This window comes from Lysinibacillus phoenicis, from assembly GCF_047238325.1.
Taxonomy (GTDB): Bacteria; Bacillota; Bacilli; order Bacillales_A; family Planococcaceae; genus Lysinibacillus; species Lysinibacillus irui.
The window spans coordinates 920,111-1,035,453 of sequence record NZ_JBDFMP010000002.1 but is presented as its reverse complement, the minus strand read 5'-3'; the positions used below and the strand labels follow the sequence as shown (position 1 = coordinate 1,035,453).

Annotated in this window: 114 protein-coding genes, 1 pseudogene and 1 riboswitch (2 of these 116 running past the window's edge); of the genes and pseudogenes, 91 read left to right on the top strand and 24 right to left on the bottom strand. The window is 39.9% G+C overall.

Annotated elements, in window-relative coordinates; all coding sequences use genetic code 11:
• A protein-coding gene (locus ABC382_RS06695) for an alanine/glycine:cation symporter family protein (RefSeq protein ID WP_412926679.1) crosses the window boundary here: on the bottom strand, positions 1-1,075 show its 5' portion. 320 nt of this gene lie to the left of the window's left edge; 1,075 of the gene's 1,395 nt are visible here — the first part of the coding sequence; it begins with the start codon at positions 1,073-1,075; its stop codon lies off the left edge, out of view.
• 249 nt (positions 1,076-1,324) lie between these two features.
• On the opposite strand from ABC382_RS06695, the gene ABC382_RS06690 reads away from it, so the two are divergent.
• The 14 genes from ABC382_RS06690 to ABC382_RS06625 all read left to right on the top strand — a co-directional run bounded on the left by ABC382_RS06690 (position 1,325) and on the right by ABC382_RS06625 (position 14,612).
• Positions 1,325-2,056, top strand: coding sequence for an aspartate/glutamate racemase family protein (locus ABC382_RS06690; RefSeq protein ID WP_322606246.1), 732 nt, complete (start codon positions 1,325-1,327; stop codon positions 2,054-2,056).
• A complete protein-coding gene (locus tag ABC382_RS06685) occupies positions 2,025-3,092 on the top strand; it encodes a DmpA family aminopeptidase (RefSeq protein WP_412926678.1) in 1,068 nt (355 codons plus the stop codon). The genes ABC382_RS06690 and ABC382_RS06685 overlap by 32 nt, the downstream gene beginning before the upstream one ends.
• A gap of 286 nt (positions 3,093-3,378) precedes the next feature.
• Complete coding sequence (locus ABC382_RS06680; RefSeq protein ID WP_341385940.1) at positions 3,379-4,080, top strand: M15 family metallopeptidase; 702 nt, start codon at positions 3,379-3,381, stop codon at positions 4,078-4,080.
• Positions 4,077-4,871 carry a M55 family metallopeptidase gene (locus tag ABC382_RS06675; RefSeq protein WP_274796650.1) on the top strand — a complete coding sequence of 265 codons (795 nt, stop codon included), beginning with the start codon at positions 4,077-4,079 and terminating at the stop codon, positions 4,869-4,871. Before ABC382_RS06680 ends, ABC382_RS06675 begins: the two co-directional genes overlap by 4 nt.
• A gap of 49 nt (positions 4,872-4,920) precedes the next feature.
• Positions 4,921-5,376, top strand: coding sequence for a hypothetical protein (locus tag ABC382_RS06670; RefSeq protein WP_412926677.1), 456 nt, complete (start codon positions 4,921-4,923; stop codon positions 5,374-5,376).
• 40 nt (positions 5,377-5,416) lie between these two features.
• Positions 5,417-6,145, top strand: a complete 729-nt coding sequence (locus tag ABC382_RS06665; RefSeq protein WP_412926676.1) for a hypothetical protein — start codon at positions 5,417-5,419, stop codon at positions 6,143-6,145.
• 86 nt (positions 6,146-6,231) lie between these two features.
• Positions 6,232-8,055, top strand: a complete 1,824-nt coding sequence (locus tag ABC382_RS06660) for a peptide ABC transporter substrate-binding protein (RefSeq protein WP_312507022.1) — start codon at positions 6,232-6,234, stop codon at positions 8,053-8,055.
• Positions 8,056-8,138: 83 nt separating this feature from the next.
• Positions 8,139-9,083, top strand: coding sequence for an ABC transporter permease (locus ABC382_RS06655; protein ID WP_274796653.1), 945 nt, complete (start codon positions 8,139-8,141; stop codon positions 9,081-9,083).
• Positions 9,083-10,057 carry an ABC transporter permease gene (locus tag ABC382_RS06650; protein ID WP_274796654.1) on the top strand — a complete coding sequence of 325 codons (975 nt, stop codon included), beginning with the start codon at positions 9,083-9,085 and terminating at the stop codon, positions 10,055-10,057. Before ABC382_RS06655 ends, ABC382_RS06650 begins: the two co-directional genes overlap by 1 nt.
• Complete coding sequence (locus ABC382_RS06645; RefSeq protein WP_284702028.1) at positions 10,050-11,123, top strand: ABC transporter ATP-binding protein; 1,074 nt, start codon at positions 10,050-10,052, stop codon at positions 11,121-11,123. Before ABC382_RS06650 ends, ABC382_RS06645 begins: the two co-directional genes overlap by 8 nt.
• Positions 11,116-12,063, top strand: a complete 948-nt coding sequence (locus ABC382_RS06640) for an ATP-binding cassette domain-containing protein (protein ID WP_274796656.1) — start codon at positions 11,116-11,118, stop codon at positions 12,061-12,063. The genes ABC382_RS06645 and ABC382_RS06640 overlap by 8 nt, the downstream gene beginning before the upstream one ends.
• Positions 12,060-12,992, top strand: a complete 933-nt coding sequence (locus ABC382_RS06635) for a S66 peptidase family protein (protein WP_322612044.1) — start codon at positions 12,060-12,062, stop codon at positions 12,990-12,992. Before ABC382_RS06640 ends, ABC382_RS06635 begins: the two co-directional genes overlap by 4 nt.
• Positions 12,993-12,999: 7 nt before the next feature.
• Positions 13,000-13,782 carry a serine hydrolase gene (locus ABC382_RS06630; RefSeq protein WP_322612043.1) on the top strand — a complete coding sequence of 261 codons (783 nt, stop codon included), beginning with the start codon at positions 13,000-13,002 and terminating at the stop codon, positions 13,780-13,782.
• Positions 13,782-14,612 (top strand): C40 family peptidase, encoded by an 831-nt coding sequence (locus tag ABC382_RS06625; RefSeq protein WP_322612042.1) that lies wholly within the window; start codon positions 13,782-13,784, stop codon positions 14,610-14,612. Before ABC382_RS06630 ends, ABC382_RS06625 begins: the two co-directional genes overlap by 1 nt.
• Before the next feature lie 124 nt (positions 14,613-14,736).
• On the opposite strand, the gene ABC382_RS06620 is transcribed toward ABC382_RS06625, so the two are convergent.
• Positions 14,737-15,162 carry a hypothetical protein gene (locus ABC382_RS06620; RefSeq protein WP_274796660.1) on the bottom strand — a complete coding sequence of 142 codons (426 nt, stop codon included), beginning with the start codon at positions 15,160-15,162 and terminating at the stop codon, positions 14,737-14,739.
• Between the two features lie 102 nt (positions 15,163-15,264).
• Positions 15,265-16,047 carry a glucosaminidase domain-containing protein gene (locus ABC382_RS06615; protein ID WP_274796661.1) on the bottom strand — a complete coding sequence of 261 codons (783 nt, stop codon included), beginning with the start codon at positions 16,045-16,047 and terminating at the stop codon, positions 15,265-15,267.
• Positions 16,048-16,283: 236 nt separating this feature from the next.
• Between ABC382_RS06615 and ABC382_RS06610 the strand changes: the two genes are divergently transcribed.
• The 8 genes and pseudogenes from ABC382_RS06610 (at position 16,284) to ABC382_RS06575 (ending at position 24,286) form a co-directional block, all read left to right on the top strand.
• Positions 16,284-17,342, top strand: a complete 1,059-nt coding sequence (locus ABC382_RS06610) for a MoxR family ATPase (protein ID WP_322612041.1) — start codon at positions 16,284-16,286, stop codon at positions 17,340-17,342.
• A 3-nt stretch (positions 17,343-17,345) separates the two neighbouring features.
• The gene (locus tag ABC382_RS06605) at positions 17,346-19,145 is read left to right on the top strand and encodes a vWA domain-containing protein (RefSeq protein WP_412926675.1); all 1,800 of its coding nucleotides are present in this window, start codon (positions 17,346-17,348) and stop codon (positions 19,143-19,145) included.
• 340 nt (positions 19,146-19,485) lie between these two features.
• Positions 19,486-19,599 (top strand): annotated as a pseudogene (locus ABC382_RS06600) (helix-turn-helix domain-containing protein); the annotation flags it as partial.
• A 23-nt stretch (positions 19,600-19,622) separates the two neighbouring features.
• Entirely contained in the window at positions 19,623-19,946 is a 324-nt protein-coding gene (locus ABC382_RS06595) for a DMT family transporter (RefSeq protein WP_322612039.1), read from the top strand.
• Positions 19,947-19,959: 13 nt separating this feature from the next.
• On the top strand, positions 19,960-20,331 hold the full coding sequence (locus ABC382_RS06590) for a DMT family transporter (RefSeq protein WP_322612038.1): 372 nt from the start codon (positions 19,960-19,962) through the stop codon (positions 20,329-20,331).
• A gap of 442 nt (positions 20,332-20,773) precedes the next feature.
• Positions 20,774-21,433 (top strand): HAD family hydrolase, encoded by a 660-nt coding sequence (locus ABC382_RS06585; RefSeq protein ID WP_322612037.1) that lies wholly within the window; start codon positions 20,774-20,776, stop codon positions 21,431-21,433.
• 150 nt (positions 21,434-21,583) lie between these two features.
• Complete coding sequence (locus ABC382_RS06580) at positions 21,584-22,015, top strand: hypothetical protein (protein WP_274796668.1); 432 nt, start codon at positions 21,584-21,586, stop codon at positions 22,013-22,015.
• Positions 22,016-22,093: 78 nt separating this feature from the next.
• Positions 22,094-24,286, top strand: coding sequence for a YheC/YheD family protein (locus ABC382_RS06575; protein ID WP_322612036.1), 2,193 nt, complete (start codon positions 22,094-22,096; stop codon positions 24,284-24,286).
• Positions 24,287-24,354: 68 nt separating this feature from the next.
• On the opposite strand, the gene ABC382_RS06570 is transcribed toward ABC382_RS06575, so the two are convergent.
• Complete coding sequence (locus ABC382_RS06570) at positions 24,355-25,566, bottom strand: ATP-grasp domain-containing protein (protein WP_412926674.1); 1,212 nt, start codon at positions 25,564-25,566, stop codon at positions 24,355-24,357.
• A gap of 140 nt (positions 25,567-25,706) precedes the next feature.
• Here ABC382_RS06570 and ABC382_RS06565 point away from each other — a divergent pair, with 140 nt between their 5' ends.
• Both ABC382_RS06565 and ABC382_RS06560 read left to right on the top strand, forming a co-directional pair.
• A complete protein-coding gene (locus ABC382_RS06565; protein WP_322612035.1) occupies positions 25,707-27,101 on the top strand; it encodes a UDP-N-acetylmuramoyl-tripeptide--D-alanyl-D-alanine ligase in 1,395 nt (464 codons plus the stop codon).
• Positions 27,102-27,247: 146 nt separating this feature from the next.
• Complete coding sequence (locus tag ABC382_RS06560; protein ID WP_412926673.1) at positions 27,248-28,636, top strand: UDP-N-acetylmuramoyl-tripeptide--D-alanyl-D-alanine ligase; 1,389 nt, start codon at positions 27,248-27,250, stop codon at positions 28,634-28,636.
• Positions 28,637-28,879: 243 nt separating this feature from the next.
• Here the strand turns inward: ABC382_RS06560 and ABC382_RS06555 are convergent, their stop codons facing one another.
• Positions 28,880-29,821 carry a C40 family peptidase gene (locus ABC382_RS06555; protein ID WP_322606229.1) on the bottom strand — a complete coding sequence of 314 codons (942 nt, stop codon included), beginning with the start codon at positions 29,819-29,821 and terminating at the stop codon, positions 28,880-28,882.
• Positions 29,822-30,063: 242 nt separating this feature from the next.
• Positions 30,064-30,429: a VOC family protein gene (locus tag ABC382_RS06550; protein ID WP_274796674.1), complete on the bottom strand. Its 366-nt coding sequence runs from the start codon at positions 30,427-30,429 to the stop codon at positions 30,064-30,066.
• A 782-nt stretch (positions 30,430-31,211) separates the two neighbouring features.
• A riboswitch (cobalamin riboswitch) is annotated at positions 31,212-31,403 on the top strand.
• Positions 31,404-31,432: 29 nt separating this feature from the next.
• Here ABC382_RS06550 and ABC382_RS06545 point away from each other — a divergent pair.
• The 8 genes from ABC382_RS06545 to ABC382_RS06510 all read left to right on the top strand — a co-directional run bounded on the left by ABC382_RS06545 (position 31,433) and on the right by ABC382_RS06510 (position 38,278).
• Complete coding sequence (locus ABC382_RS06545) at positions 31,433-31,558, top strand: hypothetical protein (RefSeq protein ID WP_274796675.1); 126 nt, start codon at positions 31,433-31,435, stop codon at positions 31,556-31,558.
• 59 nt (positions 31,559-31,617) lie between these two features.
• On the top strand, positions 31,618-31,794 hold the full coding sequence (locus ABC382_RS06540) for a hypothetical protein (RefSeq protein ID WP_274796676.1): 177 nt from the start codon (positions 31,618-31,620) through the stop codon (positions 31,792-31,794).
• 88 nt (positions 31,795-31,882) lie between these two features.
• Complete coding sequence (locus ABC382_RS06535; protein ID WP_312507027.1) at positions 31,883-32,527, top strand: TetR/AcrR family transcriptional regulator; 645 nt, start codon at positions 31,883-31,885, stop codon at positions 32,525-32,527.
• A 17-nt stretch (positions 32,528-32,544) separates the two neighbouring features.
• Positions 32,545-33,564 (top strand): 2,3-butanediol dehydrogenase, encoded by a 1,020-nt coding sequence (locus ABC382_RS06530; protein WP_322612031.1) that lies wholly within the window; start codon positions 32,545-32,547, stop codon positions 33,562-33,564.
• A gap of 187 nt (positions 33,565-33,751) precedes the next feature.
• Complete coding sequence (locus ABC382_RS06525; RefSeq protein WP_322612030.1) at positions 33,752-35,113, top strand: PepSY-associated TM helix domain-containing protein; 1,362 nt, start codon at positions 33,752-33,754, stop codon at positions 35,111-35,113.
• Between the two features lie 170 nt (positions 35,114-35,283).
• Positions 35,284-36,762 carry a sensor histidine kinase gene (locus ABC382_RS06520; RefSeq protein WP_322612029.1) on the top strand — a complete coding sequence of 493 codons (1,479 nt, stop codon included), beginning with the start codon at positions 35,284-35,286 and terminating at the stop codon, positions 36,760-36,762.
• Positions 36,740-37,426 carry a response regulator transcription factor gene (locus tag ABC382_RS06515; RefSeq protein ID WP_322606225.1) on the top strand — a complete coding sequence of 229 codons (687 nt, stop codon included), beginning with the start codon at positions 36,740-36,742 and terminating at the stop codon, positions 37,424-37,426. Before ABC382_RS06520 ends, ABC382_RS06515 begins: the two co-directional genes overlap by 23 nt.
• A 162-nt stretch (positions 37,427-37,588) precedes the next feature.
• Entirely contained in the window at positions 37,589-38,278 is a 690-nt protein-coding gene (locus tag ABC382_RS06510) for an ankyrin repeat domain-containing protein (protein WP_409264303.1), read from the top strand.
• 125 nt (positions 38,279-38,403) lie between these two features.
• Here ABC382_RS06510 and ABC382_RS06505 read toward each other — a convergent pair whose 3' ends face one another.
• Positions 38,404-39,180, bottom strand: a complete 777-nt coding sequence (locus tag ABC382_RS06505; RefSeq protein ID WP_322612027.1) for a CPBP family intramembrane glutamic endopeptidase — start codon at positions 39,178-39,180, stop codon at positions 38,404-38,406.
• 392 nt (positions 39,181-39,572) lie between these two features.
• Between ABC382_RS06505 and ABC382_RS06500 the strand changes: the two genes are divergently transcribed.
• Positions 39,573-40,658: an Ig-like domain-containing protein gene (locus ABC382_RS06500; protein WP_322612026.1), complete on the top strand. Its 1,086-nt coding sequence runs from the start codon at positions 39,573-39,575 to the stop codon at positions 40,656-40,658.
• A gap of 108 nt (positions 40,659-40,766) precedes the next feature.
• On the opposite strand, the gene ABC382_RS06495 is transcribed toward ABC382_RS06500, so the two are convergent.
• From ABC382_RS06495 to ABC382_RS06480, 4 genes are all read right to left on the bottom strand, one after another.
• Complete coding sequence (locus tag ABC382_RS06495; RefSeq protein WP_412926672.1) at positions 40,767-41,372, bottom strand: response regulator transcription factor; 606 nt, start codon at positions 41,370-41,372, stop codon at positions 40,767-40,769.
• Complete coding sequence (locus tag ABC382_RS06490) at positions 41,369-42,484, bottom strand: sensor histidine kinase (protein WP_274796686.1); 1,116 nt, start codon at positions 42,482-42,484, stop codon at positions 41,369-41,371. The genes ABC382_RS06495 and ABC382_RS06490 overlap by 4 nt, the downstream gene beginning before the upstream one ends.
• Positions 42,485-42,497: 13 nt before the next feature.
• Positions 42,498-43,625, bottom strand: a complete 1,128-nt coding sequence (locus ABC382_RS06485) for a DUF418 domain-containing protein (protein ID WP_274796687.1) — start codon at positions 43,623-43,625, stop codon at positions 42,498-42,500.
• 153 nt (positions 43,626-43,778) lie between these two features.
• Positions 43,779-44,486 (bottom strand): class I SAM-dependent methyltransferase, encoded by a 708-nt coding sequence (locus ABC382_RS06480; RefSeq protein ID WP_322612025.1) that lies wholly within the window; start codon positions 44,484-44,486, stop codon positions 43,779-43,781.
• A gap of 159 nt (positions 44,487-44,645) precedes the next feature.
• Here ABC382_RS06480 and ABC382_RS06475 point away from each other — a divergent pair, with 159 nt between their 5' ends.
• A complete protein-coding gene (locus ABC382_RS06475; RefSeq protein ID WP_274796689.1) occupies positions 44,646-44,891 on the top strand; it encodes a hypothetical protein in 246 nt (81 codons plus the stop codon).
• 51 nt (positions 44,892-44,942) lie between these two features.
• Here the strand turns inward: ABC382_RS06475 and ABC382_RS06470 are convergent, their stop codons facing one another.
• Complete coding sequence (locus ABC382_RS06470; RefSeq protein WP_274796690.1) at positions 44,943-45,992, bottom strand: NAD(P)/FAD-dependent oxidoreductase; 1,050 nt, start codon at positions 45,990-45,992, stop codon at positions 44,943-44,945.
• 147 nt (positions 45,993-46,139) lie between these two features.
• Here ABC382_RS06470 and ABC382_RS06465 point away from each other — a divergent pair, with 147 nt between their 5' ends.
• The 11 genes from ABC382_RS06465 to ABC382_RS06415 all read left to right on the top strand — a co-directional run bounded on the left by ABC382_RS06465 (position 46,140) and on the right by ABC382_RS06415 (position 57,779).
• Positions 46,140-46,928 carry an ABC transporter ATP-binding protein gene (locus tag ABC382_RS06465; RefSeq protein WP_274796691.1) on the top strand — a complete coding sequence of 263 codons (789 nt, stop codon included), beginning with the start codon at positions 46,140-46,142 and terminating at the stop codon, positions 46,926-46,928.
• Between the two features lie 13 nt (positions 46,929-46,941).
• A complete protein-coding gene (locus ABC382_RS06460) occupies positions 46,942-47,868 on the top strand; it encodes an iron-hydroxamate ABC transporter substrate-binding protein (RefSeq protein WP_274796694.1) in 927 nt (308 codons plus the stop codon).
• A gap of 24 nt (positions 47,869-47,892) precedes the next feature.
• Entirely contained in the window at positions 47,893-48,894 is a 1,002-nt protein-coding gene (locus ABC382_RS06455; RefSeq protein ID WP_274796695.1) for a FecCD family ABC transporter permease, read from the top strand.
• Positions 48,887-49,894, top strand: a complete 1,008-nt coding sequence (locus ABC382_RS06450; protein WP_274796696.1) for a FecCD family ABC transporter permease — start codon at positions 48,887-48,889, stop codon at positions 49,892-49,894. The genes ABC382_RS06455 and ABC382_RS06450 overlap by 8 nt, the downstream gene beginning before the upstream one ends.
• Positions 49,895-50,051: 157 nt before the next feature.
• Positions 50,052-50,993 (top strand): NERD domain-containing protein, encoded by a 942-nt coding sequence (locus ABC382_RS06445; protein WP_412926671.1) that lies wholly within the window; start codon positions 50,052-50,054, stop codon positions 50,991-50,993.
• An 869-nt stretch (positions 50,994-51,862) separates the two neighbouring features.
• On the top strand, positions 51,863-51,985 hold the full coding sequence (locus tag ABC382_RS06440) for a hypothetical protein (RefSeq protein WP_412926670.1): 123 nt from the start codon (positions 51,863-51,865) through the stop codon (positions 51,983-51,985).
• Positions 51,986-52,160: 175 nt separating this feature from the next.
• The gene (locus ABC382_RS06435; protein ID WP_322611777.1) at positions 52,161-52,580 is read left to right on the top strand and encodes a MarR family winged helix-turn-helix transcriptional regulator; all 420 of its coding nucleotides are present in this window, start codon (positions 52,161-52,163) and stop codon (positions 52,578-52,580) included.
• An 11-nt stretch (positions 52,581-52,591) separates the two neighbouring features.
• Positions 52,592-53,791, top strand: coding sequence for an MFS transporter (locus ABC382_RS06430; protein WP_412926669.1), 1,200 nt, complete (start codon positions 52,592-52,594; stop codon positions 53,789-53,791).
• Between the two features lie 162 nt (positions 53,792-53,953).
• The gene (gene efeO / locus ABC382_RS06425) at positions 53,954-54,823 is read left to right on the top strand and encodes an iron uptake system protein EfeO (protein WP_322611775.1); all 870 of its coding nucleotides are present in this window, start codon (positions 53,954-53,956) and stop codon (positions 54,821-54,823) included.
• Positions 54,824-54,829: 6 nt separating this feature from the next.
• Positions 54,830-56,089, top strand: a complete 1,260-nt coding sequence (gene efeB / locus ABC382_RS06420; RefSeq protein WP_274796705.1) for an iron uptake transporter deferrochelatase/peroxidase subunit — start codon at positions 54,830-54,832, stop codon at positions 56,087-56,089.
• Positions 56,064-57,779 (top strand): FTR1 family protein, encoded by a 1,716-nt coding sequence (locus tag ABC382_RS06415; RefSeq protein ID WP_274796706.1) that lies wholly within the window; start codon positions 56,064-56,066, stop codon positions 57,777-57,779. The genes efeB and ABC382_RS06415 overlap by 26 nt, the downstream gene beginning before the upstream one ends.
• Before the next feature lie 38 nt (positions 57,780-57,817).
• Here ABC382_RS06415 and ABC382_RS06410 read toward each other — a convergent pair whose 3' ends face one another.
• Entirely contained in the window at positions 57,818-58,672 is an 855-nt protein-coding gene (locus tag ABC382_RS06410) for a pentapeptide repeat-containing protein (RefSeq protein WP_412926668.1), read from the bottom strand.
• 151 nt (positions 58,673-58,823) lie between these two features.
• Here ABC382_RS06410 and ABC382_RS06405 point away from each other — a divergent pair, with 151 nt between their 5' ends.
• The 4 genes from ABC382_RS06405 to ABC382_RS06390 all read left to right on the top strand — a co-directional run bounded on the left by ABC382_RS06405 (position 58,824) and on the right by ABC382_RS06390 (position 64,460).
• Positions 58,824-60,416, top strand: coding sequence for a PucR family transcriptional regulator (locus ABC382_RS06405; RefSeq protein WP_312507037.1), 1,593 nt, complete (start codon positions 58,824-58,826; stop codon positions 60,414-60,416).
• A 132-nt stretch (positions 60,417-60,548) separates the two neighbouring features.
• Positions 60,549-61,817, top strand: coding sequence for a cytosine permease (locus ABC382_RS06400; RefSeq protein WP_341385963.1), 1,269 nt, complete (start codon positions 60,549-60,551; stop codon positions 61,815-61,817).
• Positions 61,814-62,917 carry an S-methyl thiohydantoin desulfurase family protein gene (locus ABC382_RS06395; protein ID WP_412926667.1) on the top strand — a complete coding sequence of 368 codons (1,104 nt, stop codon included), beginning with the start codon at positions 61,814-61,816 and terminating at the stop codon, positions 62,915-62,917. The genes ABC382_RS06400 and ABC382_RS06395 overlap by 4 nt, the downstream gene beginning before the upstream one ends.
• The gene (locus ABC382_RS06390; protein WP_312507040.1) at positions 62,910-64,460 is read left to right on the top strand and encodes a hydantoinase/oxoprolinase N-terminal domain-containing protein; all 1,551 of its coding nucleotides are present in this window, start codon (positions 62,910-62,912) and stop codon (positions 64,458-64,460) included. Before ABC382_RS06395 ends, ABC382_RS06390 begins: the two co-directional genes overlap by 8 nt.
• Positions 64,461-64,564: 104 nt before the next feature.
• Here the strand turns inward: ABC382_RS06390 and ABC382_RS06385 are convergent, their stop codons facing one another.
• Both ABC382_RS06385 and ABC382_RS06380 read right to left on the bottom strand, forming a co-directional pair.
• Positions 64,565-65,215, bottom strand: coding sequence for an HAD family hydrolase (locus ABC382_RS06385; RefSeq protein ID WP_274797298.1), 651 nt, complete (start codon positions 65,213-65,215; stop codon positions 64,565-64,567).
• A gap of 42 nt (positions 65,216-65,257) precedes the next feature.
• Entirely contained in the window at positions 65,258-65,818 is a 561-nt protein-coding gene (locus tag ABC382_RS06380) for an AAA family ATPase (protein WP_274797299.1), read from the bottom strand.
• A 224-nt stretch (positions 65,819-66,042) separates the two neighbouring features.
• Here ABC382_RS06380 and ABC382_RS06375 point away from each other — a divergent pair, with 224 nt between their 5' ends.
• The 12 genes from ABC382_RS06375 to ptsP all read left to right on the top strand — a co-directional run bounded on the left by ABC382_RS06375 (position 66,043) and on the right by ptsP (position 77,265).
• Complete coding sequence (locus ABC382_RS06375; protein WP_312507041.1) at positions 66,043-66,267, top strand: hypothetical protein; 225 nt, start codon at positions 66,043-66,045, stop codon at positions 66,265-66,267.
• Between the two features lie 391 nt (positions 66,268-66,658).
• Complete coding sequence (locus tag ABC382_RS06370) at positions 66,659-67,435, top strand: hypothetical protein (protein ID WP_322611769.1); 777 nt, start codon at positions 66,659-66,661, stop codon at positions 67,433-67,435.
• Positions 67,432-67,788, top strand: coding sequence for a GntR family transcriptional regulator (locus ABC382_RS06365; RefSeq protein WP_274796714.1), 357 nt, complete (start codon positions 67,432-67,434; stop codon positions 67,786-67,788). The genes ABC382_RS06370 and ABC382_RS06365 overlap by 4 nt, the downstream gene beginning before the upstream one ends.
• Before the next feature lie 10 nt (positions 67,789-67,798).
• Positions 67,799-68,500 carry an ABC transporter ATP-binding protein gene (locus tag ABC382_RS06360; protein WP_322611768.1) on the top strand — a complete coding sequence of 234 codons (702 nt, stop codon included), beginning with the start codon at positions 67,799-67,801 and terminating at the stop codon, positions 68,498-68,500.
• Positions 68,501-68,570: 70 nt separating this feature from the next.
• The gene (locus ABC382_RS06355) at positions 68,571-69,491 is read left to right on the top strand and encodes an ABC transporter ATP-binding protein (protein ID WP_322611767.1); all 921 of its coding nucleotides are present in this window, start codon (positions 68,571-68,573) and stop codon (positions 69,489-69,491) included.
• Positions 69,469-70,410: an ABC transporter permease gene (locus ABC382_RS06350; protein ID WP_322611766.1), complete on the top strand. Its 942-nt coding sequence runs from the start codon at positions 69,469-69,471 to the stop codon at positions 70,408-70,410. Before ABC382_RS06355 ends, ABC382_RS06350 begins: the two co-directional genes overlap by 23 nt.
• A 176-nt stretch (positions 70,411-70,586) precedes the next feature.
• Positions 70,587-72,533, top strand: coding sequence for an N-acetylglucosamine-specific PTS transporter subunit IIBC (gene nagE / locus ABC382_RS06345; RefSeq protein ID WP_322611765.1), 1,947 nt, complete (start codon positions 70,587-70,589; stop codon positions 72,531-72,533).
• Positions 72,534-72,631: 98 nt separating this feature from the next.
• Positions 72,632-73,798: an N-acetylglucosamine-6-phosphate deacetylase gene (gene nagA / locus ABC382_RS06340; RefSeq protein ID WP_412926666.1), complete on the top strand. Its 1,167-nt coding sequence runs from the start codon at positions 72,632-72,634 to the stop codon at positions 73,796-73,798.
• 59 nt (positions 73,799-73,857) lie between these two features.
• Positions 73,858-74,568 carry an SIS domain-containing protein gene (locus ABC382_RS06335; RefSeq protein WP_274796720.1) on the top strand — a complete coding sequence of 237 codons (711 nt, stop codon included), beginning with the start codon at positions 73,858-73,860 and terminating at the stop codon, positions 74,566-74,568.
• A 20-nt stretch (positions 74,569-74,588) separates the two neighbouring features.
• Positions 74,589-75,293 carry a glucosamine-6-phosphate deaminase gene (locus tag ABC382_RS06330; RefSeq protein ID WP_274796722.1) on the top strand — a complete coding sequence of 235 codons (705 nt, stop codon included), beginning with the start codon at positions 74,589-74,591 and terminating at the stop codon, positions 75,291-75,293.
• Positions 75,290-75,556, top strand: a complete 267-nt coding sequence (locus ABC382_RS06325; RefSeq protein ID WP_274796723.1) for an HPr family phosphocarrier protein — start codon at positions 75,290-75,292, stop codon at positions 75,554-75,556. The genes ABC382_RS06330 and ABC382_RS06325 overlap by 4 nt, the downstream gene beginning before the upstream one ends.
• The gene (gene ptsP / locus ABC382_RS06320) at positions 75,553-77,265 is read left to right on the top strand and encodes a phosphoenolpyruvate--protein phosphotransferase (RefSeq protein WP_322611763.1); all 1,713 of its coding nucleotides are present in this window, start codon (positions 75,553-75,555) and stop codon (positions 77,263-77,265) included. The genes ABC382_RS06325 and ptsP overlap by 4 nt, the downstream gene beginning before the upstream one ends.
• A gap of 51 nt (positions 77,266-77,316) precedes the next feature.
• On the opposite strand, the gene ABC382_RS06315 is transcribed toward ptsP, so the two are convergent.
• Together ABC382_RS06315 and ABC382_RS06310 are read right to left on the bottom strand one after the other, a co-directional pair.
• On the bottom strand, positions 77,317-77,994 hold the full coding sequence (locus tag ABC382_RS06315; RefSeq protein WP_322611762.1) for an HAD family hydrolase: 678 nt from the start codon (positions 77,992-77,994) through the stop codon (positions 77,317-77,319).
• 63 nt (positions 77,995-78,057) lie between these two features.
• On the bottom strand, positions 78,058-78,825 hold the full coding sequence (locus ABC382_RS06310; RefSeq protein ID WP_322611761.1) for a sporulation protein: 768 nt from the start codon (positions 78,823-78,825) through the stop codon (positions 78,058-78,060).
• 229 nt (positions 78,826-79,054) lie between these two features.
• Between ABC382_RS06310 and ABC382_RS06305 the strand changes: the two genes are divergently transcribed.
• Positions 79,055-79,789, top strand: a complete 735-nt coding sequence (locus tag ABC382_RS06305) for an urease accessory protein UreH domain-containing protein (RefSeq protein ID WP_274796728.1) — start codon at positions 79,055-79,057, stop codon at positions 79,787-79,789.
• A 70-nt stretch (positions 79,790-79,859) separates the two neighbouring features.
• On the opposite strand, the gene ABC382_RS06300 is transcribed toward ABC382_RS06305, so the two are convergent.
• The 3 genes from ABC382_RS06300 to nhaC form a co-directional block, all read right to left on the bottom strand.
• A complete protein-coding gene (locus ABC382_RS06300; protein ID WP_322611760.1) occupies positions 79,860-80,387 on the bottom strand; it encodes a GNAT family N-acetyltransferase in 528 nt (175 codons plus the stop codon).
• A 34-nt stretch (positions 80,388-80,421) separates the two neighbouring features.
• Positions 80,422-80,844, bottom strand: coding sequence for a hypothetical protein (locus ABC382_RS06295; RefSeq protein ID WP_274796730.1), 423 nt, complete (start codon positions 80,842-80,844; stop codon positions 80,422-80,424).
• 305 nt (positions 80,845-81,149) lie between these two features.
• On the bottom strand, positions 81,150-82,529 hold the full coding sequence (gene nhaC / locus ABC382_RS06290) for a Na+/H+ antiporter NhaC (protein WP_322611759.1): 1,380 nt from the start codon (positions 82,527-82,529) through the stop codon (positions 81,150-81,152).
• Between the two features lie 532 nt (positions 82,530-83,061).
• Here nhaC and ABC382_RS06285 point away from each other — a divergent pair.
• From ABC382_RS06285 to ABC382_RS06245, 9 genes are all read left to right on the top strand, one after another.
• Entirely contained in the window at positions 83,062-83,685 is a 624-nt protein-coding gene (locus tag ABC382_RS06285; protein ID WP_274796733.1) for a DUF47 domain-containing protein, read from the top strand.
• A gap of 15 nt (positions 83,686-83,700) precedes the next feature.
• The gene (locus ABC382_RS06280; protein WP_274796734.1) at positions 83,701-84,717 is read left to right on the top strand and encodes an inorganic phosphate transporter; all 1,017 of its coding nucleotides are present in this window, start codon (positions 83,701-83,703) and stop codon (positions 84,715-84,717) included.
• A 399-nt stretch (positions 84,718-85,116) separates the two neighbouring features.
• The gene (locus ABC382_RS06275) at positions 85,117-85,272 is read left to right on the top strand and encodes a hypothetical protein (RefSeq protein WP_322606207.1); all 156 of its coding nucleotides are present in this window, start codon (positions 85,117-85,119) and stop codon (positions 85,270-85,272) included.
• Between the two features lie 769 nt (positions 85,273-86,041).
• On the top strand, positions 86,042-86,740 hold the full coding sequence (locus ABC382_RS06270; protein WP_322611757.1) for a response regulator transcription factor: 699 nt from the start codon (positions 86,042-86,044) through the stop codon (positions 86,738-86,740).
• Positions 86,737-88,185, top strand: a complete 1,449-nt coding sequence (locus tag ABC382_RS06265; RefSeq protein ID WP_322611756.1) for a HAMP domain-containing sensor histidine kinase — start codon at positions 86,737-86,739, stop codon at positions 88,183-88,185. The genes ABC382_RS06270 and ABC382_RS06265 overlap by 4 nt, the downstream gene beginning before the upstream one ends.
• Complete coding sequence (locus ABC382_RS06260) at positions 88,182-89,255, top strand: LolA family protein (RefSeq protein WP_322611755.1); 1,074 nt, start codon at positions 88,182-88,184, stop codon at positions 89,253-89,255. Before ABC382_RS06265 ends, ABC382_RS06260 begins: the two co-directional genes overlap by 4 nt.
• Positions 89,256-89,264: 9 nt before the next feature.
• A complete protein-coding gene (locus ABC382_RS06255) occupies positions 89,265-89,486 on the top strand; it encodes a hypothetical protein (RefSeq protein WP_322611754.1) in 222 nt (73 codons plus the stop codon).
• 449 nt (positions 89,487-89,935) lie between these two features.
• Positions 89,936-91,666 (top strand): cation:proton antiporter, encoded by a 1,731-nt coding sequence (locus ABC382_RS06250; protein ID WP_412926665.1) that lies wholly within the window; start codon positions 89,936-89,938, stop codon positions 91,664-91,666.
• A gap of 78 nt (positions 91,667-91,744) precedes the next feature.
• The gene (locus ABC382_RS06245; protein WP_322611752.1) at positions 91,745-92,641 is read left to right on the top strand and encodes an RCC1 domain-containing protein; all 897 of its coding nucleotides are present in this window, start codon (positions 91,745-91,747) and stop codon (positions 92,639-92,641) included.
• A 71-nt stretch (positions 92,642-92,712) separates the two neighbouring features.
• Here ABC382_RS06245 and ABC382_RS06240 read toward each other — a convergent pair whose 3' ends face one another.
• The gene (locus ABC382_RS06240; protein ID WP_412926664.1) at positions 92,713-93,069 is read right to left on the bottom strand and encodes a DUF4260 domain-containing protein; all 357 of its coding nucleotides are present in this window, start codon (positions 93,067-93,069) and stop codon (positions 92,713-92,715) included.
• Positions 93,066-93,491, bottom strand: coding sequence for a MerR family transcriptional regulator (locus ABC382_RS06235; RefSeq protein ID WP_412926663.1), 426 nt, complete (start codon positions 93,489-93,491; stop codon positions 93,066-93,068). The genes ABC382_RS06240 and ABC382_RS06235 overlap by 4 nt, the downstream gene beginning before the upstream one ends.
• Before the next feature lie 124 nt (positions 93,492-93,615).
• Between ABC382_RS06235 and ABC382_RS06230 the strand changes: the two genes are divergently transcribed.
• The 3 genes from ABC382_RS06230 to ABC382_RS06220 all read left to right on the top strand — a co-directional run bounded on the left by ABC382_RS06230 (position 93,616) and on the right by ABC382_RS06220 (position 96,978).
• A complete protein-coding gene (locus tag ABC382_RS06230) occupies positions 93,616-94,122 on the top strand; it encodes a sigma-70 family RNA polymerase sigma factor (protein ID WP_274796743.1) in 507 nt (168 codons plus the stop codon).
• Positions 94,115-95,308 (top strand): hypothetical protein, encoded by a 1,194-nt coding sequence (locus ABC382_RS06225; RefSeq protein ID WP_412926662.1) that lies wholly within the window; start codon positions 94,115-94,117, stop codon positions 95,306-95,308. The genes ABC382_RS06230 and ABC382_RS06225 overlap by 8 nt, the downstream gene beginning before the upstream one ends.
• 221 nt (positions 95,309-95,529) lie before the next feature.
• Positions 95,530-96,978: a tetratricopeptide repeat-containing diguanylate cyclase gene (locus ABC382_RS06220; protein WP_341385986.1), complete on the top strand. Its 1,449-nt coding sequence runs from the start codon at positions 95,530-95,532 to the stop codon at positions 96,976-96,978.
• 51 nt (positions 96,979-97,029) lie between these two features.
• Here the strand turns inward: ABC382_RS06220 and ABC382_RS06215 are convergent, their stop codons facing one another.
• Positions 97,030-97,578: a GNAT family N-acetyltransferase gene (locus tag ABC382_RS06215; RefSeq protein ID WP_313470848.1), complete on the bottom strand. Its 549-nt coding sequence runs from the start codon at positions 97,576-97,578 to the stop codon at positions 97,030-97,032.
• Between the two features lie 171 nt (positions 97,579-97,749).
• Between ABC382_RS06215 and ABC382_RS06210 the strand changes: the two genes are divergently transcribed.
• The 9 genes from ABC382_RS06210 to ABC382_RS06170 all read left to right on the top strand — a co-directional run bounded on the left by ABC382_RS06210 (position 97,750) and on the right by ABC382_RS06170 (position 105,933).
• A complete protein-coding gene (locus tag ABC382_RS06210; RefSeq protein WP_274796747.1) occupies positions 97,750-98,220 on the top strand; it encodes a DUF2975 domain-containing protein in 471 nt (156 codons plus the stop codon).
• A gap of 10 nt (positions 98,221-98,230) precedes the next feature.
• On the top strand, positions 98,231-98,452 hold the full coding sequence (locus ABC382_RS06205; RefSeq protein WP_274796748.1) for a helix-turn-helix domain-containing protein: 222 nt from the start codon (positions 98,231-98,233) through the stop codon (positions 98,450-98,452).
• Positions 98,453-98,570: 118 nt separating this feature from the next.
• A complete protein-coding gene (locus tag ABC382_RS06200) occupies positions 98,571-99,221 on the top strand; it encodes a TetR/AcrR family transcriptional regulator (RefSeq protein ID WP_274796749.1) in 651 nt (216 codons plus the stop codon).
• A gap of 59 nt (positions 99,222-99,280) precedes the next feature.
• Positions 99,281-101,593 carry an ABC transporter permease gene (locus tag ABC382_RS06195; protein WP_322611747.1) on the top strand — a complete coding sequence of 771 codons (2,313 nt, stop codon included), beginning with the start codon at positions 99,281-99,283 and terminating at the stop codon, positions 101,591-101,593.
• Positions 101,594-101,599: 6 nt separating this feature from the next.
• Entirely contained in the window at positions 101,600-102,358 is a 759-nt protein-coding gene (locus ABC382_RS06190) for an ABC transporter ATP-binding protein (RefSeq protein ID WP_322611746.1), read from the top strand.
• A gap of 121 nt (positions 102,359-102,479) precedes the next feature.
• A complete protein-coding gene (locus ABC382_RS06185) occupies positions 102,480-102,998 on the top strand; it encodes a sigma-70 family RNA polymerase sigma factor (protein ID WP_312507064.1) in 519 nt (172 codons plus the stop codon).
• Positions 102,985-103,647, top strand: a complete 663-nt coding sequence (locus tag ABC382_RS06180; RefSeq protein WP_322611745.1) for a TIGR04104 family putative zinc finger protein — start codon at positions 102,985-102,987, stop codon at positions 103,645-103,647. The genes ABC382_RS06185 and ABC382_RS06180 overlap by 14 nt, the downstream gene beginning before the upstream one ends.
• 141 nt (positions 103,648-103,788) lie before the next feature.
• Positions 103,789-104,340, top strand: coding sequence for a biotin transporter BioY (locus ABC382_RS06175; protein ID WP_274796754.1), 552 nt, complete (start codon positions 103,789-103,791; stop codon positions 104,338-104,340).
• An 18-nt stretch (positions 104,341-104,358) separates the two neighbouring features.
• Positions 104,359-105,933: an amidohydrolase gene (locus ABC382_RS06170; protein ID WP_322611744.1), complete on the top strand. Its 1,575-nt coding sequence runs from the start codon at positions 104,359-104,361 to the stop codon at positions 105,931-105,933.
• Between the two features lie 25 nt (positions 105,934-105,958).
• Here the strand turns inward: ABC382_RS06170 and ABC382_RS06165 are convergent, their stop codons facing one another.
• On the bottom strand, positions 105,959-106,168 hold the full coding sequence (locus ABC382_RS06165; RefSeq protein ID WP_312507067.1) for a hypothetical protein: 210 nt from the start codon (positions 106,166-106,168) through the stop codon (positions 105,959-105,961).
• A gap of 267 nt (positions 106,169-106,435) precedes the next feature.
• Here ABC382_RS06165 and ABC382_RS06160 point away from each other — a divergent pair, with 267 nt between their 5' ends.
• The 8 genes from ABC382_RS06160 to ABC382_RS06125 form a co-directional block, all read left to right on the top strand.
• On the top strand, positions 106,436-108,205 hold the full coding sequence (locus tag ABC382_RS06160) for a glycerophosphodiester phosphodiesterase (RefSeq protein ID WP_322611743.1): 1,770 nt from the start codon (positions 106,436-106,438) through the stop codon (positions 108,203-108,205).
• 47 nt (positions 108,206-108,252) lie between these two features.
• Positions 108,253-108,393 carry a hypothetical protein gene (locus ABC382_RS06155; protein WP_322611742.1) on the top strand — a complete coding sequence of 47 codons (141 nt, stop codon included), beginning with the start codon at positions 108,253-108,255 and terminating at the stop codon, positions 108,391-108,393.
• Between the two features lie 375 nt (positions 108,394-108,768).
• Positions 108,769-109,719: a stalk domain-containing protein gene (locus ABC382_RS06150; protein ID WP_312507069.1), complete on the top strand. Its 951-nt coding sequence runs from the start codon at positions 108,769-108,771 to the stop codon at positions 109,717-109,719.
• 326 nt (positions 109,720-110,045) lie between these two features.
• The gene (locus ABC382_RS06145) at positions 110,046-110,837 is read left to right on the top strand and encodes a DeoR/GlpR family DNA-binding transcription regulator (RefSeq protein ID WP_312506350.1); all 792 of its coding nucleotides are present in this window, start codon (positions 110,046-110,048) and stop codon (positions 110,835-110,837) included.
• Positions 110,838-110,850: 13 nt separating this feature from the next.
• On the top strand, positions 110,851-112,116 hold the full coding sequence (locus ABC382_RS06140) for a class-III pyridoxal-phosphate-dependent aminotransferase (protein WP_412926661.1): 1,266 nt from the start codon (positions 110,851-110,853) through the stop codon (positions 112,114-112,116).
• 43 nt (positions 112,117-112,159) lie between these two features.
• Positions 112,160-113,170: a phosphotransferase enzyme family protein gene (locus tag ABC382_RS06135; protein WP_322611741.1), complete on the top strand. Its 1,011-nt coding sequence runs from the start codon at positions 112,160-112,162 to the stop codon at positions 113,168-113,170.
• 34 nt (positions 113,171-113,204) lie between these two features.
• The gene (eat, locus tag ABC382_RS06130; protein WP_312506347.1) at positions 113,205-114,611 is read left to right on the top strand and encodes an ethanolamine permease; all 1,407 of its coding nucleotides are present in this window, start codon (positions 113,205-113,207) and stop codon (positions 114,609-114,611) included.
• A 23-nt stretch (positions 114,612-114,634) separates the two neighbouring features.
• A protein-coding gene (locus ABC382_RS06125) for an HAD family hydrolase (protein ID WP_312506346.1) crosses the window boundary here: on the top strand, positions 114,635-115,343 show its 5' portion. Its footprint extends 35 nt past the window's final position; only the first 709 of its 744 coding nucleotides appear in the window; the start codon lies at positions 114,635-114,637; the stop codon falls past the right edge of the window.

The following is a 115,343-nucleotide window of genomic DNA, read 5'->3' as shown; positions in this document are numbered from 1 at the left end:
TAATCGAGCTAAAAGCAAAGAAGATGATGGAAATGGCAATGAAATATGGAGCCCAGCCCCCAACATGCACAGCTAAAGAATCTTGCGTCAAAATAATGCCGTTGCTTTCACCTGTATCATATAAACCAGCTAAAATAATGATAAAGGCTGTCGCCGTACAAATCATAATCGTATCAAAAAAGACACCTAAGCTTTGTACAAGCCCTTGCTTCGCGGGATGTGAGGTATTGGCAGTAGCTGCTGCATTAGGCACACTACCCATACCAGCTTCATTGGAAAATAAACCACGACGTACCCCTTGCATGATAGCCGCACCGATTGCTCCACCAGCCGCTTCTTGAAGACCAAATGCGTGCGTGAAAATTAGTTTGAATACATTCGGTATTTCAGATAAATTTGTCACCACAACAAAAAGGGCTACAAGTAAATAAAAGATCGCCATGACAGGTACAAGAATTTGTGTTACTTTTACAATTCTATGTACACCACCAAAAATAATTAATGCTGTTAACACTACTAGCATAACCCCGATGGCCTTTGGACTTATGTCAAATGCATCTCCAACTGAAGTTGCGATAGTATTCGATTGTACAGCGTTAAAAATAAATCCAAAGCTTAATGTTAATAGAATACTAAAGATAATACCTAGCTTTCTTTGACCTAATGCCTTCTCCATATAGTAGGCAGGTCCACCTCGGAACGTATCGCCATCCTTGACTTTGTACACCTGCGCTAAAGTACTTTCGATGAAGGCGGTTGCCATCCCTAAAATAGCGATAATCCACATCCAAAATACCGCACCAGGGCCCCCGACACCAATGGCTAAGGCAACACCTGTGATATTCCCAGTGCCAACACGTGAAGCGGCACTAATCGTAAAGGCTTGAAACGGTGACACACCCGATTCGCCATCTCTTTTTTCAACAATCAGACGAAACATTTCAGGAAAAAGACGAATTTGTACAAACTTTGTACCAATTGAAAAATATAATCCTGCTGCTAAAAGAAAAATAATTAGGATATATGTCCATAAAATATTATTTCCGCTATCTACAATAGATGAAATCCATTCCATAAGTTGTCCTCCTTTCATACAATACGTTTAAGTCTACACTGTTTTTTTATAAAAAATCAACTTTTCTAAAATAAAGAATTATATTAAAATTTTGCGATTTCAAAATAGTAAGTTAGAAATTGTATTTTTAATTATTGTTTCATAGTAAACGACAATAATTATTTTATAGAAAATTATAGGGATTTGGAAAATTCTCTTATTTCTGCGCGTGTTCCGCGTATAATAATAGAAAAAAGGAGAGTGATTTTGATGAAAACAATCGGCTTAATTGGTGGCATGAGCTGGGAATCGTCTGCACAATATTACAGACTTATCAATGAACAAATCAAACAACAGCTCGGAGGCTTACACTCTGCGAAATGTATCCTATATAGTGTTGATTTCCAGCAAATTGAGCATTTTCAGGCTAGAGGAGAGTGGGACAAGGCGGGCGAGGTCCTTGGTCAAGCAGCATTATCACTTGAGCGAGCAGGTGCAGATTTTATCGTTATTTGTACGAATACGATGCATAAGGTCATTGATATTATTGATGCATCTATCACCATTCCTATTTTACATATTGCGGATGCAACAGCTCGGCAAATTAAAGAAGCAGGCCTACAGAAAATTGCCCTTCTTGGCACGAAATATACAATGGAGCAAGCGTTTTATAAAGCAAGAATAGAGGACTTTGGTATTGAAGTCATTGTGCCAAACGAACATGAGCGAATAGAAGTAAATCGTATTATTTATGAAGAACTATGCTTAGGCAATATTGTGCCAGCCTCTAAGTCATACTATGTCCACGTTATCGACGAGCTTGTGAAAGCTGGTGTAGAAGGGGTCATTTTAGGCTGTACAGAGATTGGTCTGCTGATTCAACAGGAGAATGTTACGATTCCAGTATTTGATACAACAGCCATCCATGCACAGACTGCTGTAGCGATGGCTATTCAGGAGGGAGCAAATTATGCAGGGGAAAGTAAGACAATTAGGCATTAAAATTGGCACCTTACCAGTCGGCAAAAAAAACTGTATTACCGACGTAGCTGGAGTCCGAGTGGGTCATGTCACACTGGATGAGCCATTAGATCAGCATGGAGGCTATGCGTGCACGGGCGTCACAGCCATTTTACCGCATAGCGGCAATGTATTTCAGGACAAGGTGACGGCTGCAAGTTATGTGCTGAATGGCTTTGGAAAAACGACAGGGCTTGTACAGGTCAATGAACTAGGGGTTATTGAGTCACCCATTATGCTAACCAATACTTTCGGTGTGCCAGCAGTTACGCAAGGCACGATGCGTTATATGCTAGACATGAATGAAGACATTGGCCTCACAACAGGAACCATTAATCTCGTTGTAGGCGAATGTAATGATAGTTATTTAAACTCTATCAGAGCCTGTGCTGTGACACCAGAGCATGCCATCAAAGCGATTCATCAAGCCTCCAACGATACCGCACAGGAGGGAGCCATTGGTGCAGGAAAAGGCATGATGTGTTTCGGCTATAAAGGAGGGATTGGTTCATCTTCTCGTCTTGTTAAAATCGAACAACCTGATGTTAGCTATACAGTTGGCTGCTTAGTTCTTAGTAATTTTGGACAAAGTACAGACTTTTTAGCCGAGCATTATGTAGCTTCACCTACTCAAAGCAACTCGACCTTATCACCAACAGATGGCTCCATTATTATTGTCCTTGCGACAGATGCTCCGCTAAGTAGCCGACAATTGACCCGCGTCATTAAACGTTGTGGTATCGGTCTAGGACGGACAGGCAGTCATTTTTCGCATGGTAGTGGCGATATTGTCATTGGCTTTACAACTGCCCATCGTATTCCTCATAGCACTGACCAGCTAGTGGAAACAAGAGCACAGCTACGTGATGACCATCCTATCATGAATCAATTATTTGCTGCTGCTACTGAAGCAACAGAGGAAGCCATTTTGAACTCACTTTCACAGGCACAGACAACGGTTGGTCGTAATGGACATACGGTAGAAGCATACTCATTTCAAAAAGCTATTGAAACATAGACCATGTTTCAATAGCTTTTTTCGTGCACTAACAGAGGATTCGTCATTTTTTTAGCATGAGTGAGCCATACATTGAATAAAATCCTTAAATAGAGGTTTTTCGACGGTATGCTGCTGGAATATGTGTCATTATCAGAGAATAACCATTATTTTGTAATTATTCTTTTTTTATCTAGTCAATGCTAGAGAGTTGTGATAATATTCATTTTAAAAAAACTGAATTATCCAAAAATTCTGAGGGTGGTGTTCCAGGATCGTCAAACTATTTCAACCAATAGCAGCTGTAATGGAAAGGAACCATCCTAATACGCCGTCTGTATGTGAAAGCAATGAGCCGCTTATTCAGATCCCTGCTGCCCATCCGAGATTATTCATTGAGCCTATCTATTATCAGCAACAAATCCCTGATAGTTTACGAACAATTTATGTACGTAAAGGGGTTTTTGAGCGTTTGCAGCAGGCGTTAACATTATTACCACAGGAATATAGTCTAGTACTCTATGATGGCTATCGTCCTTTTCAGGTGCAACACTATTTGTTTAGTCATTTTTCGAGGCAATTAGCTCAACAAATGCCACAGGCGACTTCTCAAGAGATCATGCAAGCAACAAAAAGGTATGTAGCCTTTCCAAGTGAACAGTCTGCTCATCTAGCACCTCATTTAACAGGAGGTGCCATTGATGTAACGCTTGCTGATGTAACTGGGAAAGCTTTGGATCTTGGAACAGCTTTTGATGAAATGAATGAAAAATCAGCTACACGGTATTTTGAACAGCATACAGCAGAAAATCCTCTGGCCTGTCGGCATCGGCGCTTACTGTATAACTGTATGACGCTTGCAGGGTTTACCAATTATGCAGAGGAATGGTGGCATTATGATTATCACAATGTGGCATGGGCCAGACGTGTTCAAGCGCAAGTAGCCTATTACGGAGCAGTACACGCAACAATTCAAAATCATACTGTAAAGGAGTTTCGATTTCTATGAAAGTATATATTAGCGCAGATATTGAAGGCATTACTGGCACAACCTCATGGAGTGAAACTGAGTTAAATGCGCCAGATTATCAATTTTTCCAAAGACAAATGACGCGAGAGGTAGAAGCAGCGATTGAAGGTGCGATCGCAGGAGGGGCCACAGAAATTTTATTAAAAGATGCACATGATTCAGCTCGAAATCTGGATATTTCCAATTTGCCAATCAATTGTAAAGTCATCCGTGGCTGGACATACGATCCTATGTGCATGGTAGCAGGTCTTGATCAAAGCTTCGATCGTGCTATTTTTATTGGCTACCATAGTAAAGGAGGAAGTGAACGTAATCCTTTGGCCCATACGCTTTGCACATATGCCGATGTCAAAATTAATGGTGAATATGCAAGTGAATTTTTAATCAATACGTACGCAGCAGCCTTGCACGGTGTTCCAGTATCCTTCGTTAGCGGTGACGTGGGGCTCACAGAAGAAATACAGGCGTTAAATGACCACATTGTAACGTTTGCGACAAAAGAAGGCGTAGGAAATGCAACGATTAGTGTCAGCCCACAGCTAACCATTAGGGAAACGAAAAGACTGGTAGAATCTTCAATGAAGGTGCCCCGTACTGCTTTGCAGGTGAAGTTGCCAGATCGCTTCGTGGTAGACATTATTTACCGTGATCATACAAGAGCCTACCGCAATTCTTTCTATCCAAATGCCACATTCAAGCCACATAATACGGTGGAGTTTATAACCGACGATTACTATGAGGTTCTACGACTATTGCAATTTTTAACGTGAAGAGAGTTTTTCTTTGAGTTGATGAAGGAGTGAGTGGGTTCGCTCGATAGTGGGGCTACCTATCGAAGAATTCGCTCATAAAAGTGAGAGAAGCGCTCCATCTGGTGATGACTCCGCTCAAAAAAGTGAGAGAAGTGCTCCTTTTGGTGAGGAACCCGCTCATAGCAAGGTGAGAAGCGCTCATCCAGGTGATGACTCCGCTCATAAAAGTGAGAAAAGCGCTCGTCTTGGTGAGGACTCCGCTCATAGAAGTGAGAGAAGCGCTCCTTTTGGTGAGGACTTCGCTCATAAGAGTGAGGGAAGCGCTCATCTTGGTGAGGACCCCGCTCATAAAAGTGGGAGAAGGGCTCATCCAGGTGATGACTCCGCTCATAGCAAGGTGAGAAGCGCTCATCCAGGTGATGACTCCGCTCATAAAAGTGAGAGAAGCGCTCATCTTGGTGATGACTCCGCTCATAGCAAGGTGAGAAGCGCTCATCCAGGTAGGAACCGCTCAAAAAAGTGAGGAAAGCGCTCATCCAGGTGAGGACTCCGCTCATAGCAAGGTGAGAAGCGCTCATCCAGGTGAGGAACCCGCTCATAAAAGTGAGAGAAGCGCTCATCTTGGTGAGGATTCCGCTCAAAAAAGTGAGAGAAGCGCTCATCCAGGTGAGGACTCCGCTCATAGCAAGGTGAGAAGCGCTCATCCAGGTGATGACTCCGCTCATAATAGTGAGAGAAGCGCTCCATCTGATGAGGACTCCGCTCATAGAAGTGAGGGAAGCGCTCATCTAGGTGATGACTCCGCTCATAGCAAGGTGAGAAGCGCTCACCCAGGTGATGACTCCGCTCATAGCAAGGTGAGAAGCGCTCATCCAGGTGATGACTCCGCTCATAAAAGTGAGAGAAGCGCTCATCCAGGTGAGGAACCCGCTCATAAAAGTGGGAGAAGCGCTCATCCAGGTGATGACTCCGCTCATAAAAGTGAGAGAAGCGCTCATCTTGGTGATGACCCCGCTCATAAGAGTGAGAGAAGCGCTCACTCAAGCGAAGACGCCGCTCCAATCAGTGAGAGAAGCGCTCCACCGAGCGAAGACCTCGCTCACAAAAGCAAGAAACCGGCTCGAACGTATGTCAAACCTGATCCATTCCATTCAATGGTAGGAGCTGCTCGAAAATTTATCCATGTAGGACACGCTGTTGCCATTGTGTCATATATCTCAAATCAAGCCGAGGCAAACGACATGGTGTCGTTGGCTGTTTCATCGATAGAGGGTCAATTAAGAGGGACCTAGCTTTATGTTTGAATGATCCTATTGAAAGGTACAATCCGTCCTGGCAATAGGATTTTCATTATAAAAAGATGACTAGGGGGATGCTTGTGAGGAAGTATTGGTTGTTGTTGATATGTCTGGTTGTATTGTTTTGTGTAGCTTGTAATGACGAATCATCGAGTGAGAAAGCATCGGAATATCGTGTTGTGTATTCAGGGGAAATTAAAACGTTAAATTATTTAAAGACGTCTGAAACAAATGAGTTTGCGGTGGCAGCGAATATGGTGGATGGGCTCATTGAATATGATCAATACGGGGTTGTCCAGCCAGGGCTAGCCAAAGAGTGGTCTGCGAATGAGGATGCTACCGTGTGGACGTTCAAATTGCGAGATGATGCTAAATGGGTTACACATGAGGGCAAGGAATATGCAGATGTCGTAGCGCAGGATTTTGTGGATGGCTTACACTATGTCCTGGATGCGAAAAATGAATCATCAACTGCGTGGATTGCGACAGTAGTAAAAAATGGGGAAGCATTCTATAACGGTGAGATGACTGACTTTAAGGAAGTTGGCATAAAGGCGCTAGATGAACATACAGTAGAATATACTTTAGAGGCACCAACACCTTATTTCCTTTCTATGTTGAACTATGTTTGTTTCTTCCCGGTAAATGGCCAATTCATTGCGGAAAAAGGGGAGGATTTTGGTACAACGCGTGAAAACTTCCTTTATAACGGTGCCTATATTTTAGATAAATTTGAGCCGCAAAATGAGCGGGTCCTTGTTAAAAATGAGACGTATTGGGATAAAGACAACGTATTAATTGACCGTATCCGCTATAAATACAATAAAGAAGCGGCAACGGTAGCGCCAGAGCTATTTTTACGTGGAGAAATCGATTCAGCAAGTATACCAACTTCAATTATTGACGAATGGTTTAAAGACGATAAGAAAAAATCACAGGTTCGTCAAACACAAAATAACTTCTATACCTACTTCTATGCTCTCAACTTTAATCCACAATTTGACGCACAATATGAACCAGATAACTGGAAGGTCGCAGTCAACAATAAAGAATTCCGAAAATCATTATTCCATGCCCTAGATCGTGTGTCTGCCATGTTAACAGTTGAGCCTTATAATCCGGCAGATTTGCTAAGCAATACCATTACGCCGAAGAATTTTGTTGATGTTGAAGGGGTGGATTATACACAGTTAGCGCCACTAACGGCGATTTCCAATGAGGATTCCTTCAACAAGGAGCTTGCACTTGAGTACAAAGAAAAAGCGAAAACAGCCTTGGCGGGTAAAGCGACTTTCCCTGTCAAAGTATTAATGCCTTATAATGCTGGAATTCCAGATTGGGCGAATCGTTCTCAAGTAGTCGAGCAGCAAATGGAAAAATTACTAGGGACAGATTATATCGACATTATCGTAGAGGCTGGTCCATCGACAGGCTTCTTATCAGAGGTGCGTCGTCCAGGTAAGTTTGCGCTGTTAGAAGCAAACTGGGGCCCTGATTATGCAGATCCATCTACGTATACAGATCCATTCACAGTTGATGGTACTTACAATAAACCTGAATTAGCAGAAGGTTATAAAGAGGCTAATGGCAAAACGACTTATCAAAATCTCGTGGATCAGGCGAAAGAAACGATTGATACAGCCAAACGTTATGAGCTATTTGCCAAGGCAGAGGCCTTTTTAATTGAAGAAGCTTTTGTCATTCCATACTCAGTAGGTGGTAGTGGCTATGTGGCTTCCAAATTAAATCCGTTTGAGGCTCAGTACTCACCATTTGGTGTAACAGCGGAGAAATTTAAAGGACAAAAAGTGCTGGAAAAACCAATGAGCAATGAAGAATTTAAGAAAGCCCTTGCACAGTGGGAGCAAGAACGTGCTGAAGCTTTAGCCAATGCTGAAAAGTAGATGTATTTTGTAGATGAACAAGGAGATACCGAAGCGTATAGTCGGCATCTCCTTTAGTCTTTTGGACAAAGGAGGATGGCGCGATGTTGCAGTATATAGGAAAACGACTCTTACAATCCGTATTAACCCTTTTTATTATCATCACCATTGTCTTTTCTTTATTACGGTTAATGCCAGAGGAAGGGTATTTAGGAGCGGCAGCGGATAAAATGTCACCCGCACAGCAAGAAGTTTACTTAACAAATCTTGGCTTGCGTGATCCATTGCTAGTTCAGCTAGGGAACTTTTATAAGAATTTGTTGCAAGGGGATTTAGGAAAATCGGTCACTTATCGCACGGATGTCCCAGTCGTTACGATTATTGGTGATAAAATTTCGTATTCTCTGCTCTTTGGCTTAGGCGCAGTGGCTTTATCGCTACTGATTGGGGTGCCATTAGGGATATTAATGGCCTATCGCAAGGGGCGTTGGCTGGATCGGCTTGGGACAGGCTATATCGTTTTTGTCGTTGCTGTCCCAGCAGCCGTGTATTACTTGGTTATTCAAATGTATATTACAGAACTTTTCCAGTTACCGATGTTGTTTGATGAGTACAGGCCGATTACATGGATACTTCCACTAACATCAATGGCACTAGCACCAACAGCCTCCTATGCGATGTGGATGCGACGCTACATGGTGGATGAACTGAACAAGGACTATATTAAGCTAGCGAGGGCGAAGGGTGTAAAGGAGCGTACATTAATGTTTAAGCATGTGTTACGTAATGCCTTTATTCCGATGGCACAATATTTACCTGCCACGATATTGTTTACAATTACCGGCTCTATTTATATCGAATCGCTCTATTCCATTCCAGGAATGGGAGGCTTACTCGTGGATGCCATTCAGCGACAGGACAATACGATTGTGCAAGGTTTAGTGCTAGTATTCTCTTCTCTTGGCATTATTGGCCTTATATTAGGGGATATTGCCATGGCCCTTGTTGATCCACGCATTAAATTAGGCAAGGGAGGGGGAGTGCGTTAATGGGCATGTATTCAAATGAAATCAATAATATTTCGAATAAATCCCGTGAAACCTTGTTTGACTTTGCGGAAGTTGATGCACGTCAAGCAGAGGAAACTGGTTATTCAAATTACTCTTATTGGCGCTCTACATGGCAATCCTTTTTGAAAAATCGACTGGCTGTCTTTTTATTAGTCGGTGTGCTCATTATTGTCGGCTTTACCATTCTCCAGCCCTATTTACCAGCGCAAAAATCACCGACTGAAATATACCTAGATGAGCAAACAGGGATGCAGGCACGTAATATAGCCCCGAATGCAGAATTTTGGTTCGGCACAAATTCCATAGGACAGGATTTATGGTCACGTATTTGGGCGGGCACACGGACATCCCTCTTTATCGGCTGTGTTGTGGCTTTAGTGGAGGCAGTAGTGGGGATTACAATCGGTACGCTGTGGGGCTTTTCAAGGAAATTAGAAGCACCAATTACACAGCTTTATAATGTTGTGGATAATATTCCTACAACGATTGTCCTTATTTTAATGTCTTATATATTACGGCCAAGTATTTCGACAATCATTATCGCCATGTGTATAACGGGGTGGGTGGAAATGGCTAGATTTATTCGCAATCAAATTGTGATTTTACGAGATCGCGAATACAACCTTGCCTCTAAATGTTTGGGCACACCGGATTATCGGATTATCCTTAAAAATCTATTACCTTATTTAATTTCTGTCATTATGTTACGCATGAGTCTAGCAATTCCCTTTGCGATAGGGGCCGAAGTATTTTTAACGTATATTGGGCTGGGGCTACCAATTAGTGAGCCTTCCTTAGGAAATTTAATCAATGAAGGGCGCGTACTTATGATGTCACCAGATTTACGCTATCAGCTTATTTTCCCGAGTATTGTGTTAAGTGTCATTACTATCGCATTTTATATTATTGGTAATTCCTTTGCAGATGCAGCAGATCCAAAAAACCATGTGTAAGGAGATGAAGCAAGTGACCTCGAAAAAATCGCGCATTTTAGTTATCCAAAATTTAGTGATTCAGTTTACATTACGTGGTCGTGTATTAACAGCTATTCGGGATATTTCCCTCGATCTTTACAAGGGAGAAAGCTTAGCTATCGTGGGGGAGTCAGGGTCAGGAAAGTCCGTGCTAATGAAATCTATTATGGGCTTGCTTGACAAAAACGGTAGCATTAAGCAGGGAAGAATCATTTACAATGCACAGGATTTAGGCCAGTTTACGACAGAGCAAGAATGGCTACGTATTCGAGGAAAGGAAATTGCGATGGTCACACAGGACCCGATGACATCGTTGAATCCGCTCAAAACTATTGGCAAACAAATTGAGGAATGTGTCGTCCTCCATCAAGGCTTAAGGGGCAAGGAAGCGTATGAGGAAACATTAAAACTTCTTACGGATGTAGGAATCAATGATGTAAAAAAACGCTACAAGCAATATCCGCACGAATTTTCTGGAGGGATGCGCCAACGTATTGTTATTGCCATCGCGATTGCCTGTAAGCCCAATATTTTAATATGTGATGAGCCTACGACGGCTTTAGATGTAACCATTCAGGCACAAATTTTACAGCTCTTAAAGAATCTTCAGCAAAAGTATGGCTTAACAATCGTCTATATTACACATGATTTAGGGGTTGTGGCGAAGGTTGCTGACCGTATTGCGGTGATGTATGCGGGCGATGTCATTGAGGTTGGGGAGACCCATGAAATTTTCTTTCATAGCAGGCATCCATATACATGGGCGCTCATTTCCTCCTTACCTCAGCTTGGCTCCAAGGGGGAACAATTGTATTCCATTAAGGGCACGCCCCCCAACCTTTTTCAAGAAATAAAAGGTGATGCCTTTGCGCCACGCAATCCATATGCCTTAAAAATTGACTTTCTGGAGCGGCCTCCTTTTTTCCAGATCAGTGACACTCATTATGCGCGAACATGGTTGTTGGACCCATTGGCCCCAAAGGTAGAGCCCCCTGCAGCCTTACAAGCATTTTTTGCAGAGGGGAGGCAGTATGCTAATGATTGAGAAAGAAGTACTAGTAGAGGTAAAAAATTTGAAAGTTGTTTTTGGTAAAGGGAAAAATAAATTTACAGCCATTGATGATGTCAGCTTTCAAATTTTTAAAGGTGAAACGTTTGGCATTGTAGGTGAATCAGGCTCAGGTAAAACAACTATTGGTCGGGCAATTATGCGCATCAATGAGGTGACAGAGGGACAGATTTTGTATCATGGCAAAAGTATTCAAGGAAAAATCCCTAAAGAATGGGATAGAGAAATTACGCAAAAAATCCAAATGATTTTCCAGGACCCCATGGCATCTCTGAATGAACGAGCAAAGGTAGATTATATTGTTTCAGAGGGGTTATATCCTTCAAAAAAATATAAAGATGAGGCAGAACGGCAGCAAAAAGTGCGCGATGCATTATTGAATGTAGGGTTACTGCCAGAGTTCTCAAGCCGCTTTCCACATGAGTTTTCAGGAGGACAACGCCAACGTATCGGTATTGCTCGTGCGTTAGTGATGGAGCCTGAGTTTATCATTGCAGATGAGCCAATATCCGCCTTAGATGTCTCCATTCGAGCGCAAGTATTAAATTTATTAGCAAGTCTGCAACAGCAAAATCATTTAACCTATTTATTTATTGCCCATGATTTATCGATTGTCCGTTTTATTACGGATCGTACAGCGGTGATTTACAAAGGGAAAATTGTCGAGCTAGCGGAAACGGAAAAGCTTTTTGCTCATCCGCTTCACCCTTATACGAGGGCCTTGCTATCAGCCGTGCCGGAGCCCAATCCATATAAGGAGAGAGAGAAAGTAGTGGAGGTCTATGACCCGTCACAGCATCGTTATGATCAGCATCCCCCCTCCTTCATTGAAATTGAGGATGGCCATTTTATCTTGGCTAATGAAGAGGAGCTAGCTGATTATCGCATTTTACTGAAAATGGAGGGAACGAAATGATTCGTCCGAAAGCATTGAAAAAGGGTGACACAATTGGTCTTATAAGTGCTTCAGGGGCCACACCACCAGAAAAGCTGCAGCCAGCTATTGCCAGTATTGAAAAGCTTGGACTAAAGGTTGTCGTTGGAGAGACCTGTCATGCGAGGCACGGTTATTTAGCAGGTACTGATGATTTGCGTGCGGCAGATGTCCATCGAATGTTTAGTGATCCAACGATTGACGGTATTTTTTGTATACGTGGGGGATATGGGGCCACGAAAATTTTATCCCAATTGGATTTTGACATGATTAGGAGAAATCCTAAAGTATTTGCAGGCTATAGTGATGTGACAGCCTTACATATAGCGTTTAATCAGCTATGTGGCTTTGTCACCTATCATACGCCGATGCCCTCGACTGAATTTATTCGACAAGAAATGGATGACTTTACATGGCAATCCTTTATGCAACAAGTAATGGACAATGAACCAAATGAGTTCTACTTAGCAAACCCTGCAGCGCAACCAATGACCACGCTCGTTGCTGGAAAAGCTTCAGGTCAGCTTATCGGTGGAAACCTAACATTAGTCACTGCCTCCCTCGGTACACCTTATGAAATAGATACAAGAGGTAAAATTCTGTTCTTAGAAGATATTGATGAAACGGAGCAACGAGTTGATCGCATGCTAACCCAATTACAGCTAGCAGGGAAACTAGATGACGTGGCAGGCATTTTATTGGGAGCCTGGACAGAGTGCGGACCTGAAAATCCCGAAAAGCCTGAGCATAGTTTATCATTACAAACGATTTTCGAGGAAATACTTGTGCCAGTAGGTAAACCTATTCTGGCCGATATAGCTTGTGGCCATTGTTTACCAACGATGTCGTTACCTTTAGGAAGAACGATTACGATGGATGCGGACAATCAACGAGTCCAGGTTATGAGGTAGGTGTCCTATGGAACGAAAGATTCACGAGATGATTCAAGCATCACCTTATGAGGTACATCTATTTGTAAAAAATCTAGCAACCAATCAATTTCTAATTGGTCATCAGCTTGAGCATTCATTTTCAAGTGCTAGTTTAATAAAAGTTCCTATTCTTCTAGCTTTCTTATCGTCTATGGAGGACAACCATTTTGCGCTTGATTCTACGCTTTCTATTGCGCCGAACGATTGGGTGGATTTCAGTGTAGTGAGCGAACAACGTCTGACGCAAAGCACTGTATATGAGCTGCTTGTATGGATGATTATTACTAGTGACAATACAGCCACGAACGTCCTAATTGATGTAGTAGGAATGGATTTTTTAAATGAATATTTCCACAGGTTGGGTCTACAGGACACCTTGCTACAGCGTAAAATGATGGATGTTGAGCGCCTCGCAAAGGGCATAGACAATTGCACGTCAGCTCGGGATATGGCTCATCTCTTTACACGTATTTACCAGCAAGATGTGTTGTCCCCCGCATACAGTAAATTGGTCATTGATATTTTAAGTCGGCAGCGTATACACGAGTCCTTAAGGCGCTATCTCGTGGATGATATCAAACTTGCACATAAAACAGGAGGACTTGATACCGTCGATCATGATGTGGGGATTGTTTATAGTAGTGCTATCGATTATAGTATCGGTGTTTTTATCACCAATGTGACGAATAATGAGCAGGCACGCCAATTAATTGGTCGTCTATCAAAGGTTGTTTATGGAGAGCTAGTGGAGCGGAAGGAGGGAATGTAATGAAGGCTATCGTAACAGCAATGATTGCTAGTTTACACGCTATGCCCACTTCAACGTCTGAAGTTGTCGATGAAGTTCTTTATGGGATGACAGTAAAGAGGATCAGGGATGTCAATGAAGGTTGGGTATATATCCAAACGGCCTATCGCTATGAAGGCTATTGTCAGAAGGCAGACTTACTAGTAGACGAAGTACTAGTCTCTAAGTGGGAAAGGGAAGCACAGCATATCATTTTTCAAAGTTTTGCGGATGTATTACAGCAACCACGTATTCAAAGTTCGAAACTAGTAACACTTGTAAGAGGCACTTCCATCTGTGTTGTGTCAGAAGAAAATTTACCGGAAGAATGGTCAGCTGTACAGTTAGTGACAGGGCAAAGGGGCTATGTTCGCACAAAATGGCTACAGGCAAAAATGACAGAACGTTCGGTTTCCGAGCAGCAATTTCGAGAGAATGTGGTGGCAACTGCGTTAAGTTATTTAGGAGCACCTTATCGTTGGGGTGGCAAATCACCACTAGGGATTGATTGCTCTGGTTTGTGCTCGATGGCTTATTTGCTAAATGGTGTGACGATCTATCGAGATGCCAAAATTGTAGAGGGCTTTTCGATTGTGAAAATAGCTAGAGACCAAATGCAAAAGGGCGACTTAATTTATTTTCCAGGTCATATTGCTTTATATATTGGGGATCAACTTTATGTTCATTCTTCAATTGGAGGGAATGAAGTGTCAGTTAATAGTTTAGAAGAAAATCACCCTCTCTATCGGCATGATCTAGCTACGACCATTTTAGAGGTAGGTACATTATTTCAGGAGAAGCTGTGTAACTAGGCTTCTCTTTTATTGGGTGAAATGATAGTGTCGGAAGAAGCATGGTCAACAGTCAATCACCGATTAGAGTTCTAGGAGGGGGGAAAGACAGAAAAGACACGAGTCTTCACCGTATAATACATCATTAAATTTTAGGTACATTTTTTAAGGTCATCCATATTTTGCTCATAATGAATGTCAGGACATTGACAAGAAATAAAGCGACTAGCTGCCATAGTCCGAGTAAAAACGTTCTCATGTATAATTCAAAGGTCGCCTCACCTGGGGGCATGTGTGGATAGGGGATTAGTTGACTGTAGTGCCAAACAAAATAACAGGCTAAGGAAGTACCTGCTCCTACATAGATAAAGGTCCAATGAATATAGGATGTTATACGAAGACGACAGCTCCATAGTAGAACATTTATCAATAATATTAGTAGTGGAAACAGCCAAAGTTGAAACATGCCTTCGGGTATATCTACGGCATAAAATTGATTGTAGCTTAGCTGAATGATTGGCAATAGTACAAGATTGACGATGATTAGACTGACTAGCTGCATGCGCTTCATTGGATTCAAACCCTTGCGTCATTTTACATTTACGAGGTGAATAAGATTTGGTTGCCAACAAGAAAACCTCCATACACCCGCAGGCGAGATGGAGGTCTTGAGTTAATAATGATAAATATTTAATTGTTGACCTGCTTCAAGGCGGTCTGTTCGAAGCTGATTCCATTGTTTTATAGAGGTTACTTTCACATTATAAACCTCTGCAATCTTCATCAGCGAGTCCCCGTCAGCTACGGTAATGGTTTTCTTATCTTTGACAGGGCTATCATATTGTTGTAGATCATATTTTGCGATAAGTGTATTTAATTTTTCATTGTATGAAGAATCGGTAGCATAAGAGCCTGTTAAAAACTTCGTTGCATCTGTATAGGCAGTTGTGTTGCTTTTAAAAACGCCCGCATAGAAATCTTTGTTCCACGAAACCCCATTACGCATTAATTTGACATAATCCTGCATCGATGCCTCATAGGAAGGGTATTTGCGGAAGGCAGCCATGATTGTGGATAGATTACCTGAACCATCATCCTCTGTTGTTTCAAGAGTTACGGAATTATTTTGGTAGCTGCCTTTCATTCCGAATAGATTATAGTTTGGAGCAGAGCCAAGTCCACTTTGTCCATGCTCACTTTCTAGGATTGCTTGTGCAATCATGACGGAAGCATATAGGTCATTTTCAGCACCAAGATCTCGTGCTGTTTCAGCAATCTCTCCAATAAACTCCTCCACACTTGGACGATCATCGACAACAGGCTCTTCTCTTTCAGTCGTATTAAATAACTGTGTCACCATATAAAACGAAATACAAATAACGACAACGGTAATCATGAGTCCTTTTAAAAAATTAAGCATATATTTCATCGTATGCTTGATGTTGGTCGTGACCACATCTCCCTCCCTTCTATCAAAGTTTAGCTATCTCTCATTATTACAGAGAGTGAAAGAGAAATAAAGAGATGTCTTGATTAATAGATTCCATCATTAATAGAACGTCCCTCAACATAATTAGTTCCTCATTTTTTATCTTCCCGCATGACATAATAGATTGGTAGAGACAAGCATAATGTAATAGAAAATGGTAGTATTATTTGTAAAACAATGACCAGCTTGAAAGGAAGTTTTGATTGAATACTATTTTTTCTGTGACACAAAAACAACTATATGATTTTCTTTTAAATGTAGCGCCTATACGACCAGTATTTATTTGGGGAGCACCAGGTATTGGGAAGTCGGCAATCGTAGAAAGCTTTGCGAGTAAATTAGGGATGCCATGTGTGTCTTTATTAGGCAGTCAGCTAGCACCTGAGGATATCATCGGGGTTCCACAAATAAAGGATGGCTACAGTGTGTTCTGTCCACCAAAAATGATTGCTCGAGATGAACCCTATTGCTTATTTTTAGATGAATTAAATGCTTGCTCACAGGAGGTACAAAAAGCTTTTTATAGTCTTATACATGAAAGAAGAATTGGGGAATTTCTATTACCAGAGGGCACGATTGTGATTGGAGCAGGGAATAGAGCGCAGGATAGTGCGATCGTGAAGCCGATGTCCTCGGCATTAATTAATCGTATGGTCCATGTTCAACTTAGAGCCTCTCATAAAGATTGGCTCGAATGGGCCTATGAACATGAAATACACCCATATGTGATTGAGTATGTTCAAATGCGTCCCGATCATTTATGGAGTGAACCACCAAAAACTGAAGAACCCTTTTCCACTCCAAGGTCTTGGCATATGCTAAGTGATTGTCTGTATGCCTATGGTAACAGTCTAAATGAACAAGCTATCGATATTTTAGCGAGTAGTTGCCTATCTTCGCATACTGCAAGTCAATTTAAAGCCTTTATCAAACAAGTGCAAAGCAAATATGATTTAGCCAAAATCCTCAATGGTGAATTACGCTGGCCAGATCGACCTGATGAAAGAGACTTACTCTATTTCATGGCGCAGTCCTTCCGCGCGCAACTAATCAAGGAGCTACCGAGCGAGCATACGACATTGAAGGGAAATCAACAACAATTAGCATTCCGTGCCAAGGACTTGATTAAGGATTTAGCATCCATTAGCTTAGAGATTGCACAGATGGTCGTATCTGAGCAAAAGGGTGAAGCCTTACCAGCCTGGTTTATGCTAGAAGTGATTAGAGATTTACCACGTTTAGTAGCTAAGAAGGATGGATAAATTATGGCTAAAAAAAAGAAAATATTGAAGCAGGAGCATAAAAATGAGACATCAATTGCTCGAGGACATGAAATGGTCGCCACCCATCCATTATTTGAAGTGTTATGTAATGCCGTTTACATGCAATATGAAAGTATGGCACAAAAAGATTGGGCTTATGTGTCGAGTACAGGTGTAATCTACGTCAATCAAGATAAAAAAGGGCAGCCAAATGAATGGGCCTATGTCATTGCCCATTGCTTATTACACCTTGGCTTACAGCATCATCAACCCAAAAAAGAGCAACAGGAGCTAGGGAATATTGCTTGTGACTGTTATATCACGAAATTTTTAGCAGAACTCAAATTTGGTCAAGCACCAAAAGAAATGAATGAACCACTTGTTGAAGCCTTTACCTCTGATGAAAAATTGTATGATCGATTTCTACGAGAGGGTGTACCTCCTCATTTTAAAGGCTATAGCACAATGCCAGGACAAATGGATTTTCTGATTTCACAAAATAAAACACAGTACATGTTTAGCGGCTATCGCAACTATGGTGAATTATTTGCAGAGGGATTAGCTAAAGCTGTGCAAAGCGCCATTCGTGTAGCGGGAGGTATAGACAACACACTCGCAGGCGCGACGAATTTGACACAAGCACAACGGGCAAAAGCTTGGTTTATGAGCTCATATCCATTATTTGGCGCATTAGCTGCCGATTTTACGATTATCGAAGATCCACTTGTTTGTACAAGGATGGACATCTCGATAGCAGCCATCTCGGTTGAAACAAAGGAGATTTACCTAAATACGGCGATGGGGATGACAGAGGAAGAAATGCGATTTTTAATAGCACACGAATTGCTTCATGCTGGATTAAGTCATACTACACGGAGACAAGGGCGTGATCCCTATCTCTGGAATGTTGCTTGCGATTATGTCATAAATGGCTGGTTAATCGACATGAAAATAGGGGAGATGCCAGCGTTTGGTGGACTATATGACCCTGCATTAAAAGGGTTATCTGCAGAAGCTATTTATGATCGTATTGTTACGGATATGAGGTTGTATCGTAAATTAAGAACCTTTCGGGGGCAAGGAATGGTGGATATTATAGAAACGAAACCGCCAGACTTTTGGGAAGGAAAAGTAGGCGTTGATTTGGACACATTTTATAGAAGAGCATTGAGTCAAGGGCTAAGCTATCATATGGCGCAAGATAGGGGGTACTTGCCACAAGGACTAATCGAGGAAATTCGAAGCCTGTCACAGCCGCCTATTGCCTGGGACGTGGAATTAGCAAAATGGTTTGATCGCATGTTTCAACCATTAGAGAAGGTCAGAACCTATGCACGCCCTAGTAGAAGACAAGCATCGACACCTGATATTGCAAGACCAAGATGGATTCACCAAAGCGGGGAGGAAGATGGGCGTACATTCGGAGTTATTATCGATACTTCCGGCTCTATGGATCGTGCCTTACTTGGCAAAGCACTCGGGACAATAGCAAGCTATAGTATTGCAAGAGAAGTTCCACTCGTACGTGTCATCTTTTGTGATGCCATTGCCTATGATGCAGGCTATATGGCACCAGAAGAGCTATTAACAAAAGTAAAAATACGGGGCAGAGGAGGCACAGTATTACAACCTGGGGTCCGCTTACTGGAAGAAGCATCCGATTTCCCTAAAAATGGCCCTATCCTTATTATTACGGATGGACATTGCGACCGTTTAACGATTAAAAGAGAACATGCCTACGTGCTACCCCAAGGAGCTAAGTTACCATTTGTACCAAAAGGTGAGGTATTTAGAATGAAATAATGTTCATAAAAAGTAGAACTCTCTAGCATTAGAGGGTTTTATTATTTAATAATAAAGGAAGGGACTGCTGGCATGGAACAAATTATATAGTAAAGAATTTTAATTATTGATAAAGGGGCTTCTTACTATTTTTACGAACATGCTAATGACGATTCAATTTGTACGGGGTAGGGTCGTTACAGAACAGGAAGTGAATCAGTACTTGACTAAGGGCAGTGCACGGCTTCCATTCATTCTGAAGGTGAAGGTGTGACATTATTGTTGTCCGATCAGCTAGCCAAGAAAATCTAAAAAGATTCGTGAAATGTTTATTTACTGCTACACTATACATAGCGATTGTGTGCGTACGGGCAAGGTAAGTGCCTTACGTTTTTCTACTTTCAATGCAATTCTGTATGAGTTGAACTGTCAGCCAGGAGATAGACTGGAGTATGTAGAGGAAGAGGAACCATAGCAACGAAGAAGGGATTTTTAACAATGTTGGCTTTTATTTTTTTATTACTCGCTATTATAGCAGAGGTTTTTGCAAGCTCCATGCTAAAGCGCACGGAGGGTTTCACTCGGATTTGGCCATCGATCGGTGTGGTGGTGGGCTATGGAACGGCGTTTTATTGTTTAGCCTTAACATTAAAAGTCATTCCAATTGGTACGGCCTATGCGATATGGGCCGGTTTAGGGACAGCCTTAACAGCTATTGTGGGGGTTGTCTTTTATAAGGAAATATTCAATCGCAAGAAGGTACTAGGAATTCTCTGTATTATTATGGGTGTCGTAGTACTCAATCTTGCAGGCGGTCATTAGGAGGCACCTTAGAATGAAAGGCTATTTATTTTTAACACTCTCAATCATAAGTGAGGTCTTTGCCACAACGATGCTCAAGCTTTCTGATGGTTTCACTGTGCTGGTCCCATCATTAGTGGTGGCACTTGGCTATGGGATATCATTTTATAGCCTATCCTTATGCTTAAAAACAATGCCATTAAGCTTAGCCTACGCCATCTGGTCTGGAGTTGGCACAGCTTTAACCGTCATGGTCGGCATTATAATTTGGAACGATATTTTTAATCTCTACTCTGCGATTGGCATTGCTCTAATTATTGGAGGGGTTATCTTGTTAAATCAAGGGGATAAAAGGGAAGACGTGGCGGATAGCCGGTTGAAATCGAAGGATAGCCCCGCAAACTAGCAGGAATCTAGCGTGTAGACGGATAGAGATGGAAAAGTGGTGGAAAGCCGTCTGAAATCGAAGGATAACCCCGCAAAAAAGCAGGAATCTAGCGTGTAGACGGATAGAAATGGAAAAGTGGTGGATAGCCGTCCAAAAGCGGTGGATAGGAATAGAAAAGTGGCGGATAGCCGGCTGAAATCGAAGGATAGCCCCGCAAAAAAGCAGGAATCTAGCGTGTAGACGGATAGAAATGGAAAAGTGGTGGATAGCCGTCCAAAAGCGGTGGATAGGAATAGAAAAGTGGCGGATAGCCGGCCGAAATCGAAGGATAGCCCCGCAAAAAAGCAGGAATCTAGCGTGATAGATGAATAGCCATCGAAAATCGAATTATAGCTGGCCAGAATCAATGGATAGCACCACAAGAAGCAGGATACACAGATACGGAATAGGGGGATATGTGATGATTAAAGCCATTATTTTTGATTTTGACGGTACAATTATTGATACGGAAACGGCGTGGTATACTGTTTTTAGAGATGCCTATGCCCAATATGGGGTTGACTTATCGTTGGCAACATATGCAAAATGCCTTGGGACCAATCTTCAAGAGTTTAATCCTTATACATATCTTGTCACACATCATCACATTGAATTGGATGTGGAGGCATTTCAAACATCGATTCAACAAAGCCATGCGCAGCTAATGGCCAAGGAAACAGTAAGACCTGGTATTTTAATGTGGCTACAGCAAGCAAGGGAAGCGGGTTTACAAATTGGGTTAGCTAGTAGCTCTAGCCGCCAGTGGATCGATCAATATGTTGATACGCTTGGCATTCGAGATTTTTTTGATTGTTATTGTACTGCTGACACTGTGACCAATGTTAAGCCGGATCCAGAGCTTTACTTGCAGGCCCTTGAACAGTTAGGAATAAAGGCTAATGAGGCTATAGCAATTGAGGATTCACCGAATGGCGCACAAGCAGCAGTAGCAGCGGGGCTGTATACATTAGTCATTCCTAACGCAATCACTAAGCAATTACCTTTTGATACAGGACATCAGACCCTGGAGACAATAGCACAGTATGATCTACAAGATCTTCTAGCAGTCTTCATCTCCTAATCTCATAACAACAGCCTCTCCATTTCAATGGGAGAGGTTTTTTTGTTTCTTTGTGAATTAGTCGTCATATTTTTTATTGCTACATATTATAACGAGAGGGCAATTTACATGGATATATACACTTATTCAGACTAGGGAGGGGGCTATTATTTGAATAGTGAGAAGAAAAGAAATCATTTTTTATGCGAAGCTTTAAGTGATTTGAAGGATCTTCAGGATATTATGATGAACTTTCATTCTAAATATTTCGGTCAGTTACTTGTCAAAATCGTTGGGAGTGATACGATTCCCTTTTTTTTAATTACAAACAGTGGCGCTCATTTAAGGTTAATGGATACAGTGAAACAGTTTGAAACGGAGTTTTTTCGTATTGAGGCAGTCGATAAGGAGCGTTGTCGTGGCACCGTGTCGTTGTTACGTGCCTTCGATTATGAAGGCAATGATACCAATTCCGTGGCGGATGTAGTGAGGTTAGAAAAAACAAGTACGGAAAAATCCATTGAACTTAGTGGCATTTCTGCGATTCAGCTATTAAAGCCAGACATGCTGAAAGGGAAATTTATCATTGAGCCTAAATGGTAGCGCCAGATTATACTACTAAGCTAGAGCATCTGTCTCGATGTAAGGGATAGAAAGTGAATGTAATAGAGAGAGACTCTAATGAAAGGAAGTTTAGCTATGACGATTATTGGTATGCTGCATCATCGACTTGATCCAACCACAGTCCTCAAGTCGTATGCCTATGCAGCAGTTGCAAAGGCAGAAGGGGCACAGTTTTTTTACTTCACACCTAAAAGTGTTGATTTTGCCAAACGTTCCATTCGCGCTAAAGTTTATGAGGATGGACAATGGCATGAAAAAACGATGCCCTTTCCAGATGTGATCTATAATGCAGGGAGTCCAGAGAAATTATCCGTGTCCAAAGAGATTATTGATCGTTTAAAAGAAGAAATTCCATTTACGACTCATTCAATCGGGAATAAATGGAATGTGATGAAGCGATTGAAGGAAGCAAAGGAATTTGAACAGTATTTGATTCCATCAGAAATTGTGAAGGATGTCGATGTATTTCACAAATTTATCAATTATTATAAAAAGGTTGTGTTTAAGCCAATTGATGGACGTAAGGGTAAAGGTATCTATTTTATTACGAAGGCAGGAACAAAGCATTTTGATGTGAGAAAGGATAGTACGAATACAACCTATTCAAAGCCTCAATTAGATGCATTACTAAAGGAGCAGCTTGCGGCTGGCACCTTTATTATGCAGCCCTATATTCAATCAATCACTAAATCGGGTCAAGTCTATGATTTCCGGCTACATGTACAAAAAAATGGTGAAGGTAAATGGGTAGTGACGACAGTATACCCAAGGATCGCGCCTAATGGCTCTATTATACCGAATATTAATAATGGTGGCTTTACCAATTACTTAGATCCTTTTTTGGAGCAGGAGTTCAAGGAAGAAGCTTATAATATTCGTCGAATGCTAGAGCATTTTTCATTAGCGTTGGCCCATCATCTGGATGAGATTCAAATGGAGAAGTTTGGGGAAGTCATTGATGAAATTGGCATTGACGTAGGTTTAGATCAGCAGCAAAAAATTTGGATGTATGAGGTCAATTGGCGACCAGGCTGTCCTCCTGCTTTTTACTTGGAATTAGATGTTGTCATCCATTCTATTCGTTATGCTATGTATTTAGCGAAAAATCATAAAAATATGCAGAAGGAGATCGTTCAACAACAAAATCAGCAGCCTGCAGAAAAGAAAAGCATACCGATTATTGCGATTACCGGAAGTGCTGGGAAAACAACGACAAAGGCATTTGTTGGGTCGATTTTATCGAAAAAATGGAATGTTTTTGAGTCGAAGGATTATTGGAATACGACAGAGCATACGAAAAAGCATAAGGAAGAAATCAATGATTCACACCAGGCGGTCGTATTAGAATATGGTATGGCCTACCCTGGTATTATTACGAACCACTGTAGCATTATCCAGCCGAATATTAGTATTGTTACAAATATCGGTTTAGCGCATGTCGGTAATTTTGATGGCGATGTAAGAGGCGTAGCGAAGGCGAAGTCGGAATTGATTCATGGCATGGATCAACAAGGTTTACTAATTGTCAATCAGGATGATGATAATTCAAGGTATTTAGAGACACAGCAATTTAAAGGGAAAATCATCACGGTGGGCATTAAAAAGGAAGCGGACTATCGTGCCTATGATTTACAGTATAAGGATATCGGCATGTCCTTTAAAATGAAGCTACATGGTCAAGAGATAGAAATGTATATTCCTATTTTAGGAGAACATCATGTTTACAATGCTCTGAATGCAGTTGCAGTGGCTGATCTTTTAGGGTTCAGTGCACTCGATATTCAGGCTGGACTCAACTTTAAAAAACCACCAAGACGCTTAACTATCTATAACTGCCGCGATGATATTACAGTTATTGATGACACAGTACACTCCCATCCACAAGGGGTTCGTGCAGCTATTGATGTGCTAACCAATATTGCTAAAAATCGGAAGGTAGCCATTATTGGGCAAATGCGTGAGCTTGGTGTTTTAAGGGAAGAAGAATATAAAAAGGTTGGGGAATATGTATATGACGTTGGCATTGATGAATTCATTACCTATGGATTTAGGACAGATGAAATGAGCAATGCCGCCATCGCCAAGGGCATGGACCCATCAAGGGTACATCATTTTATTAATAAGGACCAATTACATGCCCTCCTAGTAAAGCTCATTAAGCCTCATGATACCATTCTCGTGAAAGGTGCTAGTAAAACGAATATGTTTGAAACCGTGAAATTTTTAGATCAAACATTTAGAGAAGAATAAACCATTAATAAAAATAAAAAACCCGAGTAACTGTCCACTGCAAGCGGCAATTATTCGGGATATTTTTTTCAAACTCTCAATATAAATTTGATTTCCTTTGCTGCGTTGATAGCATGATTTCTAGCTTCCTTCAATGTGGCTCCTTGTGCAATAACATAGGCATAGCGGTGACCCATTGATAAAGGTGGCGTTAGGAGCGTTCCTTTTCTAGGTTTCACATATACTTCTACGACGCCTGTGGATCTAGATGCTCTCGCCTTACCAATCACCTTCTCTAAAACCCCTTTACTTTCTACAATGACATATTTTGTATAGACAAATTTTTGATGCCTTGGCTGAAAATTAGGCTGTTGACCAAGCAATAGTTTCAGTGTTTCTTCTACTAAACTAAAGCCAAGAGCAGCCTGGAGCATATTGTTCATAGCGCCCCCAGATATTCGAGGATTAATTTCGATGAGTTTCCAACCGTTTTGGGTTAATCGAAGCTCTAAATGGAGCGCCCCATTTTCTAAATCAAAGGCCTTTACAATGGAGTGGAGTACTTCCTCGATTCCCGCGCGAATGTCTTGAGGAGCTTTCACCAATACACCATAGCCTGTAATGATAAAGCGTTTCCCTTGGGTAATTTCCTGCTCAATTATGCCAATCACATGTGGCTGCCGTTGATACACAACAGCCTCCACTAAGTATTGAGGGCCCTCCAAATACTCTTCAATCATGATCGATTCATAGGGGTTTTTACTACGTAATGATTTGAGGTGGTTATTAAGTTGATCAGCATCCGTTGCTAATAGTACATCTTTTGAGCCTGTTGATTTTGGTGATTTCACGATTAATGGAAAAGTCCAATTGTTAGCAATAGGTTCATTGGGCTTCATGAGCGAAAACTTTGGTGAGTATGGCTGGTCTTTTAAATAATTTCTCGTTTTTTCTTTATCCTCCATGATTTCAATTGCGGAGGAGGAGGTGTAGTTATGACAAAATTCATCACATAGCATAGAGGCAACATGGACAAATGGATCCACAAAACTAACGATACTTTTAATGTCTAATCCGGTTTTCCCTAGTTTATCAATTTCCTCTTTCATTCTTTCAATATTCAAAGTATCAATGAGTATCATTTTATGAATGTCAGGGTAGGCTCGTCGCTGCTGAAGTTGTTTTTCATTATTAGTAAAAAGTACTGTGAAGTAGCCTAATTTTTCTGCTGCTCTCGTCGCTTCACGGCTAGACCCGGATTTGTTTGTACCGATAAATACAATTGCTTTCAGGTATATCACTCCTTCTATTGGTACTTAGATACTTAATCACCTTTATATATATGCAACGAAATAGATTTCTCCTAGTTATGTATCTTGACTTCATCCAAGCAACTTTTAGGAGGTTACATATACTAGAAAAGAAAGGAGGGAGAAAAGATATGAAGCCTCTTTCGGTGAAAAATTTAGCAATGATTACGGCAGGCTATATAGTGCAAGGGTCAGAGGATTTACTGATTCAGCATGGTGCTTATCGATTAAAACAAGTAAAAAAACCTAATACGGCCCTTTTTACTAGTAAACGCATTGTCAATTGGAAAAATCTTGAGCCATTTTCTCCTCTAGTGCTAGTGACCGATAGAGCTTATCGGCCAAATGACATTCCAAACCAAGTTAATATGATACAGGTAGCGAATGCAAATGAGGCCTATTGGAAGTTTGTCGATTTTTATCGCAATCAGTTCCAGATCCCCATTGTAGCGATTACAGGAACTTCGGGGAAAACAACAACAAAAGAGATGATTAAACATATTCTTTCAGCAGAGCATAAAGTGACCGCTACTACATTGAGCAGTAATTCAAGAACGGCATCATTGCAATATTTACTAAGTATTGAGGAAGATACAGAGGCAGCCGTATTTGAAACGGCTGTTGGCTCACCAGGTGATGTTACAAATGCTGGGAAATACTTCAAACCGACGATCGGGATTATTACTAATATCGGAGCCCATCATTTAAATTATTGCAAAACATTAGAGGGCTATATTCAAGCAAAGGGAGAAATGCTAGACATTATTCATCCTAAAGGTACGTTAATTATTAATGCGGAGGATATCAATACTAAAAAACTAGATGTTTCTAGATTTAGTGGGCGCTTGATAAAGGTGGGAAAGCATGAATCCTGTGATTTTCGAGCGAGTCATATTCAGTATTATCAAAAGGGCATGAAATTTGTTCTTCAGCATGACAGACAAAGCTATGACATTCTTGTACCAGGATTTGGTGAACATCAGGTTTATAATGCCCTTGCTGCCATCGCTGCAGTCTATGACATGGGGGTACCTATTCCAGTTGCAGCAAAACAACTTCAGTCATTCCGCCAATTGAAAAAACAACTCCAGCTCTTTGAGGGCATCAATCATTCGATGTTATTGGATGATACTTGGAGTATTACAACCACCTCCTTAGAGGCTGCTTTAAAAGTATTAAATGAGCTAGGGGATGGCAAGAAGAAAATTGCTGTGATAGGGACGATTACGGATTTAGGTTCATGGGGCTATGTTATTCACGAGCAAGCGGGTGAATTAATCCATCGTATTGGTGTGGATGTTTTGATTACGATTGGGGAGCATGCCAAGATTATGGCGGATTATGCAGTAATGCTAGGGTTTAGCAAGCCTGTTTATTCATTTAAAAATAGCACGCTCGTTTATCCGTTATTGCAGGGGATTGTGGATGAGAATACGATTGTTCTCATAAAAGGTGATATGTATAGTAAACAGGTGTCAAAACTAGCAACGGAGCTAAAGCTTAAACCTACACCACCTGCAGATTAACTTGCTTCTGACAATATAGGATATTGACTGTGCCACATAGAAAGAAGCGCTAATAAGGTATAGTAATTGATCAGAAAACAACACTCTGAATCAAGAGAAGGAACAAATCATCTATAAGATTGATAAAGAGAGGAGGCGTAGTACACTTGCAACCGATTAGTGTGCAAAAACTTAGGAATGTACTACAGGGAAAGCTCATTCATGGATCAGATCAATGGTCTGTTCAGCATGCAATCTACTATAATCGGCATGATTTAACGAAAAGTCATACGCTTCTGTTTGTAAGTCGAAGTGATCAAATTAACTGGCAAGAGATTGATCGAAAAGGTCCGTCCCTCATCATATCCGATAAGCCGTCTACTGTGTTAAAAAACGCCTTAGACAATACAACCGTTTTACAAGTCAAAAGCGTTACGCAGGCCTATTGGACTTTTATCGAATATTATCGGAGTCTGTTTGACATTCCGGTTGTTGCTTTGACAGGAACCTGTGGTAAAACAACAACAAAAGAGATGTTAAAGCATATCGTGAGTAAGCATTGGCAAGTGCAAGCATCCGTCAGCAGTAAAAATGAGCCGAGACAATCATTACCCTATTTGACGGGTATTGAAGAGAAAACACAAGCGGCTATATTTGAATTAGGCTTAGGCAACACAGGGAATATTAAACATCAGTGTATGATCTATCAGCCAACAATCGGTATTATTACGAATATTGGTGTACATCATTTAGACGGCTGTCTCAACCTTGAAGGTTATATTAAGGCCAAGGCTGAAATTGTAGAGGGAATTAAAGAAGATGGCACGTTAATCATCAATGCGGATGATGATAACATTAAAACAATATCTTTGAAACGATTTAAAGGGAAGATTATTAAATTTGGTTTACAGGATTCGGCGGATTACAAGGCTTCGAAAATACAATTTGCCAATACAGGTATGAAATTTGTACTTGAATTTGCAGAGACAAAGTATAACGTATTTGTCCCTGGCTATGGGGAACACCAAGTTTACAATGCGTTAGCCGCAATTGCCGCCTGTCATGAAATGGGGCTGACCATTCGTCAGGCTATTTCAGGATTAAGGAATTTTAAACCAATGGCAAGACATTTAGAATTTACGACAGGACTAGGAGATAGTACGATTATCGATGATACATGGACCAATAATCCAACATCGGTAGAGGCAGCCTTAAAAGTATTAGATACAGTAGGAAAAGAGAAAAAGGTTATTCTTATTTTAGGTGATATTAAGAGATTGGGTAATTTTGAGGAAAAATATCATCGAGAAATTGGCTCGATGGTTGCTGAGAGAAAGATTGATACATTAATTACCATCGGCAAAAGGGCAGAGAAAATTGCCGACCAGGCTCAAAAAGATGGAACCAACGCAGAAGTTCATACGTTTAAAGAGGTAGCAGGCGTTTTAGAACTATTGAAACCAAAGCTTGATGCGGACACGATTGTCTTAATAAAAGGGCCGATGTCGAGTAGATCCATGATTGAATTTGCCAATACACTTAAAAACTCTTTATAGAGCAAAAGGGTGTCTCAAAATTAAATGAGACACCCAATTATCTTACTTATTTTAAAACACGTCGAGCTGTTACAAAATTCTTTTGTGCCTATGTCGTTGTCATACTATTATATTGATTACTCCCTAAATAGATCCCCGTTTGTGTGATTTCTATGGTAGAGAAGAATACTAAATCAACTTTTTCAAGCTGAGATTTTTGAATAAGTGTACCAACTAAAGCTTGCTATACTTCTGGGCGTAGAGTTATTTAGTAGAGATAACGCGCTTCGCAGTAATATAATGTTTAGCATAATAATCAACAAATAATACTCTTGTCATGACACCATCGGAATTAGGGATGATGATGCGGTGATCGCCTGCATAAATCCCTACAAGAGAAGGGTTTTTTGAACCTTTCACACTATTAAAGAAGACTAAATCACCCTTTTTCAAATTAGCACGCGCTACAGTTGATCCTTTGCTCATTAAACCACTTAAAGAAGTTGATCCGAGTGTAACGCCACTTTTACGATAGATGAAATCGACAAAAGCTGGAGCGGTAAATCGTAGACTTGACTCATTTGTTGTCGAGCTAATCGATACTTTATTTTTATAAGTCAGCGCATTCTCAACAATTTTATCGCCTTTTGTTGCAGGGTTGGCTGATAGTAGGGTAGGTAATACTCTACGTGCAGATACATAATTTTCTTTGTAATAAGGCTTACTATTTAAATCAGAGATGATGATATTTTGTTTTGGATCAGCCATGTGAATGATTTTATTGTCGCCAATATACATGCCGACATGGTCGGGATCTGTCCCTGTTTTTTTACTTTTAAAGAAGACTAAATCCCCTTTTTGTAATTGGTTTCTCGCTACATATGTCCCTTGCTGAATCATATAATTTTCATTGTACGTACCAAGATCTACACCATTTTTCTCGAAAATGTACATTAAAAATGAAGCACAAGAAAATTTATATGGGTATGTAGGCTTGTATACCGTATTGCTGTATGTTGCTTGCCCCATTAAGCTTTTACCAGTTTTAATTAATTGATCTGCTTTCGCAGCAACAGCCTGTGCGTTGTTCTGTGTATTTGTTGTAGCAGCCTCTACTTGGATAGGTTGGAATGCTGTTTGCACCATTCCGAATGAACTCAATCCAATCGTTAAGGCAAGTGTTGTGGATAAAAATCGTTTATTCATGTTATTAAATAACCTCCTTAGCATCTAGTAGGATTTCTCCTGTATAGCTTTGCCATGGAAATAATCGTAGCATGAAAATCTAGGGCTTCTACGCGGTAAATGTTACCAGAGCAACAAAGGAGAGCCCCTTAACACTTGCTATAAAAGGCTTTATCAAGGGAATTTACAGTTTTATTACAAATGTTTCAGTACGTTGTCATATGGAACATTCTCATGAAAAAAACTGCCCAAAAGTGGACAGTTTACGAGATTTTCTGAATCATTTCAACACGATTGCCAAAAGGATCTCTGAACTCAAAACGTTCATAATGAGGGATTGGCACGGACTCTATTATGTCGATCTGATGTTGTGCTAGTTTCTCCCGCCACTCGTTAATATCCTCTACCTGATAAGCAATATGCGCCTTTGTCGTCAAACGATCGAAGCCTTCCTCTGTACCTACATGCACCTCTTGATGCCCTAGCTGCAACCAAAATCCCCCACGCCCTTTGAGAGAATCAGGTTTTTCAATTTCCTCAAGACCTAAGACATGACAATAAAATTCTCTTCCCTGCCCCTCTGTCCCCTTTGGAATCGTAATTTGCACATGATGTAAACCGATAATCATAGAAATGAAGCCTCCTTTTCTACCATAATTATAGTATATTTTCAAAATATTTGAAATGGTGACAGGAGGCAGAGCGCAATGGCGGCTTTAGTAGTGGGAGGAAAGCTTTTATTGTGGGGGTTAGTAACTTCGAATTGAGAGATAGCCCTCTGGAATTGAAGGATAGGGCGGCGGATAGAATGCTCAAAGTGAAGGATAGGCTTAAAGCTGTGGATAGAATCTTAGAATTGAAGGATAACCATCGAAAAGTGGTGGATAAAATGCTCAAAGTGAGGGATAGAACTCTGAAAGTGAAGGATAGTGCTTAAGCCGGTGGATAGAACCCCGAAATTGAAGGATAGCCGACAAAAAGTGGCGGATAGAATGCTTAAAGTGAAGGATAGGCTTAAAGCAGTGGATAGAATCTTAGAATTGAAGGAAAACCATCGAAAAAGTGGTGGATAGAATGCTCAAAGTGAGGGATAGAATGCACGAATTGAAGGATAGGCTTAAAGCGGTGGATAGAATCTTAGAATTGAAGGATAACCATCGAAAAGTGGTGGATAGAATGCTCAAAGTGAAGGATAGCGCTTAAAGCGGTGGATAGAACCCCAAAATTGAAGGATAGCGCTTAAAGCGGCGGATAGAACCCCAAAAGTGAAGGATAGCCAACAAAAAGCGGCGGATAGAATGCTCGAATTGAGGGATAGCACCCTAGGATTGGTGATAGACTCCAAAAAAGTAAAGGATAGCCCACCATATCTAATCTATTATGATATTAGTACTATGGTATAATAATAAAAACGGAATAATAGGATAGAGGTACAAATTAGATTTTTTAATTTGTTTAAAAGGGAAGATCGGTGGAAATCCGACGCTGTCCCGCAACTGTAAATGGGAGCACATTTCAAAGGGCCACTGTTACGAGTCGTAATGGGAAGGTGGAAGGTGCGATGAACATAAGCCAGGAGACCTGCCTTTATCTAGTACAGCCAAAAACCTACGCGGATAGGGGGTGTTGAGTGTGACTAGAGAAATTCTCCTGCATGCTCATAGTACGATGATTGCTAAAAAGGTAGCTTCTATGTTTAATAGCAAGCTTTTTTTCAACTGGCCATCATCGTATTATGTCGTGTATTTGTCATTGTAGACATCTTTCTAATGAGGGAAAGATGTTTTTTTATGTAAAACAATAAAGGAGCGGTGCACATGAATCCACAAGTGATTGAATACTATGAAAGTCTATTTAAATTAGAAATTATGCAAGAGCCTTACGCGGCTAGACCATTGAAGGAGCTTGTTGAACAGTATGTTGGGCATGATGCCGCACATGAGCAGTCGATTTTAGCGGCATATGCGAATGTTATGAAAGAATTAATTGGATAAAATTCATGTTGGCTACTTCGTAAATGGAAGTAGCCATTATTAATGAGCGCATCCATTGACAATAATAAATTGTAGGCGTAAGATTTTTTTGAACAATCGTTTTGAACACTTGTTCAAAAAAGAGGTGAGAGAAGTCGATAAGAAAGAAGTAGCACAAAAAGAGAAAAATAAAGAGGTAAAAGAACAAATTTTGCAGGCAGCGAAATCCTTGTTTTCGTCAAGAGGCTATGATGGAACGACAGTGAGACAAATTTGTGATGAGGCAAATGTGTCGCTCGCGCTTGTTTCCTATCATTTTGGTGGGAAAGAAAATGTCTTCAATGCATTATTTGAACCGCTACGCGACACCTTTATGAATGCCCATTATGATGTTAGCGATTCACTAGGTGCGCTCAGAAGCTTTTGTCGTAATTTTGTCCTTTATCGTATTCATGAGCATGAATTAATTGATATTTTACAGCAAGAGATTGTCATGAATAGTCCAAGACTAGAGATGCTAAAGGATGTTTTTTTACCTTCCTGGGAGCAGCTTCGAACAATTTTACAAGCGTGTCAAGAGCAACAGACCATACACTATGAGTCCATTGATGTCGCGTTGAACTTTATTATGGGGACGTTAATGTATTCCTTGAATAACCCATTTTTAAATCGTTCTTCCTTACAATCAACACCCGAGCAAATTGCAGAGCTTGCAGTTCATTTCGTGTTCAATGGTCTTCACACAAAACAATAAAAAAGAAGGTAATCACAATGAAAGCAGCAAAATTTTACGGTATTAAAGATATTCGAGTAGAGGAGGCACAACTGCCAGCACTAGAGCCTGGGATGGTGAAAGTGAAAGTTGCGTTTGCCGGAATTTGTGGTAGTGATTTACATGAATATGTAGGCGGGGCCTATGCATTCCGTACACAACCAGTATTAGGGCATGAATTTGCCGGAGTTGTTGTAGAAGTAGCAGAAGGAGTTACACAAACAAAAGTAGGGGATCGCGTAGCAGTGGAGCCGCCAATACCATGTGGCAAATGTGATAACTGTAGACGTGGCTATTCAAACTTATGTAAACGTGGACAATCTTATGGTTATACCATTTCAGGTGGATTCGCTGAATATGCGGTTGTGCAAGAAGAAAATATTTACCAGCTTCCTGATGGTATGAGTTTAGAGCTAGGTGCTCTGGTAGAACCGACAGCAGTAGCCGTGCATGCTGTTCGACAAAGTCAATTAAAGCTTGGCGATACTGCCGCTATTTTTGGCGCAGGTCCCATTGGCTTATTAGTCTTGCAGGCTGTGAAAGCGGCTGGAGCAAGTGAAATCTTTGTAGTGGAGGTTTCCGATGAACGTCGCCAAAAAGCGCTTGATTTGGGTGCAACCTATGTTATCAATCCAATCGACACAGATGCCGTAGCCTATATTCGCGAAAAAACAAATGGTGGAGTAGATGTTGCCTATGATGCAGCAGGTGTTCAAGCAACGTTTACAAGTGGCGTAAGTGCTGTTCGCCCTGGCGGCGAATTTAAAATTGTCAGTGTCTGGGAAAGACCCGTTGAATTTAATCCAAATGCGGTAGTTTCACCAGAGGTAACAATTAGCGGTTCATTTGCCTATGTTAACATTTTCCCTGAAGTCATTCGATTACTAGCACGAGGCGTTATTGATGGACAAGCCGTGATTACAAGTGAAATTGCTTTAGAGGATATTGTGGAAAACGGCTTTGAGGCTTTAACAAAAGATCGTAGTCAGTGTAAAATTTTGGTGAATATGAGTTTGTAAATCTTGCCCTAATCATAGTCAAACTTGAGTCAAAACAGGTTTGGCTATGATTATTTTTGTTCTTAAATATCATAATACCAATTGGAATACATTTGTTTGTCATAAAACTGCCTTTAGGACTTCATTCATATTTCACTTTTACTTTATATAATAAATTTGCTATATATAAAAAGAACGGAGATTAAATATGAAAAATTTGCTTTATTCAAGGTTTTGGCGGCTACATTTTTTCGCAGCACTTTTTATAACGCCATTATTGTTATCTCTTACTTTAAGTGGGATTGGCTATTTATTTTTTACAGATGTAGAAAACAAATTATATGATGATTACTTCTTTGGAGAAAGCCATAAAGAAGAGGTCTTAACGATTGATGAAGCCGTAGAAAAAGCGGAAGCGGCATTTGCGGGGTACTCCACAACTAAAGTCATTATGCTGGAAGAACCATATAATACCCGTTTAACATTATCCAATGGGAAAGAAGAAAAATATGTATTTTTAGATGATCACAATCAAATGGTAGGTAGTCAGGATGCCAACTATACATTCTCTAATATTATGAGAAATACGCATAGCTCCCTATTTATTGGCGGTACATTTGTCAATTATTTAGTAGAACTAGCAGCATGCTGGACTATCTTTTTATTACTGTCAGGTCTTTATATGACATTTAAAGGGAATGCTCTGAAAAAGCACAAGTCGGAAAATAAACGACAAAAAAGTAGGAGATACCATGCGCTTGTTGGGACCATTATTACGATTCCAATGGTAATGTTCATTTCTACAGGGCTATTATGGTCTGCTTTTCAAGGGTCAATCCTTTCCAATATTGCTTCAGAGAGTCCAACGTTTGGTTACCCAATATTACAGCAAAAGCCACCAACATCGGATGTCTCGGAAATACCATGGGCGACTCGCCAATTAGAAGCACCATCGTCTGAAGGCGAACATGCACAGCATCATGGAGGCGGCGCTGTCCGTTATACAAACGACAATCAAATCTCGATTGCTAACCTTGAAAAAGAAATCGATGCAATGAATATCACTAAGCCTTATTCAATTATTTACCCTTCAAATAGTGAAGGCGTATATACAGTGGCAAAGGCTAGTAACTCTGGAGTAACGGGTCTAGATGTCAAACCTACAGAAGAAGCGACAATGTATTTTGATCAATATAGTGGCAAGTTTATCGATCAAGTCAACTATGAGGATTACGGTATGTTAGCCAAGTTCTTTTCATGGGGCATTCCTTTACATGAAGGCCACTTATTTGGCTGGCCTAATAAGCTGCTAAACTTAGTGATTTGTCTCGCCTTTTTAGCTGTCATTGTCTGGGGAATTCGCATGTGGATTTTACGTAGGAAAAAAGGCGAGCTGTCAGCACCACCTCAAATTTCTCATAAAATTTCATTGCCTTTTGTGATCTTCCTTATTATTTTAGGTGTATTAATGCCATTGTTTGGCGCTTCCTTGATCGCTGTAGTGTTGATTGAACTTATCATTATTGGCTGGCAAACAAAAAAGAAATTAAGAGCAGAAGAAACAAAATAAATGACTGGATACGGCACAGCATTAAGGTGCCGTATCTTTTTTTGTGTTGTTTACTTCAATAGCATAAGCGCAATACTGTAATTGTTTATAGATTTTTCAGCCGAATTTTATAAAGTTTTAAGATTTGTATGGTACATTGCTAGTAGCTTCAGCTTATTGGGGGAATGTAGATGTCAATTAAAACGAGGTTTTTACTATCTTATATTGGTGTTATTTTTATTGCCATCGCTCTATTACTAGCGGCAGTTTTTCTTTTTTCCTTTGCTATTACAGGTGATGTTAAAGCGATTGAGCATTTTTATAAAAAATCTTATGTCCAAAAACCTTTGACGACGGTAGAGGAAAATGCTTTTTTGGATTTAAAATTACTAGCTAAAACTGATCCCCAGCAACTTTTAGATGTCGAGCAGCTAGAAAAAATAAATGCCCCTGCGATTGAGATTGTTGTACGAAAAGATCATCAAATTGTCTATTCTACGCAGAAAGACCATAAGCAATTGTTGCTGAAAAGTTTACCTGGTTTTGAGGCAACGAATATAAATTCTCGTGACACCATCATGATTAATCAAGCTTTTTATACGTATGTAAAATTCGATTTTTATTTTCCAGATGAAACAGAGGGAAGTATTTTCGTTTTACGAGAGGTTAGTTCCCGTGCAGAAGTAACACGAGAGCTATTACCTATTCTTTTAGGTATTTTATTTGTCTTATTTATGATGATTATTGGCATATTAAATTATTTAGTTTCGAGAAGTATTATTAATCCAATTTCTGCTTTAAAGGAAGGGGCAGAACGCATAAAATCGGGTGATTTGGATTTTGAAATTACGTCCCGTTCGAATGATGAAATAGGGCAGCTTAATCGATCGTTTGAAGAAATGAGGATTAAGCTGAAAGAATCGATCCAGCTGCAGCTTCAATATGAGGAAAATCGAAAAGAATTACTATCAAATATCTCACATGATTTAAAAACGCCGATGACCTCGATTATTGGCTATGTAGAGGGCATCAAAGATGGTGTGGCGAATACAGAGGAGAAGATGGATAAATATTTAACAACTATCTATACGAAAGCAAAGGATATGGATGTATTAATTGATGAGCTGTTCTTATTTTCAAAGTTGGACTTAAAAAAGATTCCATTCCAAATGGAAAACGTCAATTTACAGCAATATATGCATGATTATGTAGAGGATGCGAGCTTTGATTTTATTGATCGAGACATTCACTTACAATATATATCAGCGGACTCACCACTTTTTGTTATGGCTGATCGTGATAAATTAAGAAGGGTCCTGTCAAACTTATTAAGCAATAGTGAAAAATATATGGATAAACCATATAAGCAAATTATTATTTCCTTACATGAGCGAGTAGATGACGCGATTATTCAAGTAACAGATAATGGTACGGGTATTGATCCTGTCGCATTACCTCACATATTTGATCGCTTTTACCGTGCAGAGCTCTCACGGAATTCGCAAACAGGTGGGAGTGGCTTAGGCTTAGCCATTGCGAAACAAATTGTGCTTGAAATGGGCGGCGACATTTGGGCGAACAGTGAGCTAACAAAGGGGACGAGCATTTTCATTTCATTGAAAAAGGCGGAGGAGAAGGTGAAAGAACATGAAAAAAATACTGCTAATTGAAGATGAAGTGAGCATAGCAGAGCTCCAACGAGATTATTTAGAAATTAATGGGTTTGCAGTGGATATTCAGCATCAAGGAGATGATGGACTGAAACAGGCACTTGAAGGTGATTATGATTTAATCATTTTGGATATTATGCTGCCTGGGATGAATGGCTTCGAAATTTGTAAACAGATTCGTGCAGTGAACAATATTCCAATACTGTTTGTGTCGGCTAAAAAAGAAGATATTGATAAAATTCGAGGTCTTGGACTAGGAGCAGATGATTATATTACAAAGCCCTTTAGTCCAAGTGAGCTAGTGGCAAGGGTCAAGGCTCATTTATCGAGATATGAGCGTCTTGCAACAAATCAGCAAACCAACCATTTGATGTCCATCCATGGCATTACTATTGATACATCAGCCAGAAAGGTTTTTGTGAATGGAGATGAAATTGCCTTTACGACAAAGGAATTTGATTTGTTGGTATTTTTTGTGAAACACCCCAATCAGGTATTAAGTAAAGAACAATTATATGAGCGTAACTGGGGTTATGAATCAGCTGCGGATGTTTCGACTGTTACTGTCCATATTCGAAAGCTACGTGAAAAAATTGAACGTGATCCCGCACAGCCCAAATTTTTAGAAACCGTTTGGGGAGCAGGCTATCGCTTCAATGTATAAGAAAAGATATCTCGTCTTGTTGGCGAGGTATTTTTTTGTACAAGATTTTAGACTTTTTTAAGAAATGGTTAATAGGCATTTTAGCATTACCACGTACACTAAAGAAAGTACGTCATCAAATTAGAAAGGGGTGTATGACAGGTGAAGGAGATACAGGCAGCTATGATAGCATTATCATTTTTACTGCAAGGGTGTTCCTCCAACGATACAGAGGCTATCCAGCTTGATAGAGGGGGAAGTGAAGAGGTGAAAACAGATTTGACAGGCGAGCTTTTGAAAGCAGCAGAAAAAGGAGATATAGAGGTGCTTCGAAAGGTTCTGGAGCAAAAAGTAGATATCAATGCTCAGGATGCAAACAAGCGAACGGCCTTAATGATTGCTACATATAATCAGGATGTGGAGGCAGCCAAGCTATTAATTGAGGCGGGGGCAGATGTTAATATTCAAGATAGCATGCAAAACACACCGTTCCTCTATGCAGGAGCAGAAGGCTATCTCGATATTTTAAAGCTTACTATTCAGGCGGGAGCAGATCCTACGATTTTGAATCGATATGGCGGAACAGCATTAATTCCAGCAGCAGAGCATGGTCATGTAGAGGTCATCGAGGAGTTATTAACGAATACAGACATTAACGTCAATCATGTCAATCATTTAGGATGGACAGCCCTAATGGAGGCGATTGTCTTAAATAACGGCAATCCTACACAGCAGACCGTGATTCAATTATTAATTGAGCATGGTGCAGATGTGACTATACCCGATCAAAATAATGTTACACCATTGCAACACGCGAAACAGCGAGGCTTTCAAGAGATTGAACAAATCCTAATTGCCGCGGGAGCAAAATAATCCACATTATAGACAAAAGGAATCTAGAGGTCACGCTCTCGATTCCTTTTGTTGTACGAGATATTTAAAACCTCCACTTGCGAACCTTTAGAGTTTTTATTGAAGAAAATAAGAGATATAGAAAATTATTGTAAAATGTTGTTTTTATAATTATTTTTTCTTTTATCAATTAGCAACAAAACTGACAGCACGACTACACTCAATATCACTATAAACAAAAAAGACAAGTAGAGCGTCATAAATCCTCCAAATGTCTCATCAAACTCTAAAAGAGCGACATCTGGGTTATACATGCCTCCCATGGAAATATATCTAGCCACTTCAAGATAAACAATATGAAAGAGAATACTCATCCATAGTGTACCTGTATATCTTCTATATAGCTGTAGAGCAATGCCAAAAATGAAGAGTAAAATAAAGTAGTCTATAGTTACTGTAAATGGTTCACTAAAGAATATGGATGCCATGGCCATCACCATAATCGGCACACATATGAAAATTAACGGTTGCAAAATTAATGAGATGATAAACCGATATTTCTTATGCAACTCTTCAAAAATTAGTCCCCGGATAAAAACTTCTTCTGGAAATGCCTCATACATAAATGCTGTTAATGAATTGATTAAAATAGCGATAATGACATTTGTTGTCAAGTTCAACCTGACATTTTCTATGCCACCAAATAAATAAGCTGTTAAAATGCCTGATACGAGTAAAATAAAAGGCAATGCAATACCGAACATCAACTTAGATAATGAATTAACACCCTTCAATCCAATATTTTTTAAAAAATCTGGATTTTCTTTTTTAAGTACAAAAAGGACAACAAGCGTTAACCCAGTAAAAATCATTCCTTGTAAAAGCATGGCTAATTTTTTATCCATACCTTGTGTTTCTATCAAATATTGTCCAACATTTCCCGAAACAAAGAGAAATAGTGATACGAGTACAAAGTACAAAAGCAACCGGCTAATCCTGAATGTCGAAGAACTTATTTGAAATCCCCCTCTTTTTAATGTGGTGTCGTTATAAATTACGTATCAACAAGTGTATAGTTTCAATTTTCTTAATGTGAATTATGGAAAATTATAGAATATTACCAATGTGTATTCCAGTTAATGGTCTGTTTGTTATTGTTACATACCAGATGTTTTGAAAATTTCTTTCTAGTTGTTCTTAAATTATTTTTCTTATTTTTTTATTTTTTTTTAATAGTTTATTTATTGGCAGTTTAGATATGGGCTTTATGATAAATCTTGTAAACCAAATGACACCAAAAAGGAGAGTTTTATAGATGAAATTAAGAAAACGTATGGTTCCAGCAGCATTAGCTTTATCCGTTTTATCAGCAGGTCTTGTTACATTTAACGAGCCTTTGAATGCAGAGGCAGCAAGTAAGAAAGTGGTAACAGCTGCCGAAAATGAGCAAGTAGCAAAGATTACAAATATTAAGCCATTAAATACAATGACACTTCAAATTACATTTAACCAGCCGTTAGCAGCAGCTGATGTAGATCTGAATAATCTAGATGCAATTAAACAGCATTTTACGTTTAATGGAGATTTAGAGATTGTCAATGTGCCACGCTTAATGACAGGATCTAAGAGTACATATATTGTACCGACGACATTCCAAGAAGATGACTTCATCTATACATTGAGCTATAAAGAACAGCGGAATAAAGTTTTTGAAGGAACAGATGAAAAAGTATTTGTGCGCAATGTGGAGCAAGTAACAAACGATACATTTACACTGGAATCATTCCAAGAGGATGGCGTTGTGGACTATGCCAATATTATTGAAGCATATCGCGCTGGTCGTGGAGATTTAGCATTTAGCTTAGATCGTCATAATCGAGATGCGAGTGGCAAACGTTTTGATGTTATATCTTCATTACGTGACCGCAATGTGACAGTGAAAACAAGTGAAGGAGAAGAGTTTGTAGCAAACTATGTACCATTCACGCAAGCAGCAGATGGCAGACAAGCTCCTCAATTTAGATTACCGGCTGGACAAATATTAAAACCAGGTGTCACATATCGCGTGTACTCACAATGGGCGGAAATGGATGTAAAGAGCTTTGTAGCACAAGAAATCGCACCATTTACACTACAATCAGCAAAAGCTATTGATGAAAAATCATTCGAATTACAATTAACAAATGATCCTCAATCTGATTTACTAGCAGGAAGAAGTGTTGAGCTACGTGGAAATGATGGGAGCACATTACAAGCACAGTATCGCTATTCATCACGTAAAGGTGCTGTAGGTATCTTTGATGTTGCGAACGATGGCACGTTAAAAGCCAATGTAAGTTATACAGTTATGCCATTAAACAACTGGGCCACAGCAACAAATGTAGTTCTACAAGGAAAATAATTTTTAATAGAATAATGAATCTGTCATTTGAAACCTAAAACCTGAAACCTAATAGATGTAAAGTATCCAAATAAAAATCTCGTCACATGCTGTGGCGAGATTTTTTAGCTATAGCCAGCCTTTTTCACGTGCTACCTGAGCGGCCTGCTGTCTAGATTCGACCTGTAGCTTTTGAATAGAGGTTGATAAATAATTGCGAATGGTGCCTTTTGTTAAAAATAATCGTTTACTAATTTCATTTGTCGTTAAGCCTTCTTGAACAAGTTGTAGTACGGCAATTTCGCGTTCATTTAAAGGGTTATGCTCTTTCATAAATAAGGTAGCGGCTAAATCCTTGCTGACTACCTTTTCTCCTTGCATGATTTTCCGAATTGTAGCGATTAAATAATCAATGGGTTCATCTTTTAGTAGATAGCCGTGAACCTCACAGTCCATCGCTTTTTGTAAATAGCCCGGGCGTGCAAAGGTTGTGACAATCATGACTTTGCAGGGGAGGTTAGCCTGTTTAATTTTTTCTGCAAGCTCCAATCCTGACAAATGAGGCATTTCTATATCTACGACACAAACATCAGGTAGCTCCTGTTTAATGTAGTCCCATGCTTTTTGACCATCTGACACTTCTGCAATTACTTCAATATCTGGTTCAAAAGATAAGAGCGATGTTAAGGCACCCCGTAGCATTTGTTGGTCCTCAGCTAGTAATACACGTATCATGTTAGAGGCTCCTTTCCATCTTGAATGGGTATGGTTAGTACCACACTTGTACCTGTAGGTGTGTTATTTTCAACCGTGGCCGAGCCCTGAAGAACTTGCATTCTTTCTTTCATTGAATGGATGCCATTGCCAAGCCCTTTCTGCGATAAACCAATTCCATCGTCTTTCATCTCTAGCGTATACAGTCCATTGTGACAATGGATTGTCATGTGGCATTTTTTTGCCTCACTATGCTTGAGGAGATTTGTCGTAGCTTCTCGTACACATAAAGCAAGCATCGTTTCCTCCACGCTAGAAAGGACGATTGTAGGGCATTGATTGTGTAGCGTTGTTGTAATATTCGCGCTTTGTAATAGTTGCTGGCAGTGTATTAACTCGGTCTGTAATGATACAAAATTCATATCAGATACGAGCTCTCGTACTTGTTTTAGGGCGGTACGAGTAGTGGCTAGTATCTCATTTAATTCTTGTTTGACACTTGAAGGATCTCGGTCGATTAGTTTAGTCGTTAGCTCTGTTTTGATTTTAATCATCGTCAGCGTATGACCAATCGTGTCATGGAGATCTCTAGCAATTCGCTGTCGTTCCTCTTGTTGAACGAGCTGCGTATTGACATCAGCCAATTCAGATTGTAGGTTTTTCGACTTTTCTACAAAATAAATAAGGACAGGAAACACCATTTGAATAATCATCATTGGTGCTAGTACCTGTGATTCAACTGTTACTAGCGAATCTGTAGTAAGTTTCATGACGCCTAAAAACATGACAGCTATACCAAGCATCCCAATCGCGATATGCCATTTCGATTTGGCTCTTCCTAATAAATCGGCAAAGGTAAATCCGAAAATCAGCATAAAGATGTCCTCATATATACCGAGGATAGTAATAAGGAGGAAGGCTACAAGTGAAGCTACAAGCAACCTCCAATCTCGATGCCATAAAGCTATATAGAAAGCACCGAGATATAAGCCTAAAATCGATATTCGAGCTGCCAAAGGGAGAGCTGAATGAGACCATAACACCATCGTTATTAAAACAATCAAGGACATCACATCGATGATTAAATAATGCTTTATTTGTTCTCTAGGATAAATTTTTATTTCATACACCATCCTTTGTTGCGTATTACTGTGTCATCGCTTGAATGGTTTTTTTACGAATCCACTCCATCGGGCCCATATGAAAGCGCTGCTGCCAAAATGACGCTAACATGAGCTGTAGGCAAGATAGGGCTAGCCAAATACTGATAATAACAATGCTATTTAATTGACCTCCTAAGCCAAGCCCCCAGCCATAAAAAATGATAGAAGCCAGCACGTTTTGTAGGACATAACAGCTCAAAGACATCTTGCCAACTTGTGCAAAACATTGCCACAGCCAATCCAGTCTCTTATATTCTACCAGTTTACCTAAAATACCAATATAGCCAATTGATAGAATAGGAGCACATAAATAGCGAACAGGTAAATCAAACAGTCCACCAGGAACAAATAACAGTAAATTTAACGGTAGGCCAATATATATACCGATTTTAAAGAGCTTTTGACGAGCTTGACGTCCTTTGTCATGTTGCGAAAATACCTCATTGCGCATGAATTTCACACCAAGTAAAAATAAAAAGACATTCATTGGGATAATAAAAATGGCTTCTGTTCGATAAAATAAAAAATTCGTCAGACGATGTTGAACTTGTGCAAGCCATGTGCCCTGTTCATATAGAGCAGCCACAGTTTCCATACCATTGAAGGAAATAATTGTACCCTGTAGGCTACTAATGAAAATCAATAGAATCATAAGGACATGAAAGCTACCAAACAGATAGAAAGCCCATGTCATCACTTTGTCACCTAATCGGATTAGGAAGGCAACTATGAAAGCTGTCACTGCGTAGCTCATTAAAATATCGTATTCCATGACAAGTGTATAATGCAGCAATCCTTCCAAACCTAAAAATACAATTGTCCAAAGATAGACGCCCGGCCAAGCATTTCCTCTTCGTAGAGCTTGTTGGTATTTTAATTGTAAGCCTACCCCAAACATAATGGTTAACAGTCCAAGGAGCTTCCCATTGACGAAAAATAGGACGACCATTCGTAAAAAGTCATTGAAGGACCACCAACCAGAATAATTACTCGTTGTGATATACGATAAATCTCCTAGATAAGCAAAAATCCAAATATTTGTGCCAAGTGTTCCTAAGACAGCAAAGCCTCTTAACATATCGATAAAGGGGAGTCGTTGTTGTGTTTGCATAAGTTCAATCACTCTTTCTTTTGTTTTCTTATGTTTTAAGAATAAGAAATTATAAAGAGAAAACCTATTCACAGCAGTCAAAGAATCTAGATGACAGGTGTCATAAAATTGCTGTAACGGCAAAAAAACCAGCAACATTAGAAGCTGGCTCATTTATTTTGTACATGAATAAATACGATAGTCCAAATATTTTCCGTATTTTTCGTTCATCGTCATATGCTCATCCATTACATCTAGTAATTCGGGTTCAATATGTTGGGAAAAATGAAATTCGTGCTGAGACGAGATGGATTTATTTTTTTGTATTCGAATATTGTGAAACCCAGCTTGCTGCAATAATGTGACCCAATCCTTTTTCGTAAGAAGAGATTCAAATCCATAAAACTGCTGGATTTCTTGAGCTAGTTGGGAGGGAAGTGTTGCAGGAAGGGTGAATTCAATGGCAATAAAGCGGCCCCCTTTTTTTAATAAACGAAAAATCTCTTGTAAAGCCCGTTGTTGATTGACAAAGGCCAGAACCGATTCGGCAAGAATGAAGTCAAAAGACTCTTTTTCAATTGAGGTTTGCTCAATCGAGCCTTCTATAAGGTTGACAGCTAAATGAGTTTTTTGCATTCGTTGTCTAGCTTTTTCGATCATAAGAGGATGAACATCGATGCCCGTGACATTTGCCTGATAGAAGGAAGCTAAATAAGCAGCAGTTTGCCCTGTGCCACACCCCACATCTAAAATGTCTACACCTCGCTGGATATTCTCATGTTCAAAAAGTGCTTTTGATAGATTAATGCCCCCAGGATGTGCACCTCCGATACCAAATTTAGCTAAAAATTGGAGATAATTAGAGCTTTGAATAATAAACACCTTCTTTTTTCTTATAGTATGACAAGAAAACTAGTAAGGTGACGTCCATATAGTAGTGTCTTACGAAATATATTATTTTTAACACTTCTTCAAATGTCTAATTCATCCTTAAAATTCGCACATATACTATCTTGAAGCTTTCAGATAGGGGGTGTATAAATGCCATATTTCCATCCAAATGCTAGAAGGGGATCATATCCGCCGAGCAATAGACAATATTTTGGCCCACCTTTTCGAGGTAGATCCATACAACAACCTTACTATTCTCCTAACCAACAATCACAAGGTTTAAGATTAGGGAATTTGCCTGATCATTTAAATACGATTATGGGGCACGCTGGGACGATTACGAATGGAGTCAATATGTTAAGGCAGATGGGGTCATTACTAAGTTTATTTAAATAAAAGCTAAAAACCCTCTTAAGAGAAGGATCTTAAGAGGGTACATAAAAGTGTTTAATTGACTTGGACAAGTTGCTTTTCAATAATAGAACGATTTTTTTCTTTAAATAGCTCATTATGAGAGGAGACCATACCATGACGATAGGCTGATGGCTCTAAATAAGTCTTAATCGAGTTAACGGCATTAGCCGCATCCTGGAATGTCCCAAGTAGTAAATTAATTTTTCCTTCAAACGATAAAATATCTCCTGCTGCAAAAATGCCAGGCTGTGCCGTCTCTCCAGTTGCTCTTCCTTCTACATAATAATCATCCTTTTTAGGAACAGCAATGGCCTCATCAAATGTGAGGGATGCTTCACAATTATAGCCGTGGCTTACGATCACCTCATCGATTTGACGAATATAGCTTTGTTTAGTTGTCGTGTTTTCACATGTCACTAATTGAATAGCCGTTTTATTAGCATTGGCAGTAAGCTTTGTAATAGTTGTATTACACTCAATGTGTACACCAGCATCCAGTGCTTCCTGTACAGTTGCTTCATGTGCAGATAACTTCTCTTTACGGTAAACAACGGTCACACTTTTGGCAATCGGGCTTAATTCAACAGCCCAATCAATGGCCGCATTGCCACCACCTGAAATCAAGATATCCTTATCAACAAAGCGTTTATAGGATTGTACAGTATAATGTAAATTCGCCATTTCGTATTTTTCAGCACCTTCAAGTGTTAGCTTTTGTGGATTGATAATGCCACCTCCTACAGCTAACAGCACTGTTCTCGAATAATGCTTTTCACCCGTCGCTGTATGTATGATAAATAGATCATCCTGGCGTTCAATAAAGTCTACCTTTGTGTTAGTCAAAATCGTAGGATCAAACGTTTTTGCTTGCTCGATTAACTGTTTAGCAAACTGCTCGCCTAACACAGGAGGGTGTCCGCCAATATCCCAAATCAACTTTTCAGGATACAGTAATACTTTTCCACCTAACTGTGGTTGGCTTTCCAATAATTTTGTTTTTAATCCACGTAAACCACTATAAAAGGCACTATATAAGCCAGCAGGGCCTCCGCCAATAATTGTCACATCGTATATAGGTTGCATTTTTATTGCCACATCCTTAATGAATAGTAAAAAAGTAATTGACAAAATCTTATCGGAAAACTAGACTAATTCTAGTGATAATGATTATCATTTTTAACTATGAATATCATAGCATGGAAATAAGTAAAAAGAAAGTGAGGGTCCGTTTTGCGTTTAGAAGTTGACTCGATACGTGTTGGTTATGAGAGCAAAACCATTGTGCATGACTTATCATTGCAAATTCCAGATGGCAAAATTACGACGATTATTGGTTCAAACGGTTGTGGAAAATCAACGTTATTAAAGGCCATTACGCGTATTTTAAAGCATGAGAGTGGGCAGGTCATATTAGATGGTCAAACGATTTCCAAGATGAAAACGAAAGAATTGGCTAAAGAGCTCGCAATTCTACCACAGAGTCCGGAAAGTGCACATGGTTTAACAGTGGAAGAGCTAGTATCCTATGGTCGATTTCCTTATCAAAAGGGCTTTGGGAATTTATCTCAAAAGGATAAAGAGGTAATCGATTGGGCTCTACAGGTGACCAAAACAACAGACTTCCGTTTACAATCTGTGGATGCTCTATCCGGTGGACAGCGTCAGCGTGTGTGGATTGCGATGGCATTAGCTCAGGAGACTGACATTATTTTTTTAGATGAACCCACAACCTATTTAGATATGGCGCATCAGCTTGAGGTTTTAGAGCTGCTATATAAGCTCAATGAAGAACAAGGACGTACCATTGTCATGGTCCTCCATGATTTAAATCAAGCGGCACGTTTTTCAGATTATATTGTAGCGCTTTCACAAGGTGAGCTGGTGAAATTCGGAACTGCAGAAGAAGTGATGGTTCCAGAAGTATTGAAAAAAGTATTTAATATTGATGCGGTCATTGGCAAGGATCCACGAACAAATAAACCAATGTGCATTACATATGACTTATTACAAACGGTATAAAAGGAGAAGGACAATGAAAAAGTGGCTATTACCTATGTTCATGATGCTTGTATTAGTACTTGCAGCGTGTGGCAATAAAGAAGAGAAAACAGAGAAGGCAGATGAAGGCTCAAAAGAAGCAACGTCAGCAGAAACAATTACCTATCAATCAGAGACAGGTCCTGTGGAAGTACCAGCAAATCCTAAACGAGTAGTGGTATTATCGTCATTTGTAGGGGATTTATTACAGCTTGATGTAAATGTTGTAGGTGTGGATGCTTGGGCAGCGAAAAATCCAAACTTCGAAGATGCTATTAAAGATGCAGTGGTTGTTGAAAATACAGATATAGAAAAAATTCTTGAGCTAGAGCCTGATTTAATTATTGGCTTAAGTGGAATTGAAAATGCTGATAAACTATCAGAAATTGCGCCGACAGTGTTATTTACGTATGGCAAAGTAGATTATCTTCAACAGTTTATTGAAATAGGGAAAGTTGTAAATAAAGAAAAAGAAGCAACGGCATGGGTAGAAGATTTTAAAGCACGTGCGTCTGAAACTGGTAAAAAAATTAAAGAAAAAATCGGTGAAGATGCAACTGTCACAGTGGCAGAAAACTTTAATAAACAGTTTTATATTTACGGTGATAATTGGGGTCGTGGAACAGAAATCCTTTATCAAGAAATGGGCTTAAAGATGCCTGAAAAAGTAAAAGAAACTGCTCTAGAGCCAGGCTACTATGCGATTTCTCAAGAAGTATTAGGGGACTATGCAGGGGACTATGTCATCTTTAGTATGTTCCAAGATCAAGATAATTCCTTCACTGATGCTGCGTGGTTTAAAGATTTAGAAGCAGTGAAAAATGGTCAATTATTTGAAGTGAATGCCAATGCCTTTTACTTCAATGATCCTATTACATTAGAGTATCAGTTAAAGTTCTTTGAAGAGAAATTTTTACAATAATTGAGTAGAGAGTAGCGAAGGCAAATGACAAAGTTTCGAAAGCTTCCATTTTGGCTTCAGGTATTGCTTGCTTTGACCGTATTATTTGGTACGGCCGGTATCTCGTTGTGCTTAGGGGCAGCGAATACGAGTATTCAAGATGTCTTTCAAGCAATTGTCGGACAAAGTGGTGGTAAACATTACACGATTTTACGAGAAATTCGCTTTCCTCGTATCATTGCAGCTATTTTTGTTGGTAGTGCACTCGCTGTCGCTGGAGCAATTATGCAAGGGGTTACACGAAATCCATTAGCTGATCCAGGGCTGCTTGGTTTAACGGCAGGGGCCAATGCTGCCCTTGCCTTAACGATGGCATTTATTCCGAAATTCTCATATTATACGTTAATTTTAGCCTGCTTTGTTGGAGCTGGAATTGGCATGATGATAGTTTATGGGGTGGGTGCTTCTACTAAAAAAGGCTTTTCACCATTGAAGCTTGTGCTAGCGGGCGCGGCTGTAACGGCATTATTACAAGCAATCGCTGAAGGGACAGGCATTTTATTTCAAATTTCCAAGGATGTATCCATGTGGACAAGTGGCGGATTCATTGGCACAACATGGCAGGCATTATTAATCGTACCTGTCATTGTGATTGGTTTACTGCTAGCGTTTGCTTTTAGTCGCCAATTAACGATTTTAAGTTTAAATGAAGAGGTAGCAGTGGGCGTTGGGCAAAATACAACGATGATTAAAGGTATAATGATGTTTGTAGTGGTCATACTTGCAGGCTCAGCGGTGGCACTCGTTGGGAATCTAGCATTTGTTGGCTTAATGGTGCCGCATATGGTTCGTGCATTTGTAGGAACCGACTATCGTTTTGTCTTACCGATGAGCGCTATTGTTGGCGGCTGGTTTATGGTGACAGCTGATTTTGCAGGGCGTATGATTAACGCACCATATGAAACACCAGTTGTGGCGATTATTTCAATTATTGGTCTACCATTCTTCCTACTTTTAGTGCGGAAGGGAGGACGCCAATTTGTTTAAAGACGGTCGTAAAAAACAGCGCAAATGGTTAATCCTTTGGCTGATTGTTACTCTGTTTATTTTTGTTATGGGCATATCATTAGGTGCTGCTTCTGTATCCATTGATCGTATTATTCCAACCTTGCTCGGCGATGGAAGTTTTAAAGAGTCCTTCGTGCTATTTTCGGTCCGCTTACCAAGAATGTTTGTGCTAGCTGCTGCAGGCATGGCGTTAGCTTTAGCAGGCGCTGTGTTGCAGGGCGTTACTCGCAATGATTTAGCGGATCCAGGAATGATTGGGATTAGTGCGGGTGCAGGAGTTGGGATTACTATATTTTATTTATTAGTGAAGGGGGATCTCCCTCACTTTGCTTATGTCTTACCTGCTGTAGGCTTTTGCAGTGCCTTATTAACAGCCCTATCGATTTACTTTTTCTCCTATCAGCGCAATAAGGGTGTGCATCCCGTGCAGTTTATTTTAGTGGGGGTAGGGGTCGCTTCAGCTCTATCAGGAGTCATGATGGTATTAATCTCCTCAGCCGAGCGTAGTGATGTACAATTTATTGCACAATGGCTAGCCGGTAATGTATGGGGCACGGATTGGCCATTTTTCTGGGCATTAGTACCTTGGCTTGTGCTAGGTATTCCTTATATTTTTTACAAGGCCAATGTCTTGAATGTCTTGGCTATGACAGAGCAAACAGCGGTAGGCCTCGGCATGAATATAGGGCGAGAACGTTTGCGATTATTAATTGTCGCGGTTGCGTTAGCGGCTGCTGCGGTATCGATAACAGGTGGTGTAGCCTTCATTGGTTTGATGGCCCCCCATATTGCCAAACAACTCGTTGGCCCACGCTATCAATTCTTTTTACCACTAACATTACTTATTGGAGCGAGCTTGCTTATGCTGGCTGATACGATTGGACGTGTTGCCATCGCCAGCGCAACTGTCCCTGCTGGTATTGTCGTGGCATTTATTGGTGCACCTTATTTCTTATATTTATTGCGGAAGAATGTCTAGAAAAGTATGAATCAAAATTAAGTGATGCTCGAAAGAAAAGACTTTTGTTCTAGCGAAAATAGGGAAATATTTATTTTAAACATTCTATATAACAAGTTTTTAGGAACCTCATTCGTTGAGGTTCTTTTTTTATATAATCATGGCAGGAGGTGATTAGATGATTTTATTAGCACGTCAAACATCAGAGACGCAAAAGATGCTAGAGGCACTTATACAAAGACTTCCTGTATCCCATAGTGAATATACGTTTTATTGTGAGCATTTAAGGCGTCTACAGGTAGGATTCGCTGGTGAACAGCTCGTTGATGCAAAATGGCTTGAACTAGACTTACCATCCCCCCACTATTTTCTCCATGACTTTCAAACAATGAATGACTTTGGTTCTACCCATCAAATGGACACCATCTTTCTCTGTCCTCACTTTGTCCTCATCCTAGAAATCAAAAATATTACAGGCAAACTTTCATACGATGCTTCATTCGCTCAATTAACACGTACGACCGCAGATGGTACAGTCGAAGGCATGACGGATCCATTTCTTCAGCTGGAACGGCATGTAGTATGGATGAAAAAACTAGTACAGAAGGAACGGATTGATTTACCAGTTTTGCATGCGGTGGTATTGGCAACGAGAAATGGTATTTTGACAAAGGGATTTGAGGGGCTGCCTATCTTTCATGTGGCAGGGTTACGATTTAATTTACAAAAATGGATGGAGCGGCATCAACCTAGAGTAAGAGTAGACCTTTTGCGATTCGCCAACCTTTTATTATCCCTGCAAACAAAGTTGAAAAAAGAGGTAGAGGTACCGCTCAAGGAAATGACGAAAGGTGTGTTATGTCCACAATGTGTTAATGGTCAGCGATTATCGTATCACTATAAAAAATGGACATGCCCACGCTGTGGATTGGTGGACGATGATGCATTGGTTCGAACATTAGAGGACTACAGGTTACTAGTCGGGCAGCAGCTGACCAATCGAAGTTTTCGGGAATTCTTTGCCATTGCATCCCCCAACCTTGCATACAAGTTGTTGCAACAACTCCCATTGAAAGCGGAGGGTGTCAAAAAGCATCGAAAATATTGGATTATGGAATAGAGAGCTAAGAGCTACAATTCAAGCGGTCTGAATTGTAGCTTTTGGTGTTGTAGAGGGGAATGGCGCTTGAAATAGGTTGCTAGAGAGCGGAGAAAGTGGAGGATACGCATGAAGTAGGTGGATAGAATGCTGAAAGTGACGGATAAGGTTGAGAAAGTAGCGGATAGAACGCGCGAAGTGAAGGATAGAGCGGAGAAAGTGGCGGATACGCGTGAAGTGGGTGGATAGAATGCTGAAAGTGACGGATAAGGTTGAGAAAGTAGCGGATAGAACACGCGAAGTGAAGGATAGAGCGGGGGAAGTGGAGGATACGCGTGAAGTGGGTGGATAGAAAGCAAAAAGTGGCGGATAAGAAGGAGAAAGTAGCGGATAGAGCGGGGGAAGTGGAGGATACGCGTGAAGTGGGTGGATAGAAAGCTGAAAGTGACGGATAAGAAGGAGAAAGTAGCGGATAGACCGCGCGAAGTGGTGGATGGAGCGGAGAAAGTGGAGGATACGCGTGAAGTGGGTGGATAGGATGCTCAAAGTGACGGATAAGAAGGAGAAAGTAGCGGATAGACCGCGCGAAGTGGTGGATAGAGCGGGGAAAGTGGAGGATACGCATGAAGCAGGTGGATAGAACGCGCGAAGTGAAGGATAGAGCGGAGAAAGTGGGGAATACGCGTGAAGTGGGTGGATAGAAAGCTGAAAGTGACGGATAAGGTTGAGAAAGTAGCGGATAGAACGCGCGAAGTGGTGGATAGAGCAGAGAAAGTGGGGGATACGCATGAAGCAGGTGGATAGAAGGAAAAAAGTGACGGATAAGAAGGAGAAAGTAGGGGATAGACCGCACGAAGTGAAGGATAGAGCGGGGAAAGTGGAGGATACGCATGAAGCAGCTGGATAGAAGGAAAAAAGTGAAGGATAGAGAGTTAAAAGTAGCGGATAGACCGCGCGAAGTGGTGGATAGAGCGGAGAAAGTGGCGGATAGGCAGAGAGAAGTGAGAGGATAGGATGCTGAAAGTGAAGGATAGAGCAATAAAAGTGAAGGATACCTCTCTCAAAACCACACATCCCAGGCTAATAGCACATACCCCAAGAGCGACGTTTCGCTTATTTCCTACTAGACAAATAGAGTTTTTAGGTATATAGTTAGCTAGGCTAACTAATTTAAAAGGAAGTGATGTTGTGACGATTGAGCAGGAGTTTTTTAATCAGTATCGTTTAATGTATAGGCCTTTTATTAATCAGCTGAATGTGCAGCTTGAGCCTTATCAGTTATATAGTTCGCAGTGGGCTGTACTGCGTTTTTTGAAAGATAGAGGTCCACATTCATTTGTAGATATCGCTACTTTTATGTCGATCGAGAAGCCGAGTGTGACGAAGCTTGTGCATAAGCTTGTGGAGTTAGGCTATGTGGAGACAGTAGCGGGCAAGGATAAGCGTGAGAAGCTTGTCCATTTATCGGCGCATGGTGATGAGCTGGTGCAGGAGATTAAGTTGCATTTGAGTCCGTTTTTTGAGCAGGCCCTAGCAGGTGTGCCAGAGCAAGAGATTGAAATTGCGACCAAGGTTTTAGCAAGAATTTGTATGAATATCAATCAATAGGAGAGAGTAACGTGGAAGCAACCAGAAAGAAACTATGGACAAAGGATTTTTTAATTGTCTCACTTATTAATTTTACCATTACGTTAATCTTTTATTTATTAATGGTTACGATTGCGGCTTATGCTGTGGAGCATTTTAATGCTTCGACAAGTACAGCAGGGCTTGTTTCGAGTATTTTTATTATCGGGACACTGATAGGACGTCTTGGTACAGGACGTATTATTGGTGATTGGGGTAGTAAAAAAACATTATTTTGTGGATTACTATTATTTATGTTGTCCACGATGTCTTACTTTATAGCAGGTAATTTGCCATTGCTGATGTTAAATCGTCTAGTGCAGGGGATTGCCCTTGGTATCGCTAGTACAGCAACAGGGACGATTATTGCGCAAATTTTACCACCTGAGCGACGTGGTGAAGGGATTGGTTATTATAGCTTAAGTGCGATTTTAGCTACAGCTATTGGACCATTTATTGGTATTTTATTAACACAGCTTTTTAAAGATTATCGTATGATTTTTGCCGTGGATTCCGTTTTAGCTATTATTTGCTTTTTTATGTATTTTATCGTGACAGTGCCAGATGCACCGAAGAAAGTGAAGGATTCAGCTGTGAAGGCTGGCTTTAAGGTGACAAACTTTATTGAGATGCGTGCTGTGCCTATCGCCTTTGTTGCACTTGTGATTGGCTTTGCCTATTCAGGTGTTATGTCCTTTATGACCTTTTATGCTAAAGAGTTAAATCTTGTATCAGCCGGTAGTTATTTCTTTATTATTTATGCCATTGTGATTTTGGCTACACGTCCATTTACAGGAAAACTACTTGATACAAGAGGAGCCAATATCATTATTTACCCATGCTTAGTTATTTTTGCTATCGGTATGTATGCTTTTAGCTCAGCGACGACTACGATGGCTCTTTTAATTGCTGCTGCATGTATTGGTATTGGTTATGGTAACTTCAACTCCGTTGCACAGGCCATTGCGATCAAAGTAACACCTAATGAGCGTTTAGGACTTGCTACTTCGACTTATTTTATATTTTACGATTTCGGTTTAGGCGTCGGGCCTTATTTCTTAGGATTATTTGTTCCCTCTATGGGCTATAGCGCCATTTTCTTTTCAATGGTATTTGTCATTTTAGTATCGATTGTGCTTTATTATTTCTTACATGGGAAACATGAGAAAATCAAACAAGCGAATATTTCGTAGATTAGAATCATTATATTGTAGAAAAAACGTCTTTTTTCTAGTTGGTTGTGTAGATCAACTGAAAAATGACGTTTTTTTCTTTTTCAAAAAAAATATATTGCAATGGAGGATGATAATCATTATCATCACAATATAAAACTAATTCGGAAGTAGGAACGAAGGATGAAAAATAAATCATTATTGTCAGTTTTAGTAGCAGGAGGCATTCTAATGGCTGGCTGTGGCGATACAGAAGAAGTAAAAAAAGAGGACAAGCCGGCAACAGAGCAGTCAGAGCAAGCGACACAAGCAGTCGATTTAACTAATGAACTAACTGCCTATCAACAATTTGCGTTAGAGCAAATGGATCAATTTTTACTAGAAACAGAGAAATTTGTGAACTTATTCAAGGCTGGCGATATTGAAGGCGCAAAAGCAGCGTATGCACCAGCACGTATGTACTTTGAGCGCTCTGAGCCAATCGCAGAAAGCTTTGGAGACCTAGATCCACGTATTGATGGACGTTTAGCAGATATCAAAGACGAAGGCAAGGGCGAGGAAGAATGGTCTGGCTACCATAAGCTTGAGTATGCATTATGGGAAGAAAATACAACAAAAGGCTATGAAGCTGTAGCAGATCAGCTACTTGCAGATGCGAAGGAATTGCACGCTCTTGTGCAAACAGTTGAAGTGACGCCGGATTTAATGATAACAGGTGCAGTAGACTTATTAAATGAAGTATCGACATCTAAAATTACAGGTGAGGAAGAAATTTATTCCCATACAGACCTTTATGATTTTAAAGCGAATATTGAAGGGGCAGAAAAAATCTTTGATATTCTACGCTCAAAATTAGAAGCAAAAGATGAAAAATTAGTGGCCACACTTGATGAAAAATTTAAGGCAGTGGACGATTTATTAGCACAGCATGCAACGGCTAATGGTGGCTATGTGTCATTCGAGGAATTAACAGAGGACAACACAAAAGCACTTGCGGCAGCTGTTAATCAGCTTGGAGAACCATTAAGTCAAATGGGGATCATTTTGGAGTGAACATAAATGACAACATCAAACGATGAAAAATGGATCAATAAGAAAATTTCTAGACGTGATATGCTGAAGCTGACAGGCATTGGGGTTGCAGGTGTTGCCATCGGTGCTTCTGGCTTAGGCGGTGTCATGAAAGCAATGGGCTATAATGTCTTTGAAACGGTAGAAGATAGTACGACAGCTAGCAATAAGGTCAATTTTTATGGCAAGCATCAGTCAGGTATTGTGACACCTGTGCAAAAGAATATTTATTTTGCTTCTTTGGATGTTTTAGTGACAACGAAGAAAGAGCTACAAGAGTTGTTCCAGCAGTGGACACCTCTTGTTGTTCGTTTAATGAACGGTGAATTAATGGTGGATGTATCGACGAATACAAGAGTGCCAACTGGTGATACAGGAGAGGCAGAGGGCTTAGATGCGGCTAATTTATCTATTACGATTGGTGTTGGTCCATCGCTCTTCGATAAGCTTGGCATGCAGCATTTAAAACCGGCAGAACTTAAAGATTTACCACATTTCCCGAAAGATCAGCTACAGAAGGAATATACAGGCGGTGATTTGTGTATTCAAGCATGTGCAGATGATCCGCAGGTGGCTTTCCATGCTGTACGAAATTTAGTGCGAGCTGCATCTGGTAAAGTAGAAATTAAATGGTCTCAGGCTGGCTTTAACTCGTTTCCTGCTGGTGGAGGAACACCGCGAAATCTCTTTGCCTTCAAGGACGGCACCGTGAATCCAGCGATTACGGATGAGAAAGATTTAAATAAGGTTGTATGGGTGGATAAAGGCTGGCTGAAAGGCGGCTCTTATTTAATTGCGCGTAAAGTTCAAATGCATCTTGAAACATGGGATCGCACATCATTGAAAGATCAAGAAGCAACCTTTGGACGTTACCGTGACAGTGGGGCACCCTTTGGCAAAACAAAGGAATTTGATGATTTTGATGTAGAGGCTAAGGATGAGAAAGGGAACTATATTATGCCTGATACATCACATGTCCATTTGGCACGGAAATCAGGTGCGCGTATTTTACGTCGTTCCTATTCATATGCATCAGGTGTTATGTCAAATACAGGAACCCATGATGCAGGGCTTATCTTTATCTCCTTTCAAAAGGACCCAGCCCAATTTACAACAATCCAAAATAGCTTAGGGCGAATGGATAAAATGAATGAGTACATTACCCATCGAGGCAGTGCCGTGTTTGCTTGCTTCCCTGGTGTACAAAAGGGGAGTTATTTAGGTGAAGCACTTTTTAATGCGCTGTAGTATGGTCATCGCCTTCATCCTGACTTTAGCTTTGCCTGTGCAAGCTGCGCAATCTTATAGTCATTTATATATTGCGATCAGTGATGCACTGATGAATACAAAGCAGGATAAAGAGACGGAGGCCAAGCAAGCTCTTGAACAATTTGCTACGGACTGGGCTAACGTTTCTTCAGAACAAACAGAGGCAAAAGCCAAAGTCGATAAAATTCTTCAACAGGCCACGAATGCCACTTCCAAGGAACAACGTTTACAGGCGCTGTCGGCTCTATCGAATGCGTTACGTGACTTAGAAAAGCTTGAAAATCCTGTTGATGAAGCTGCACAGCGAACAGAGTTTGGACAAAAATTTAAGCCAATTATGGCAGACTTTGAACAGGCTTTGGCAAGCGGAGATCGTCAGGCCATTGAAGAAGCTTATAAAGATTTTAATAGTAAATGGAATAAAAATGAGCGACCTGTGCGGGAGCAAAGTATTGCGATGTATGGACAAATCGAAACACAAATGGCATTTCTTCGTATTTCTATTTCCGCTGAGGAACCAGATATAGCGCTAATGAAAACTCAATTTGCCGATTTACAAAAAACGATTGAGGATTTTGTGGCAGGAAAGGAAACAGCTGAAGTAGTAGAAGGTGACTATTCGTTAGCTACATTGATTGCCTATATTGACGAGGCTCAAGATTTCATTGATGCTGGTGATTATCAGTCGGCTTCAAATAAAGTGCGTGAGTTTATTACGATATGGCCAAGTGTAGAAATTGAAATCTCCACACGAAATGGCAGTCTTTATACGAAAATTGAAAGTGATATGCCTATTATTGCGAGTGATTTATTAAAATCTACTGTAAATCAAGAAGCACTGACAAAGCAATTAGATACATTCCGTACTGAAATCGAGCTCATCCAAGGTGATTCCGATTATACAATATGGGACGCCGCATTAATTTTGCTACGTGAAGGACTAGAGGCATTACTTATTATTTTAGCCTTAGTATCATTTCTTGAAAAATCAGGTCAGAAGAAGATGCGAAAATGGATTTATGTTGGTGCATTTGTCGGTGTGTTTTTATCAGCCGTCGCAGCTATTCTTATGTCGACCATTTTAAATTCAGCTACGATTGATACGAATCGAGAATTAATGGAAGGCTATGTCGGCTTATTAGCGGCTGCCATGATGATTGGTGTCGGCATTTGGCTGCATAGTAAATCCAATGTGGTCAGTTGGAATCGCTATATTTCGAAGCAAATGGGTCAGGCTATTTCCAGTGGCTCTATTGTGGCAATGGCTGCAATCAGCTTCTTGTCAGTCTTTCGTGAAGGGGCGGAAACACTTGTCTTTTATGCGGGTATTGCCCCGAAAATGGAGACCTCACAATTTATCCTCGGGATTGTCGTAGCACTGCTGATTCTTGCAGTACTTGCCATTGTCTTGTTTAAAGCAAGTGGCAAAATTCCAGTTCATAAATTCTTTGCGGTAGCGACCATTTTAATTTACGTATTAGCCTTTAAAATTATTGGTGTTAGCCTGCATACATTGCAGCTCACTGATCATTTGTCTTCAACAATTGTCGATCGCTTACCGGTTATGAGCTTGATTGGCTTCTATCCAACTGTGGAAACAATGATTGGTCAAGCTATTTTACTAGTGTTAGTGGCAGCTACTGTCATCTATAAAAAGAAACAAGCTTAAAGAGAAAGGTAGATGACTGAAAACGTCATCTACCTTTTTTATTGCCAATGGGCAGGTCGCTTTATATAGGAAGGTAATTTCGTGTAGCGATCACCCTGTGCTGCATTGATTTGCATTTGGGTTAAAAACATACTTGTCGACAGGTCTGCACCGCGCAAATTGGCATCCCGCAAATCAGCTCCGATGAAATCTACCTCTCGTAAATTAGCATCTTGTAAATTGGCCGCAATTAAATAGCCACCTCGAAGGTCCGTTCCACGTAAATCTTTGCCCTTTAAATTTTTGCCCATCCAATCAGCCCCACGCTGATTCAATTGTTTAGAAGCTTTCCCCTTTAGGCTATGTAGACGAATTTGTTCGCTTGTTTTGAGCAATAGTGCATTGACAGGCACACGTATAGCTACCATATCCAGTGCTAATAAGGCATCTGCATCTAATTCTGTTGTTTGTTGGAGCAATTCCAATTGAGCTAGAAGCTGCTCGTAAAGGTCGTTATTCACTGGATAGGATAATGCCTCTGCCACATACGCAATCATTTCGTAAAGCTGTTCCATCATTGGAAATACTCGAAACATCTTGTCAGCATGCTCACGGGATTGTCGCCAATCTTGCCCCTGAAACGTGACTTGTGAAACCTGCTGTCCTGCACCTAAGCAATCAAAAACCGTACAGCCTTTGAAGCCTGTTTCTCTTAGTTCACTATGAATGTGACAGCTATAATTATCCTGCAAATTGGGGCATGGTGAGCCTGCTGGTTTATTGATCGCAAATTCACTTGAAGCAACAATATTTAAAGCCGTACAGCATAAGCCAAAACAGCTTTGACAATCAGCCTGTAAGCTCTCGCGGATGTTTATGCCCACTGATGAATCTCTATTTGTCAGATTTGACATGGTTAAATTCCTCTCTTACCTTCTAAACTTAGTTTTTATTTTATCACTTACACACTTGAAGTTGAACAAGAGAGAAAATGGTTTTTGAAAGATTATAGGGGATATGGTATTCTTCTTCAAAAGATGTTGTAGAGAAAAGTGGTGGTTGAACATGGGGGTAACGGTCAATGAATTATTACATTTGCCATCCTTTCGAGGGGCAGAGGTTTTAACGGGTCGAGATAATCTTCATCGTACTGTATCTTCTTTATCCGTGTTAGAAGTATCGAATGTTGATTTTTATTCCAGAATTATTAACCGTGTACAAGAGGAATGGTATGCAGAGGAGCTTGTTATTAGCTCATTTTATTCCATTCGAGATAGTGTGGAACAGCAATGTGAAACGATTCAGCATTTACATGATTTAGGCGAGCTAGGTCTTATTTTATATTATGTAGGGATTGTGTTGCCTGATATTCCAGAGGAGGTTCTGACACTAGCAGAATCACAGGGCTTTATTATCATCTGTATGCCAAGAAATGATTATTCCCTGCGCTATAATGAAGTTATTTATGAGGTTATGGAAGCCATTATTAGTCATCAAGGAGTCAATGATCATTTTGTCAAAGAGACGTTAGAAAAGGTATCCTTACTGCCAGAGCATTTAAGAAGTGTAGAAATTACGTTAAAAATGCTTTCGGATCGTTTGAAAGCCAATATTCTGCTAACGAATAGTCATTTTGATATTGTGAACCAAGTGATGTGGCCACGAAATTCAACATTAGATGTGGCGAAGGTCATTGCGGAATGTAGCCAATCGAATTTCCATCGAGAAGCAGGAACATTCGAGTTCCAACGAAGTACTGTCTCCTGTGTTGTTGAATATAAAAAAGTACACCAAAAAAATGGCGAGCCTCTTTATCTATTTCTGATAAAAGAAAATACAAAACTGCCAACTAAAACGATTGATAAAGTAAGTGAAGTGGTGCAAGTTGCGATTAATTTATGGGGGGATAAGCATGATGAGGTAAGTGAATATGCCTTAGTCAAAGCTATTATCAATGATGAAAGTGAGAAAATGAGAAGATTAGCAAATCTCCTTCATATTGATGTTTCTGCCATTCAGATGATGTGGTTAGTGTACATGCATGATCTTGCCGATGAAAAAAGAATTCGAGATGAATTAGATGAGCAACTGTCAACATATTACCAAACAAGAGTAATACAGTGCATGGATCAATGTGTTATTGTGCTGTTAGGGAATTGTCTTTATAAGCACCATGAGTTTGACATTGCAGTCGAATATTGTGAAACCACCAATTTTGATGATCAAATTGCGGAAATCGTTTATGCACCTAAAATGAAAAATACAAAGTCTGTGCGCCAAATGTATCAATTGGTTAATCAGGTAGGGGCTAAGGCGCATACCATTTATCCCATGCGAACGTTGTTTACAGCAGCAGAGGTACGTTCGATGAAAAGGGCTATAGATGTTAGTAGGCAGGGAGAAGAAATCATTGAAGAACATCTGTCTGTCATAGAACCCATTTTGCGGGAGCGTGATTCCTTGCAAACATTGATTACCTTTTTATTGGATGCGAATGCTAGTGTGGAGCGCTGTGCGGAGCTCCTTTATATTCATAAAAATACAGTGAAATATCGTATTAAAAAAATTAGTGAGCAGATTGGCACAGATGTGACAGTGTACTCAGAATTTTACGATGTGTATATGGCTTGTATGCTGTATCGCTTGATTAATGATTAGAATAATCTGAAATTTTGTCAATTTGAACAAAATTTCAGATTATTTTTTTCATTTACGCAAAAGACGTGACGCCTTCCTTTCTTTTATAATAAAAAACATTAATCCACCACCTAAGTAGAAGGAGGGAGTCACATGCAAAATAATAATAAAAGTCAGTCTTGGTATAGCTTGGGTATTATTTGGGCTGGCGCCATGATTTGTATTCCCAGTTTATTAGTAGGTAACGCACTCATTACCAATATGAGTTTATCAAAGGCACTTGCGGTTGCTTTTGTAGGCTACGCAATTGTCGTGTTCATTATGGTTTTACAAGGAATGCAAAGCAGTGATTTAGGAAAACCAACTGTCCATGTTGCTGGGCAAGTGTTTGGTAAAAAAGGCTCTCGAACAATCTTGTCCATCATTTTAGCCATTGCCTGCTTAGGATGGTTTGGTATTCAGGCCAATGTTTGTGGGGTCGCCTTAGCCAATTTGTTAGCCATTTATCATGTGAATATACCGATTCCGCTTGCTTCATTCATAAGTGGAATGGTGATGGTTGTTTCAGCGCTTTATGGAATGAAAGTGTTGCGTATTTTAAGCTATATTGCAGTACCTTTACTCGTAATCATTTGTCTTTACGGTTTAGGTCAAACATTATCAGGCGATCAGCTTCAGCTCATACGTGATTATCAGCCACAAGGCAATATGAGCTTTATGGATGGTTTAGCCGTTACCATTGGATCGTTTGCCTTAGGGGCCGTCATAGCGGGTGATTATTCACAATTTTCCAAAAAACGTTCAGATGTTGTCAAAGCAGCTACATTGGGGATTATTCCAGCAGGTGTGCTGATGATTGCAGTAGGGGCTATTTTAACCATTGCCTACCAAACAAGTGATATTACAGCTGTCTTTCTGCATATCGCTACACCGTTTATTGGTGGGGTTGGTTTAATTTTAGCGACATGGAAAACCAACTTGGTAAATGCGATTTCAGGCGGTATTGCTTTAATAAATGTATTCGATATTGCTAAAAACAAAGAACGATTAGCGATTGGTGTCGCGGGAACAATTGGTACGGTACTGGCCGTGGTAGGAATTTTAAATTATTTTACACCCATCATGTCCATCTTATCAGCTATGATTCCACCTGTTGCAGGTGTGATGATTGCTTCTTATTGGGTCATTCATCGAGGGAAGATAGATAGCTGGCATGAGGTTGAAGGTGTGAATCGATTAGGGGTGTTTTCTTGGCTTGTTGGCGCAGTGATTGCCTGTATGCCAGTAGTCTTCTCCTTATTCCCTGAATTGCCACCATTACCAAACCAACCGATGATCGGCATCCTTATTTCTTTCCTTATTTATTATATTGGCTATCGAGTATCCGTACAAAAAACTGTCATACTGGAGGAACATAGATGAGATATTTAGATCAAGCAGCAATTGAACATATTGCCATTGGGGCAGCATTTCTAGGAACAGGTGGAGGAGGAGATCCTTATATTGGGAAGCTAATGGCCCTTTCTGCCATCGAAAAAAATGGGCCTGTAAAATTGTATTCAGTGGATGAAATTTCAGACGATGACTTTTTCATTCCAGCAGCTATGATGGGTGCACCATCTGTGTTAGTAGAGAAATTTCCACGTGGTGATGAATTTGTAAAAGTTTTCCAAAATCTTGCGCAGTATTTGGGTAAAGAAAAAATTGCTGGAACATACCCGATGGAAGCGGGTGGGGTCAACTCGATGATTCCGATTGTAGTTGCCGCACAGCTAGGGTTACCGTTAATTGATTGTGATGGAATGGGTCGTGCATTTCCTGAGTTACAAATGGTGACATTTAACCTTGATGGGATTTCGGCAACACCTATGGCCATTACAGATGAAAAAGGGAATATTGGTATTTTTGAAACGATTGATAATAAATGGACAGAGCGTATCGCACGGTCGGCAACTGTCGAAATGGGAGCTAGCTCATTAGTAAGCTTGTATCCAACAACGGGTGCGCAAATCAAGCAAAGCGGTGTGCATCATATCGTGACACTTTCAGAAAAAATCGGTGAAATTATTGCCTCGAAAAATCAAGAGGTAAACGATAAACTACAACATCTTTTAGAGCTTGTGAAGGGCTTTGAGCTATTCCAAGGGAAAATTGTAGATGTTATTCGTGAAACAAAGGGTGGCTTTAACCTAGGTAAAATGAATCTTGAAGGCATTGCTCATTATAAAAATGATCAAATGAAAGTTCATTTCCAAAATGAAAATCTATTAGCAGAGAAGAATGATAAAGTGGTAGCGATGACGCCAGATCTTATTTGTCTGGTTGATTATGAAACATTGCTGCCTGTGACAACAGAAAGTCTAAAATACGGCAAACGAGTGCGCGTAATTGGCCTACCAGCTCATGAAAAGTGGCGTACCGCTAAAGGGATTGAAACGGCTGGACCAAAATACTTTGGCTATGATTACGATTACGTGCCAATTGAAGAAATGGTGAAAAAGGAGGTTGCAGAACATGTATAAAATTGGAATTGATGTAGGTGGAACAAACACAGATGCGATCCTTTTAGACCATAATAGTCAGCTAATTTATAGTGTGAAATCACCAACAAGTTTAGATATTAAAACGGGTATTGAAAAGTCCTTGCAACAATTACTACAAGGGGCCAACATTGATAAAACAAAAATTACCCATGCGATGTTAGGGACAACGCAATGTACAAATGCCATTGTGGAACGTAAAAAGCTCGCGAAGGTCGGCGTCATTCGATTAGGCTATCCAGCAACAGCCTCAGTGCTACCTTACACAGCTTGGCCAACAGATATGATTGATAAATTATCAGGTAATTATGCGATTGCTCATGGTGGCTATGAATACGATGGCCAATTACTAAGTGCACTTGATCAGGAAGAAATTCAGAAGCTATTAAAAGAATGGCAGGATGAAGTAGAATCGATTGCGATTGTAGGTGTCTTTTCTTCAATTAAAAATGACCAAGAATTACAGGTTCGTCAATGGATTCAAGAAGCCTATGGAGAGGATTTCCCCATTTCCTGCTCATCCCTAATTGGTTCGGTTGGATTAATTGAACGTGAAAATGCAACGATTCTCAATGCTGCTTTATGTAAGGTCATCGAAACGACAACCCAGGGCTTTATTCAGGCACTTCAAGCGGAAGGTATTTTTAACGTGGATGTTTACTTATGTCAGAATGATGGGACGTTAATGTCGATAGATTACGCGAAGCAATTCCCAATCCTGACGATTGCATGTGGGCCAACAAACAGTATTCGGGGCGCTTCGTATCTATCCCAAATTCAAAATACAATGGTGTTGGACGTGGGTGGAACAACTTCCGATATAGGTGTGTTACAGGATGGATTCCCGCGTGAATCGTCCGTTGCCGTGGAAGTAGGGGACATCCGTACGAACTTTAGAATGCCAGATATTATTTCGGTCGGACTCGGTGGTGGTAGTATTGTTCGGGTGAAGGACGACAAAATTACTGTAGGACCAGATAGTGTAGGCTATAAAATTAGTGAAGAAGCACTCGTATTTGGAGGCTCCACTTTGACAACAACCGATATTGCTGTACGTCTTGGTTTAGCCAATGTAGGCGATCGTAATTTAGTGGCTCATATTGATGAGGCATTTGCTAAAGCTGTTCAAGAAGAAATTTCTTTGTTATTGGAGCAAGCCATTGATAAAATGAAAACCTCATCTGAGGATGTATCACTAGTCTTAGTCGGTGGTGGCAGTATCATTGTACCTGACAGCATTCGCGGTGTTTCCAAAATTGTAAAAAATGAAAATGGTGGTGTTGCGAATGCCATTGGTGCCTCCATCGCACAAATTAGTGGCCAATATGAGCAAATTTATATTTATTCCAAAGAGCCTCGTGAGGAATCACTGAGGGACGCCGAAAATAAAGCAGTAAAACAAGCCGTGTTAGCAGGGGCCCTTGCAGATACGATTGAGCTAGTAGAAGTGGAAGAAACGCCACTAGCCTACCATCCAGAAAATGCAACAAGACTAAAAGTAAAAGTAGTAGGGAAAATGGTATAACGTTAAAAGGAAGAGTCTTAGGTAAATAAGGCTCTTCCTTTCATCGTGTTGAAATAAAATATCCTCTGTTGGAGTGATCCTCTTGCCTTACCTATTGTTATTTTTTATCTCATTAGTAATTGGTCCAACGATTGAATCTCAGCATATGGTTTGATGTCCGTTTCATTTGTGAATTGATGGGGATTGAACCAAATACCCTTGATGTTAGCCCGTTGACAACCTCCAATATCCTTTTCTATATCATCTCCAACGAATAATGTAACTTCAGGCTGAACATGAAGCTGATGTAAGGCGTAGTCAAATATTCGTTTGTCTGGCTTGCTGTAACCCACTTCTTCAGAAATGATGATGTCATCAAAGCAACTATTTAACTGTGTATTTATGATTTTAGCTTTTTGTCTTTGAACTGTGCCATTTGTGATAATACCAACTTTTACATGCATTTTAATTGTTTGAATGATTTTCAACGTTTGTGGGTTGATCGAAAAACAATGAGGAAAATGATCATTCCAAAAATCTTGCATGTCATGGTGGGGCAGTCGAAAGCTTGGTGGAAATTCATCAAAAAACGATTGTAAAACAGTTGTTTTATCAGAAATGCCATAGTCTTTTTTATCGTATGCTTTAAATTTTTCTAACATGTCGTTTTTTACAGAATGCTGAAGATCCTGATAAAATCTATCTAAAATCAAGAAAAATAGATGATCGACGGCCTGATCTCGATTCAGTAAGGTATCATCTAAATCAAATAGCACCGCTTGAAAGCCTCTCAACTGTTTTCACACCCTTAAACTTTACTAGAAATGAAACGTTTGTTTGATGATTTTGGCTACTTCTTGTGCATCCAACTTTGTATTGTTTATTTTAATATAGTTCGAATACTGAATTTCACCATCTAATGAATTCAACCTGTATGAATCCATTGAATTTTTTAAGTCAGCTTCAGACCATTCAATATCTCTTTTAGATGGCTTATGCTTCAGTCGATTATCGCTTTTATTTCGTTCAAGTCGTTCTTCAAGATCAGCCTCAAGCTCCACATAGTAGACAGTACCACCTCGGGATTCGAACAACTGGGAAACTTGATTTACATAATCCCAGTCATCTTGTAGATTAAATGCCCAAACATACGTAAAAATCATGCCATACATATCGCTTTTTGAGGCTTCTTCAAATATCTCCTGACGAAACAAATGGACTAATCTTTTTCCTTCTTTCGTGCTGTAATCAAAAAAATGACCAACTAAATCAATCGTCATATGATTATGAAAAAGCTTCAAATCAGTAATTTTTGCCAATTCCTGCCCAACAGTCATCTTTCCCACTGCTTGGGGTCCAAAGATAAGAATAAGTTTCATCACTACCTCCAGTAAACGGTTTTCATAAGTTATTTTTTTAAGTATGTTTATATTAACATAAATATCCAATCATTGGATTGAGAATAAATAGATAAATGACGTTGAAAGAGTATATGTCTCTAGGGAATCAATAGAAGGTAGCATCCTGCTAAACTTTATGTTGTATATTAAACTCATAGCTAGTGAACGAAAACAGGTCATTAAATAATGAAAGGAGGGGAGGAATGCTAGTACTGTGGAGTGCATCCTTGGTGATCGCGATTTTTGCCTTTGTTTTAGCAGTAGTTAAGCTTTCATGGATGTATATGATGGTTAGTACCATTACGTCCATACCCGCTACAAGTTATTTTATCGGAGCAACTAATGCTTGGAAGTATACTGGTTTAACCCCTCTTATCTTATTCATGTTGACAGTCGTTTTTTGGTTTTTAGAAAAACGGCAAAAATAGGAGAAGTACTTTTTTCGAGGAGCCCCAACAGTTAGACATTTTGGGGTTTATTAAGTCCAATGATTAAAATTCCTTTATTCTATCTCTACATCAAAAATAAAAGATTGTTTTCCTTGCTTCACGTTGCTTTGACCTCATACAGATATTAATCCTCTTTCGTGGCATGGATCATCTTCCATTTCTACAATTTCATTTGAATCGTCCTCATTTCATTTAATAACAGTAATAGAGACAGTGGATTTTGGTTAAGGTCAAATTTTAAAATTTTCTCTTTTTCTACTTCTAACGTTGCAAATTAATCTAATTTTCCTTTTTCTTGTAGTTGGCACTTGCGAAGAAAAATGTCATAGTGTAATATCTAACTAGTACACTATGACATGAGGTGTTGAGGTTGAAGAGTTTTGCAGGACTTTTGAAAAAAGAATGGGTACTTTATCGATCATGGTTTCTAGTGGCAGTTTTTACTGGCATCATGCTCACTTGGATTGTTCCCTATGTATTACATCAATTCGTTGATATTTTTGCCCATGCGCATCAGCTCGCATTTGCTTTTACGCTTATCGTACTATTCGTTGGTGGATTTTATTCTATATGGCAATTTTTAGCGAGTGTGCGGTTGGATATTAAAGCTAGGGAGAGCTGGCTTCATTCCACTAGTTCCATCACGAAGTTAGTCGGGGCAAAGATGGTCTGTTCGCTTATAGGCTATTCATTGTTTAATACGATCTTTGTGAGTATCGCCATCTTTAATATAAAAGAAGAGCTTATTGCAAATATTGGACAAATTTTGTTTGTATTAGTATTAATTGTTATTGTATTGACTTTATTCCAATTAATGCTATTTATTCTTCTCTTATTCTTCTTAGCTTTTTATTTGCAAATGAAGCATGTGATTGGCCGTTTTTCCATCGTGTTGACCATGCTTGCGTTTTATTTAACATCCACTGCCTGGGTTCATATAACGGAAAGCTCATTGTACCAAACGATTTTCCAGCATGGAGCTATTCCTTTACGTAAGATAGAACCTTTTTTACCACAATTAAAAGTTTCGACAATGGAATGGAAGCTCGGTTCATTGTATGCCGTAGAAGAAATAGCCTTTACCTTGTTGATGGTAGTGCTCTTTATAGTGGCATCCAGATGGCTTGAAAAGGTGGTTTTACGATGACGATAGATTTTTCGCGTGATAAACCTATTTATAGCCAGCTTGTCGATCGAATTTGTGGAGATATTTTAAAAGGGAAGCTAGAGCTTGGGGATCGGCTTCCTTCTGTTCGAGAATACGCGGTTGAAGCAGGGGTCAATGTCAATACGGTGCAACGTGTTTATAAGGAGTTAGAGGCAATGAATATTACGGAAACCAAACGAGGACAGGGTACATTTATTACCACGAATGAGAAACGTATTGAGTTGTTACGGGAAGATATGAAGAATCAGTTAGCTGAACATTTTTTACTGTCGATAGAAGCATTAGGATTTTCTAAGGAAGAAATGCTCATTGTTTTGAAAAATAAAGGGTGAGGTGAAGGGTATGCTACAGCTATCTAATGTGTCTTTTCAATATAAGAATAAGCCAATTTTACAGGATATAACCTTTTCCTTCCCTATTGGACAAATCATCGGACTTGTGGGGGAAAATGGTAGTGGGAAATCCACATTAATGAAAGTATTAGCTGGTTTACTACGACCTTCTGCAGGTGAAGTGACACTCAATGCAGAGCCCGTCACGCGTAGAAGTGCGGACCGAATTGCTTATTTACCAGATACGGATTTGTTTTTTGAGTACTTTACAGGTGAACAACTATTTCAGCATTATGCCTCACAGTTCGAGGATTTTTCCTATGACAAAGCCTGTATAGTAGCGGAATTTTTACAGGTTGATAAACAGGCTAAGCTACGCCAATTATCAAAGGGCAATCGTGGTCGGATGAAAATGGCTGCAACGCTTGGGCGAGAGGTTCCTTATTATGTAATGGATGAACCCTTTGCAGGGCTAGACCCTATCGTTCGAGAGCAACTGATTAAAGGCTTACTGCAATTTACTGATATCGAGAATCAAACCATCTTGTTGTCAACACATGAATTATATGAGGTAGAGCCGATTTTAGATCAAATTATATTGTTGCAAGCAGGGTCTATCACGGCTTATGAAGATGTCGAAATATTACGTGATGTGACCAATAAGGATGCGGTCGAGTGGATGAAAGGCTTTTATCGACCTTTCAACAAATGAAGCTACTGCTAAAGATGAAAATTGACACTTTTTATGCTCAGGTGAAATGGATTAGAAAGGGTGAAAAAATATGACAGAACCAATTGTACAATTGCAAAATTTATCGAAGACCATTCGTGGGAAGCAATTAATACAGCAGTTAAATATTGATTTATGTCCAGGACAAATTACAGGGTTTTTAGGACCAAATGGTGCGGGGAAAACAACAACCATTCGAATGATGACGGGCCTTATGAAGCCAACAGAGGGCAAGGTATTGATTGATGGGCTTTCCTTACAGGAGCATTATGAGGAAGCGATTAGTAAGGTTGGCGTTATTGTCGAAAACCCCGAAATGTATAAATTTATGTCAGGCTATAAAAATTTACTACATTTTGCACGTATGCATAAAAATGTAACGAAGGAACGAATTCAAGAGGTCGTTCAACAAGTCGGGCTCGAACATCGTATACATGAAAAGGTATCCACGTATTCTCTTGGTATGCGTCAACGACTAGGTTTAGCACAGGCACTATTGCATCGACCAAAGTTTTTAATCTTAGATGAACCAACGAATGGCTTAGATCCTGCTGGAATTCGAGAGTTTCGCATGTATCTTCGCAAGATTGCCTCAGAAGAGGGCGTTTCTGTATTTGTATCTAGTCACTTATTATCTGAAATTGAGCTAATGTGTGACCGCGTAGCAGTCATTCAAAATGGTAAGCTCATTGATCTACGTGATATCCATAATGAAAGCTCATCCTTTTATTATGTGGAGGCACAGCCAAAAGAGCAGGTATCTGCTTATCTTAAAGAGCATGATTACCAATTCGCAGCTGAAAATGGTGGCTATGTAGTGGAAATGACGAAGGAAAATGTTCCAGCCTTAATTACACAACTAGTGCAAGAAGGTATTCAACTATTTGCAATACAGCCACATCAAAAAACATTAGAGGATCAATTCTTAGAAATGACTGGAGGCGGACAAATTGCTGAAGCTAATTCAAAATGAGTGGATGAAATTATGGCATAAAAAAGGAACATGGGCAATGGTTGCGATGCTAATTCTTGTCATTCTCGTTCCAGCAGGGATCACTAAATATTATGAAGTAAAATCGACAGATGAAGGCTCATGGCAGAATATGGAGCAGCAGGCCATTCAATCAAATAAAGAGATGCTTGCCAATGAGGAATTAACGGCGGAAGATAAGGTATATTTTGAGGAGCAGATTGCTCTTTCAGAATATCGCTTAGCCCATGATGCACCGAGCCAAACGGATAGTAGCCTTGCCAGCTTTATGTCCTTTACAAGCAATATGATTATACTTGTCACTTTATTTACAGTCATTACAGCCGCAAGTATTGTATCGAGCGAATTTTCAACAGGTACCATTAAAATGCTGTTAACACGACCGATGTCTCGTGCAAAGGTGCTAACGTCTAAATTACTGACGACCTTCCTATTTGGTTTTTTATTATTTGTAGTCAACGTAGTGGTAAGTGCCATTGTTGGCTTCGTATTGTTCGGCATAGGAACAGGTGTCGAATTAGAAATCGTCAATGGGCAAGTAGCCGAGAAGGCCGTATGGAGTGATTTAGCGTATCATTATCTACTGTCTGGTGGAGATTTTGTGATGTCTACATTGTTTGCCTTTTTAGTAGGCTCTGTGTTCCGTTCAAGTTCATTAGCGATTGGTTTAACGATGTTCCTTTCCTTCACAGGTGGCATGATTGTGATGTTCTTAAGCCGCTACGACATTGTCAAATACATTTGGCTAACACATTCAGACTTAACACAGTATGAAAATGGTGGTGGCTCGATGATTGCTGATGTGACGATGCCATTCTCTTTAACCGTACTTGCTATTTATGCAGTCATTTTCCTTATTATTAGTTATACATCCTTTATGAAGCGTGATGTCACTGCATAAGTTAAATAAGAACTGTGCCCTAATTCTCATTGGGGTGCGGTTTTTTTTTGCACAACACGAAATATTAAAAAAGTATTTATTTTTTTTCGAATTGCGCCTATAATAATAGCAACTTAGTGAAAACGCTTTTTTTTTACTAAAGTGGTCTAGACAACTATACCAAAGGGGGATAATGAATGTTTGCTTTCTTACAAAAAATCGGTAAGTCACTCATGTTTCCAATCGCTACTTTACCAGCAGCGGCCCTATTATTACGTTTAGGGTCAGGGGATATGCTTGGGGCAGTACCGAATGAAGCGATCCAGTACATTGCTAGTATTATGGCTGCTTCGGGGAATGCTATACTTGGCAATTTACCTATTATTTTTGCTATCGGTATTGCCATGGGATTAGCTCATGATAGCAGTGGGGGCGCAGCTCTCGCAGGGGCGATTGCTCATCTTGTGTTAATAGCCGTTTTAGGAACAGTTAATGAAGATTTAAATATGGGTGTGTTTGGTGGAATTATTGCCGGTATTACGGCAGGCTTATTATATAACAAATATTATAATGTGAAATTTCCAGAATGGTTATCATTCTTTGGCGGACGGCGCTTTGTACCGATTATCACATCGATAACGATGGCGATTTTAGGTAGTATTTTAGCAATCGTTTGGGGACCTATTCAAGGTGGTATTGATGCGGTCGGCAATTGGATGATTGGCGCTGGATCACTTGGTGTTGGGATGTACGGGTTCTTTAACCGACTTTTAATTCCAGTTGGTCTACACCACGTTATCAATACAATTATTTGGTTTGACTTCGGTGAATTTACCAATGCTGCAGGCGAAATAGTGAAAGGGGATATCAACCGCTTCTTAGCAGGGGATACATCAGCTGGACATTTCCAAGCTGGCTTCTTCCCAATCATGATGTTTGGTTTACCAGCAGCCTGTCTTGCGATGTACTTTACAGCGAAAAAGGAAAAACGTCCTATAGTAGGTGGGATGTTCGTTTCTATCGCTTTAACAGCCTTTTTAACAGGTGTGACAGAGCCGATTGAATTTTCATTTATGTTTTTATCACCAGTTCTTTATGGTATTCATGCTGTATTAACAGGTATTTCTCTTGCGGTTGCCTATATCGTTGGTTTCCGTGACGGTTTTGGATTCTCAGCAGGTTTAATTGATTACTTGCTGAACCTTGGTCTGGCAGATAAACCATTACTATTAATTCCTTTAGGCTTAGGCTTTGGTGCCATTTACTTTGTTGTATTCTATTTCTTAATCAAAAAATTAGACTTAAAAACACCTGGACGTGAAGACGATGATGAAGAGGAAGTGGAAGTCGATGCTTCTATTTCCGACGATGTCGATGTACGTGCATACTATACAATTGAAGCCTTAGGTGGAGAAGAAAATATTAAACAAATTGACTACTGTACGACACGCTTACGTATGTCTGTGCAGGATGCCAATATGGTGGATGAAAAAACATTAAAGCAGACTGGTGCACGAGGTGTTATGCGTATCAGTAAAACGAATGTTCAAGTAATCATTGGTACATCTGTTGAGTTTTTAGCTGAGGCCATGAAAGAACGTCTGAAAAGAGGCAACCCAGCACCTAAAAATGCAAAACTGCCAACAGCACAGCCTGTAGTGGAAGAAACAGCACATAATGAAACAACGACATTCCATGATTTTGAGATGCCGATGACAGGTGATTTGCTACCATTATCAGAAGTACCAGATGAGGCATTTTCTGCAGGCTTGATGGGACCTGGCTTTGGGATTCGTCCAACTGACGGGACAGTTTATGCACCATTTGATGGTCAAGTGGTCATGATCTTCCCAACAAAACACGCCATTGGTTTGAAATCAGATACAGGCGTTGAAGTATTAATCCATGTTGGATTAGATACAGTCAAGCTGAATGGTGAAGGCTTTGAACTGTTTGTAACAGATGGTCAAACAATTAAACGAGGAGAGGCACTGTTAAAAGCAGACATCGCTCACATTAAAGATCAAGTACCTTCCGTGATTACACCAGTTGTTTTCACAAGTTTAATGGGGCAAGAGATTACACTTGGAAAATCGGGCTACCAGCGAGCAGGCTCAACAAATATTATTGCAATGAAAAAGTAACAATAAATGGGGCTGTTTGCTAAGGTACACATAAGCAATGTGAAAATTGTGAATGGACGCCTTTTCAACAGCCCTTGTTCAAGAAGGAGATGCTATTCTTGAGTTTATTAATTCGTAACATCACAGTGGTTAACGCAAATGGTCGAGATGAGCAAATGGATGTGTGGATGAAGGATGGCAAAATCGCTCAAATCGCCCAGCACATTGAAGTCAGTGGTGGGGATCGGTTAGATGGTTCAGGGAAATTTTTATTGCCAGGATTTATTGATATGCATATCCATGGCTCTGCTCGAATGGATGCAATGGATGCATCTGATGAAGGACTCCACACTATGGCGCAATCGCTTTTAAAAGAAGGTACGACCAGCTTTTTAGCTACAACGATGACACAAAGCTATGACAATATTGAGCGTGCTATTGCCAATATCGCACAGTTCCAGCCACAGCCCGATGAAGCGGAAGTGTTGGGCATTCATATTGAAGGACCATTTGTTTCGAAACAGCGTGCTGGTGCTCAACCTCTTGATTTTATTGTGCAGCCAGATCTAAATGTATTCACCAAATGGCAGGAACTAAGTGGTAATAAAATTAAGCAAATTACGTTGGCACCCGAAGAGCCTAATGGTATGTCAGCTGTGCAGAGTATTGCTGCTAGTGGTGTGATTGTATCGATTGGTCACTCGGATGCAACCTTTGAGCAAATGCAAGAAGCGGCGCAATTGGGTGCAACACAGGGGACACATCTATACAATCAAATGCGTCCATTCCACCACCGAGACCCAGGTGTTGTTGGCGGTGTTTTATTGCTAGAAGGCATAAAGGCCGAGATGATTGTTGATTTTATTCATATGCACAAGGGTGCAGTGGAAATGGCCTACCGCGTGAAAGGCGCAGATGGCATTATTTTAATTACTGATGCCATGCGTGCGAAGGGTATGCCATTTGGTGAATATGACTTAGGTGGTCAAACCGTTCATGTGACTGAGGCAGGAGCCCATCTAGCAAACGGTTCCTTAGCAGGTAGTATTTTAAAAATGGATCAAGCTGTACGAAACATGCACCTCGTTACAAATTGTACGCTTGAGGAGCTTGTGAAAATGTCGAGCTTTAATGCTGCTCAACAATTGAAATTAAGCACGAAGGGACAGCTTGTGCAAGGCTATGATGCAGATGCAGTCATTATAGATGCGCATTTAAATCTTCAGCAAACAATTAAGGGTGGCCACATTTTATTTGATGTGATGAAAGATAGCGAAGGTAGCTAATGTCTCTTTGACATACAAACATCCAGCATGAAACGATGGAAATGAAAAGGTGATAGATCATGAATACCTATTTTCAACAAGTTAATCGATATTTAACAATGGTCGCTCAACAGGAAAGTGAGCAAGTCATGCATGTAGCCAAGCAAATTGTTAAACGTCTCACACAGGGAGGTATTATCCAGCTGTTTGGCTCTGGGCATTCCATGTTATTAGCGCAGGAATGTTACTACAGAGCAGGTGGCCTAGTGCCTGTCAAACCGATACACATTGAATCGTTAATGCTGCATCAGGGTGCACGGCAATCCTCGCAAAATGAAAAAAAGCAGGCTTTTTTAGCCTCCTATAAGGATCAGCTCCAGTTTGATGACCAAGATGTTTGTATTATCATTTCAACATCCGCTAATAATCCAGCGCCCATTGATATGGCCATCTATGCCAAGGAAGCGGGCGCTTTGACCATATCATTGCAATCGCTGGAATATCAACAGCAGCCATCACGCCATCCTTCAGGCAAGCGTTTAGAGCACATTGTAGATGAAATTTTAAATACACATGTTCCATTAGGAGATGGTGTTTTAACAGTGGATCAGTTGCAGTATGCACCTGTATCAACGATCTTAGGTGCAACTTTATTAAATGCTTTATTTGCTGAAATTATTGAGCTTTTGCATGAACAGGGTGCAAATCTACCCGTGTTTGGTAGCAGCAATATTGGGAAAAACAATAACGATGCGCTCATTGATCAATATGGTCAACGCATTCATTTCTAAGGCAAAAAGGAGGATATTTGGTGATAATAAAAAGGTTTTCCTCAGTTGATGAGTTATACGCTCAGGCAGTAGCGACAATCGTGGAAGCGAAACAAAATGGAGCGACAACGTTCGGGTTAGCTACTGGTGGAACAATGGAACCGTTGTATGCTAAAATCTGTAAAACGGATATTGATTTTTCAGATTGCACGAGCTTTAATTTGGATGAATATGTTGGACTTGAGGCAACGCACGAGCAAAGCTATGCCTATTACATGAACAAGCATTTATTTCACCAAAAACCATTTCAAGCATCCTATTTACCGAATGGTTTAGCAGCCGATCCTTTAGAGGAAGCAGCACGCTATGAAGCATTGTTGCAACAGCATTCCTTAGATTTCCAATTGCTTGGTATTGGTCAAAATGGTCATATCGGCTTCAATGAGCCAGGTACACCCTTTGATTCCTTGACACATTTAGTGACACTGGAGGAATCTACTCGCCAAGCCAATGCACGCTTCTTTTCATCGATTGATGAGGTGCCCACACATGCATACACAATGGGGATTCAGTCCATTATGCGAGCAAAGTGCATTTTGTTAATTGCAGTGGGAGAAACTAAGCGAGACGTTTTACAGCGTGTGCTGGCATTAGATTATACAGAGGATGTACCAGCAAGTGCTTTGTCCAAACATCCAAATGTTATCATTTTAACAGACTTACAAGAAGAGGAGAATAAATTATGAAAACACAACAATTTACAGTAGTCGATCCTTTAGGAATTCATGCACGTCCGGCAAGTCAGCTTGTAGCAAAAGCTACACCGTTTGCTTCTTCAATTGAAGTACGTACAGAAGAAAAAGCAGCTAATTTAAAATCCATTTTAGGTGTTATGGGGTTAGCCCTAAAACAAGGTTCACAATTTACACTTGTTGTAGAGGGGGAAGATGAAGAGCAAGCATTTGCAGCATTAGCGACACTCATGACAGAAATGGGGCTTGCACAATGACACAACTCTCTGGTATTGCCGCTTCAGACGGCATTGCCATTGCGAAAGCATATCGTTTTGTCCAACCAGATTTAACCTTCACGAAAACAACTGTTCAGGATATCGAGGCAGAGCAGCAACGTTTAGCAGCCGCTCTTGCCAAAGCAGAGCAAGAATTAGTGGCGATTCAACAGCAAACAGTAGAAAAATTTAGTGCAGAAGAAGCGGCCATTTTTGAAGCCCATTTATTAGTGCTGAAAGATCCAGAATTAATTGGGCCAATCAAACAAAAAATGGCAGATGAAGCGGTAAACGCAGAATACGCGTTACATGACGTTTCAACGATGTTTGTAACATTATTTGAAAGTATGGATGACGAATACATGAGTGCGCGTGCATCAGATATTAAAGATGTGACAAACCGTATTTTAGCGCATTTACTCGGTGTACATATTCCAAATCCAAGTCATATTAATGAACAGGTTATTATTGTCGCCAATGATTTGACACCTTCAGAGACTGCCCAATTGGACCGAAACTTTGTCCTTGGCTTTATTACAGATATTGGTGGCCGTACTTCTCATTCTGCAATCATGGCACGTTCATTAGAAATTCCGGCAGTAGTAGGGGCAGGGACAGCAACATCAACGATTCAAGATGGTGATCTATTAATTGTGGATGGTTTATCAGGTCAAGTGATTGTCAACCCAACGGCAGATGTTATGGCTGAATACGAAGAAAAGGCACAAAACTATCGTACGCAGCAAGCGGAGTGGTCAACATTAGTGAACGAGCAAACGCTGTCCAAAGACGGTGTACATGTAGAACTGGCAGCCAACATCGGATCGCCGAGTGATTTAGATAGTGTGTTACGCCATGGGGCAGAAGGAATTGGCCTATATCGTACAGAGTTTTTATATATGGGCCGAGAAAACCTGCCATCAGAGGAAGAACAATTTAGCGCTTATAAAACGGTCATTGAAGGAATGAACGGTAGACCAGTTGTTATTCGAACACTGGATATCGGTGGAGATAAACATTTACCGTACTTACCTTTACAAGAAGAAATGAATCCATTCCTAGGTCATCGTGCCATTCGACTTTGTTTAGATCAACAAGAGCTATTCCGTACACAATTGCGTGCATTACTTCGTGCATCTGTATATGGCAGCTTAAAAATCATGTTTCCGATGATTGCAACTATTCGAGAGTTCCGTGATGCCAAAGCGATTTTATTAGAAGAACAAGAAAAGCTTGTATCATCAGGAATTGCGGTCAGCTCGGACATTGAAATTGGGATGATGGTGGAAATTCCAGCGACAGCCGTGATGGCCGATATCTTTGCGAAAGAAGTGGACTTCTTCTCCATCGGCACCAATGATTTAATTCAATATACGATGGCGGCAGATCGCATGAATGAAAAAGTTGCGTATTTATATCAACCATATAATCCAGCCATTTTACGCTTGATTCAAATGGTCATTGAGGCAGCACATAAAGAGCAAAAATGGGTAGGGATGTGTGGTGAAATGGCAGGCGATGAGCTTGCTGTTCCATTGTTACTCGGCTTAGGCTTAGATGAATTCTCAATGAGTGCAACCTCCATTTTAAAAACACGCTCCTTGCTAAAGCAATTATCTGTTTCAGAGATGCAAGCTTTAGCGGCAGAGGCTTTACAGCTAGCGACAGCCGAAGAGGTTATCGAGAAAGTTAAGCAAGCTGTGAAATAAATGATCTTAAAAACCATCTACCGAAATAATTGTGGTAGATGGTTTTTGGCTTTACTTCAACGATTTATTTAAACTGTTGATGATTAAAGATACCTCTAACAAGTCATCGATGATGGCATCGGCTTTAACATGATCCCATTGAGAATCCCTTTTCCAAATGCCTTTCATTCCAACACGCTGTGCACCTTTCACATCATTTTCAGGATGATCTCCAATAAAAATACATTCATTTGGGAGCACATGTAGCTTTTCTAATGCTCTATTAAATATCTCGGGGTTTGGTTTTTTAATCCCTTCCCACTCGGATACTAATATGACATCAACATACTTGTCTATTCCTAACGCTTTCATATTATCCATTTGGAATTGCCCATAGCCATTGGTAATGATGCCCAAGGCGATATGATCGCTTTTCAATTTTTCTAACATATGAAGAAGATGAGGAAAAGGAACACAGTGATTGTTGAAATTATTAATGTAATCTTGAAGAAGTTCTTCCCATGATAGTGTGTCTATATTAAATTCAGCAACAAGTTGCTGATAGACTGTATCCTTCCATACATATCCCCGCTGATCTAATTGGATAAAACGAGACATATAGCGCTCTTTTGGAATATGTTTTACTAATTCGCCTAGGCGGTCATATTGCTTCGCTATGAATTTTTTTACGGAGGCATCTCTATTTAATAACGTTCCATCTAAATCAAATAATGCTGCTTTTATTCCCATGACCTACACTCCTTTTTATATAAAAAAATAGTTGAAGATTTCCTCAACTATTTTTTCTAGGATCTAGATATGTTTGGAGATGATTTGCTGAAGCTTCGCCTGGAGTGCAGGTACGTCATGCATAGTAATGGTTGTTCGAACATAGCTTTCATCCATATCTAATGCCTCCGCAAAGAAGCTACCAATGCCTCTTACTTTACGATCAATTTGCATGTAAATTTCTGCTGAGTGGTTGGATTGCGAAAGGAAGACGATTTCAAGCTCATCTAAATGTCCTCTAAATGGACCTGTTGGCACAAATTCAAACTCCTGCACAAATGGGTAATAGCCTCGGAAGCGGGAAGGGGCTTGTTGGCATTCCGCTTCACGTAAACGAAAACCTAACCCACGAATAGCATCTAGGATGTGGTCTGCCAGCATTGTTGGCTCCACTCGAATATAATCCTTATCACTTGGATCGACAGCGTTCTTTATATCAAGACCTGTTTGAATCCAGACCTGTGTTTTACCTGCAGTAATGGGTGTTTCAAATGGCAGTGTGAGCGAAATTGGAAAGATCTTTTCCTCACCAGCACTTAGTAAGAACGGCTCTGACACTTTCAATTTTTGCAGTGTGGCAACCTCTGTATGTTTATGGTCATTCGACTCTCGAATATAAGTTGTATTAACTGATAGATAGATCGTATCGACTTGCTGCTCAATTTGACCACCACGCACGATAATTTCGCCTTGCATGACCTCACCAGCGCGATAAGTATCCTTTTCTAATCGAGTATCCACTGTTGCTGAACCGATTCCAATACTTGCTAATGCTTTATGAAAAAAAGACATCTTTCATTCCTCCTACTGACATGTTTAGCTATACATACGCACAGATGGAAAAAAGGTTTCAAGACTAGCCAATTTTTCGCTATACTATTTGAAAAGCGAAAGAGGGAAAGGAATGGAAAGTAGCAGTCAAAGACGGAGAACTTTAGGTTTTTTTGTTCATGGCTGCACCATTTATTCACATTTTCATTTTATAATGGTAAAAGTAGTACTAGATAGAAGGTGTGTTTGTATGTATCGTATGATGTCAGCTGTCAGTCAGTTTATAAGCGATCCTATTTCACAATTTTTAAATGGCTATGAGCATTCTGCATTTGCTATGACCGTTCTTCTGGGCCTTCTTGGTGCACTTGCTCCGTGTCAGTTAACGGGTAATATGAGTGCAATAACGTATTATGGCAATCGAACATTGCAACTGAAAAGTAACTGGCAGGAGATTGTGCTCTTTATGCTTGGGAAAGTGCTTGTATTTAGCGGTCTTGGACTCTTCGCTTGGCTTTTTGGTCAATCCTTTGAAACAAAGATGACTCAATACTTTCCCATCTTTCGTCAAGCTATTGGACCAATCATGCTGATAACAGGCCTCGTGCTAATAGGTCTATTCAAATTAAAGTTTTTATATCGCCTATCCTCTCTATTACCGCCAGTTGTAAAAGCAGGGAAATTGGGCTCATTCCTCATGGGCGCTAGTTTTGCCATTGCCTTTTGTCCAACCATGTTTGTGCTATTTTTTGGGTGGTTAATGCCAATTGTTGCAAGCACCCCCTATGGCTTAATTTTACCCAGTGTATTTGGGGTGGCAACTTCTATACCACTCATTTTGCTACTCGTCTTTATTTATCTATTTGATGCAAAGCGTCTTATAATGCGGACAAGCATAAAGCTAGGGAGGGGAATACAAATAGTGGCAGGAATATTGTTAGTATTCATTGGTATGACAGATACGATCACCTATTGGGGGATGTAAAATCCAAAACCACTTACCAAGCAGATTGATAAGTGGTTTTTATCAAAATAAATAGAAAAAGAATAGCTAATCATTCAACATTTGCCTCTGAATCGCTCCATTTATAGTAAACAAATTTTTGGCTTTGTCCATTCATGTCAAATTCATCATCACTCGTGCCAATGTATTTAAATCCATTTTTCTCTAATATTTTTTGAGAGGCAATATTATTCGTCGTTGTTTTCGCTGCAATATGTTTGATTCCTAAATTGCTTACCATTGCCAATAATAACTTTAACGCCTTATTCGCCAATCCTTTACCTATATGCTCTTCGCCAACTCTATAACCAACATGGCCAAGCTGTTGACTTTTATCAATATCAACTAAATTTATTCTTCCAACAATTTGTCCATTGTCATTTTTTATTAAATAAAAATAAGATATGTCTTGGGCTTGTTCGTCTATTAATAGCTCATTTTTCTCTTTAAAAATTTTATACTCATAATAATCATGTCCACGACTAGGTACCATTTTTTCGAAATATGTCCTATTTTTAAGCTCAAATTCATATAAACGCTCAAGATCAGCGTGTTCTAATTTTTCTAGTATAATATTCATATAATCCCCTTTTTCTATTTAAGTAAAATATTGTTTAGTTTGAGATAAAGCTGTCAGCATGGAGATGCTCACAATACTCTCTGATTAAAGTCCAGTCATTTTGCTCTTTGCGGAATCGTTGAATAAATAATTTGACAACATCAAGTAGTTTTCCTTCGATTTCAAACGTGACCCAAAACGTTGCAATCACTTCATTTTCAGTTGCAGGGGTGATATGCAGTACTTTAAAATGCCATTTTGGTTGACGACCTTCATATTGTTGATACGCTTGTTCCCAGCCCATTTTTGCCTCCTCGTAGCCCCAATCCGAAATATTGGCTTCTGGTCCTGCCCAGCGTATGGCGATTTCCTTTGACAAAAAGGCATTCATTTCTTCGGCATTACAGCCATTCCAAACATCTTGATAGTGTTGGAAAAAGTGTTCAAACTCTTTGAGTAATGTATCTGTAGCTGGCATGAAAATACCTCCCGTAGAATTGTCTTTATTTTATGGTTCTAATAAAAGATTCCGTTCCTGAGAGTGGTTATATATATAATAACATAAATTCCAATATTATGAATTATCTAATAACAAAAAGGTAGATGATGTTTGCTTTTATTAAAAGTAAGTTATAATTATCCACATTTTAGTTATACCAAGGAGATGTATCGATAGTAGAGCTGCTAACAATATGTAATGTGATCGTACTGTAAGTTTTTCAATAAGCGATGCAATAATGAGGAAAAAAGGTAGCTGATGTTTGAATCAGCTACCTTTTGTTATTAATCAAGCTTTGTTAACGTTTTGCCACTCCAACCAAAAATGACGGTTAGAATAGGCCCTAGTAGACAGAAGAAGGTAAAGGGAAGATAAGCTAACGTAGATATATCAAGAACACTTGCTATGAAAATACCACAAACACTCCAAGGGACAAGAGGATTGACTACCGTACCTGCATCCTCCATCACGCGAGAAAGATTTTTTGGGGCCAAGCCGACCTTCGCAAATTGTGCTTTAAATGCCTCACCCGTTAATAAAATGGATAGGTACTGCTCACCGATCAATGTATTGACACCGATGCCCGTAATCGCTGCACCTGTAATAACAGAGCCAGCACTTTTAAACAAGCTTTCAACTTTCGTTAAGATGCTTTGAATAATGCCTAGTGTAAATAGTAAGCCACCCATTGTTAAGGCAAGTAAAACAAGAGCAATGGTAAATAGCATACTATTCATTCCACCACGAGTTAGCAGAGCATCTATTTCTTTATTACCAGTTTGAGAGACATAGCCATCAAAAAGCATCTTGAAGACATCTGCAGCTGGCAATGGGTCATGAATATAGGCAAGTCCTACTCCCAGAATAGACACGACTGCCAGTGTAATGATAGCTGGTGCTTTATAAAAAGTCATAATAACGAGTACGGCAATAGGTAATAATGTATACCAATGAATAAGTCCTGTAGAGAGTAATCCTTCTTTAAATTGCTCCACTGTATCAAACGAAGTAGCTGCTCCTGTTGGTGATAAAATAGCGTACAGCACAAAGGAAATCAGGAAAGCAGGAATCGTAGTCCAACCCATATTTTTAATATGCTCAAATAAATCTACTCCAACCGTACCAGAGGCAAGATTAGTTGTATCTGATAAAGGTGACATTTTATCACCAAAGAAGGCACCAGAAACAATTGCTCCAGCTGTGATAGTTAACGAGATGTCCATAGCACCTGCAATGCCCATAAAGGCTACACCGACAGTGGCTACTGTTGTTAAGGAGCTACCGACAGACACACCGACAATGCTACAAATTAAAAAGACAATAGCAAAGAAAAAGTTAGGTGAAACGGTTAAAAAACCATAATAGATAAGGGTAGGAATCGTTCCTCCCATAATCCAGCTCGAAATCAAGATGCCAATAAAGAAAAAGATAAATACAGCGCCAAGTCCAGCACTAGCACCTGCAATCATACCGCCTTCAAGATCACGAAAGGGTACTTTTTTCAGTAGTCCATAGGCTAGTAAAAGTGAAATGACTAGAAAAATGGGAATGTGGGGTGTTGCTTTTAAATAGCCGATACTAAAAGCCATTGTGGCTATAATGATAAGTATAATAAAGCCTGCCTCAATAAATCGAGGGTTACTCTTAGCTTCTATTCGAAACATGTGAATCCTCCTAATAAACTTTTACGCTTCAATGCGGTGAAGCCCAAAAGTATTATAGCACGCTAATAATTTTTGTCAATTGACAGAAATTTGGAGGTCTTATCATCTCGATATTTGCAGCGATTGTGTATAAGCAGTTAGAACGTCGAGCATAACAAGCATAAGAGCGAATAATACTCTCGATAAAAGACAAAAAATAACAATGAAATTCCATCATTTTCATGTAAATTTCGTTTACAATTCCTTAACATTTCACATCATAAACAAAAAAGCAGAAAAAAGTTCATTTCAAGTGTTTTTGTAAAAACAAAAGAAAAAATGGTCATATTTAAAGAAAAAACACTGATTTTTATTAACAGATTTCCAGCGTTTTCAACTTGAAAAACAGCTTAAAAATAAATGTGGCAAATTTTATATTACATTTTTGTAAAATCAATATCTTTGTGTTTAAAATTTTGTAGAATTGTGTAAATGTTTTGTTATGATGATTCAGAAATCCACAAATTAATTTTTACTTAACAGGAGGAACAGGATGTTCAACTCAAATAAGCAAGATCCATTTTTTCAGTCTTTATTAAAAATCGCAAAAAATGTGAATGAAGGTATTTATTATGCACACAATGCCCGCATTCAAGATGATATAGATTCTTTAAAAGAAATTGCAGATACAATGAAGCAGTATGAAACAAGTGGAGATAAATTAATTCATGAACTCATTGTGATGCTAAATAAATCTTTTATGACGCCAATCGAGCGTGAGGATATTTTAGCATTAGCGAATAAACTTGATGATGTCATTGATGGAATGGAAGGCTGTATTGCTCATTTCAATATGTATAACTTAACAGAAGTAACAGAGCCTATGCGCCAATTCCTTTCATATATTGCCAAGAGTACAGATGAAATGGTACAAGCCATGGAACTTTTAAATAGTAAAAAGCTTGTAGAAATGCGTAAACATGCTATTCAAATTAAGGATAATGAGCGTGAATGTGATGAAATTTTCCGTTCTTCGATGAAGCAGTTATTTATCCAGGAAAAAGATCCAATGCGCTTAATTGTCTTCAAAGATATTTACGAGCAATTTGAGGATATTGCGGATAGCTGCCAAACAGTAGCAAACACAATTGAAACAATAATTATGCGTAATGCGTAAGATGGAGTGTACGAAATGGATACGATCTTATTAATCACCATACTAGTCGTTATATTCGCGCTTGTATTCGACTTTATTAACGGCTTCCATGATACAGCAAATGCCATTGCCACTTCTGTATCAACACGTGCATTAAAGCCACGTACAGCCGTATACATGGCTGCGGTAATGAACTTCGTCGGAGCGATTACATTCGTTGGGGTAGCAAAAGCGTTAACAAAAGATATTGTAGACCCATTTACCTTAAATGCTTATGATGGCGATATTACGGGGTCGGTCGTTATTTTAGCGGCCTTATTATCAGCCATAACATGGAATTTACTTACATGGTATTTTGGGATTCCATCAAGTTCTTCTCATACGTTAATTGGTTCTGTTGCAGGTGCAGCCATTGCGGCAGCCGGATTTGATATTTTGAACTATGCTGGGTTTATTAAAATTATCCAAGCATTAATTTTTTCACCACTACTAGCTTTTGCAGCTGGTTTCCTGATGATGACAATATTGAAGGTCATCTTTAAGGATATGAATTTATACCGTACGAATAAAGGCTTCCGAACAATGCAAATCGGGACGGCAGCCTTACAATCATTCACACACGGAACAAACGATGCGCAAAAAGCCATGGGGATTATCACACTCGCTTTAATTGCGGGTGGTCTACACCAAGGAGATGATATTCCATTCTGGGTACGTTTTGCAGCGGCCACAGCAATGGGTCTTGGTACATCTGTAGGTGGTTATAAAATCATCAAAACCGTTGGTGGTAAGATTATGAAAATTCGCCCAGTGAATGGGGTAGCGGCTGACTTAGCTTCTGCTTCGATCATCTTCGGTGCGACATTAATTCACTTACCAGTTTCTACAACACATGTTATTTCTTCTTCTATCATGGGTGTAGGTACCGCACACCGTGTCAAAGGCGTTAAATGGGGAATGGCACGTAAAATCGTCACAACATGGGTCATCACCATGCCAATATCAGCTGTCATGGCCGCGTTAATTTACTATATTTTAAGTCTATTTTTCTAGTTCGCTAAGGAATGCACAATCACTGTGCATTCCTTTTTTGTTTGGTGCTAGGAGCGGCAAAATGAGGATAGCGAGGGCAAAGTAGCGGATAGAACGGCAAAAGTGGCGGATAGCACGGCAAAAGTGAAGGATAGCGATGGCAAAGTAGTGGATAGAACCGGCAAAAGTGAAGGATAGCGAGGGAAAGTAGCGGATAGAACCGGCAAAGTGAAGGATAGCTTGGTCAAAGTAGCGGATAGAATTGGCAAAATGAAGGAAAGCCGGACAAGTAGCGGATAGAACCGGCAAAAGTGAAGGAAAGCCCGGATAAAGTAGTGGATAGCACAGCAAAAGTGGCGGGTAGCCCGGACAAAGTAGCGGATAGAACCGGCAAAAGTGGCGGATAGCGAGGGCAAAGTAGTGGATAAAACTGAAAAAGTTGCGGATAACGAGGGCAAAGTAGCGGATAGTACGGCAAAAGTGAAGGATAGCCCGGATAAAGTAGCGGATAGAACGGCAAAAGTGAAGGATAGAGAGGGCAAAGTAGCGGATAGAACCGGCAAAAGTGAAGGATAGAGAGGGCAAAGTAGCGGATAAGCAAAGTGAAGAAAAGCCGGACAAGTAGCGGATAGAACCGGCAAAATGGAGGATAGCTCGGACAAAGTAGTGGATAGAACAGCAAAAGTGAAGGATAGCGAGGGCAAAGTAGCGGATAGAACCGGCAAATGGAGGATAGCCCGCTCAAAGTAGTGGATAGAACAGCAAAAGTGAAGGATAGCGAGGGCAAAGTAGCGGATAGAACCGGCAAATGGAGGATAGAACGGATAAAGTAGCGGATAGAACGGCAAAAGTGGCGGATAGCCCGGACAAAGTAATGGATAGAACGGCAAAAGTGAAGGATAGCGATGCGAAGTAGCGGATAGAACGGCAAAAGTGGCGGATAGCCCGCACAAAGTAGTGGATATAACCGGCAAAAGTGAAGGATAGCGATGGCAAAGTAGCGGATAAAACCAGCAAAGTGAAGAAAAGCCGGACAAGTAGCGGATAGAACCGGCAAAATGGAGGATAGCCCGGACAAAGTAGCGGATAGAACGGCAAAAGTGGCGGATAGCCCGGACAAAGTAGCGGATAGAACCAGCAAAGTGAAGGATAGCCCCACAAAACTAGTGGATAGCCCCACAAAACTAGCGGAAAGCCCGCGCAGAAAGAAAAACAGCTTCGACGAAATCGGTAGTCTCTGCCCCCTTGTGTAAAGTGCGGATAGGCTCTAAGGTAATTATAAAGAAAGTGTAAAGTTCGGAGAAAAATGATTTTTCCGTAGTAAGGTTAATGCAGGAGGAGAATGATGAAGGAAAAGTTATTACTGATAGAGGATGATGCAGCTATTGGTCACATTGTGAAGGATACGTTGGAGCATGAGGGCTATTGTGTGACATGGGCTACTACAGGCCTTGAGGGATTAGCAGATTTTCAAGCGCAACCTTTTGATTTAGTGTTGGTGGATTGGATGTTGCCAGAAATGGATGGTCTGACGGTTTGTCAAAATATTCGCTGGGAGAGTGATGTGCCCATTCTTATGATGAGTGCGCGTAAGGAAGATGAGGATAAGGTGGAGGGCTTGCAGGGGGCAGATGATTATATTGCAAAGCCATTTAGTTTAGAGGAGTTAAAGGCACGGGTTGCCTCCCATCTTAGGCGCTGGCGACGCTATCATAAGCAAGAGCCGTTAGAGGAGCAAACTGCCTATGCGAATGGCTTAACAATAGATTGGCAACGGGAAATTGTCAGGGTTAATCAGCAAGAAATTGCGTTAACTCAAAAAGAATTTGCTCTTGTCAGGCTGCTAGCAAAAAATCCGAGTCAAACTTTCACGAAAGAGGAACTGTATCAGCATATTTGGCAGCAGGCGACTTTAGAGGACACCCATACTGTCACCGTACATATAAAGGCACTGCGAGAAAAGCTCAAGGATTCAGTGAAAAATCCAAATTTCATTCAAACCGTGTGGGGGAAGGGCTACCGCTTTATTGGTGAACCATTATGAAAATAAAAGCGTGGTTACTGATCATGTTTTTTATTGTAATGGTCTTACCCATAGCAGGTGCTTATAGCCTTTATGTGTGGATTAATGCTTATTATCAAGATAAAAATGTGGCGGAGTTCTTTGACAAGTGGACTGAGCTGAATCAGGTAAAAGATGTCGTTGACAATCCAGTACTTTATCGAAAAAATGCCAATTTTGAGGAGGTAGAGGATCTTACCAATGAGCAGCTGGCGATTACCCTCTATACAAAATCTGGCTATGTTTTATATTCCTCCAACCCTTTACTAACGGGCTATGTAGGGAAAGAGCGTATGTTGAAAGGCTTATATGATTTACAGCAATCCTACAACGCTTTTACCTATAAGGAGCCTGTTTATCAAAAAGGTGATTTGTTGGGCATCTATGAAATTCAATTAATACGAACAGATTGGGTAAAGGGTGTAGAGAAGCGTTCTTGGCTTGTTATGACAAGCACGATTCTGCTGTTTCTTATCATTTATTTAACTGTCATCTTGTTGCTACATCGGAAACTAAATCGGCCATTACGTGAACTGATGCAGCAAATGCGTAATTTTGCGAAAGGTCAACATGGTAAATCAACTCTCAGTGTCAGAAAAGATGAGATTGGGGCACTCGCCCAAACGTTTGAGGCAATGCAGGATGAAATAGAACAAACTCGGGCTTCGTTAAAAGTGGAGCAACAGCAAAAAGAAATGATGATTGCAAGCATTTCCCATGATTTGAAAACGCCCCTTACAGCCATTCAAGCCTATGCGGAATCTTTACAAAACAAAGGCTTATCTGAACAGCAACAGGTGGAATATCAGCAGGTCATCGTCACGAAGGCAGATCGAATGAAGCATATGCTAGAGGATTTATTGATGTTTACATTACTTCAATCTACGGACTACGAATTAGAGCTGATAGCTGTAGATGGGGAAGAATTTTTTGACATGGCCTTATCTGATTATGAACCGTTATGTGTGGAAGAAGGATTTACATTAGAAGTCTTCTGTGCTGTGGATGGGCTCTATGCTGTGCATCCTAAACAACTTCAGCGTGTCATTGATAATTTATTGAGCAACGCATGGCGTTATGGGGAAAAGGGGACAACAATCGGCTTAGCAGCAGTCAATGCTGGGAACAATCCGCAATGGGGTTTTGATTTCTTGAAGTCTGCTTTAACCGAGCAAGAAGGTATGTATATCATCGTGCAAAATGTTGGATTAGGCATACCACAACAGGACATTGCAAAATTATTTGAGCCCATGTATCAAGCTGATCGTGCAAGATCAAAGGCTGGAGAACGAGGAACAGGGCTTGGCTTAAATATTACGAAACAAATTATTGAAAAACATGGTGGAACTGTCGAGCTACTTTCAAGGGAGAGCGTTGGAACAGCAGTTATTTGCTGGCTACCACCTTATAAAGGAGTAAATACATGATGAAGTGGAAACAATCATGCCGAGCAGCAGGCTTAATTGCTGTAATGACATTTAGTTTAGTAGGATGTAATACGGAAGCATCGTATACACCACAGGAAATAATAGAGCAGGCCCTTCACGAATCGAAGGAGCCACTTACGTATTATGGCGAATATACGTTAGATATGGGAGAGCTAGGTGGCAAAGCTTATGTGAAGGAATGGGTAAAGGATCGAAATAGACGGATAGAGATGACAGGTGACAATGGTGAGCATGTGATTACGGTCACAAAGGATGATGAAGTGATTAGCTATGATGTTACTGAACATACAGCTTATACAATGGCTTATTCGCAGGATGAACTTGACGGCCTACAATCACCGAAAGATCAGGTACAGCTTATTTTTAATATGGTTAAAGATACGCATGATATTAAGATAGCAGGAGAAGAGAAGGTTGCTGGTAGAGATACGTATAAAATTGTAGCGAAAACGAAGAAAACGGAATCATTATTTGGGGATATGGAAGCATGGATTGACAAAAAAACTTGGTTGACGTTAAAAATGAAGTCAGATAATGCAGGAAATAAAATGCTTACCGAATATTCAAAGATCAATTTTGCTGAAAAAATCGAAGATCAACAATTTACACTAGATCTACCAAAGGATGTAACGATTCAAGAAATTAGCGGAGAAGATCCTTCTGAATCCATTTCATTGGAAGACGCCAAGCAGCAGCTAGAAACGTTTTTAATGGTTCCAGAAGAAAATGGTCTTACGTTAGATAAAATTTCAGTTGTTAAAGGGATAGAAGATCGATCAGAATATTCTTTTGATTATGGATTAGATGGAGAGCTCGCATTTTTTGTCACGGTATTTAAAGCTGATGCTAGTATGGCAGATATTGGTCCCATCCTAAATGAAAAAGAGATGGATATTCGAGGACAAAAAGGAACCGTTATGGATGATCAACATTTCCGTTCGATTGCTTGGCAAGAAAACGGCTACCAATATAGTATTGTTGGGCAAAATCCAGAGTTAACGGCTGAGGATCTTGTAAGCTATGCACAAAAAATGATAGTTGTACAATGAGGTGATGCTATGAAAAAAGCACACGGATTAAAATGTCTAGCATTGTTTTTATTTACCACTATTTTCTTCTATGGGGTAGGAGAAACATATGAAGTGTCTTGGCTCCAATTTCACTTGACTGGCCAATATAATGATGTCGGTTTTTATTTTAGTTTTACTTCCCTAATTCCAATCTTGATTGGACTAGTAATGGTGGGGCTATATGAATCACTATTAAAACGATTTATCTAAATAATTTAGAGGCAGGATCTCTTAAGGAGGGTCCTGCTTTTTTTATGGTAGGTATCTATTACTATAAAAAGGATTTTTAAAGGAGATTTTAAAATGGCTACTTTTTTCCATAGCTTCGCCCTACAATTGTTTGTCCCCATTGTTATTGGTCCTTTGCTTTTACTTTACATTAACTTATTTACATCATTTAAAAATGGATGATGATAGGGCGATTAAGAAAACAAAGTGGGCAGCGGTGCTGTCTTTAGGACTCGCTTTGGTTGTCCCAGCTCTTTATAATGTAATGATGTTGATGTTGATGTTGATGTTGATGTTGATGTTGATGTTGATGATGATGAGGCGATAAGGTGATAATTTACAAGCAATTTGTACATAATGAAGGGTAACGGGTTTAGTCATGCTAAAAATGGGGAATATACATTTATCCTAAGCAAACGTAGGTGATACATATGTTTGATCAATTATTATTCCAGTTACCTTTTATCATTTTTATTGGTTTATTTTCGCAATGGTTAGCTTGGCGTTTTCGCATGCCAGCCATTGTAATTATGAGTATAGCTGGACTGATGATTGGTCCTTTTACAGGCCTAGTATCTCCAAAAGAGACATTTGGCCCTATTTTTCATACAATTATTTCTTTGGCAGTTGCCGTTATTTTATTTGAAGGAAGTTTACGCATTTCCACCGTAGGGGCAGCCATCGCTTGGCTAGCAGGCTCGACTGCTGCTCATTATGTAGCAGGTCTATCATGGCCAGTCGCCTTTGTGATTGGTGGCTTGTTTATTGTAACAGGCCCAACCGTCATTTTACCTTTATTAAGACAGGCAAAATTGAAGGAGCGACCAGCGGCGATCTTAAAATGGGAAGGAATTGTTGTCGATCCCTTTGGAGCCTTATTAGCGCTTTTTGCGTATCAAGTGGTTTTAGGTTTGTATCAGTTAGAAGGTGGGACATCTCTTCCTGTCTTCTTTATTTCATCATTTTTAGCTGCCCTTTTAGGAGGAATTGTAGGCTATTTAATGGGTCAATGCTTGGAGCGAGGATTGATTCCTGAATTTTTAAAATCCCCTTTGCTGCTCGCAACGATTTTACTCGTTTTTGCCTTAAGTGATGCCATTATGCATGAAACGGGCTTGCTAGCGGTGACGGTTATGGGGCTAGTCATGGCAAATATGCATTTAACAAGTCATCATGAACTGCTTCATTTTAAAGAAAATATTTCGGTAATTTTAATTTCCAGTGTTTTTATAATGCTAACCGCCTCCCTTACAGTTGAAACTTTATGGCAGATTGTTGATTGGCGTATGCTATTATTCGTGCTGGCAATGATGTTTATCGTTCGACCGTTATCGATTTGGATTGCGACGATAAATACAGGCTTAACGTTGGAAGAACGGGCATTAATCGGGTGGATTGCACCGCGAGGCATTGTTGCGTTAACTGTATCGGGTTACTTTACAACGGCACTGCAGGATGTAGGGTTTCAAAGTGCACAGTTATTAACAGCGCTGACATTAGCACTTGTTTTTGCGACAGTAGTTGCCCATGGTTTTAGTATTGGCTGGCTTGCCAAAAAGCTTCATTTACAGGCTTCCACTGGTAAAGGTATCGTCATTGTAGGCGCATCACCATTCACAACTCAATTAGCGACATCACTTCAAAGTAATGGAATTGATGTATTAGTGATGGATCGCTCATGGGAAGATTTATCTGCTGCTCGCCACAATGGCTTGAAGACGGAAACGGGTGATATTTTAAGCGAGCATACCGAGTTCTATGTCGACCTAACCCCTTATGATCAGCTAATTGTCGCTACAAAGCAGGATGCCTATAATGTTCTTGTTTGTGCTGACTTTGTGCCAGAGCTCGGGCGTCTCAATATTTATCAGACAGCCCTACATTCTACTGACCCTAAAAATTATTCTCGAAAATACGGGGGACAGTTATTAGTCGATGCAGAGCACGATATTCATCAATTAAATGCGCTTATCGAACAAGGTGCGCAACTACGGCAAACGAAAATTACTGAAGTATTTACAGTGAAAGATTATCTAGAACAAAACCCAAATGCCGTCATGATCTATGCCATGACCTCAGATGGAGATATCGTGTTAGATATGGTCAATAAATATGACGATATAAAAAATGAACCACATACCATTATTAGTTTAATTGGCTAACTATATGTTGGAGAGCGTTAATCAAAAAAGGATTAACGCTTTTTAAGTTGAAGTTATTGCTACTCAAGGAGGTAAAACATGAATTATATTACACCGAACAAAGCCATGTTAAAGATGAACAGATGGCCTCGGCAGACGATAGCAGCGGGTCGGCGACATTCCGTTGGGCTTCAAGCTGATGGAACTGTGGTGGCTACAGGAGATAATAAATATGGGCAATGTCATGTAAGCGGTTGGCGTGATATAGTAGCGGTGGCGGCTGGTAATGTTCATATGGCGAGGAATACAGGAAATACGCATACAATTGGTCTTCACTCAAACGGTACGGTGGAAGCTGTTGGTTGGAATAAGCATAATCAATGTCATGTAAACGATTGGAGCAATATGGTGTCGGTTGCAGCCGGCTGGTGTCATACCATTGGCCTTCTATCGAATGGTATGGTGCTCGCAGTGGGCCGAAATCATGAAGGAGAGTGCCAAGTAAACGACTGGCGTAACATTGTAGCAATCGCTGCAGGTGACTGGCACACTATTGGTCTTCAATCGGACGGCTCGGTAACCGCTGCAGGGAATAATCGCTACCACCAATGTAACGTCCATGATTGGCGCAATATGGTGTCGGTTGCTGCAGGCTATCTTCATACAATTGGTCTTCATTCAGACGGCACTGTATCAGCCGTGGGGTCGAATAAACATAAGCAATGCGATGTAATGGGCTGGCAAGGGATGGTGTCGGTAGCAGCGGGTAGTTACCATACCATTGGACTTCAAGCTGATGGCACGGTAATAGCTGTTGGTTTGAATAAACATGGTCAATGTAATGTAAATGACTGGCATGATATTGTGGCAGTTGCGGCGGGCTGCGCACATACTGTTGGACTTCGAGCAGATGGCACAGTGGTTGCAGTAGGGGATAATGAGTATGGCCAATGCGATGTAAGTGGCTGGCAGGGCATACAAGTACATGGCGATTAGATATTGGACACTAGATTTTCAAAAAGGAGCTTGGATTCCCAAACTCCCTTTTTTATTTGACTCCTTGCTAGTTACGCAATTTGCTGTAAATGTGTTTTCGTAAAAGCTTCCTCATATTTGAGCCCATAACCGAGAGCTCGATCTAAAAAAATATGTGAGAGCCATATCAGAGCAGCTGCAAGAAGTGATGGGGATGCCACCATAAAGCCAATAATAAGAAGCACTGCAGGTAACGCAAAGCTATGCCCAATATTATAAAAGAGAGCACCTATTTTTGTATTCAAGACATAGCCGACCATTGTAATGTCAGGCAGTAGTAAAAAAACGATAAAATAAAGCCATGAAAAATTTAAGTGCCAATAGAAAAAGACCGTGATCATAAAAGCAATAACATATTCTAAAGAAATAATTTTACGTAATTTCATCATCCATCACCTTCCAATAAATTTTGATACATATCCTCTATGAGAGAGGCAATTTTTTCTTGATTTTTTTCATATTGTCCATCAGCCATTAATGTTTTCGTCAACTGTAAGGATTGAAGTGCATGTTGATAAAAATGAAGTTGTTGTTCAATACGGGTGATTTTTGTAGAAAACAGCTGTACCGTTTCTTCATTGCACGTTGGTGATACAGGCTTTTGCTCTAATGTTAGTAAGTGCTTAATTTCTTGGAGTGTAAAGCCTAGCTGGCGTAAGACGATAATAAATTTCATGGTCTGTTCACACGAGGCATTATACACACGGTAGCCATTTTCCTGTTTTTGGGGATGTAGTAATCCCTCTTTTTCGTAGTAGCGAATTGTATCAGTTGTTAAATGAAATGTCTCAGCGAATTGTTTTATTTTCATGTAAGTACCTCCTAAAATCATCCTAACATTGGAGTATGCTCCAAGGTCAAGGTTCTTAATGAAAATAATTAAAATAAATGAAACGGTCATCCAGTGGCAGTCGTTTATAGTGTAAGAAGGGGAGGTGGACGGCATACTTGAACAAATAATCGATGAACATGCAGAACATTTATTACGTCTCGCCTATTTTTACGTCAAAAACCGGCAAACAGCAGAGGATATTGTGCAAGAGGTCTTCATTAAATTTTCACAGCGTGGCTATGAGGAAAGAGGACAGCTCCGTGCGTATTTATCCACGTTAACAATTAATCAAAGCAAGGATTATTTGAAAAGCTGGCATTATAAAAAAATACTGATACAAGAAAAATTATTTCCTATGCAGGGCGGTAAACAGCGGGATGAACTCGTGGCAGCAGAAGAACGATCCCAAATTGGGGCGGCTATCTTAAAGCTATCATTAACCTATCGAGAGCCCATCATTTTATATTATTTTGAAGAAATGAAGATTCGTGATATTGCCCAGCTGCTCGGTGTGGCAGAAAATACGGTCAAGACAAGGCTGAAACGGGCAAGAGAGGCATTAAAGCCCCATCTGAAGCAGGGGGAATGGGAGGTGTTAAGGCATGAGTGAAATACACAATGAATTAGTCAAAGTAGCGGGTGATTTGACAGCGAGCAAAGAGCGAGTCAAAAAACAAGTACTAAAGCAGGCGCATATTAATAGAAGGAAGCCTTTTCGATTCACCCTGTTAACAGTAGTACTGACACTTTGTGTGGCGGGATTTGTTATGGTGCAGCTTCTTACGAATGAAACAAATCAAACGTCCTCACTATTTCATGAAAGGCAGCTACAGCACTTCGAACGTATTAGTCAAAATATGTGGCCAGGGAAAGAACAGGAATTTTATAAGGAGGAGGCCTATCTTTCTTATGAGAAACTTATTGCCTCCTACTATTTTGCAGAGTCTCTAGGTATTGACTATTCAAAGAATGACCTAGAAGTCGAGAGAAAGAAGCAAATGGACCAATTGGAAATGCTTCATCAATCACCTGGATATGAAGATTTTTTTCAAGGATTAACACCTAAACAGTATGTTGCAACTTATCTCGAACCCCTTCTGCCAATGTATACTGTTCGGGCGAAGCTGTATGACAAGTATAAGGAAAAATATCCAACCTTTTATGCCTATCAGGAAGTAGCCACTATTGACGCCAAACGGTATTTTCAAGCGAATATTGCTGAGCAAGCAACAGCCTTTCAAAAGGAGCATAACATTAAAATTAGTTCCAGTTCATATGGTTCTTCCAAGGTTGGGACCGTTGCAAAAGTTGAATCAAATGTTTTCTTGTTTGTAGAAGGGGTGATTCCTGATGATCTGAATCACATGACGAAGGAACAGCTTGCTGAAAAATATGAACAAGCCGATTGGTATCCGGTGTTGGATGATTTTCCTGTCAAGCAGGGGGATTATATTACATTAACATCAATAGGTACAGGGAGCATTGAGGAAAACGGAGTCGTAAGAAAATATGGGTTATTAAATAAATTGGAGGTACTAGAACCAGCCATTACAAAGAAGCTTCAGCTAGACAATGAGCAAGAGGTCGCTCAGTTTTTACGGGATATCCCGTGGCAGCCTGCAGATGTGATGAAAAGACCACCTGAATATTCTTTTCAAGTAGAAGGTGTACGGATTGAAATATGGAATGGCTATGGTGGATCCCTCTACATTCAAAAAGTAGGGAACGGAGAAATTCAGCTGAGTGCCAATAGAGCAAAGCAGTTAAAAGTCCTTTTAGGTATAGATGAATCTTAACAAGTCTCTTTAAAAGAGGCTTGTTTTTTATTTGGAGGAAAATTATAGTAAAAATACCATGTTAAAATAACCTTTCTTTAAAATTTAGGATAAAATACACAGTATTTTTTATCGCTAGGATGAATTACTTAATAACGGAAAAATAAATGAGACCAAAGAATTGTAATATTTTGTGTGTAAATGTAGTATTAAAGAAGTAAGGGAAGATAAGGGGGGGCCGTATGAATACACAAGAATTTGAAGAATTATGGATTACGCTCAATGAATTATATAATGCTGATCGCTTTTTAGAATATATAGAAATAAGTAGTACAGCAATTGAAAGTGCTATTGAGCTTGGTATGTATGATAAGGCTATCCTGCTACTGCGCTATAGTTGTGCCAGCTATTTTCAAACGGGTGATCTACAGCTTTCCATAAGTATCCTTGAACAATATCGTGAGTTAACTTTTCAATATGGCACTGATATTGATTTAATTCAATATTACAATATAGCCGCCATTTATTGGGGAACATTTGGGCATTTAAAAAAATCCGAGGAGTTAATGCTGAAGGGGCTAAAGATTGCTGAATCGATTCAGCATGTGGAGAGCATGGGTAAAATTTACAATAACCTAAGCGATTTAGAAATATCTATGGGGAGTTATAGGAAAGCAAAGGAATTTGCTTTAAAAAGTCTGTATTATTCGAATGCTTTTGAAGTACAGCATAAAGAGCCGTATACAACTATGATTTATCCGAAAACAAATCTAGCTGTAGCGCTTATTTGGCTTGAGGAATTTGAGGAAGCGAATACGATATTACAAGAATTGTTGGCAACGATTCACCATCCACCATACTCAAAAGTGCAGCTGGAGGTTTTTAATGCATATGCATTTTTATGTGAAAAGCAGGGACGGATAAGTGAAGCCATCGATTTATACCAAAAGACAAAACACTATGCTTTGCAAAACAATGATCTATCCTTGCTTCAGCTTATTTATAATTCTTTAGTGAAGCTCATTGAGGACCAAGGCAATAAAGTGGTGCTATGTGCCGTTCAAAAAGAATATATTAATATATTGTTAGAAATACAACGTGAAAACTACTCACATGTATTATTTGAAATGGAATACAACGATCATAAGAAGCAATTTGAAAAAAATGCCTATATCGATCCGCTAACGAATATCTACAACCGTCGTTATTTTGATGAACAGGCAGCAAAAATGGTTGAAAAAGCAGCCGAAAGAAATCAGCAATTAGCATTAATGATGGTGGATTTAGACCATTTTAAGGAAATCAATGATATGAATGGTCATTTATTTGGAGATGATGCATTAACAAGTACTGCTAAAACATTACAGGATTATTTTAAGCCCTTCGAATCCATTGTCGCACGCTTTGGCGGGGATGAATTTATTGTACTAAGTCAAGTAAAGGAAGGCGAATCGGTTCAAGAATTGGCAGATAACCTTTATCAAACACTAGCCTCGCTATCTCTTACGGTGGAGCATAAAACGGTTCAATTAGAGTTTAGTATTGGCGTGAGTACGAACCAGCATGGTGAAATTCAGAAGGTGGACGAACTAATTAAACATGCGGATGAAGCGCTTTATAAGTCAAAGCGTAATGGTCGCAACCAAATTACACACTATAACCAATATTATGATGTTGGAAATGGTATTTAAATGAGAGAGAGGCATATCTACAGTGGAAGTGCCTCTTTCGTGAAAGGTTTGTTAATGTTGTGGATTGATTAGGCCGTAAAAAACAATATCTTCAAATGTACCATTTTTATTAACATGATTCTTCAACGTTCCCTCATAGCTCATGCCACATTTCTCCATGATTTTTCCTGAAGCGGGATTGGATAAAAAATACTGGGCATAGACACGATGATAGTTTTTCTCTTGAAAGGCAAACTCGATGATAGCTTGCGCTGCCTCTGTTCCATAGCCATTTCCCCAATACGGCTCCCCAATCCAATAAGCCATTTCTCCATTTTGATGTTGTGAACGATTTGACAAGCCTATTGCCCCATATAATTGTCCACTAATTTTGTCTGTTATAGCAAATTCGTATAGTCGATTATCCTCAAAGTTTTGTGGATGTGTGGAAATCCATGACAATGCACAATCTAATGTATAGGGATAAGGTAAATTCAGGGTGCTTTTATAAAGAGCATAATTGTTACATAATAGACTGACTTCAGGTGCATCTGCCTCTGTAAAAAGTCGGAGCATAAGACGTTCTGTTTCTATTGTTTTTTCTGCTGCTCTGTAAATCATTGAAATACCCCCTTCATAAATGGATAAAACCGATTATAGCACAAAGGCAAGAAAAACAAACCAAATAATGGATATTTGATAAAAACATCTTGATATGAGATAAAAATTTATTGAAAAACGATAAATTTTATGATAAATTGAACAGGACAATAAATAAAAGAGGTGCGTAAGATGAAACGAGAAACGCTCTTTTTAAAGATCGCTGTTTTTCTTATGGGATTGCCCGTTCTCGCCTTATGTATATGGGTGGTACCACGTGTTGCTTTGAATACAGGGGAGCATTCTCCAGTTTTAACCATTTTTGCTTTACTTGGGGTCTATGCAACGGCAATCGCATATTTTGTTGCTCTTTATACGACGATTAAACTGCTAAGCTATATTGACCAAAACATTGCATTTTCAGAGCTATCAGTGAAGGCTTTAATTAAGATTAAATATTGTGCAATTATCATTAGTAGTGTTTACGTGGTTGGCATGCCACTGATATACTATGCTGCGGAAGTAGATGATGCCCCTGGTCTTATACTTATCGGAATGGTCATTGTTTTTGCTTCCTTTGTCGTTGCAGTTTTTGCTGCTGTGCTTCAAAAGCTTCTAAAAAATGCCATCGATATCAAATCAGAAAATGATTTAACGGTTTGAGGTGAATATTATGGCGATGATCATCAATATTGATGTAATGCTGGCGAAACGGAAAATGAGTGTAACAGAGCTATCAGAAAAAGTTGGCATCACAATGGCAAACCTATCTATTTTAAAAAATGGCAAGGCCAAAGCCATTCGCTTTTCAACATTAGAGGCAATTTGTGAGGCGTTAGATTGTCAGCCCGGTGATATTTTGGAATATCGAAAAAATGAAGAAATACAAAAATAAGAGTCTGCATGATGCAGATTCTTTTTTTGTTGAAATTATTGCCAATAGGAGTTGTCCTATGCTACGATGTAAAAAAGATATATCGACAGGCAGTCGGTCAAATGAGGGGGTTATCTTGATGAGGGAAATGAAGAAAGCAGAAGAACGCAGAAATGAAATTTTAGATGCAGCAGATGAATTATTTGCCCAGAAGGGTTTTGACGGCACAAGCACGAGTGCAATTCTTGAAAAAGTGGGCATTGCACGAGGCACATTATATTATCACTTTAAGTCGAAGGAAGATATTATGGACGCCCTTATTGAGCGCTATACAAGTACGATGCTAGCAAAGGCAAAAACCATTGCAGCAGACAAGAATATAGCTGTAAATGAGCGCATACTGCGTGTGGTGATGGCACTGAATGTGCAAAATGAACACAGTGGTCAGCAGATCATGGAGCATGTTCATAAACCACAAAATGCATTGATGCATCGAAAAATACAGCAAGTGATTCTTAATCAAGTACCACCTATTCTTACGTCCATAATCCGTGAAGGTATTGAGCAGGGAATTTATCACACACCGTATCCGTATGAATGTATGGAAATGATTATCGCTTATACCAATACGGTATTTGATGATGATCTGGTGGTAATGTCGGAAGAAGAACGGGCTGCCCGTATCCCAGCATTTATTTTTAATGTGGAACGAATGCTTGGTGTTGAAAGTGGTAGCTTGCTGTACATGATGCAAATGTTTGGCAATGAAGGCGAAAGCGGTACGAAATAATACTATTCTTGGGTCTTGTTAGGTTGAATGAAAGTAAAAAACTTACTTAGAGGTGACCTATGTATTATAAAATTGTGCGAAATGATATGGCAAATAGCAAGCTAATTACAGGTATGACCACGCTATTTGTGGTAGCTGCAGCAATGCTTGTCACGCTATCGGCTGTGCTCATCGTCCACTTATCTAGTGCTATTGATTCTCTAATGAAACAGGCAGAAACAGCTCATTTTTTACAGATGCATGCAGGAGAAATCGATACGGAAAGGCTTGCTCTTTTTGCGGAACAGGATAAACGTGTAGAAGAATTTCAGATCAATAAATTTCTGAATGTAGATGGTTCCAACATTAACATAGCTGGTAAAACACTAGCACAAAGCGTACAGGACCATGGGTTTAGTATACAAAGTGAGCATTTCGATTATTTACTGGACCTTGATGGCCGTGTAATTGAAGTAGCAAATGGTGATATTTATCTTCCGGTTAGCTACTGGAAGGATGGCACAGCCAAAGTGGGGGATACCGTAACAGTACATGATCAGTCGTTGACGGTTGCGGGGTTTTTACGGGATTCACAAATGAATTCTATGTTAGCATCTTCTAAACGTTTTCTTGTCAGTGAGCAGGATTTCGCGGCGATCCAAAGGGCAGGTACGATGGAATATTTAATTGAATTTCGGCTTAACCATTTAGCTGATTTAAAAGACTTTGAAGAAGCCTATGTGTATGCAGGACTAGAAGCGAACGGTCCGACCATTACGTTTCCACTTTTCAAAATGCTAAATGCCCTAACGGACGGGTTGATGATTGCGGTCATTCTACTAATTAGTATCCTCGTTGTAGCGATTGCATTTATGTGTATTCGTTTTACATTACTAGCTAAAATTGAAGAGGATTATCGTGAAATTGGTGTGATGAAAGCGATTGGCATACAAGTTACGGATATTCAAAGAATGTATCTAGCTAAATATGCCGCCATTGCGGGACTTGGCTGTATGCTTGGCTTTGCCTGCTCTTTCATGCTACGGGATACACTGCTTGAAAATATCCGTTTGTATATGGGAGAAACAAACAATACCCCTTTCGTATGGTTGTTTACTATCATCGGATTACTGCTCGTGTTTCTTGCCATCATAGGTTATGTACAATCCGTTCTTAGACAATTTCGCAAGCTATCTGCCACGCAAGCTATTCGCTTCGGTACAATGCAAGGAAAAGCTGGTCATGCATCTTATTTGAACCTCAGCTCTAACAAAAGGCTTCCTATTAATCTCTTTTTAGGCATAAATGACGTGCTCTCACGCAAAAGGTTGTATGCCACTATGCTTGCCGTCCTACTGTTGGCGACATTTATGATCATTGTTCCTCAAAATGTATCGAACACAATTTCTAGCAAAAGCTTTATAACACATATGGGGATTGGCGATAGTGACATCCGAATAGATATCCCACAAGGTCACCAAAAGGCTGTAGCTACGATCATGAAAACGCTAGAAAAGGATACAGTTATCAAGGAATATACCGTTTTGACGACAAAAAAATTCAAAGCCATTACAGATGATGGGACGGAAGAAAATCTAAAAATTGAGCTTGGCGACCATACAATCTTTCCTCTAACGTATGCCCAAGGTAGGGCGCCTGTTGCACAAAATGAAATGGCGCTTTCAGTATTGAATGCAGAGGAGCTTCATAAAAAGGTTGGTGATGTTATGTCACTAGTCATCAATGGTGAAAAGAAAAACCTAGTAGTGAGTGGTATTTATTCAGATATTACTAATGGTGGCAAAACAGCTAAGGCAGCCTTCTCTGACCATTCAACAGAAAGCGTATGGCGTGTCATTTATGGAACGATGTCAAATCCGTCACAGGTCGAAGAAAAGGTGAAGGAATATACGGATGCATTTTATTTTGCCAAGGTATCAGGCATTGATGATTATATTAACCAAACATTTGGGGCAACGATCCACTCTATAGAAAAAGCTTCTAACGCATCACTCGTCATTGCCCTACTGCTGTCTATGCTCGTGACATGCTTATTTATGAAGATGTTGATGACGAAGGATCGATCATCTATCGCTATTATGAAATCATTGGGCTTTACAAATGGAGATGTCGCCACACAATATGTCGCACGTTCGATGTTTGTTGTATTAGTAGCTGTTTTAATAGGGAACTTACTCGCAAATACGCTAGGAGAATTTCTCACAAGCAAGGTCATTGCCTCATTTGGTGCAGCTTCATTTAATTTTACGATTAATTCACTAGCTATTTATGTTTTTTGCCCATTAGTACTCATAAGCGTCGTTTTACTTGCAACGATTATTGGTACATCAAGGGCGGGGCAAATAAAAATAATGGATCATATAAGGGGGTAGAATGAGATGAAGACCTTAGTGAGTGGTGAGCACATCGTAAAATCATTTCTAATAGGCAATGAACAGCACCCCGTTTTATTAGACGTATCCGTGGCAATAGCTGAAGGGGAGTTCGTTTCCATTATGGGACCGTCAGGCTGTGGAAAGTCCACTCTCTTGTATGCACTAAGTGGGATGGATAGCATTGATCATGGCCGTGTTATTTTTGATGGTCTAGATGTAACCTCCTTAGATGACAAGGAACTTGCCAATCTGCGTAGAACAAGGATGGGCTTTGTGTTCCAGCAGCCAACCTTTCTAAAAAGCTTGAATATCCTGGATAATATCCTGCTACCAGCCATGCGTGATCAGCGGAAAAATGTGAAGGCCTTGACAGAAAGGGCGCTACAGCTCATGAACAAAATGGAGATTGAAGACTTGGCAAAGCGAGATATCACCCAGGTTTCCGGTGGTCAGCTTCAGCGGGCGGGCATTTGTCGGGCTTTAATCAACAATCCACAAATGATTTTTGGGGATGAGCCAACAGGTGCTTTAAATTCAACATCTGCCCAGGCAATTATGGATATACTAGCCTCTATAAATAGGGAAGGTACAACGATTATGCTTGTCACACATGATCCTAAAATTGCTGCGAGAACGGAGCGTATCCTCTTTATGTGTGATGGCGCAATCGTCAGTGAAATGCGCTTGCCAAAATTCGTTGGCTCGAATGTAGCCGATAGATTGGCCAAAGTGGTAGCAACAATGCGAGAAATAGGTATTTAATAGATGGGGTAAATCCGTAATTGCTTAAAAGCGGCCATTACGGATTTTTTATTTTTTTTGTAAAAAAATGAATCGTAATGATAGTGGCGTCCGTCAGTAGTGTAGAAAGAAGGTGAGAGCAATGATGGATATTGAGCAGATCATCGAGGAGCATGGTGATTACTTACTAAAGGTCGCCTATCTATATGTGAAAAATATAACAACGGCGGAGGACATCGTCCAAGATGTGTTCATTGCTTTTTATCAAAAGCAGGAACAATTTCGACAGGAAGCATCATTGCGTACATATTTAGTGAAAATGACGGTCAATCGCAGTCATGATTATTTACGGAGCTGGAAAAGCAAACGGCTGACATTATTTGAAAAGATCACGGGTCGCACAACAACTGTTACACCTGAAAAGGAGATACTTGAAAAATCCGTTAAAAAAGAGCTAACAGAAGCGTTGTTTACCTTATCCGTTTCCTATCGAGAGGTTTTGATATTGTATTATTTTGAGGAGATGTCGACAGTGGAGATCGCACAGCTTGTTAAATGTCCAGAAGCAACGATTCGCACAAGATTACAGCGAGCTCGCAAACAATTGGCAATAGCAATGGGTGACTTTGATTGGGAGGTGCTACACAATGAATCGATTTAAAGAAAATCTAGTAAAAGAGCTACAAGATGTCAAGCTTTCAAAGAACCGGAAACAAATAATCGCGGGTCAAGCACAACGAAAAGTTCAACGCAAAGCAGGTGGTCAATGGACATATCGTATTGTGTTAGCGACCTTTACTATTTTCGTCATTGGTTTTAGCTATTTACTAACGCAGCAGAAGGAACAGCATACAACAGGTCATCAGGCAGCGAGATTACAAGAGGATACGTCGAGCTGGTGGTCATTATTTGAATCAGATTATGTAAGAGGCATTCTTTTACTAGGCATATTTATAGGTTCAACCTATATTGTCAAACGTTTTTTAGTGAAAAAAGGCTATGGTTTACCGGTTTGTATTGAATGTGGGGAGAGCTGGTCTGAGAAAGAAGCCCGTAAATTGTACCGCAAAAATAGTGAAATTGTGTGCCCTCATTGTGGACAAAAACAGTATCGTACGAAAAAATCGATACAAATAGGGGGCGTTCTCACGATGCCAATCCCATTATTTATTATGCTGCAGCATGTTTTCCATCATTATTTTATCGGTATTATTTTCTTTTTAGTAGGGATGCTCATTTTTTATCATCAATTAGTGCCCTATGTGTATAAGCTACAAGAAAAAGATCCAATGAATGAACCTCTATGGTAATAATTTTGCAAGGAAATTGCTATGCTTATCTAGCAATTTCTTTTTTTATTCTAAAATAGATTGACAACCGTTTTCATTTGCATTATCTTTGTGTTAACTTATTTTTATAATTAGTTAACGCACAAGGGGAGGCTTTTTACATTGAAAAAAGGAAGTACATATCAATACGTGTTAGCGGCATTTGGTGCAGCCATTATTGCAGTTCTTGCACAGGTGACGATCCCGCTACCACTCATTCCGATTACAGGACAAACGTTAGCGGTTGGCATCGTGGTGACGATATTAGGGACAAGACTTGGGACATTATCTGTGCTGCTTTATATGCTATTAGGAGCAGTAGGGTTACCTGTATTTAGCGGTATGTCAGGTGGGCTGGCAATTTTAGTTGGTCCAACTGGTGGATATATCGTTGGTTTCCTTGCTACAGCGATTATTATGGGCTTATACTTAGATAAATTTGGTATTTCATTCGTACAAGCAATTATTGCAAATATTATTGGGATGTGTGTAACATTGGCATTCGGTACTGTATGGTTAAAAATTGTAGCGGACTATACATGGACAGCTGCCTTTATGGGCGGTGTTGCTCCATTTATCGTAGTAGGAATCGTTAAAGCGGTGCTTGCAGCGTGGATTGGTGTTATTGTTCGCCGCCGCTTAGCAAGTGCACATTTAATTGAAGCAACAGCATAGGACATAGGAGGAATAGTTTTGGCAACATTATGGACAGGTGGAAAGATTTACACGATGGCTCAAGTTGGTGAAACAGTGGAAGCAGTCCTTGAAGAAGATGGAAAAATTGTGGCGACAGGCTCAGTAGAGAGCTTGTCGCCACTAGCTGCTTCTATCCAACATTTACAAGGTAGTGTGATGTACCCAGGCTTTGTTGATAGCCATTTACATATTATCGGTTACGGTGAAAAACTAAAGCATATTGATGTCTCCAAGGTGACAAGTAAGGATATGCTACTCGAGAAGCTACAAGAGCGAATGTCCCATGCTTCCGCACAGGAATGGGTCATTGCAATTGGACTAAATGAAAACCAATTTGATGAACCCATTTTTCCGACATTAGCAGAGCTAGATGCACTAGGAGAAGCCCATTTAGTTATAAAACGTAGCTGCCATCATTTAATTTTAGCCAATTCCAAGGCACTTGCATTTGCAGGGATTACTAGCGCTACCCCTTCACCAGAGGGCGGTGTCATTGACAAAGTTGATGGTCAACTTACTGGTGTGCTAAAGGATGCGGCCTTGTATTTAATTGTTAATCATATGCCCCACATTACACCAGCTTATATTGAGGATGCTCTGGCAAAAGCGATTGCCTCACTCCAATCCTATGGTTTAGTAGGTGGTCATTCTGAGGACTTAAGCTATTACGGGCCACCAAGTCAGCCTATTCAGGCCTATCGCAAAATAGTGGAGGCACAGCAATCCTTTAAAGTGCATTTACTACAGCATCATACGGTCTTTGAAGAAGTCGTGAAAATGGATCTACTTTCTTCACCATACTTGGAGTTTGGCGCCATGAAAATTTTTATCGATGGAGCCTTTGGAGGTCGCACAGCTGCGCTACGTCAACCATATTGCGATGATCCAAGCAATGCAGGGATGCTGATTCATTCTACGGAGCAATTAACGAAGTATGTTCAATTGGCTCGTCACTACGGACAAACTGTTGCAGTGCATGCCATCGGTGATTTAGCTATAGAGACGATTTTAGCAATCTTTGCAGCAAACCCACCACAAGAAGGTCAGCTTGATCGAGTCATTCATTGTAGTTTAGTGGATGATGACATTTTATCCAAGCTAGCTGACTTACCAGTTGCCGTTGATATGCAGCCGCAGTTTGTGCAAGGGGAATATCAAGCAGAACTGTCTAGACTCGGGACGAAACGAGCGCAGGGCTTACATCCTTTAAAGTCACTGCTTGACCGAGGGCTTATTGTAGCAGGGGGCAGTGACGCGCCGATTGAAGTACCGAATCCGTTAGTCGGAATCTATGCTGCTGTCACAAGGAGAAATGTTGGGGAAACTCATTATGGCTATAATTCACAGGAAAAAGTCTCTCGTTTTGAGGCAGTTCGACTCTATACAGTAGGGGCTGCAGAAATTATTGGTCAGCAAAATACTAGGGGCAAAATTGCAGCGGGCTATGCAGCTGACTTTACAATTTTACAAGAGGACCTTTTTCATGTGGAGATCGAGCACCTCCCTCAAATTCAAGTAGCCTGTACGGTTGTGGATGGCAAAATTGTCTATGAAAATCGCTGTAAAGGATAACCTTTGCAGCGATTTTTTGATGTGGCTATTTTCTGTCGTCTAATTGTTTAACTTGTTGTTCTAGGTTTGCGACACGAATTGTTAAGTCCTCTACTTGCTGTTGTGTGGTTGGGGGAGGAGGCACAGGGGTAGTTGATTTCATTTTTTTAATCATATGAATCATCACGAAAAAGATTGCGAGAAACATACATAACAGAACGATCGTACTAATGACATCGCCAAGGTTGAATTTCATGTTTGCGCTCCTTTCTCTAGTGGGTATCTAGTTATATACTGGATAGCCTTCGAAAAAGTTTCAAGAAAATAGAAAAGAACGAGCCATGAAATGGGGTTTCAGATTATTTGTTGCATGATAATCAAGAGAACAACACAATTCTTCTCCTACTTTGGCGCATAGAATACTTGAACAAATAGCTATTTTCCATGCTTTGAGTAATGGGCCATAGCAGTATGAACATACGTTAGTAGAGAGCTATTTTAACAGCATGACAGGGGTGAGTATGTGCACAAGGCAGGACAAGTAATGCGACAGGCTGTCTACAATATTTATGCTTATCGTTTAGATTATGTACAGGTTTTCGCATTGATTAGAATCTTTCAATTTTTATTGATAATCCCTGTTACCTCTATCGTCTTTAAGCTCACGCTACGAGTAACGGGATTTACACATATTACAGAGCAAAATTGGCAAAGTTTTGTGGCGCATCCCTTTGTCATCATGATGATTTGTCTATTAATGTTACTGTTTTTATTATTTGTCTATTATGAAATGGGCTTATTGTTCTTAATGGCTTTTCATCAGCAAAGAGGAATGCGCTATCGATTTTTTCCTTTATGGCAGCAGTTGAATCGTAAGGTTGTTTATTTTTTTAGTGTCCAAATCTTATTTTTAATCGTCTATCTTGCCCTATTATTGCCACTCGCTTCTTTTATGCTACCACTCACCTTAACCCAATCCATCTCACTTCCACATTTTTTAACCGAAGAAATAATGAGTACTCGAGCAGGTAGACTAGCATATGCTGCAGTGGCAAGCATTTTAGTAATGATCGGTATCCGAAGTATTTTGACCTTACCTATTTTTACAATCCAACCGAACATCTCCATTTTACGCTCATTCAAGCAAAGCTGGCGATTTTCGAAGCGAGGTTTATTTGAATTGTTAGTGTTACTGGCAATGCTTTTAACAGGTCATTTGCTAATGATGCTAGGGATAACGGTCATTAGTACGTTTCCACTTTATATTATAGAACGGTTAATGCCAAGTGCTGCACTCGTTACTGCCGGGTTGACACTCGCTTTTCTAGAAATGGTCTTTGTGGTGCTTTTTAGTTTATTACAGGCCATGTTTTCACAAGTCATGGTTGCCATCACCTATAATACGTCTGTGCTAGGCAAATTTAACGTTGCTTCATATAGGAAGCGACGCTATAAACCATTGCTATTCATTAGTTTCATCGTGTTTATCGTATTAAGTATGATGAACATGAATTCTTTAGAGAAAAGTGTTTATGCGCCTGATACCAAAATTATTGCCCATCGAGGCTATGTAGCAGGCAATGTAGAAAATACGATTAGTGGGTTGGTGAGCGCAGCCAATGCAGGGGCTGATTTGATAGAAATCGATATTCAGCAAACCGTCGATGGTGAATTTGTCGTTTTTCATGATCGAACTTTACGACGATTAGCTGGTAAAAACGGCGTGATAGCGAATATGACCTTGAATGAACTAAAATCGTTAACCATTCATCAAAATGGCTTTAGCGATAAAATTTCCTCGCTAGATGATTGTATCGAAATTGCCAAAGCTTTAGATGTGTCGCTATTAATTGAATTAAAGGTCCATGGCAAAGAAACAGAAGATGTTCTTCCTAAATTGGTAGAAAAGCTTCGAAACTATAAGGTGCTTGATTCCTATTATGTGCAATCTGCGGACGGGCAGAAAATGATGCAATTAAAAAAAATAGTACCCAATCTACGTGTCGGCATTGTCTATGCCCTCAATATCGGACCGATGGAAGAAAATGTTGATTTCATCGCATTAGAGGAATCCTGGGTAACCGAGCAGCTCATCGAGGAGTTAAAGCAGCATCCAACCGATTTATTTGTCTGGACCCTCAATGACGATCGTTCACTACAAACTTTTATCGAGAAAAATGTCAGTGGCGTCATCACCGACCACCCCGACGTCGCCCGCGAGCTAAGAACACAGCAAAGCGAACATCAATACTTCCTCCAACGAGTCCTCAATCGCCTCCGCTTTATCTTTTAAAGCGGGGCGAATACCCGCGAAGTGTAGGTGAATCCCTGTGAGCGAAGGTGAATACCCGCGGAAGAGAGGTGAATACCCGCGGAGCAGAGGCGAATACCCGCGGAAGGGAAGTGGATACCCGCGAAGCAGAGGCGAATACCCGCGGAAGGGAAGTGAATACCCGCGAAGCAGAGGCGAATACCTGTTAGCGAAGGTGAATCCCCGCGGAAGGGAAGTGAATACCCGCGAAGCAGGGGTGAATACCCGCGAAGGGAAGTGAATACCCGCGGAACGAAGTGAATCCCTGTGAGCGAAGGCGAATAGCCGCGAAGCAGGGGTGGATATCCGCAGAAGGAAAGTGAATCCCTGTAGCGAAGGTGAATACCCGCGGAAGAGAAGCGAATACCCGCGAAGCAGAGGCGAATACCCGCGAAGCAGAGGCGAATACCCGCGAAAAAGAACCCTATAACAAGAAGACATCTCTGAAAATATTAGGCTTCATAAAAATTTTGGCCAAATTGTAACCTTTTTCATGGAAACACGACTACTTTTATGAATCGTGATATGAAGGAGATGCTTTTTGTATGAAAATGACGAAAGTCGTACCATTTGCTATGTCAGCATTATTATTAGGGGGCGCGTTTGGAGCTCCAACTGCATCAGCGAGCGAAGTGGAGGCGGTTGTAACGAACACGGACAATTCGGAGCAACAAGTACAGCCGGTCTTTATTAAAGTGACAGGGACAATTGACAAAGTAGAAGTACGTGAAAATGGCACTTACTATACAGTAATTGATGGTGACAATACGAATATTATGATCGCCAATAAGGATTCACTTGTTTTCGATAATACGGGGAAAGAAGTGAAGCTACAAAAGGGGGATAAAGTGTCGGCGTATTCTTATGCGAAAAAGCCTATGCTAGCTATTTATCCGCCGCAATACAACCCGGAAGTAATTATTGTCGAAACAGAAGAAATGGGTAGCGTGGAAGTTGATTTCTTTAACAAAGATTTAGTTGATACTGAAAACAACTTAAAATTAAATGTTGGGGAAGACATGAAACTAGTGAGTGCTTCCGGTAGAGATGTGAAAATGGATGATTTAAAAGAGCAGCATTTAGTAGTATTCTACACGATTGCCACTATGAGCATTCCTGCTCAAACACCACCTTCAAAAGTGATCGTGTTAGACACAATCGAGAAAGAAGAGCCAGTGGAAGTGGACCCAGAGCCAACACCGGAACCAGCACCAAATAAATCAGCTGTTGAAGACATCATCAATAAGGACTTTTATGAAGTAGAAGGAACGAAAATGGTACCTCTACGATTAATTGCAGAAGAACTTGGCTTTAAAGTAGAAGTAACATCAAAAGGTGCCATCATTTCTAAAGGCGCACTATCTTATACAATTACTCGAGGACAAAAAGAATATGGCTACAATAAAGCGCTTCGCCAATTTAAAGTAGCCCCAGCTCTATTAGAATCTGGCAAAACTTATGTACCTGTTGAATTCGTAGAAGAATTAATGAAATAAGCATATCATCCCCCCTTTGTGGTTTTTACCATGAAGGGGGTTTTATTATGGACGCTTTTATTTAAGAGTAATAGAATGTGCTTTTCCGATAGAATCGTTTTGGATTTTTGTGTATTTTAGTAAAATAATTTATTAGCGATATTTCGAATGAAATTCTTGATCCAGAGAGATAAAAACAACCAAAACATAGATAAAAATAATATTCAGAGTATTGACAATTGTTTAACTATTATTTAAAATTCAAAACAAATCCACATGAATGCAGAAAATTGAAGTTGGAATTGTGGATTTTGTTGGATTCAACTTTGTGTTTGGAGTGATGGTGTATGTCTCTTTCGTTTGAGGAACGTAAAAAGGTAATTTTAGATATGTTGGATTTAGAAGGAAAAGTAAAGGTAAGTGATGCTGAGCAACTATTAAACGTATCAGGTGAGACTATACGTAGAGATATGGATCGATTAGAAAAGGAAGGGCTCCTACACAAAGTCTATGGGGGTGCAGTGAAGGCGAAAGAAAAGTATGAACGGACCTTTGAACAAAAAACTTCACTTAACAACTTAGAGAAAAGAAGGATATGTAAGGCTGCTGCAAGTATTGTGGAAGACGGAGATGTTATTTTTATCGGTCATGGTACAACAGCCTATGAAATTGTTCGTTTTTTAGGTGATAAGCCCAATGTTATTGTAGTGACAAACTCTCTTCCTGTTCTATCCTTAGCAGCGGAATGCTTTCAAGGGAAGGTGCTTTTTGCGGGAGGCGAGTATGAGCATCGTCAAAAGTTTATGGGTGGTCCATTAGCTGATTTATTTTTTAATCAGTTAAAGGCCAATAAAGCCTTTGTGGCTGCAGGGGGCATTTCTTTAGCTGATGGGATTACGGATTATGATATTACGGGTGCTGCTATTTCTAAGAAATTAATAGAGCGAGCAGAAAATACGATTATTTTAGCAGACCATACGAAATTTGGAGTCTCTACATTAGCTCATATTTGTCATTTAGAGGATGTTTCGATGGTCATTACAGATCAAAAAAGCTCTTCACAGTGGCAGGAACGTTTGGAACAGAAAAAAGTAGAGTTATTAATAGCAGGTGAAATTTTGGACGACGTCAATGTATAGGAAGGTGGAAACTATGGACTTTTTTGCGAATAAACAGGCAACCTTACAAAAATCAATTGACTGGTGGAATCCAGGGAAAACGAAACAGTGGCAGATAGATGGTGTAGATGTCGTCATTGGCAAACGAGAGGGCTATTATTTTTACGATGTGGATGGCAAGAAATTAATGAACGCGCATCTCAATGGCGGTACGTATAACCTGGGACACCGAAATCCAGAAGTGATCGCAGCATTAGTAGAAGGAACAAATTATTTTGATATTGGAAATCACCATTTCCCATCGACTGCACGTGCCCAATTAGCAGAAAAATTGGCAGCCTGCACACCAGAGGGATTAACCTACTCCATTTTCTCTAGTGGTGGAAGTGAAGCAATTGATGTGGCCTTAAAATGTGCTCGCTATGCTACCAAACGAAAGAAAACGATTTCGATTAAAAATGGCTATCATGGTCATACGGGGCTCGCAGTTTCACTTGGCAATGAACGTTATTCTAAGCCATTTTTAAGTGAGGGCAGTCCAAATGAATTTGTGCATGTACCATTCAATGATCTTGCAGCAATGGAGCGTGAGCTTGCTAAAGGAGATGTAGCTAGCGTCATTATCGAGACAATTCCTGCGACCTATGGATTCCCATTGCCAACAGCTAATTACTTAGCAGATGTCAAGTCACTTTGCGAGCGATATGGGGCATTATATATTGCCGATGAGGTGCAAACAGGCTTGATGAGAACAGGTAAGCTGTGGGGAATTGAGCATTACGGTGTGAAGCCAGATATTCTTGTGACGGCAAAGGGTCTCAGTGGAGGCATTTATCCAATTGCGGCGACAGTGGTAAATGAACGAGCAGGTGGTTGGATGAAGGAAGATGGGCTTGCACATATTTCTACTTTTGGTGGAGCAGAGCTGGGCTGCGTAGTGGCAATGAAAGTACTAGAAATTTCACAGCGTCCAGAAGTAATCAAAAATGTCGAATATGTTGCACGCTATTTACGTAGTGGCTTAGAGCGCATTCAACAACAATGTCCTGATTTCTTTTTGGGAATTCGTCAGCTTGGCGTGGTCATGGGCTTAGAGTTTAATCACCCAGATGGAGCAAAATACGTGATGAGTTCCTTGTACAAGCATGGTGTGTGGGCGATTTATTCAATGCTAGATACCCGTGTTTTACAATTTAAGCCAGGGTTATTATGTGATAAAGCGTATTGTGATGAATTACTTGAAAAATGTGAGGCAGGCATTAAAGAAGCAGCGCAACTAGTAAAATTTGCACGCTATTAACGAGTAGAAGCTTATCATTTTAGTAAACAAGGGGGTTTTCTAAATGGGTCAAATGGATTTCATAGATTTAGAAGTAGTACTTTCCAACTTTCATCAGGCTGCTAATGATGCGCTGAAGGAGTTTAGTTGTTTAGTAGAAGCATCTTGTAAAATGATTGATTATTCTGAAAATGCTACGTATCTCGTAGAAGACATGCAGGGCGAAAAGTATATTTTAAGAATTAGTCGCCCTAATTACCATAAAAAAGAAGAAATCGAAGCGGAGATTGCCTGGTTGAACTCGCTCCATGAGCAATCTCCTATTGATGTATCATTACCAATGCGAGCAGATGACGGTGACTACGTACATGCTCATGAATATAATGACACGATATATTATAGCACATTATTTACATTTTTGGAGGGAAATGCTCCTGATGAAAATAATGAAGAAAACTTAATTCAGCAATTTGAAACATTAGGTGAAATTACAGCGATGTTTCACAAGCATACGATCGAGCAACATGATTACTACAAAGCTTTTCAACGAATGACGTGGGATTATGACACAATTTTAGGACAATCTCCAAAATGGGCGAGATGGCAGGATGGACTTGGGATGACCCCATCTCGCATCGCTTTATATGAAGAAGCGACGCTTGTTATACAAAAGAGATTAGATGCATATGGAAAAAGTCAAACACGATTTGGTCTCATTCATGCTGATTTACGTTTAGCCAATTTACTCATTTACGGTGATGAAATCAAGGTTATCGATTTTGATGATTGTGGTTTTGGCTGGTTTTTATATGATGTAGCAACATCTGTTAGCTTTATTGAACATATGCCTTATCTCGATGATTTGATTGCTTCATGGATAAAGGGCTATAGCAAGATAAGGACGTTAACAGATGAAGAAATAGAGATGATTCCGACATTTATTTTAATGAGAAGATTGCAGCTTATTTCTTGGATTGGTAGCCGTGATAATGACACAACACGCTTACTCGGTGAAAATTATACACTTCAAAGTGATGCCTTAGTAAAAGCTTATTTAGAAAAGTATCAGAACTGAAACAACTAAATAACGATAAAAGGTGGCGAATAACATGTCTTCGAAAAAGGATGAAATCATCGTATTAAAGAAAGCCCTTACACCCATTCATTTATGGACAATTGGCGTCGGCATTGTCATTTCTGGTAACTACTTTGGCTGGAATTTTGGCTTAAGTCAATCGGGTTTTTTAGGCATGCTCATTGCAACATTATTTATGGCGATTATGTATTTAACGATGACCTTAGGAATTTCTGAATTATCGACGATGTTACCTTATGCAGGTGGACCCTATTCATTTGCTCGACGGGCGATGGGACGTTATATCGGTTTTATTACCGGGATTGGAGTTGTTCTTCAGTATGTCATTGCTGCACCTATTATTGCCATCGGTATTGGCGGATATATTAGCTTTTTATTCCCTGCTGTACCAACTGTTGTAGCAGCAGCCTTTATGTACGCTCTTTTCATGGGCGTTCACATTATTGGTATTAAGGAATATGCCACGATTGAAATGGTGCTTGTCTTTATTGCATTAGGCTTATTAGTATTAATGTATTTTGTTGGATTACCACAAATTAACGTTGGCAATCTATTTCCTGAGAATGGTGACTTAATACCAGGTGGATTTAAAGGGATCTGGTCAGCATTACCGTATGCGATGTGGCTTTTTTTAGCTATTGAAATGCTGCCTATGTTATCAGAAGAGACGAGAGATGTGCAAAAGGATATGCCAAAAGGGTTGATTTCAGGTATGGTGACATTGCTGATTTTATCCATTTTGACAACAACCGTGGCAATAGGACTTGCTGGAATAGATGTAATGACAGTTGCAGAAGATCCACTGCCAGCGGCGGTTGCTGCAGTCTTTGGAAATACGTATTGGTTAGCTCAAATATTGGCATCTGTTGGATTAGTCGGCTTAATTGCCAGTTTTTCAGGTGTTATTTTGGCTTACTCTCGACAAGTATATGCCTTATCACGAGCAGGTTACCTACCAAGCTTTTTATCGAAGATGCATAAAAAACGTCAGACACCATATATGGCCATTATTTTGCCAGGATTTATCGGGCTAGTGTTAGTCATATTATTTAATCCGGATGATTTGATTTTAATTTCTACATTTGGGGCCTTAGTTTCCTATATCACGATGAATTTATCGGTGCTAATTTTGCGTAAAAAAGAACCTAATTTAGTACGTACATTTAAAACGCCACTTTATCCGTTTACACCGATTGTCTCACTTGTGCTGGCTGTTATTGCTATCTTTGCAAGCTTCTTTGCTAATTTGACGTTTTTCATTGTTTGTTTAGCAGTGTTTGCTGTGGCAAGCATTTATTATTGGGTTTGGGCTAGACATCACATTAATGAGGATGCGCCAGAGGAACGCTTTGCAAAGGATAGATCAGCGCATATAGAGGTGCAGGTACCTGTACCATCAATAGAAGCAATACGAGAATAGAACAAAAAGGAATGAGTTCTACTATGACACAAGTGGAATGGGTCATTTTTGATAAGGATGGAACCATCATCGAGATGGATTCCTTATGGATTGCATGGGCCAAAAATGTCTATCTAAATTTAACTGAAAATTCGAATTTTGAAATACTTTTTTCTTTACAGACCTTTTTAAAAAACATAGGTGTTGATGACAAAGGAACATCTATTGATCCAACAAGCCCTTTAGCTATTGGAAGTATCCAAGAAGCTGAAACGATTGTAGCCTACTTACTCTATCAGCAGGGAATCCCTTGGAGCAAAGGTGTGACACTTGCGAGAGCAGCCTCCAACTTAGCCACATCGCAACAAGAAAATAGTAGGGTTCAGGCATTACCAGGTATTCGCACTCTCTTAATGAACTTAAAAAAACAAGGGATAAAATTAGGCGTGATTACAGCTGATCAAACAGCACGAGCTATATCACATTTACAGCAGTTAGAGTTGTTCACCTTATTTGAATTTGTACTAGGAAGTGACCAAGCTGTCTACAGTAAACCATTTCCAGACTTAGCTTATGTGGCAAAGGAGCAATTTCAAGTAACACTAGAGAGAACCGTAATGATTGGTGATTCAAATGCAGATATGCTCTTTGCAAAAAATGCGGGTATGTGCTTTTCCATTGGCATCATTCCTAAAGCAACATTCCCGAAGGACTATTTGCCTGATGCGACAAAAATTATTGATGCCTATGATG

Coding starts and splice junctions, on each gene's coding strand:
- ABC382_RS06690 (WP_322606246.1), top strand. CDS start 1,325: ATGAAAACAATCGGCTTAATTGGTGGCATGAGCTGGGAATCGTCTGCA.
- ABC382_RS06685 (WP_412926678.1), top strand. CDS start 2,025: ATGCAGGGGAAAGTAAGACAATTAGGCATTAAAATTGGCACCTTACCA.
- ABC382_RS06680 (WP_341385940.1), top strand. CDS start 3,379: ATGGAAAGGAACCATCCTAATACGCCGTCTGTATGTGAAAGCAATGAG.
- ABC382_RS06675 (WP_274796650.1), top strand. CDS start 4,077: ATGAAAGTATATATTAGCGCAGATATTGAAGGCATTACTGGCACAACC.
- ABC382_RS06655 (WP_274796653.1), top strand. CDS start 8,139: ATGTTGCAGTATATAGGAAAACGACTCTTACAATCCGTATTAACCCTT.
- ABC382_RS06650 (WP_274796654.1), top strand. CDS start 9,083: ATGGGCATGTATTCAAATGAAATCAATAATATTTCGAATAAATCCCGT.
- ABC382_RS06645 (WP_284702028.1), top strand. CDS start 10,050: ATGTGTAAGGAGATGAAGCAAGTGACCTCGAAAAAATCGCGCATTTTA.
- ABC382_RS06640 (WP_274796656.1), top strand. CDS start 11,116: ATGATTGAGAAAGAAGTACTAGTAGAGGTAAAAAATTTGAAAGTTGTT.
- ABC382_RS06635 (WP_322612044.1), top strand. CDS start 12,060: ATGATTCGTCCGAAAGCATTGAAAAAGGGTGACACAATTGGTCTTATA.
- ABC382_RS06630 (WP_322612043.1), top strand. CDS start 13,000: ATGGAACGAAAGATTCACGAGATGATTCAAGCATCACCTTATGAGGTA.
- ABC382_RS06625 (WP_322612042.1), top strand. CDS start 13,782: ATGAAGGCTATCGTAACAGCAATGATTGCTAGTTTACACGCTATGCCC.
- ABC382_RS06620 (WP_274796660.1), bottom strand. CDS start 15,162: ATGAAGCGCATGCAGCTAGTCAGTCTAATCATCGTCAATCTTGTACTA.
- ABC382_RS06605 (WP_412926675.1), top strand. CDS start 17,346: ATGGCTAAAAAAAAGAAAATATTGAAGCAGGAGCATAAAAATGAGACA.
- ABC382_RS06595 (WP_322612039.1), top strand. CDS start 19,623: ATGTTGGCTTTTATTTTTTTATTACTCGCTATTATAGCAGAGGTTTTT.
- ABC382_RS06590 (WP_322612038.1), top strand. CDS start 19,960: ATGAAAGGCTATTTATTTTTAACACTCTCAATCATAAGTGAGGTCTTT.
- ABC382_RS06585 (WP_322612037.1), top strand. CDS start 20,774: ATGATTAAAGCCATTATTTTTGATTTTGACGGTACAATTATTGATACG.
- ABC382_RS06575 (WP_322612036.1), top strand. CDS start 22,094: ATGAAAGGAAGTTTAGCTATGACGATTATTGGTATGCTGCATCATCGA.
- ABC382_RS06565 (WP_322612035.1), top strand. CDS start 25,707: ATGAAGCCTCTTTCGGTGAAAAATTTAGCAATGATTACGGCAGGCTAT.
- ABC382_RS06555 (WP_322606229.1), bottom strand. CDS start 29,821: ATGAATAAACGATTTTTATCCACAACACTTGCCTTAACGATTGGATTG.
- ABC382_RS06550 (WP_274796674.1), bottom strand. CDS start 30,429: ATGATTATCGGTTTACATCATGTGCAAATTACGATTCCAAAGGGGACA.
- ABC382_RS06540 (WP_274796676.1), top strand. CDS start 31,618: ATGAATCCACAAGTGATTGAATACTATGAAAGTCTATTTAAATTAGAA.
- ABC382_RS06530 (WP_322612031.1), top strand. CDS start 32,545: ATGAAAGCAGCAAAATTTTACGGTATTAAAGATATTCGAGTAGAGGAG.
- ABC382_RS06525 (WP_322612030.1), top strand. CDS start 33,752: ATGAAAAATTTGCTTTATTCAAGGTTTTGGCGGCTACATTTTTTCGCA.
- ABC382_RS06520 (WP_322612029.1), top strand. CDS start 35,284: ATGTCAATTAAAACGAGGTTTTTACTATCTTATATTGGTGTTATTTTT.
- ABC382_RS06515 (WP_322606225.1), top strand. CDS start 36,740: ATGAAAAAAATACTGCTAATTGAAGATGAAGTGAGCATAGCAGAGCTC.
- ABC382_RS06510 (WP_409264303.1), top strand. CDS start 37,589: ATGATAGCATTATCATTTTTACTGCAAGGGTGTTCCTCCAACGATACA.
- ABC382_RS06500 (WP_322612026.1), top strand. CDS start 39,573: ATGAAATTAAGAAAACGTATGGTTCCAGCAGCATTAGCTTTATCCGTT.
- ABC382_RS06495 (WP_412926672.1), bottom strand. CDS start 41,372: ATGATACGTGTATTACTAGCTGAGGACCAACAAATGCTACGGGGTGCC.
- ABC382_RS06490 (WP_274796686.1), bottom strand. CDS start 42,484: ATGGTGTATGAAATAAAAATTTATCCTAGAGAACAAATAAAGCATTAT.
- ABC382_RS06485 (WP_274796687.1), bottom strand. CDS start 43,625: ATGCAAACACAACAACGACTCCCCTTTATCGATATGTTAAGAGGCTTT.
- ABC382_RS06475 (WP_274796689.1), top strand. CDS start 44,646: ATGCCATATTTCCATCCAAATGCTAGAAGGGGATCATATCCGCCGAGC.
- ABC382_RS06470 (WP_274796690.1), bottom strand. CDS start 45,992: ATGCAACCTATATACGATGTGACAATTATTGGCGGAGGCCCTGCTGGC.
- ABC382_RS06460 (WP_274796694.1), top strand. CDS start 46,942: ATGAAAAAGTGGCTATTACCTATGTTCATGATGCTTGTATTAGTACTT.
- ABC382_RS06455 (WP_274796695.1), top strand. CDS start 47,893: ATGACAAAGTTTCGAAAGCTTCCATTTTGGCTTCAGGTATTGCTTGCT.
- ABC382_RS06445 (WP_412926671.1), top strand. CDS start 50,052: ATGATTTTATTAGCACGTCAAACATCAGAGACGCAAAAGATGCTAGAG.
- ABC382_RS06440 (WP_412926670.1), top strand. CDS start 51,863: ATGAAGCAGCTGGATAGAAGGAAAAAAGTGAAGGATAGAGAGTTAAAA.
- efeO (WP_322611775.1), top strand. CDS start 53,954: ATGAAAAATAAATCATTATTGTCAGTTTTAGTAGCAGGAGGCATTCTA.
- efeB (WP_274796705.1), top strand. CDS start 54,830: ATGACAACATCAAACGATGAAAAATGGATCAATAAGAAAATTTCTAGA.
- ABC382_RS06410 (WP_412926668.1), bottom strand. CDS start 58,672: ATGTCAAATCTGACAAATAGAGATTCATCAGTGGGCATAAACATCCGC.
- ABC382_RS06405 (WP_312507037.1), top strand. CDS start 58,824: ATGGGGGTAACGGTCAATGAATTATTACATTTGCCATCCTTTCGAGGG.
- ABC382_RS06400 (WP_341385963.1), top strand. CDS start 60,549: ATGCAAAATAATAATAAAAGTCAGTCTTGGTATAGCTTGGGTATTATT.
- ABC382_RS06395 (WP_412926667.1), top strand. CDS start 61,814: ATGAGATATTTAGATCAAGCAGCAATTGAACATATTGCCATTGGGGCA.
- ABC382_RS06390 (WP_312507040.1), top strand. CDS start 62,910: ATGTATAAAATTGGAATTGATGTAGGTGGAACAAACACAGATGCGATC.
- ABC382_RS06380 (WP_274797299.1), bottom strand. CDS start 65,818: ATGAAACTTATTCTTATCTTTGGACCCCAAGCAGTGGGAAAGATGACT.
- ABC382_RS06375 (WP_312507041.1), top strand. CDS start 66,043: ATGCTAGTACTGTGGAGTGCATCCTTGGTGATCGCGATTTTTGCCTTT.
- ABC382_RS06365 (WP_274796714.1), top strand. CDS start 67,432: ATGACGATAGATTTTTCGCGTGATAAACCTATTTATAGCCAGCTTGTC.
- ABC382_RS06360 (WP_322611768.1), top strand. CDS start 67,799: ATGCTACAGCTATCTAATGTGTCTTTTCAATATAAGAATAAGCCAATT.
- ABC382_RS06355 (WP_322611767.1), top strand. CDS start 68,571: ATGACAGAACCAATTGTACAATTGCAAAATTTATCGAAGACCATTCGT.
- nagE (WP_322611765.1), top strand. CDS start 70,587: ATGTTTGCTTTCTTACAAAAAATCGGTAAGTCACTCATGTTTCCAATC.
- ABC382_RS06335 (WP_274796720.1), top strand. CDS start 73,858: ATGAATACCTATTTTCAACAAGTTAATCGATATTTAACAATGGTCGCT.
- ABC382_RS06325 (WP_274796723.1), top strand. CDS start 75,290: ATGAAAACACAACAATTTACAGTAGTCGATCCTTTAGGAATTCATGCA.
- ptsP (WP_322611763.1), top strand. CDS start 75,553: ATGACACAACTCTCTGGTATTGCCGCTTCAGACGGCATTGCCATTGCG.
- ABC382_RS06315 (WP_322611762.1), bottom strand. CDS start 77,994: ATGGGAATAAAAGCAGCATTATTTGATTTAGATGGAACGTTATTAAAT.
- ABC382_RS06310 (WP_322611761.1), bottom strand. CDS start 78,825: ATGTCTTTTTTTCATAAAGCATTAGCAAGTATTGGAATCGGTTCAGCA.
- ABC382_RS06305 (WP_274796728.1), top strand. CDS start 79,055: ATGTATCGTATGATGTCAGCTGTCAGTCAGTTTATAAGCGATCCTATT.
- ABC382_RS06300 (WP_322611760.1), bottom strand. CDS start 80,387: ATGAATATTATACTAGAAAAATTAGAACACGCTGATCTTGAGCGTTTA.
- ABC382_RS06295 (WP_274796730.1), bottom strand. CDS start 80,844: ATGCCAGCTACAGATACATTACTCAAAGAGTTTGAACACTTTTTCCAA.
- nhaC (WP_322611759.1), bottom strand. CDS start 82,529: ATGTTTCGAATAGAAGCTAAGAGTAACCCTCGATTTATTGAGGCAGGC.
- ABC382_RS06285 (WP_274796733.1), top strand. CDS start 83,062: ATGTTCAACTCAAATAAGCAAGATCCATTTTTTCAGTCTTTATTAAAA.
- ABC382_RS06280 (WP_274796734.1), top strand. CDS start 83,701: ATGGATACGATCTTATTAATCACCATACTAGTCGTTATATTCGCGCTT.
- ABC382_RS06270 (WP_322611757.1), top strand. CDS start 86,042: ATGAAGGAAAAGTTATTACTGATAGAGGATGATGCAGCTATTGGTCAC.
- ABC382_RS06265 (WP_322611756.1), top strand. CDS start 86,737: ATGAAAATAAAAGCGTGGTTACTGATCATGTTTTTTATTGTAATGGTC.
- ABC382_RS06260 (WP_322611755.1), top strand. CDS start 88,182: ATGATGAAGTGGAAACAATCATGCCGAGCAGCAGGCTTAATTGCTGTA.
- ABC382_RS06255 (WP_322611754.1), top strand. CDS start 89,265: ATGAAAAAAGCACACGGATTAAAATGTCTAGCATTGTTTTTATTTACC.
- ABC382_RS06250 (WP_412926665.1), top strand. CDS start 89,936: ATGTTTGATCAATTATTATTCCAGTTACCTTTTATCATTTTTATTGGT.
- ABC382_RS06245 (WP_322611752.1), top strand. CDS start 91,745: ATGAATTATATTACACCGAACAAAGCCATGTTAAAGATGAACAGATGG.
- ABC382_RS06240 (WP_412926664.1), bottom strand. CDS start 93,069: ATGATGAAATTACGTAAAATTATTTCTTTAGAATATGTTATTGCTTTT.
- ABC382_RS06235 (WP_412926663.1), bottom strand. CDS start 93,491: ATGAAAATAAAACAATTCGCTGAGACATTTCATTTAACAACTGATACA.
- ABC382_RS06225 (WP_412926662.1), top strand. CDS start 94,115: ATGAGTGAAATACACAATGAATTAGTCAAAGTAGCGGGTGATTTGACA.
- ABC382_RS06220 (WP_341385986.1), top strand. CDS start 95,530: ATGAATACACAAGAATTTGAAGAATTATGGATTACGCTCAATGAATTA.
- ABC382_RS06215 (WP_313470848.1), bottom strand. CDS start 97,578: ATGATTTACAGAGCAGCAGAAAAAACAATAGAAACAGAACGTCTTATG.
- ABC382_RS06210 (WP_274796747.1), top strand. CDS start 97,750: ATGAAACGAGAAACGCTCTTTTTAAAGATCGCTGTTTTTCTTATGGGA.
- ABC382_RS06205 (WP_274796748.1), top strand. CDS start 98,231: ATGGCGATGATCATCAATATTGATGTAATGCTGGCGAAACGGAAAATG.
- ABC382_RS06200 (WP_274796749.1), top strand. CDS start 98,571: ATGAGGGAAATGAAGAAAGCAGAAGAACGCAGAAATGAAATTTTAGAT.
- ABC382_RS06195 (WP_322611747.1), top strand. CDS start 99,281: ATGTATTATAAAATTGTGCGAAATGATATGGCAAATAGCAAGCTAATT.
- ABC382_RS06190 (WP_322611746.1), top strand. CDS start 101,600: ATGAAGACCTTAGTGAGTGGTGAGCACATCGTAAAATCATTTCTAATA.
- ABC382_RS06185 (WP_312507064.1), top strand. CDS start 102,480: ATGATGGATATTGAGCAGATCATCGAGGAGCATGGTGATTACTTACTA.
- ABC382_RS06180 (WP_322611745.1), top strand. CDS start 102,985: ATGAATCGATTTAAAGAAAATCTAGTAAAAGAGCTACAAGATGTCAAG.
- ABC382_RS06165 (WP_312507067.1), bottom strand. CDS start 106,168: ATGAAATTCAACCTTGGCGATGTCATTAGTACGATCGTTCTGTTATGT.
- ABC382_RS06150 (WP_312507069.1), top strand. CDS start 108,769: ATGAAAATGACGAAAGTCGTACCATTTGCTATGTCAGCATTATTATTA.
- ABC382_RS06145 (WP_312506350.1), top strand. CDS start 110,046: ATGTCTCTTTCGTTTGAGGAACGTAAAAAGGTAATTTTAGATATGTTG.
- ABC382_RS06140 (WP_412926661.1), top strand. CDS start 110,851: ATGGACTTTTTTGCGAATAAACAGGCAACCTTACAAAAATCAATTGAC.
- ABC382_RS06135 (WP_322611741.1), top strand. CDS start 112,160: ATGGGTCAAATGGATTTCATAGATTTAGAAGTAGTACTTTCCAACTTT.
- eat (WP_312506347.1), top strand. CDS start 113,205: ATGTCTTCGAAAAAGGATGAAATCATCGTATTAAAGAAAGCCCTTACA.